Origin of the sequence: Pseudomonas sp. Z003-0.4C(8344-21), from assembly GCF_900104975.1 — a bacterium.
In the GTDB taxonomy this organism is placed as follows: domain Bacteria; phylum Pseudomonadota; class Gammaproteobacteria; order Pseudomonadales; family Pseudomonadaceae; genus Aquipseudomonas; species Aquipseudomonas granadensis.
This window is the reverse complement of sequence record NZ_LT629756.1, coordinates 1,706,423-1,820,439: the sequence shown is the minus strand read 5'-3', so window position 1 is coordinate 1,820,439 and position 114,017 is coordinate 1,706,423. Positions and strand designations below refer to the sequence as shown.

Below are 114,017 nucleotides of genomic sequence, written 5' to 3'. Positions count from 1 at the left end.
GTAATTATATTTCGGACATCCAATAGAGGGATAGACTGCTTCGAGCGAGCACGCTCAACATCCCCTGGATATTTTATACGCCCCTCCCCTACTTTACCGCCTCTACCATCACCAAAGCCGCCTCCTGCTTCAGCGTCGCCCTCAACATCAGTATATGCTTCAGTGGAAGGTCTTTTTTTCCGAGGTTCAATCTGATACTTGATAGTTTCAGGGTCATCATTATCAGAATTCCGCTGTTCTAACTCGGGCGCCGAGCCAGCAGGAAAATAATCACGCATTTCGTCAGCAAGCACCTCATTTTCGTACTCGGTAAATGTGTGCTCCTTAATTGCCGCCCGAATCTTACCCGCTAACTTCTTCATCACTCGCTTTGCTACGTCACGATCATCTTGATTCAGCAAACCATCAGCAGACAACTCTTTATGCTTTGGATCCTCAAGCCTCTTTATAAAAGAGCTCCCCCTCACATCGAGAAATGTGACTACCGCAACGAAGTCCTTATACATCGGAAAGCGTAAAAATGGCTCATTGAATGAACTGAGATTATCCGTAATAACCATACCATTTCGAATAATACATATTTTTTTTGGCAGCTTATCTCCAACGAGAACTTTAACTTGAACACGACCTAACTCAGGTATGGTAAAGACGTTGGACTTGGTTTTAGCTGAGCTATAGCAACGATAAAAATCAAAAGACACAGAAAAACCTTGATCCCTTTCATTGCTCAATCCTTTCCGCACCACTTCAGCATCAAATAACGGCCCAAGAGTATCCCTATTTATTTCGCTATTGCCGCCATCGATAGAAAACTCCATTTCATCATCGTGAACAGCTGGAAAAAAATTTTGAATGAGAGAACGAGTAAAATGACTTTGCCATTCCGCTGGATCTCGAAACCCAACTACAAATACCGATGTGCCGATACTTTCTCTTCTGAGCCATTCCGGAGCTAAAACAGGATCACTGACCGGCTCAAAATCCGCACCTCCCCAATAACCTATTTGACGCTTAGGAAGGCCCTCGTCAACATGGGAAATAAGGATTGATTTCCCTTGCGTCAGGAACCTCTTGGATCCCGTTTCATCATCCAAAAAAACTGTTGAGTAAAACACTGTCCGCAGATCGGAAATAGCGAATGCCGCATTTTTTCCAATACCATAAGAGCCTCCCGAATTTTCCTCTGGCTTTACGCTAACTCCTGCAGCTCTAAGCAAAGAATAAAATGGACTCCCCCGCTGAGCCCCCTTAGCACCAGTTGTATTCTCGTCAGAAACACGCAACACTTTTATATGCTCAAGAGCAAGTATTTTTTTTGCTTCAGAGAAAAAAGCTTTCTCTTTCTCCTTTTTCTCCGCCAGAGAAGCATCCAAACATAACGCCACAACCTTATCCAACTTGACTATAGCTGGAATATTCTTTTTAGGTATTTCAATCAGATCGAACTTTATTTTTACTGGAAGTGAAGAATATGCATCTCGACTATTCTGACCCAGTTCTCTAGCAGCACTTGCGTAAGGTTGCTGACGATAGGTCTCAATACCAGCATGCCCCAGCCCTTCATCTTCTTTACTATCATTACCTGCGAACTCAAGAACGAATGCCTCATTACTCATTGCGTCTACTCCCTGTTATCAGGCACAAAAACTCTTTGGTATAACAACGTTTTTTTTGCAACATCAGCCGCTTGAAAACTAGGCAGTTCCTGTACCCTCTGCCTGCTTTATGAGTTCTATAAACTCTGATAATGCAATCAACCACTCTGCTTGGGACTTCGAATACGTAGAATGCATAGACTTGGGAACGACCAGTCGTAATCCACTTGAGGCCATTTCACTTGTCTGGCCTTCACTAATGGCGGCCTCGAGAGTCACCAAGTGTTTTTCACTTATTCTCTTGGCTTCACTAAGAACCTGACGCCAACGATCCTTACAAGTCGTTTTAGCTCCTAACATAAAAAGTTTGTTCTCGGGATACTCTAAGTCTCGATACTCCGAAAATCCTGGAAATAAGAAATCTGGCTTCTTACTATTTTCCGTGGAAAAACCCTTCGCTCCTCCCCGTTCAAACCTAATTCCATGACTCTCAAATATATAAGACAGGTGCCTTTCAAATGCATGACCGACTCTTGACTTACGACGATTCTGAACACTCAGGGAGTAATTTACAAAATCGTCAACATCTTCTCCATCCTCCCCAAATCCTACGCGAAGCTTTTGCCGCACCAGATGACGCTCGTATATTCGAAATAGCTTTTCCTCATGGTCCATCCACTCAACAATTGCTTGGTCTGGAAAAACTATAGGATCAACAGGGGACTCTAAGGAGTTCCGAGCATATAGGGAGAAATCTGACGTCTTTGGAAAGCTTTCGCCGCCAAATGAAGTTATCAAGCGTTGCAACCAGACATCATCACCTACTTCTACTTTTGTTACCTCAACACCCAAGCTTTCTAACATCAAGCGCAATGGCAGAAGCAACTCTACTGCATCCATTTCCCCACGAATGAATGTAGTTTTTATGTTATGCAAACCAAATAAAATTTTTAGCTGGCTCTCTATAGTGCTTCCCGCCGGAGCACACACCATTAAAAGCGTATCGTCTCGCATCTTTGCAACTAGAAAAAAATCACCAGCAGTAAACAAATCCGTTACGGAGTTAGAATTATAGTAAAGTCGAAATTCAGGCTTACGCAAAGGCTTCTTACGACGACAGTCGTACCAAGTAACCGTACTTTCACAGATATCTGGCGCTAAAGCCTCATCTGTAAAATACACTTGCTTAGCCTTATATCTAAATTCTTGATTTTTATCAGGAGCCCCCAAGTATTTCTTAAAGCCGGCCTTAACTAGCCCTCCAATCTCATGCTGATTGGAGCTATCGGGATCGGCATCAACAGGCTTCAGATATTTGGCTGCGACTCCTTCAAAATAGTCGCTGATACGATCATTGAACATTCGTTTTCATCTATTTGTGAATTTTTATTACCGTTTATCAGCCACTCCACTATGAGGTCAATCACTAGCGCAAATTTTTCTTTATTCCTTGACCTGACCGCGCACTCCCAAACGACCAAAACCCTCCACCCCCCTGCCAACAGGGAAGATTCTTGAATTTTATCTCTCAGCTGATTTTTCCGGATTTTCTCGCGCCAAAAATCCGACCGTGTCTGGGGTATTTTGAAATATCGGCAGGAATGTCCATGCCAGAAACAGCCGTGCACAAAAACCACCGCGCTGTATTTCGGTAACACCAGATCTGGCTTACCGGGGAGATCATTGACGTGAATACGGTAACGAAAGCCACGCGCATGCAATGCTTTGCGGATCGAAACTTCTGGCTTGGTATTTTTTCCTTTAATCCCAGACATCATTCGGGAGCGTGTTGCTGCATCCACGATATCCACCAAGGCTCACCTCCCGCGCAATCGATAGCTCAACCGTCTTGTATACCTTTGGCCTCCACATATTCAAGGTTCGGATGAGCTATCGGATGCATTAAATGAGGGATTCAAGTCAACCTCTAGGGCATGCGCGCTTCAACGCTTGGCGCAAAAACTCACTCAGGAAGAGCGAACTCCAGTTGAGGCTGTTCCGTGTCGGCAGTTTTTTCTTTCGCGGCCAAAATCCGATCTTTCATCAAACGAGCCACAGCTTCAAAAACTGGCACCGCAACCGAGTTTCCGAACTGACGATAGGCTTGGGTATCAGAGACAGGAATCACAAATTTGCTTTCGCCTGGCTTGTCGAATCCCATGAGGCGCGAGCACTCATGGGGAGTCAGTCTGCGCGGACGATGAAGCTGATTTAGCTCGCCATTGAAGTCCAAGGTTTCCACAAACCCACGGTCGACCAGGATTTCCGAACCGTCTTTGTGATATCTCGCGGAAAGCGTACGAGCCACATCGTTTGGACGAGTCAAACCAAAGCCAAAGCCATTGCCCTTCTCACGATGCTTAGCCGCGTAGCGGTAGAGGTAGTCCCAAAGCTTCGGAGTAAGGATGTATTTTTCATCCACATCCTTATCAAGCAGATCACCGAAGCTAGGTCGCTGCTTCGGTATGTGCTTACTGATGTCGCGCAAAGTGAATCCTTGGTGAACATTGAGATCACGACGAAAGCCGACCAGTACGATTCGCTCACGATGCTGCGGCACAAAGTGCTTGGCATCAATTACCTTGGGATCTGATCCCTTTGGCGCATTTACATCTGCAACCTCGTAGCCCAGTTCATCCAACGCTTCGCAGATGATCCGGAACGTATTGCCCTTGTCATGGCTTTTCAGGTTTTTCACGTTTTCCAGCAAAAATGCGGCTGGGCGTTTTGCGGCAATTATCCGCGCCACGTCGAAAAACAGAGTGCCTTGGGTCTCGCACTCGAAACCGTGCTTACGGCCCAAGGAATTCTTCTTGGAAACACCTGCAAGCGAAAACGGCTGGCAGGGGAAACCTGCCAACAGAACATCGTGATCAGGAATTTCGCGATCGATGTTCTTGTAGGCGTCTTCGTCACTGATTTCTGGCTTGTCTGAAAGCGTGACCGAGCGGATATCGAGGTTGAAGCGATGGCGAGCAGGATCGCAATAGTGGTTCGCCTTGTACGTTTTTACGGCGTACTTGTTCCATTCGGAAGTGAACAAACACTCGCCACCGATGGCTTCAAACCCTTTTCTGATGCCGCCAATGCCGGCAAAGAGATCGATAAAGGTGAATGAAGGCTTGTGGTTCAAGCGCTTGGGCAGCAGATTCTTGAGACGAGTGAATTCAATGTGAGAGAGCTTCGGCGAAGCCTTTCCCTTGATCCAGCGATTGATGGTTTCACGGCACCAATGGCTCGGGCTTACGTCGTTGAGAATTTCGGCCAACTGCCCTTGGTCATAGATTTCCAGCAGCTTGTGCAGAAGCGCCAAGTCAGTTACGGGATGGGTATCAGGCTCGTACGAACCCGAGGTTGTTTCGCTCAAGGATTCAAAAGACGGTGTTTGAAAAAGATTCATGAGCCCGAAATTCCTCTGGGTCAAAGCTGTGACGAATGGTCACCATTCTAGCCCTCAGAACTTCAAAGTAAATGAAATTTCCTCGATTCCGTGAGATGAGTCGTGGCGATACGGATATGGAGGCTGCGGGATTCGATGGTGGTCAAATGCTGGATATAAACACAGCATAATTTACTCTGCGTCTTTGTCCAGGTTTCCTTTCGCCTCGTGACCTGTAGGAAAAGTCGCTGGTTGACGACCATCCCTGATCCCCCTACCCTCAACTCCGAGCCTAAGAAACTCTACAAACCAGAGCGGTCCTCCGCACCCGACAGTCATGCGGCTTTTTTTCGTCTGCGGTTTCCCTACGCCTGCGAAAAATCCCGTTATGTCGGGAGTGGGCGAATACAAGACCCGAAAGGGGAATATGTCCGGCCCGTCTCTGGTGGGTTTCTTAGCTCCCGACACCCTAACGAATGCCCTAAGAAAGCAGCCAGAGGTAAATGGAAATGCCTGGATATCAAACCTTCATGATGAAGGTGAATCGCTGTATCCGTAGAACGCTCTCGTCGCTTCCGACTCCGGAGGCCCGCCATGTCTGAGCCGCTTTTACCGACTCGGTTTACCCGCAACAAAACCCATCTGCACGCCCTTTTGGTTGAGAACCAGGCGTGGTTCTGCGTCCATGAACTGGGCCGGTTGATGGGTAAACATCTTGATGAGCGCCAGCTACGCAAACTCGATGCCGATCAGCGTCAGTTGATGTGCGTGGAGCTTTTCGGCGAAATCGAAGAACAGTGGATGGTGAGTGAATCGGGCGTGTACGCCTTGCTGATCTATCACTACTGTCCCGAGTACCGACAGCTTCGTGAATGGCTGACGCATCAGGTTGTGCCTGCGCTGCGTGATGCACGTCCGGCGCGCTCGGTCGAGCGTCCGACGTTGAGTGTTTTGAGCTGGCCGCAGATGTCGCTGAGTACGTTGCATTGGCAGGACGAGCCGTGGATTCGTTTGCGGGATATGCCTTGTTTGTTGGCGAGTGATCCGTTCAATCGACATGAGTCCTGGTGGCGCAAGGCTTCGCGATTGTTTCGTGGACGCTGATGGTTTCAAAGTCCGCTGTTTGAGTTTTCAAGCAGCGGTTTTTTGTGTCTCCAAATGTTTGGGACTGCTTCGCAGCCCAGCGGGCGCAAGCTCCCTCGCCACAGGGTGGTGCGTGGCCTGCAATGGCGGCGTGATTATTGAGATCTGATTGATGCCGAAAATCGCCAGCAGGCTGGCTCCCACAAATCCCGCATCATCCTGAAAACAATCAGTGCAACCCACCGCACCTCCCGCTATTAATACCCCTCCCCCCACTCAAGGATCCGAGCCCCACCATGAAATTCGATCTCGCCTACTGCCTCAGCCTCGACGACAAGTTGTCGATCTATGACGTTCGCGATCTGAATTTCGATGAGACGGTGGCTTTTGACTCTGCGAAGGAACACTTCCAGTGCCCCAACGATGCCTTGTCGTTCGGCGTTCGAGGCGTCCAACGAGTTGGGTACGTTCAATGCCAAGAACGTGAATTACGTGCGCACGCCGCACTTCAAGAATCTGCCCACGACGCAGCATGTGGCGGGTTGTCCGTATGTGAGTTTGAAGGCGTCGGCGTCTGGGGTTGAGGTGTTGGATGGCGAGGTGGATGACGGGCGTGAGGAGCACTTTCCATCGGAGTTGTTGCTGACGCGGCGTGAGTATGTGCGCAAGCCTGCTGCGCCGGCGGGGGCGGCGGATGTGGTGCGGGATGATCCGGTGCGGGCGGCGGTGGACAGTGGCAAGGAGTCAGCGGGGCGTGAGTCGGCGCCGGACAAGACCAGTGTGTTTGCGCATCCGGTGGAGTGTTTTGTTTCGAACTTCGCTGACAAGGAGTTGCTCAAGCGGATGCCGTTGAAGGTCGGTGAACATTCGGCGCCGTACAGTTCGTTCTTCAAGAAGATTGAATATCTGATGGACAACAAGGGGCTGATTTACTGGGGGCGGATCAAGAAGATCGAGGACTTCCACAGCGGCGCCAGTTTTCGTATCGATTTCGAAGACAAGGTCTGGTTCAAGAAGCCCGAGGACAGTAAGAAGAAGCCGTACCCGGTCAGCGTTTATCTGAACAAGAAGCTGATCGACAACTACCGCAAGCGCAAGGCGTTTCTGGCCGAGATCAAGCACGCGGTGGACAGCGACAAGGCGTTGTTTTGTTTCTTCTATGGGGTGACGCCGGAGTTGAAGCAGGTGCTTGGCAAGAAGAACCCCGATAAGCCTTTCGAGGTCTTCAATGCCAATATCGAGAACCTGGATCACTTCATCATTCGTGAAGCGCCGGGCCTGGAGTGACGGTTAGCCTTTGGGTAGTTGCAGTTTGGCTTCGCCACGGTGTTGGTTGACTAGCGAGTACGGCAGCACTGGCCAATCAGGGTTGTCGCAGTTGCGCTGGTATCGGGCGAAGTAAGCGCCGAGATAAATCCCCTTCGGCGTGAAGTGCCAGTTGGAGTAACCCCAAACACTTTCATCGGTGTAGTCGCAGTCGCCATCGTCTTCGGCGGGCTTTTTCATTTCCTCGGGGTACAGCGTGGTGAACTGCTTGACCAGCCACGGCGCCATGACTTTCAGTTGATCGTATTCGGTGGCTGCGCTATCGGGCTCACCAATCCACAGCACATCTTTTAGCTTCAACAATTCACCGGTGTGCGCATTCAGGTTGATCGGCGAACTGCCGAAGTCCGGGTGGGCGCCGCCGCAGCTGTAGCCGGTGGAAATGTCCAGACTGACCACGTCGGCCGAGAGAAACTCCGGCGCAGCACCTTGATCGAACTCGGCGTATTCCCCGCCATCCATCATGCAGCGGTGATAGTCGATGACTTCAGTCCAGAGTCGTCCGAGCAAGTGGTTGTTGATGCGCTGCTGCTCTTCTTTCGGATAGCCAGACTCGACGCTGAACAGCGAGATCTTCGACTCAGGCTCGGTCCACCATTGCAGGTCATAGCCCATGAAGTTTTCTTTCTTTTCCGGCTTGAGCTTGAGCCCCTGCAAGCGCAAATACTCGTAGGGATCGTCCTTGGGCAACGTGGCAATGAAGGGCAGCGTTGTGGCGGCTGGCGCAGGAAGTTGGGCTTCGGTCAGTTGCACCGGAAACTTCTTGCCCTTGGGATTTCGCCATTCGCCCTGCCAACCATTAGCGGTGGATTTCAACGTCAACATTGGAAGCGGTTTGTCTTCACTGTAACGGTTGTTGCCTTCGACGAGGCTTAGCGTGTTGTCCTGCAGCGAGCCGCTGAGCGCCAGGTCACGGTGGTACTTCTCGTAGAAATAGCGGCCGGTCACTTCGTCGTGTTGTGCAGTGTTGAGCTCAACCACGATCGGCATCTTGCCCAGCGTACCGGTGAAGACACGCGGGCCATCTTCGGCATGCGCGACGGAAATCAATGAGAACAGCACAGCAGCGCATGGCGCCAGGCGCATCAGTCCCTTGAGCATGGATCGATCCTTGAATGAATGAGGCTGCGGAGTATGCAGAGGATGCGCGCAGGAATCGAGGCTCTACTAGAGCAGCATGCCCAGCATCACGATAATCAGCAGCGCGATGTACACCCACGCATGCACCCGATCCGGAATCCGCCCGATCCACGGTGTCGCGAGCCTGATCCCCAACAACGACCCCACCGTCAGCACCGCAAAAGCCAGCAAATCCACATACCCGACAAACCACGCGCCCAGATCCGTCTCGCTGAATCCGGCCAGCGCCATGTACGTCAACGTCCCGGCCACTGCTACCGGCAGGCTCAGCGGATTGGCCATGGAGGTCGCTTGCGACATGCTCAGCCCGCAACGGCGCAGCAGCGGCACGGTCATGACGCTTCCTCCTACACCGAGAAAGGTCGCGATGGTGCCGATGCCTACGCCGCCAGTGGAGGTTTCTGTACGGCTGAGTCGGCGTGGGATGACACCTTCGGTGCGGCGAAGAAATCCTCGTCTGAGCAGGCAGTCGATAATGGTCACGCCGAGGTAGGCGATGAATGCATAGCGAATCACTTCGCCGCTGACCCACACCGCCGCTATTGCACCTACGACCGCACCCATTCCGATAAACCCACCCAACGGCCAAAGATAATGGCGGATGAGATTGCCGGCGCGGCGATGTTGGTTGGTGGCGATCAGGGCGTTGACGATCATTACGCAGGTCGAGGTGGCGACGGCGATGTGCATGGCCGATTGGCTGATCGGGTCGTCGGCGCCGTGGCTGGCGGTGAGCAGACGATACAGCAGCGGCACAATGACGAAGCCGCCGCCGAAGCCGAACAGCACGGCGGAGATGCCGGTCAGGCAACCGAAGCAGGTCAACAGTAGGTAGAACATGTCGAGGCGTCCTTGGTTGGAAAGCGCTCGACGATAGAGTTTCGCCGCTTGGCCCGCTTCAGCAGGCCAGCCATTATTGTTTGCGTTTACGCCAACCACCGGAAGAAGCACATGCGCAATGTTTCGATCAACGAATTGGATGACACACCGCGCAAGGTGGTGGCGCTCGGTACGGATTATTCCCACGGTCACCTACTGCCTTTTCATACACATCGGCGCGCGCAGTTGTTGTACGGCGCGACCGGCGTGATGCAGGTGCGCACCCATGACGGCAATTGGGTGGTGCCGCCGCAGCGGGCGGTGTGGATTCCGCCGGGGGTGGCGCATGAGGTGTTGATGCTCGGGGTCAGCACGCGCAGTGTGTATATCGAGCCCGGCGCGGTGGATCTGGGCCAGCGCTGCCAAGTGATCAGCGTGTCGCCGTTGATGCGCCATTTGTTGATGGAAGCAGTGGCAGCGCCGCTGATGTACGACCGGGAAGGACGTGACGGCGCGCTGTTCGACTTGTTGTTGCATGAGCTGACACGCAGTGAGGTGCTGCCCCTACATATCCCTATGCCAGCCGAAGGAAAGCTCCTCAGTCTGTGTCAGACCTTTCTGAACAAGCCCAACGCACACCAATCCCCGCAGTATTGGGCCGAGCAGATACACATAAGCTTACGCACCTTTAACAGATTGTTTCGGCAGCAGACCGGGCTCAGCTTTCGTCAGTGGCGGCAGCAGGCCTGCGTAGTGCTGGCGCTGGCGCGACTGGCCGAGGGCGAGGCGGTCACGCGCATTGCGCTGGACTTCGGCTATGAAAGCCCGGCGGCGTTCTCGACGATGTTCCGGCGCGTGCTTGGTCAGGCACCGTCCGTCTGGTTGGAGGCGGCGAAGTAGGGCAAATCTAAAAATGCGTTTGATCCCGGCCGAAAACAACTGTACAAAAACACAGTACATTTTCAATCAGCACTTTTGAGCCCGGAGCACACCATGGCCTCTCTTGCGATGAACCACATTCTCGAACGCATTGCCCTTTTCCAGTTCACCCCGACGCACTGCGTCCAGGCCCGAGCGATGCTGGGCTGGAGCGTGGAACAACTATCGCGCGAGGCGCAGGTGCCGGTTGAAGACATTCAACGGTTCGAGGCGCAGCAAGAGGTGGCGGACGCAGCGCGGCTGGCGCTGGCTTATCGATTTGAGGCGCTGGGGTTGGTGTTTTTTCCGGGATTCAGGCCGGGGCGTAGTGCGAGTGTTCGAGCGGCGGCATCGGAAAGCCTGGAGCGTGGGGAATATGCAATGGCTGAATAAGTCGGTTCGCCATAGGTGCGAACCGACTTCAACCCATCATGCATTCTGCGCAACCACCTCACCCTCCCCTTCAACCGCCAGCCACCACGCACTGCCGCGTTGCGGTTGAGCGATGTTGAACGCTTCGCCCATCTGCGGAGTGGTGATGGCGACGCTGCGTTCCCAGGCCAGGGCGAGGATGCGGTCGAAGGGTTCGTGCCAGGCGTGCATGGCGAGGTCGAAGGTGCCGTTGTGGATCGGGAAGAGCCAGCGGCCCTTGAGGTCGATGTGCGCTTGCAGGGTTTCTTCTGGCTGCATGTGCACGTGTGGCCATTCGACGTTGTAGGCGCCGGTTTCCATCAGGGTCAGGTCGAACGGGCCGTACTGTTCGCCGATGCGTTTGAAGCCGTCGAAGTAACCGCTGTCGCCGCTGAAGAAGATGCGGGTGTCGCCGTCGATCATCACCCAGGACGCCCACAGCGTGCTGTTGCCATCGAACAAACCGCGACCGGAGAAGTGCTGCGACGGCGTGGCGACGAAGCGAATACCGGCGATTTCCGCGCCCTGCCACCAGTCGTACTGGCGGACTTTGCTGGCTTCGATGCCCCATTTGATCAGGGTATCGCCGACGCCCAGCGGAGTGAGGAACAGGTTGGTTTTCGCCGCCAGTCTGAGCACGGCTGCGTAATCGAGGTGATCGTAATGGTTGTGGGACAGGATCACCGCTTCGATCGGCGGCAACTGGTCGATGCTGATCGGCGGCTGGTGAAAGCGTTTCGGGCCGGCCCACTGCACCGGTGATGCGCGCTCGGCGAACACCGGGTCGGTGATCCAGAATTTGTCGCGCATTTTCAGCAGCAGGGTCGAGTGGCCGAGGCGATAAACGCTGTGGTTCGGTGCGGCCAGCAGATCTTCGCGGGTCAGCGCTTGCACCGGGATCGCGGCGCTGGGCCGGGTAGTGCGCGGTTTATGGAAGATCATGTTCCACAGGATCCGCAGCATTTTGCGCAGGCCTTCGCGTTGTACCGGTGCGTGATTGCGGAACAGCCCTTGATCCTGGCGCGAGGCTTCAGGCGTGGAAGTGTTATCCGTGAGCGAGACTGGATCGGCCATGACTGAATGACTCCGGAATACCGCGCATTACACGGCTTTCCAACGGTGGGACGGTTGATGGCCAGGCTGCACGCAGAGGCCGAACTGTCGGTTTTGTAAGCGGCGAGGATTAACGCAACATTACACTGACGGGTGTAGTTTCTAGGTTGCATCAAAGCTGCCGCCAAGTAAACTGCCAAGTGTAATTTCCTCTTTTTTGCTTAAGCGACCTTATGACAGCTCCCCAGCGCCTCACCGAGCGTAAACGTGCAGCCATTATCCAGGCGGCGATTGCCGAATTCCGTGCACACGGGTTCGAGATCACCAGCATGGATAAGATCGCTGCAAGCGCTGGCGTGTCGAAGCGCACGGTGTACAACCACTTCCCCAGCAAGGAAGAGCTGTTCGCGGAAATCCTCAATCAATTGTGGGCGCGCATCAGTGCCGAGCAGTCAGTCGCCTACCGCCGCGATCTGCCGTTGCGCGAGCAGCTGTGGCCGCTGCTCCAGGCAAAAGTGCAGATGATGGCCGACGAAAACTTTCTGACGCTGGCACGTGTGGCGATCGCGGCGACCATCCACTCGCCCGAGCGCGCGCAGAACATGATCGAGCGCATGGGCGAGCGCGAAGAAGCACTGACTGTATGGATTCGTGCGGCGCAGGCCGATGGTCGTTTGAAAGCGGTCGATCCGGAATTTGCTGCGCATCAGGTCCAGGGACTGCTGAAGGCCTTTGGTTTCTGGCCACAGATATCGATGGGGCGCACCGCGCTGGATGCGGAGACTCAGCAGACCGTGGCCGAGTCAGCGCTGGAGATGTTTCTGGCGCGCTATCAGGTGTGAACTTACTGCCGAACTAGCGCGGCCGACGAACGGTTGGCCCCACCACATTCCTGAAACGTATTTCAGGAACAATCTTGCGCAGATTGTTCCGGTTCCAGTGCGCCTGAGTATCGGTGCAAACCGCTTCGCATGTTGTACAAGAATGCCCGTAAAGCTCCGGATCATGCCGACAACATGCTTATAATCCCGCTCCGCAAGGCTTGTAGCCATTCGAGACGCCATCCGGCAAATTGCTGACCGATTGGTCGACCCCCATAAAACTTATACAAAATTATAAAAAATCACCTTCTTGTACAAGTTTGTGATTTTTTGTATAAGTAGCACTCTGCCAGCTAAGGACCGCTGGCATTGAGCAGTCACCACCGAATGCCGCCCCGCGCATTCGGTCTGCCGGCGCGGTAATAGGGACTGAATCCTTGATCTTCCCAATTTCCAGAGTACTGCGAGCATGTTCTTCAATCGCCAAAAATCCATCATCGACGACCTTCAGCGCACCCTCACTGAACAATCCGGCCTGCTCGATGCGATCAATCGCTCGATGGCGGTGATCGAATTTGATCTGGAGGGCGTGGTGATGCGCGCCAACGACAACTTCCTCAAAACCATGGGCTACACCGCCGAGCAAGCCATCGGTCAGCCGCATCGGCGTTTCTGCACACCGGAATTCGGCCGCAGCGCGCAATACACTGAACTGTGGTCGCGCCTGAAGAATGGCCAGTTTCAGTCCGGCACGTTTGAGCGGATCAACAGCCAGGGTCAGCCGATCTGGCTCGAAGCCAGCTACAACCCGATCAAGGATGCGTCGGGACGCGTGGTGAAAGTGGTCAAGTACGCCATGGACGTGACCGCCAAGGTGCAACAGGAAAGCGAAGCCAACGCCAAGCTTCAAGCCATTGACCGGGCGATGGCCGTGATCGAGTTCGACCTTGAGGGCAATGTCCTCACCGCCAACCAGAATTTTCTGACGCGCATGGGTTACACACTCGCCGAACTGAAAGGTAAACATCACCGTTTGTTCTGCACCTCGGAGTTGGTCAACAGCGGTGCGTATCAGGATTTCTGGCGTCGCTTGAATCAGGGTGAGCTTTTTCACGGATTGTTTGAACGCGTCGATAAACGCGGGCAAACGGTTTGGCTCGAAGCCAACTACAACCCGGTCTACGACGCCGCCGGGCGCTTGTGCAAAGTGGTCAAGTTCGCCTCCGACGTCACCGCCCGTGTCGTCCAGCATGAGCAGGATGCACGAAGCGCCAGCGCGGCTTATCACATCTCGGTGGCGACCCGTAAAGTCGCTGAGCAAGGCACGCAGGTGATCCAGCAAGCCGCCAGCGAAATGCGCGAAATCGCCGAAGACATCGCCCAGTCATCAACGTTGATTGCGCAACTGGGCGAACGCTCCGAACAGATTACCGCCATCGTCAACACCATCCGTGCGATTGCCGACCAGACCAATTTGCTCGCGCTCAACGCCGCCATCGAAGCCGCTCGCGCCGGTGAACAGGGCCGTGGTTTTGCCGTGGTTGCCGACGAGGTGCGACTGTTGGCCGGCCGCACCAGCGGCTCGACCGCGGAGATTTCCAACATGATCGGCCTGATCCAGAGCGAAACCCGCCAGGCCATCAAGAGTATGGAAGGCACCCGCGGCCGCGCAGCGGAAGGGGTCGAGCTGGCCAATCAGGCGGGCACGGTGATCCTGCAGATTCGCGATGGCGCCAGTGAAGCGGTGGAAGCGGTGAGCATGTTTGCCAATGAGCGGGCGCCGGGGTGAGCCTGATGCAAGAAAGGTAAACCGCGTCGCTGCTTTCGCGAGCAAGCTCGCTCCCACAGCAATTGAGTTGACCAGACCTTGGGTATTCAACCACCGAGCCATTAGGGCGGGCTTGCAATAAAAGCTGGCGCTGATTACGCCACGCGCAACGCCTGCCCCAGTTCATCAAACAGCGTGACCACCGAGCGCAACGCTCGGCAATCGGGTCGGGTCAGCAGCCATAAGGCGCTGTCATAGCCGTGCAACGGCTCACCCAACGCCTGTAGGCCATCGCCCATCAGAAAGTCCGGCAACGCCGCCACGCCGAGTCCGGCCCGCACCAGTTGCGTCACCGCAAGCATGCTGTTGCAACGATAAGCCGGCGTCACTCCAGGCAACTGCTGGCGGCGCCAGACAACGCTCGGGTGATCGGGCAGAAAGTCGTCCGGAGCGATCCAGGTCAGCGCCGCGAGATCCGACGCATCGATGTTCTGCATATAACTTTCACTGGCGCAGACCCGGTAAACAACCTTCGCCAGTTGCCGGCCGATCAGGTGCTCGGGCGGTGTGCGCGTCAGGCGCAAAGCGATATCGGCATCGCGCCGGCTGAGGTTGGCGAAGTCATTGGACGTGCTCAATTCGAGAGTCAGCGCCGGGTATTTGGGCATGAACTGCGCCAACGCCGGTAGCAGCAGGCTGTGTAACACGGAATCGGTACAGGTCAGTCGAACCGTGCCGCTGATCACTTCGCCGCCCTGCTCCACGCCCACGCGCGCGGCTTCCAACGCCTGTTCGGCGCGCTCGGCCTGCTCGGCCAGGGTTCGTGCGAGGGTCGTCGGCAAGTAGCCGGCACGGCTTTTTTCGAACAGTTGCTGGCCTAGCGCAGATTCAAGCCGGCGCACCGCGCGGAACACGGTCGATACGTCAACCTTCAACAACTGTGAAGCACGGCCCAGAGAGCCGGCACGAATCAGAGCAAGAATCAGCGCCAGATCCGGGTAGTCGATCCGATAGTGCGTAGCTGCATTGATCACTTGGGCAAATGCCAATATTGAGTGCGTGGACGCCAATCTATAGTGAGCGCCATCAATCGACAAGCGCAGGGACATCCCATGGAACGCAGCGCCATCCGCATCGCCCTGATCGGCGATCACGACCCGCAAGTCACCGCCCATCAGGCGATTCCCGTCGCCCTCGGGCTGGTTGCCGAACAGCTTGAGCGCGATGTGCAATTGAAATGGTTGCCCACCGAGCAGATCCACGCCGATACGCCGCTGCACGCCTTCGACGGTTTCTGGTGCGTGCCGGCCAGTCCTTACAAAAGCGAAGCCGGCGCCTTGCGCGCAATCCGTTTCGCCCGCGAACAACAGCGCCCTTTCCTCGGCACTTGCGGCGGTTTTCAGCATGCCGTGCTGGAATATTCACGCAATGTGCTGGGCTGGGCCGATGCGGCACATGGTGAAACCTCGCCGGAGTCCGGGCGCGCATTGCTTACGCCACTGACGTGTTCGCTGGTCGAAGCAGTGGACCGCATTCATCTCGTGCCTGGCTCGTTGATCGCCAAGGCGTACGAAACGGCTGAAATTCATGAAGGTTATCGCTGCCGTTATGGGGTGAATCCGCAGTTCACAGAGCGACTCTTAAGCGATCAGCTTCAAGCAGTCGGCCACGATTCAGCCGGGGATTTGCGTGCGGTTGAGCTAACGGGTCACCGGTTCTTTGTCGCGACGTTGTTTCAGCCGGAACGTGCAGCGCTTAAAGGGCAAACGCCGCCGCTGGTACGCGCACTTATCGAAGCCTGCCTGGAGCCACGTTGATGCCTGCCTGCTTTGCGGTGATTTTTACTTCGACCCGAACCGAAGGTGACAATGGTTATGCCGCTGCGGCGCAACGCATGGTCGAGTTGGCGCGTGATCAGCCAGGGTTTCTCGGGATGGAATCGGTTCGAGGCGCGGACGGCATTGGCATCACCGTGTCGTATTGGCGGAGCGAGGCGGCAATTCTGGCGTGGCGAGATCACCCCGAGCACCGGGCGATTCAGGCGCGTGGACGCTCGCAGTGGTATTCGGAGTTCAGCACTCGGGTGTGCCGGATTGAGCGCGAGTATGCATTCGGGCATTAAGGATGGCGGCGCCCAGCAAGCCGCCATCGCCAGCAGGCTGGCACCACAAGGGATACCTGGCGCGCACAAAACCCTGTAGGAGCCAGCCTGCTGGCGATGGCGGCAACCGGTTCACCGCAAGGCTTCAGCCCCGCACCAGACTGCGCACCGCGACGATCTCCGGCACTTGCACCTTGCTCATGTAAACGCGCAGCGCTTCGGTGATGTTGATCCGGTCGTCGATGTGTTGATCCAGCAGCAACTGGATCAACTCGCGTTTAAGGGTCATGGTCTGTTCGGTCGTGGGGGCCCAGACGAATTCGCTGGCGGGGATAACGCCGTCGTCGGCGACGTCCATGCCGAAGGCATCTTCGCTGAATCTGACGATGTATTGACCGGTCTTGCGGTTCAGGCCAACGAAGCCCTTGAGGTCGTCGGCGGCCTGGCAGATGAGTTGGGAGGTGATGCGCATGGTAAACCTCGCGAATGATGATCGATGGTTTACACGCAGGCCACTGAGCGGCGCACCCTCTGCCGGGGTGTCTGCCGAGGGCTAGCGTACTGCAAACGGCGCCACAAACGTGCAGGAAAATTCGCTTTTAATACGTTTATGTCGGTCCTGCGCTGGCACCCGAGCGCTTCAGTTGTTAAAACAGTGCTCTTTGAAATTGCCTGCGAAAGGAACTCGAACATGCCCGCTACTTTTACCAAAAGCGCTTTGGTCCTGAGTCTGCTGCTCGGCCTCGGTCAGGCGCAGGCCGCCAGCCACAGCGATCCTGAAGCCATTGCCGCAGCCCACGGCATTCCGCACCCGGCAGTAATCGCTCACCGTGGCGCATCGTTCGATGCGCCGGAATCCACCGCCGCCGCTTATCGACTGGCCCGCGACTTGGGCGCCGACTATCTGGAACTGGATTTGCAGCGCAGCAAGGACGGTGTGTTGTTCGCCCTGCACGATGACAATCTGCAGCGCACCACCGACGTTGCGAGCAAATTTCCGGAGCGCAAGGACAGCCCGGCCACCGCGTTCACCATGGCCGAACTGAAAACCCTCGACGCCGGTAGCTGGTTCAACACCAAGTACCCGGATCGCGCGCGCCCGTCCTACACCGGGCTAAAGATTCTGACCCTCGATGAAATCATCGACATCGCCCGCGCCAATCCACAGCACAAGCCGGGCCTGTACATCGAAACCAAAGAGCCGCAGCTGTTCCCCGGCATCGAACATGACCTCAAGGAAAAACTGCAGGACCGCGGCTGGCTGAGCCCGGCCGGTTCGAAACTGGCGAAAAGCGCGCTCGGCGTCGGCCAGGGCAAAGGCAAGGTGATCCTGCAGACGTTCGACAAGAACAGCCTGCAATTGCTGGAAAAGGAAATGCCGCAAGTGCCGAAGATCCTGCTGTTGTGGGTCGGCGAAGGCAGCATCGAGCCGAAATCGAACGTGACCTTTGCCGCTTCCGGTGAAAAGGACAAGAACGTTTTCTACGGTAAACAGGAACCGAAGTCCGAAGCTGAATTCAAGCAGTGGGTCGACTTCGCCAATGCCCAGGGCGCTATCGGTACGGGTCCGTCGGCCAAGCTGACCCATGGCGGTGACCAGAGTTATTCGGATCTGGTGCAGCCGTGGATGAATCAGTACACCCATGATCAGGGCATGCTCGTGCACGTCTACACCGTCGATGAGCCGGTGGATTACGAGAAAGTCATGGCGGCCGGTGTCGATGGCATCTTTACCAACCGCGCCAGTGAACTGTTGAAATTTTATAAGCGCCCGGCGGCTGGCAGTGTTGATGAAGTTTTGAAGAAGAACGGTTTCTGATTCGTTATCGAGTCGCCTGCTTCGCGAGCAGGCTCGCTCACAAAGAGTAGTTTTATCGCGAGGCAGAGATTTAAGGGTGAATTAAGTTGCGCTGGTTAATCTGAACTCACTTACACAGATCAACCACTTCAACGCACAACCAAGGAATGAACCGATGAAAACTTTGACTGCCCTGTTTACCGCCGCTGCCCTGACCCTTACCGCTGGCCTGGCTCAGGCCGACGTACGCATCGACCAGATCCCGCAACTGGTGAAAGACGGCAAGATCAAGTCGCTGGAATCGATGAACGCCGAAGCGCTGAAACTGCATCCGGGTGCGACTATTACTGACACGGACCTGGATAACCACTTCAACGGTTATGAGTATGAAGTTGAACTCAAGACCGCTGACGGCAAAGAGTTCGATGTGGACTTTGATGCAACTACCGGCAAGGTGTTGAGCAACAAGCAAGATACTTGATAGAGCGCTGGTAAAGAGCCGCACGATCTAATGATCGTGCGGCTTTTTTGTGGCTGGGGTTGGCGTGAGTTGGGGTGACTGGGAAATCGATTCCCCCTCACCCCAGCCCTCTCCCCCAGGAGAGGGAGCCGATTTGCGGGCCGCTCAAACCTGAGTTCGACTCGATATCTTAGGTCGGCGTATGTCCAACACACACCGCGGTCAGTCCCCTCTCCCGTGGGAGAGGGCTAGGGTGAGGGGCAAGCCATCACGCCGAAAAAACTGACGTACCACGCCCCAAACCAATCAAGCACTCAACCGCGCCGTCACTTCATTCAACTGCCCCGACAAACCGTGCAGATTCTGGCTGGCACTCTCGGTGCGCTGCACATTATCCAGGTTGGTGCTGGCAATCGCGGTGATCTCGGTGAGGTTGCGCGAGATGTCTTCGGCCACCGAAGTCTGCTCCTCAGCCGCGGTAGCGATCTGCCGGTTCATGTCGCGAATCGCTTCCACCGCATGGGTGATGCGCTCGAGCATCGCGCCAGCCTGGGTCACTTGCTCGACGCTTTCATCGCTGCGTGCCTGGCCGTTGTCGATGGCATGCGCAGCGTCTACCGCGCCGGTCTGCACACTCTGGATGATCTGGTTGATCTCGATGATCGACTCCGCCGTGCGCTGCGCGAGGTTACGCACTTCGTCGGCGACTACGGCAAACCCACGCCCGGCCTCACCGGCGCGTGCCGCTTCGATGGCGGCGTTGAGCGCGAGCAGGTTGGTCTGTTCGGCGATGCCGCGAATCACTTCCAATACCTTGCCGATGCGCCCGCTATCGGCTTCAAGACGGCGGATCACGGTGGCGGTGTTGGCAATTTCGCCGCGCATCTGGGTGATCGAATGGATGGTGGTCTGCATGACCTTCTCGCCCTGTTGCGCCGACTGATCGGCATCGTCAGCAGCGCGTGCGGCATCAGCGGCGTGGCGCGCGACTTCCTGGGCGGTGGCGGACATTTCGTTCATCGCCGTGGCCACTTGATCGGTGCGGTTGAATTGCTCGTTGGTGCCGCCGGCCATGGTTGTGGCGATGGCGTTCAGCTCACCGCTGGCGCTGTCCAGATCGCTGGCACTGCGCTGCAAACGGGTGAAGGTGTCGGCGAGGAAATCGCGCAAGGTGTTCGCCGCAGTGGCGAGATTGCCCAGCTCGTCCTGCCGCTCGTTGGTCACACGCGCAGCGAGCTGGCCGCGACTCAATTGGCTCACATAGTCGATGAGTTTGCGGATCGGCTCGACCAGGTTGCGGTTGACCAGCCACAGGCTCAGCAGGCCGATCAACAGCCCCGACGCCAGCATCACCAGCAAGCCGATCCACACAGTGCGATCGGCGCCGGCACTGATCAGCGCCGACTGCTCGGTGCCCTGCTGGCGTAGTTCAGTTACCAGTTCGCTCATTTGATCGCTGGTCGCACGGTCGACACCTTTGACTGCCGCGTCGCCCGCCGCCGGATCACCGCCGGCAGCGACATACGCATCGCGGCCCTTCTGATAGGCCGCGCCGAGTTGGCGGTGTTCGTCACGCAGGCGTTCGATGCGGGATTTCAGGCTCGGCTCGATGCCGCTCTGGCTGGCCAGTTCACCGAGGATTTTCTGCACGTCGCGCTGACGCTCTTCGAACTGGCCCCAGTACTTGGCCAGATCCGCCGGCTGCTTGCCGCGCAGCAAGACGTTTTTCCATTCCTGCACCTGCACTTTGAATTGCAGGTTGGCTTCGTCGATCAGTTGCGAGGTGTGCAACGGCCCGGCGAGCAACTGGCTGTAACTCTGTACGCCATTGGACAGGAAATGGAAGCAGGCCAGCGCGATCAACAGCACCGCCAGCAGACTGCCACTCAACAGGGCGAGCATTTGCGCTCTCAGGGATTTTTGCAGCATCGAAGATACTCACGACAGGGGTGGAGCACGCCCGGAACGAGCGTGAAAAATGGCCGGACCTCCCTGTCGGCGAACCTCGGCTCAAAGCCGATGGCGCGCAACCTAACTCAGCTGAGATCGGCGTGCCAGAGCCCTTCTTGAGAAACTTCCGACAGCCGGTAAGGCATTGATTTGACGCCGTTTTACTGTCACATAACGGTCATGTGACATTGCGATGATGCCGCTCAGGTGAACCTGTAAAACCCGCATCAGCCGCCCTCCTCGCAGCGAGCCGCCATGAACCACAGCCTCGATATCAGCCATCGCGATCCAGACCTGTTCGGTTTGCTCTATGGCTTTCGTTTTCTGCCCGGCGAACGCGGGCGCGAAGTCGATTCAGCAACGGCTTTGCGCTGTTTGCAGGACGACAGCGACAGCGGCGAATTCCTCTGGCTGCACTTGAACCTGGCCCACGCAGCGTGCGAGCGCTGGATGAAAAGTCATCTGCAATTGCCGGAAGAATTTTTCGAAGCGCTGCATGAGGGCTCGCGTTCGACGCGCATCGAGCATGTCGACTCGGCATTGCTGGCGGTGGTCAACGATGTGGTGTTCAACCTCAGCAGCATGGTCTCCTCGGACGTATCGACGCTGTGGGTTTGTGTGCGCAGCAAACTGATCGTCAGCGCACGCCTGCAACCGTTGCACTCGGTGGACAAATTGCGCTCGTCGGTGAAGGCCGGCGAGCGCTTTCGGTCGCCGTCGGAATTGCTCGTGCATCTGCTGCGCGATCAGGGCGAGGTGCTGACGCAGATCGTGCGCAAAACCAGCCTGAGCGTCGATCAGATCGAGGACGAATTGCTCTCCTCGCGGTTGTCGACCAACCGTGCCGAACTCGGCGCCAACCGCCGCGTGCTGGTGCGCCTGCAACGCTTGCTGGCGCTGGAACCGGGTTCGCTGCTGCGCCTGCTCAACCGTCCGCCGCCGTGGTTGCAGAAGGAGGACGTGAAGGAGTTGCGCAAGTCTACCGAGGAGTTCGCGCTGATCATCAACGACCTCACCGCCCTCGGTGAACGAATCAAATTGCTTCAGGAAGAGATCGCCGCCAACCTCAACGAACAGAGCAACCGCACGCTGTTTACCCTGACCGTGGTGACGGTACTGGCGCTGCCGATCAACATCATCGCCGGTTTCTTCGGCATGAATGTCGGCGGCGTGCCGTTGTCGCAGGACCCGCACGGGTTCTGGGTACTGGTCGCGCTGGTGGCGACATTCACCGTGATCGCCGGGCGCTGGGCGTTTCGCAAGCGTGGGGATTATTGACCACATATGCCACCGTTCCCCTGTGGGAGCTGGCTTGCCAGCGATGGCGGACTGACATTCAACATGGATGTTGACTGACCTGACGCTATCGCTGGCAAGCCAGCTCCCACAGGGGACTTCGGCGTTATCAAGATCAATGGTCAGACTAATCAGGCAAACACTGATCTGCCGCAGTCTCTCTGTAACATTCTGCAACGATCATGGGCGACATTCCTTCCCTCGCTCAGGATTGTCCGCTCATGGCTACTCCCTCCCTGACCGCCAGCCCCGCCCCTGCCGCCAGCGGCCGGCCCGCGCTGGACAAGAAACCCGGCCCGTTCACCTACGTGATCTTTTTCGCCGTACTGGCCATGGGCATGCTGTTCACCGCCTACAGCCTGATGCACGACATGCACGAACTCGGCACGGTGGTCACCACCTGGACGCCGTTTCTGCTGCTCGGCGTAGCGCTGCTGATTGCGCTGGGCTTCGAGTTCGTCAACGGTTTCCACGATACGGCCAACGCGGTGGCGACGGTGATCTACACCCACTCGCTGCCGCCGAATGTGGCGGTGGTCTGGTCGGGCTTTTTCAACTTCCTCGGCGTGCTGCTTTCCAGCGGCGCGGTGGCGTTCGGCATCATCGCGCTGTTGCCGGTGGAGTTGATCCTGCAGGTCGGTTCGTCGGCTGGGTTTGCGATGATTTTCGCTTTGCTGATCGCCGCCATTCTGTGGAACCTCGGCACCTGGTGGCTGGGCTTGCCGGCGTCGTCTTCGCACACGCTGATCGGCTCGATCATCGGCGTCGGTGTGGCCAATGCGCTGATGCACGGCCGCGACGGCACCAGTGGTGTCGACTGGGCGCAGGCGACCAAGATCGGTTACGCCTTGCTGCTGTCGCCGCTGGTGGGTTTCGGTTGCGCCGCGCTGTTGCTGCTGGCGCTGCGCGCCTTCGTCAAGAATCGCTCGCTGTACAAGGCACCCGAGGGCAACACCCCGCCGCCGCTGTGGATTCGCGGTTTGCTGATCGCCACCTGTACCGGCGTGTCATTCGCCCATGGCTCCAACGACGGGCAGAAAGGCATGGGCCTGATCATGCTGATTCTGGTCGGCACCTTGCCGATGGCCTACGCCTTGAACCGCACCATGCCGGAAGAACAATCGCTGCAGTTCGCCGCGGTGGCGCAAGTCACCCAGCAGGCGCTGGTGAAAAGCTCACCGCTGCCGGCACCGGCCGATCCGCGACCGGTCCTTTCCGATTACGTGCGCAGCAAGGAAGCCACGCCGCAACTGATTCCGGCCCTCGCCGCGCTGACCGGACACATCGGTGAGCAAGTCAGAGGCTACGGTTCGCTGGCCAAAGTGCCTGCCGAAGCCATGGGCAACGTGCGTAACGACATGTACCTGGCCAGCGAAAGCATTCGCTTGATGGACAAGAACAAGGTCGGCAATTTCGACGCTGACACCAGCAGCAAATTGCAGCTGTTCAAACAGCAGATCGATAACGCGACCCGGTTCATTCCGCTGTGGGTGAAGATCGCCGTGGCCATTGCGCTGGGGCTTGGCACCATGGTCGGCTGGAAACGCATCGTGGTGACCGTCGGCGAGAAAATCGGCAAGACCCACCTGACTTATGCGCAAGGTGCCTCGGCGGAAACCGTGGCGATGCTGACCATCGGCGCGGCGGACATGTTTGGCTTGCCGGTCTCGACCACCCATGTGCTGTCGTCCGGTGTGGCCGGGACCATGGTCGCCAATGGCGGCGGGTTGCAGATGAAGACCATCCGCAATTTGCTGATGGCGTGGGTGCTGACCTTGCCGGCGGCGATCCTGCTGTCGGGCAGTCTGTATTGGTTGTTCACCCAGATCTTCTAAACCAATACAAATCCCCTGTAGGAGTGAGCCTGCTCGCGATAGCGTCCTTTCAGTCGATACAGATGTGACTGACACACCGCTATCGCGAGCAGGCTCACTCCTACATTTGATTGTGGTGACCCATCAAAGCGTCGACCGAACCACCTCCCCCAGCCAATCCATGAACACCCGCACCCGCAGCGGTAAATGCCGTTGCCGCGCGTACAGCAATGAAATCGCCATCGCCGGTGCGGTGTATTGCGGCAGCACGGTAACCAGTTCGCCGTTTTCCAGATGCGGCTGCATGCCGGTGCGCGGTACCTGAGTCAGGCCGAAACCACCGAGGCACGCCGACTCGTAGGCGTCGGTGCTGTTGACCGTGATGCTGCCGGCCATCGGCAAGCGTCGCACCTGCCCGCCCTCTTCGTAGACGAAACCTTCCGAACGCGAGCCCAGCACGCCGACGTAATGCACCAGCCGATGCTGCGCGAGGTCTTCCAGGGTTTGCGGCACGCCGTAGCGCTCGAGGTACGCGGGGCTGGCGCAGTTGATCATCGAAAAGTCGCCGAGGTGCCGCGCCACCACCGATTGATCCGGTTGCGCGCCGACGCGCAGCACGCAATCGAAACCTTCGCTGAGCAGGTCGACGCGGCGGTCGGTGCTGCTGATTTCCATCTGCAGGTTCGGATGCCGCGCCATGAACTGCGGCAGGCGCGGCATGACCAGGCGCCGGGCGAGAATGTTCGGCATGTCGACACGGATGCGCCCGCTCAGCGAGGCCTCGTCCTGGCGGAACAAGCCTTCAATCTCGTCCATGTGCGACAGCAGATCCTTGCTGCGCTCGTACAGGACCAAGCCGTCCTGAGTCGCTTGCACCTTGCGCGTGGTGCGCTGCAACAAGCGCGTGCCAAGCAGGGCTTCCAGCGCCTGCACATGCTCGGACACGGTCGAGCGCGGCAGGCCCAGGCTTTCGCCGGCGAGGGTGAAACTCGACAGTTCGCTGACCCGCACGAAGGTGCGCAGCAGTTCCAGTTTGTTCATTTTGGCGCCCCGCGATTGTTCGGCTGATCCGATCAGTGATTTCGCTTTCACTCTGTTTATCAGCTTGGGGCGGATAAATAAACTTTGATCCATCCCCACTCAACGCAATCGGAGCAAGCCCCATGAACCGTAAAATCGCATTGATCAGCGGCGCCAGCCGTGGCCTGGGCAAAAACGCCGCCCTGCACCTCGCCGCGCAAGGCATCGACATCATCGGCACCTACCACAGCCGCGCTGACGAGGCGCAGGCACTGGTCGGCGAACTGCAAGCGCTCGGCGCCAAAGCGGTCATGCTGCAACTCGACGTTGGCCGCAGCGACAGCTTTGCCGATTTCAGCGCGCGGGTTGAGCAAGCCTTGCAGCAAACCTTCGACCGTCAGCGCTTGGATTTTCTGGTCAACAATGCCGGGATCGGCGTGCATGCCCTGTTCGCCGACACCACCCCGGAACAGTTCGATCTGCTGATGAATGTGCAACTGAAGGGGCCGTTTTTCCTGACTCAACAGTTGCTGCCGCTGATCAACGATGGCGGACGCATCATCAACGTTTCGAGCGGCCTGACCCGCTTCAGCCTGCCGGGCTACGGCGCCTATGCGGCGATGAAAGGCGCGATGGAAGTGCTGACGCGCTATCAGGCCAAAGAGCTGGGCGCACGGCAGATCGGCGTGAATATTCTTGCCCCGGGCGCCATCGAGACTGATTTTGGTGGCGGTGCCGTGCGCGACAATTCGGCGTTGAATGCGATCGTCGCCAGCAACACGGCGCTGGGCCGTGCCGGACAACCGGACGATATTGGCGGCGCGCTGGCGTTGCTGTTGTCCGAGGGTGGTCGGTGGATCAACGGCCAGCGTGTCGAGGCGTCCGGCGGCATGTTTCTCTGATTTGAAACAAAAAAAATCGCAGCCTTCAATGGCTGCGATTTTTGCGTTTAACCCTGACAGACGTTGCGCGATACGAAGCGCTCGCGCAGCACGTCATAACCCCAGTGATAAACGTAGGTGTACGGCAGGAAAAACAGCAGCACGCCGATGTCGAGCAAAAACGCCTGCCACAGGCTGACCGACAGCCACCAGGCGATCAGCGGCACACCCATCACGATCAAACCGCCTTCAAACAGCAGCGCATGCGCCACCCGCACCCAAGCGTTATGGGCAACATTCAGACGCACCAACACCCGATCAAAGAACCGGTTGAACACCACGTTCCAGCCCAGCGCCAGCAGCGCAATCAGCACGGTGACCGCGCCCATGTCGAGCAGCGGCTTTTGCAACAGCCACGCCAGCAACGGCGTGCAGATCAGGATCGCCAACAGCTCGAAACCGATGGCCTGGAAGATACGTTCAGTGATGGATTTGTCGGCAGTCATGGCCTGACTCCTTGAGTGAAGATGGTTGCCATGATCAACCCTTGAACCGATACTTCCTAACCAATAACCATCGATCAAGGCGATAGTTGATGATTTCGCAGGAAGTGCTGTTGGCGTTCGTGCAGGCGGCGACGCAAGGTTCGTTTTCCGCGGCAGCGCGCAAATTGGGGCGCAGTCAGTCGACCATCAGCGCCGCGGTGGCCAGCTTGGAGATCGATCTGGATGTTGTGCTGTTCGACCGCAGCAGCCGCAAACCGACGCTAACCCCGGCCGGGCATGTGCTGCTGCAACGGGCCGAGGCGATTCTGGCGGCGAGCAATCGTCTGGAAATGACCGCACGGCAACTGTCCCAAGGCGTCGAGCCGAAGCTGACGGTGGCGATTTCCGACACCTATCAGTCGTATCGATTCGAGGCGGCGCTGGTGGAGTTCGAGCAGCGCTATCCGGATTTGCAACTGGAATGTCTGATCGCTGAATGCGAGGACTTGATCGAACTGGTCCAGCGCGGCCGCGCGCATCTGGCCTTCGCCGAAATGCAGGAACATTACCCGCCAGATCTGGTGACCTCGACCGTAGCCGAACGCACCGAGATTGCCCTGTTCGTCAATCGCGAGCATGCGCTGGCCAAGCTTGAACAGGTGGATCAGCAACGGCTTGAGGAGCATCGCGAGTTGCGCCTGGCGACCATCGTCAATCCGTATGACAGCCGTGGCAAAGGCCGGGTGTGGTCGGCGCCGAGTTATTTGATGTTGCTGGAAATGGCCGAGAAAGGTTTTGGCTGGGCACCGCTGCCGCGCTGGCTGGCGCAGCGTTATGGCAATGAGTTGCTGGTGGAGTTGAACGTGCGCGGCTGGCCGAAACCAGTGTTTGTCGATGCGCTGTGGTCGCGCCTGTATCCACCGGGGCCGGCGGGAAGCTGGTTGTTGGGAAAGATGCTGGAATAATGGTTGGCTTTGGATAGAAGCCCCTCATCGGAACGCCGCCCGCCCAGCCCTCTCCCAGAGGGAGAGGGAGCCGATCGAGGTGTGCTGCCTCATGCATCGACCTGAATAACCATAGCGATTATGGATTCCAATACAGCCATTCAAGTCGGCGAATTTCCCCAATATCCCCCAATCAGTCCCCTCTCCCTCTGGGAGAGGGTTAGGGTGAGGGCTTTTCCAGCGCCAAAAGCCGACCTTCAATAAACCGCCGCTCCGGCTCCTGCCGGGTCAACGCCAACGCGCGCTGATAGGCCTCGCGCGCCTCATCCACCCGCCCCAACTGCCGACAAAACTCCGCCCGCGCCGAATGCGCCAGGTGGTAATCCTGCAAGTCGCCACGCTGCAAAATCCCTTCAATCAGACTCAACCCGGCCAACGGCCCATCGCGCTTGGCCACCGCCACCGCGCGATTCAATTCGATCACCGGCGACGGCAGCGCCCGCAGCAACACGTCATACAGCCCGACGATCTGCACCCAATCGGTTTGCGCTGCATTGGGTGCCTCGGCGTGCACCGCGGCAATCGCCGCCTGCAAACAATACGGGCCGAACCGCCGAGGACTCAGCGCGCGCTCGACCAGTGCACAACCTTCGGCGATCAAACCGGCGTCCCACAAGGCGCGATCCTGATCATCCAGCAGCACCAGTTCGCCGCTCGGCGAGGTGCGTGCCGGTCGTCGCGATTCGTGCAGCAGCATCAGCGCCAGCAGGCCCATGACTTCCGGCTCCGGCAGTAATTCCATCAATAGGCGCCCGAGGCGAATTGCCTCGCGTGTGAGGTCTTCGCGGGTCAGCTCAAGGCCGATCGACGCCGAATAACCCTCGTTGAACACCAGATAAATCACCCGCAACACGCTGTCGAGGCGTTCGGGCAATTCCTTCAGGCTGGGCACTTGATAAGGGATTTTCGCGTCGCGGATCTTGGCTTTCGCGCGCACGATGCGCTGGGCGATCGCTGCCGGCGCAGAAAGAAAGGCGCGGGCGATTTCTTCGGTGGTCAGGTCGCAGACTTCACGCAAGGTCAGCGGCACTTGCGCATCCGCGGCCAGCGCCGGGTGACAGCAGGTAAAGATCAGCCGCAGGCGATCGTCTTCCACGTCCTCGCCACTCCAGTCGGCCTGTTCGAGTTCTTCCAGTTGCGCCAGCAACAACGGTTGCGAAGCCTTGAACCGTGCGCGCCGGCGCAACACATCAATCGCCTTGAAGCGCCCGGTCGAGACCAGCCAGGTGCGCGGGTTGTCCGGCACGCCGTCGCGCTGCCAGCGCTCGACCGCGACGAAAAACGCCTCATGCAAGGCTTCTTCGGCGAGGTCGAAATCACCGAGCAGGCGGATCAGCGTCGCCAGAATCCGCCGCGAATCCTGGCGGTAGACCCGCTCGACCCGCGCCCGAACGTCAGACATTCAACTGCCGTACCGGTCGCACCTCAACGCTGCCGACGCGCGCTGCCGGAATGTTGCCGGCGACCTGCAGCGCTTCGTTGAGGTCCTTGGCGTCGATCAGGTAGAAGCCGGCCAGTTGCTCCTTGGTTTCGGCAAACGGCCCGTCGGTGATCGACAGTTTGCCGTTGCGCATTCTGACCGTGGTGGCGGTCTGCACCGACTCCAGCGCTTCGGCGGCGACCATGCGCCCGCTGCCCTGGATCGACTCGGCGTAGGCCCAGCACTCGGCGTCTTCGGGGCTGTCGGGCGACGAATGCAGCAGACGCTCGTCGCTGTAGACCAGGCATAAATACTTCATGGCATTCTCCTGATTCGAACAGTTCAACTATGGCTGAAGATCAGGGCTGCACATCGAACAGGGTCGCGCCGCTCATCGGATCGAACGGCGCCGACCAGTGCTCATGGACGATTCTCCACGCCCCGCCGACCTGCCGATAACACGCGGTAACGCGCATCCAGCAGCTCTGGGTTTCGCCTTTTTCATTGGTCCCGCCGCAATTGGCGACCCAGTGGGCGAAGGCAATGTTGTCGGCGCTTTCAATGGCGATTTCCTGAAACTCGAAAACGTGCGGGCCGGGGCACATTTCCATGCACTCCACCCAGTGCGCGCGGTACGCCGCTTTGCCCTTGAATTGCAGGGCCTTGATCGCGTCGAACGAGACGATGTCGTCGGCGTACAGGGCCATGACTTTTTCGACGTCCTTGGTCATCACCGCTTCGCGGTAAGTGTTGATCAGGGACTGGATTTCGCTGTGTGCGTTCATGGTGTTCTCCGTGGTTTTTGTGGGAAGACACCCATAGTCGTTTGCCCTTTTCGCAGATCGACAGGTCAAACAAAAAAATGTGCACGGCGACAATATCGATAGAATCCGAGGCTCATTCTTTGTAGGAAAAAGGAAATTCCCGTGTCAGCCAGACTCGTACCGTACGACAGCTTGAATGCCCTGCAGCGTCAGCAAGTCGAGGCGATTGAAATCCACGCCGAGCAGATCAAATTCTCCGGCGATATCCACGGCGCGTTGCACACGCTGCTGTCAAAACCCGGCCCCGGTGTAAAAGGTTTCGCCCTGCTGGCGGACGAGGTGCCGGTGGCGTTCCTGCTGCTTAAACGTCCACCGGTATTGCCCGATTGGGCCAATGAGCACAGCGCCACATTGCATGCGTTACAGGTTGATCGCCGTGCGCAAGGCAAGGGTTACGGCAAGGCATGCCTGCAAGCGCTGCCCACCGTCGCGCGTGAAGCCTGGCCGGAAATCAAGGGGCTGGAGCTGTCGGTAGACGCCGACAACGAAGCGGCCATCGCGCTGTACGCCAAACACGGTTACGTCGACAGCGGCGAGGCGTACAAGGGCCGGATCGGTTACGAGCGGCGCATGGGGCTGTTTTTCTGAATCTGTGAAATTCCGAATCCGTGAACTCGGGCCAACAACCTCTACTGACACACCATGGTCCTTTGCAGGCGTGAGCCTGCTCGCGATGGCGGTGTGTCAAACAAATTAATGGCGACTGACACTCTGCTATCGCGAGCAGGCGAAGGCCTGCAAGTTAGAGCGGTGTAGCGGGTTAAAGGGTCAGGATCATCTCGTGCCACGCCATGCCGCCGTGGTCGGACTCCGACGGTTTGATATAGGCAAACCCAAACCCGGCATACAGCGGGATGTGTTGCTCCTTGCACATCAGATGAATCGTCGCTTTATCCATCCCACGCATGCGTTCGATGAACTCGGCCAGCAAGCGCTTGGCCAACCCTTGGCCCTGATAATCCGGGTGCACAACCACCGACATGATCACCACGTTCGGCCCTTTTGGGTCGTGGCCGATCAGTTCCTTGAACGCTTCGTCGGACATCTGCACATCGAACGCCGCGCCAGAATTGACGAAACCGGCCACCTCGCCATCCACCTCGGCGACGATAAAACCTTCCGGCCAGGTGGCGATGCGCGTGCCGATCTTCTCGCGGGTCGCGGCTTCGTCGCCTTCGTAGGCAACGGTTTCGATGGCGTAGCAGCGGTCCAGATCGGCGGCGGTGACGTTACGGATGACGGTGTTCATGGCAACTCGAAATCATTGGAATTGAGGCCGCCAAGCATAAAGCAGATCAACCGGGGCGGACATGATCCGCCTCGATGGGTAGCTCTCAGGGTTTGAGTGGCAACCAGATTTCCAGCGTACCGGTGCGCAGTTTCGGATTGAAATCTGCGCTGTAACGCTCGAATTCCGGGGCATCTGCTGCTTCACGGCCCGATTGCGGCAGCCAAGTGTTCCAGATGTACTGAAACGTCTCCGGCAGTTGCTCCAATGGCCCTTTGTGTTCAAAGACCGCGTAATGCTGCGGCTGAATTTCAACCCAACGGTACTTCTCCGGCAGCTCATCAAGCTTGTCGATCTGCACACCAGCGATGTACTCGAAGCCGCCCTCGCCGTCCGCATTGCAGCAGACGCCGTAGGTCACTTCATTAACCTGCGCGGGAATTTTTCCCAGGTGCGGAATGAGTTTTTCCCACAACGCCGGGATGTCTTCGGTGGAATCCTGGGTAAACCGTCCGCCGAATCCAGCGATCAGCAGAAACGCCCCGTGTTCGAAGCGAGGTTCTGCCACTTCGACGCGTGTTTGCTCATCCATGACACGACTCCTTGCTACACAAAAGTGGGTTCGGCTGGGAGTATAGAAAGCCCGAACCGTTTCGCACGATCATAGCGTGTGCAACTGCTCGGCGGCGCCCGAACCGACAAATTCGTTATAGCCGGAAAGGATCACGTAGACCGCGAAATAGCAGAAGATCGCCGCCGATGCCAAGTAGGAATAGCGCAACAGCTTGTCGCCCAGCAGCTTGCCACCGTGACTGGCGGCGAAGCACAGACCGGCCGACCACAGCAGCCCCGCGCAGAGGAACCCGCCGAGAAACAGCGCCGAGCTGAGCGCACCGCCGCCTCCGGAACGGGCGATCAATGTGCCGCCAACCGCCGCAAACCAGAGAATCGCACTCGGCGACGACATCGCGAGAAAGATCCCCCGGAAAAACTCCTTGCGATGGGAGTTCTGCCCTACTTCTGCCGTGGCCGCCAACTGCGCTTCATGGTGAATCGCCGAGTAAATCATCTTCGCCGCGAAATAGATCAACAGCGCCGAACCACCGATCCACAACACCCAGCGCACCGTTTCGTATTGCAGCAAAACGGTCATCCCGGCCAGCGCCAGCACCGCATAAATCAGGTCGCCGACGCAGGTGCCGAGGCCCAGCGCAAATCCCTGAAAATAGCCGCGTTGCATGGCCAGGGTGATCATTGCGATATTGGCCACGCCGATGTCCAGGCACAGCGAAAGGCTCAGCAAGAAGCCGCTGGTGAATTCCATTGACCGATTTCCTTCGGAAAAAAATGTTTACAAACAGGCTGGACAGTATGCCATCAGCACCCTTATCGTCCGCCACAGGTCACCGCAGTGACCAGCGTCGCTCGGACGGTTCCGGGCGCTTACGTTATCCGAGGCAACAATGGCCGAACAAGGTTCGCCGCGCCGCTTTGCGCGCATAGATCGACTCCCCCCGTACGTTTTCAACATCACCGCCGAGCTGAAGATGGCTGCCAGGCGTCGTGGTGAAGACATCATCGACTTGAGCATGGGCAACCCCGACGGCGCCACGCCGCCGCACATCGTCGAAAAACTCGTGCAAGTCGCCCAACGCGAAGACACCCACGGTTACTCGACCTCCAAAGGCATTCCGCGCCTGCGCCGGGCGATTTCCAACTGGTACAAGCAACGCTACGAAGTCGATATCGACCCGGAAAGCGAAGCCATCGTCACCATTGGCTCCAAGGAAGGCCTGGCGCATCTGATGCTGGCGACCCTGGATCAGGGCGACACCGTGCTGGTGCCGAACCCGAGCTACCCGATTCACATTTACGGCGCGGTGATTGCCGGTGCCCAGGTGCGTTCGGTGCCGCTGGTGCCGGGCGTGGATTTCTTCGACGAACTGGAGCGAGCGATTCGCGGCTCGATCCCCAAGCCGAAAATGATGATTCTCGGCTTCCCGTCGAACCCGACCGCGCAGTGCGTGGAGCTGGATTTCTTCGAACGGGTGATCGCCCTCGCCAAGCAGTACGACGTGCTGGTGATCCACGATCTGGCCTACGCCGACATCGTCTACGACGGCTGGAAAGCCCCGTCGATCATGCAGGTACCGGGGGCCAAGGACATTGCCGTGGAGTTCTTCACCCTGTCCAAGAGTTACAACATGGCCGGTTGGCGCATCGGTTTCATGGTCGGCAACCCGGAACTGGTCAACGCTCTGGCACGGATCAAGAGCTACCACGACTACGGCACGTTCACCCCGCTGCAAGTCGCGGCGATTGCTGCGCTGGAAGGTGATCAGCAGTGCGTGCGTGATATTGCCGAGCAGTATCGCCAGCGCCGCAACGTGCTGGTCAAGGGCCTGCATGAGCTGGGCTGGATGGTCGAGAATCCGAAGGCATCGATGTACGTCTGGGCGAAAATCCCCGAGGCGTATGCGCATCTGGGTTCGCTGGAATTCGCCAAGAAACTGCTCGCCGAGGCCAAGGTCTGCGTCTCGCCGGGGGTGGGGTTTGGCGAGTATGGCGATGATCACGTGCGCTTCGCGCTGATTGAAAACCAGGACCGCATCCGCCAGGCGGTGCGCGGGATTCGCGGGATGTTCCGCGCGGATGGCTTAGTCGCAAAAACTGGCGGCTAACGCAAGACCTGTAGGAGTGAGCCTGCTCGCGATAGCGGTGTGTCAGTCACCGTAAATGGCACTGACACACCGCTATCGCGAGCAGGCTCACTCCTACAAGGGAATGTGTCCGGCTTCTAAATTTCAGGCACAAAAAAACCGCATCGCTGCGGTTTTTTTGTGCCTGCAAGAAGCTGTTTAAACGAACAGCGACAACAGCAAAATAAAGCCCAGGCCGACCACCGACAGGATGGTTTCCATCGCGGTCCAGGTCTTGAAGGTTTCGGCCACGGTCATGTTGAAGTACTGCTTGACCAGCCAGAACCCGGCGTCGTTGACGTGCGACAGGATCAACGAACCAGCGCCGGTGGCGAGCACCAGCAACTCACGGTTGACGCCCGGAATCATCCCCACCACCGGCACCACAATGCCGGCACCAGTGATGGTCGCCACGGTCGCCGAACCGGTAGCGATACGGATCACCGCCGCCACCAGCCACGCCAGCAGGATCGGCGAGATTTGCGCGCTGACCGCCATGTGACCGATCACGTCGCCCACGCCGCTGGTCACCAGCATCTGCTTGAAGCCGCCGCCGGCACCGATGATCAGAATGATCGCGGCGGTTGGCGCCAGGCTCGCATCCAGCCACTTGAGCATCTGGTTGGAACCGATGCCCTGCTTGTAGCCGAAGGTGTACAGCGACAGCAGCAACGCCAGCAGCAGCGCCGAGATCGGGTGGCCGATCATGTCCATCCAGGTGCGGAAGAAGTTGCCGTCCGGCAGCGCCACATCAGCGAAGGTTTTCAGTAGCATCAGGAACACCGGCAGCAGCACGGTGACCAGGGTGATGCCGAAGCTTGGCAGATCGGTCGAGTCGTTTTCGCGGGCCAGTTGATCGACCAGTTCCTGATTCGGGTGACCGGGAATGTGCTTGGCGATGAACGTACCGAAGATCGGACCGGCGATGATCGCGGTCGGCAGCGCGACGATCAGACCGTAGAGAATGGTCTTGCCGATGTCAGCGCCGAACACGCCGATGGCCAGCAGCGGACCCGGATGTGGTGGCACCAGACCGTGTACAGCGGACAGGCCGGCGAGCAGCGGGATACCGATCTTGATGATCGACACACCGGTGCGACGCGCCACGATGAACACCAGCGGAATCAGCAGTACGAAGCCGATTTCGAAGAACAGCGGGATGCCGACCAGAAACGCGGCGAACATCATCGCCCACTGGACCTTGTCCTTGCCGAACGCGCGAATCAGGGTCTGGGCAATCTGATCCGCCCCGCCCGATTCGGCCATCATTTTGCCGAGCATGGTGCCCAGCGCCAGAATGATGCCGACGAAACCGAGCACGCCACCGAAGCCGTCCTGGAACGCCTTGATGATGGTGCCGATCGGCATGCCCGAGGTCAGGCCGAGGAACGCGGCCGCAATGGTCAGGGCGATAAAGGGGTGAATCTTGAATTTGGTGATCAGGATAATCAGACCGATTACCGTGACCACTGCATCGAGCAGCAGGAACGTCTCGTGGGACATGCCGAACATTGGGGGTGTCTCCTGGATTGTTGTTGTTATTAAAGCGGGTTGAACAGAAGTCGGGAGGACAGCGCTGTCTTTTTCGACATACTCATACCGCCTGTTTCAGACCGTGGGCCTGCCACCAGACGTGAGCCTGCAGTGCCAGCTCTTCAACGCTGTGTACCGAGGCGTTGAGCGCCAGGGTCAGCGGCTCGCCCTTGGGCGATTCGAGGGTGGCAAACTGGCTTTCGATGAGCGTGGCCGGCATGAAATGGCCCGGACGGTGCGAGACACGTTCGGCGGCGACTTCAGGGGTCAGTTCCAGGAACACGAAGCCCAGTCCTGGCAAGGCGCTGCGCAGGCGTTCGCGATAGATATGTTTAAGGGCCGAGCAGGTCAGCACCGGGCGTTTGCCCGACGCATCGACGCGACGCAGTTCATCGCACAGGCTGTCGAGCCAGCCGGCACGGTCGTCGTCGTTCAGGGGGATCCCCGCGCTCATCTTTTCGATGTTCGCGGCCGGATGAAAAGTATCGCCTTCAATGGCAGTGGCGCCGCTCAAATGGCACAGGGCCTCGCTGACGCACGTCTTGCCGCAACCGGCAACGCCCATGATGACCAGGGCGGTGATGGGATGACTCATATAACACCTCAGCGCGCAGACAGCGCTACCTTTGCTAGCTATGACTCTAGTGCACAGGCAGAAGTTGCCGACGCCTTCTTGTCGTTTTTTTGGGTTGCAGCAGGTTCGTTCCCAACGCCAAAGGGCCGAGATCAGGCAGGACCTCGCTCACGCATTTGCAGCTGCATCAGGACAGCGCTACCTTAGTGCCTTGATTTTTGTTTGGCAAGCCGCCCGATGACCTCCCCCAAGAACGATAAAAATACCCGCACCACCGGCCGTCCCACCCTTAATGAAGTTGCCCGCCTGGCCGGCGTCAGCCCGATTACCGCCTCCCGTGCCCTGCGCGGCGTCAGTACTGTGGCCACCGAACTGGTGGAAAAAGTGCAGAAAGCCGCGCTCGAACTCAACTACGTGGTCAACCCGGCCGCCCGTGCGCTGGCCTCGGCGCAGAGCCATTCGGTCGTCGTGCTGGTACCGTCACTGTCCAACCTGCTGTTCATCGACACGCTGGAAGCCATTCATCGGGTGCTGACGCCCAAGGGCTTCGAAGTGCTGATCGGCAACTTCCATTACTCGCGCGATGAAGAAGAAAACCTGCTGCGCAACTACATGGCCTATCAGCCGCGCGGCTTTCTGCTGACCGGTTTTGATCGCACGGAAAGTTCGCGGCGGATGATCGAAGTCAGCAACATTCCCTGCGTGTACATGATGGAGCTGGACAGTGCTGCCGGAGTGAATTGCGTGGGTTTTTCGCAGCTGAGCGCTGGGGAAACCGCCGCCGAACATCTTCTATCTCGCGGACGCAAACGCCTCGCCTACATCGGCGCACAACTCGATCAGCGCACCCTGCTGCGCGGTGAGGGCTTTCGCCGGGCGTTGCAGAAGGCCGGCCGGTACGACCCGGATCTGGAAGTGCTGACGCCGCGATCTTCATCGGTGGGCTTGGGCGGCGAGTTGTTTCTGCAACTGCTGGCGGCGCATCCGGATGTTGATGCGATTTTCTTTGGCAACGATGACCTGGCTCAGGGTGCGCTGCTGGAAGCCCTGCGCATCGGCATCAAGATTCCCGAACAGGTGGCGATTCTGGGTTTCAACGATTTGCCGATGTCCGAACACATGGTGCCGCGCCTGAGCAGCATCAACACCCCGCGTGAGGCGATCGGCCGGCGCGCGGCAGAGCAGATGCTGACATTGATGGCGGGGAACAAGGTGGCGCGGCCGATGGAAGACATGGGCTTTGAGCTGAAGATTCGCGAAAGTACCTGACCCGCAAAAATCCAGAGTTGAAACACAAATCCCTGCAGGAGTCAGCCTGCTCGCGATAGCGGTGTGTCAACCACATACGTGTCACTGATACACCGCTATCGCGAGCAGGCTCACTCCTGCAAAGGATCTCCACCCACTTCAGTGGCTGAGTTGGTCGACCAAGGCCAACGCGCCCTTCTGCAACGGCTGGCTCTTGAGCCACACCGCATGCACCGGCATCACCAGGCCGTTTTCGATGTTGCGGAAATTCAGCCGTTGCAAGCGCCCTGCGTCCAGTCGTGGCTGCACCACCGACAGCGGGAAATTGCCCCAGCCCAAACCCGCCTCGACCATGTCCATCGCCGCTTCCAGGCTGTCGGTGCGCCAATACGATTGCGCCACCAGCGGTCGCGTTTCGCTGATCGGCAGGTCACGGCTGGCAACGATGATCTGCCGCACCTGGACCAGATCTTCGAGAAACACATCCCGCCCCTGCAGCATCGGACTGTCCGCCGCCAGCGTGGCGATCATCCGTTCATTGCCGACAAACTGGAAACGCTCCAGCACGTTCATGCGCAACCCGGCGAACGCCAGGCACAGACCGACTCGACCACTGTGCAACATTGCCAGTACGTCATCCTGCGGCGCTGTCAGCACTTCGATGTCGAGTAACGGATAACGCTCGGCAATCACTTTTATCGCCGCGAGCAAACGGCGCCGGTCAATGTCCGCCACCACGCCCATCGACAACTTGCTCTCCAGCCCCAGCGACAACTCCACCGCATGCACCTGCAACTGTTTGAGCTGTTCGGCGATCAATCGCGCGTGCGGTACTAAAGACTGGGCCATCGCCGTGGGTTGCGGTTCGCGATGGCTGCGGTCGAACAACGAGTAACCGAGCTCGGCTTCGAGGTTGGCAATGCCCATGCTCACCGCCGACGGCACCCTGCCCAACTGCCGTGCGGCGGCGGAGAACGAGCCGCGCTCGATCACCGCGAGAAACAACTCGATGCTGTCGCTGTTGAAATTCAAATTTCGCACCTATCAATAAAACTGAAAGCTTCTGACTTTTTCTGTCAGCTCCATTGAAGCTATATTTCATCGCTTTCGCCAGCCCTGCTGGCCACTATCCAGCGAGAAAGAGGCAAATCTGCATGCAAGGCGTGAAACGCAAACTGGTCTACGTGTCGCTTTACGAAGTCATCGGCATGACCTTCTCCGCCCTCGGTCTGGCGCTGCTGTCCGGCACCTCGCCGGGGAGCACCGGGCCGCTGGCGGTGATCATCACCACCATCGCCGTGAGCTGGAATTTCATTTACGCCTCGCTGTTCGAGCGTTGGGAGAGTCGCCAGACCTCGCGCACCCGCACGGTGAAACGACGCATCGCCCATGCCGTGGGCTTTCAACTGACGTTGATCGTGTTTCTGATTCCGCTGATCGCGTGGTGGATGAACATCAGCCTGGTGCAGGCGTTTCTGCTGGATCTGGCGCTGATCATTTTCATCCCGTGCTACACGTTTGCCTTCAACTGGCTGTTCGACCGGGTGTTCGGTTTGCCCGCGTCAGCGTTGCCGGATTCGGCTACAGCGGCATAAATCGTTAATCGTAAGCGAATATTGCAAGAAAATAGCCGCTGGGCAGGGCTAAACGCCGATATTCACAATCCGCGAACTCCGATAGCAGGCTAAGCTTTTCCATCAAATAAAAAATGGATCTGCCCATGACTGCTCACGCCTTCGCCGCCGCGCCCAGCGACGGCATCGACCCGGTACGCGCCGCCGAGATTTCCGCCCGCATCGATCGCCTCCCCGCCGTGGCGACGATCTGGCGGCTGGTGGCGCTGTTGTCGATCGGGGGTTTCTTCGAACTCTACGATCTGTTCCAGACCGCCTACATCAGCCCCGGCCTGATCCGTGATGGCCTGTTTGCCACCGGCAATCAGGGCGTGTTTGGTTTTTCCGATCAGGCGGCGTTCGCCTCGGCGACGTTTCTCGGCCTGTTTCTCGGTGCCAGCCTGCTCAGTCCGTTGGCGGACCGGTTCGGTCGCCGGGCGATTTTCACTTTCGCGCTGATCTGGTACACGGTGGCGACGGTGCTGATGGGCATCCAGACCTCGGCGCTGGGCATCATCGGCATGCGTTTTCTGGTGGGTATCGGTCTGGGCATCGAGTTGGTGACCATCGACGCCTACCTCTCGGAACTGGTGCCCAAACGCATGCGCAGCTCGGCGTTTGCCTTTGCGTTTTTCGTGCAGTTCCTGTCGGTGCCGGCGGTGGCCTTGATGTCGTGGTGGCTGGTGCCGCAAGCGCCGTTCGGTATTTCCGGCTGGCGTTGGGTGGTGCTGGCCAGCGCGGTGTTTGCGCTGTTCATCTGGTGGCTGCGCAAACGCCTGCCAGAATCGCCGCGCTGGCTGGCGCAGCATGGTCGTTTCGACGAGGCCAACCGGATCCTCGACCACCTCGAAGCGCGCTGCGCAAAAGATCACGGCAAAGCGCTGGATGCGCCCGAAGCGGTGCCGGTGGATGTCGAAGGCAAGGGCCGTTTTGCTGATATCTGGCAACCACCGTATCGCCGCCGCGCGCTGATGCTGATCGTCTTTCACATTTTCCAGGCGATTGGCTTCTTCGGTTTCGGCAACTGGCTGCCGGCGCTGCTTTCAGGTCAAGGCGTGAGCGTCACCCACAGCCTGATGTACGCCTTCATCATCACCCTCGCCTACCCGCTCGGGCCGTTGTTGTTTGTGAAGTTCGCCAACCGCTTCGAGAACAAATGGCAGATCGTCGGCTCGGCCCTCGGCGCGATGACCTTCGGGACCCTGTTCGCCCTGCAGACCAGCGCCGTGGGGCTGATCTTCTGCGGGGTGATGATTACCTTCTGCAACGCCTGGCTGAGCTTCAGTTATCACTCGTACCAGAGCGAACTGTTCCCGACCAACATCCGCGCCCGCGCGGTCGGCTTCTGTTATTCGTTCAGCCGTTTGTCGACGGTGTTCAGCAGCTTGTTGATCGGCTTGTTTCTCGACAACTTCGGTACGCCCGGCGTGCTGGCGTTTATTGTTTGCAGCATGCTCATTGTGATGTTGACCATCGGGGGATTTGGACCGCGCACGCGTAATCTGGCGTTGGAAAATATTGCGCATCGCTGAAAGGCAACATTCCTGATCAGGCCGACAACAGGTGGGCAGAAGTGCTCATGACATGACTTGGATATTGAGGGCGAGATCCATGGACGCTCTATGACCGCCCGTCTGAATCGCATCCATTTCAGTGCCCACCTGTAATTTCTGACAGTAGACGAGAACCCACGCCCGACGAATGATGCGCAAGCGGCAACGACTGGTTTCCGCTTTCACTCAGATATATGGAGATATCCCATGACCAGCACCTTCGACGCCAAAATCAGCTCACCTGGCGCACCGGTTGTACCAGACTACAGCGCCACTGTAATAAAAGTCACACCCAACGCGCCTCCTGTTCCCACCACGGCTATTCAATCCAATAATGCTGCCAATATCCATTTAGGGCTTAGTTTTAAAAACAGTGGGCTAGCCAGCGGCTCGCATGACCTGACTTCGGATAATACAAGTGTCATATACAGTAATGGGGGTGAGACCGTTTTTCCCGGAATCTCGTCCGGACATATCGACATCGACAGCTCAGCGGGCACTTATAAGGGTAACTTCATCGCGGAGTGGAAAGATAAACATGGGAGGGAGTGGACGGTCGACAGTACCTTTGACATTACCGTTGTACCGACAAAATCAGCGAGCTGAGCAATAGAGCGTTGCAGCGTTTTGATATGACAACGCTCATTTCTCTGCGACCTTGCTCGCCAGAAATGAGCGTTGCCTAATGCAGTTCAGTTCAACTGCAACGTCTCATTGAACTGGCTGATCGCATCCACCACATGCCGCGAGCCCAGCTGAATTTCCAGAATCACTTCCCCTGCCTCGTTCGCCAGTTCCACCCCCAGCCCGGTGCGGCTCAGGCTCGATTGCATGCTTGAGACTGCGCTCAGCGACAGGTCGTGGTTCCTGCGCACCACGTCGACAATTTCCAGGGTGGCCTGACTGGTCCGCGCCGCGAGGCTGCGTACTTCGTCCGCGACTACCGCGAATCCACGGCCATGCTCGCCGGCGCGCGCAGCTTCGATGGCAGCATTGAGCGCCAGCAGGTTGGTCTGGTCGGCAATGCCGCGAATGGTCTGGACGATGGTGCCGATGATGCCCGACTGTTTGCTCACCGCATCGATACTCACCGCAGCTTCGTTGAGGTCACGGGAAATGTCCTGAATGATCTGCACGGTCTGCTGCACGACCTGCGAGCCTTTTTGCGCGCAGGCGTCGTTCTGTACCGACGTGCTGTGGGCCGATTCGGCGGCGCGCTGCAAGGTGGTCATCTGGCGGGTGATGTCGCTGGCAAACTTGACCACTTTGTACAAGCGGCCCTTGGCATCGAACAGCGGGTTGTACGAGGCTTCCAGATAAACCATGTGCCCGGACTTGTTCTTGCGCTCGAAGCGGTGCGAGTGATATTCGCCGCGATTGAGCGACGCCCAGAACGCCTTGTATTGCGCCGACCCGGATTCGCTGCGGTGACAGAACAGGCTGTGGTGCTGGCCGATAATCTCGTTGAGCGAATACTGCATGGTTTGCAGAAAGTTATCGTTGGCAGCGATGACATTGCCTTCGGGGGTGAACTCGATCACCGCCATCGAACGGCTGATCGCGGCCAGCATGGCCTCTTCTTCATGTTCCTCGTTGATGCGCGCGGTGATATCCGCAGCAACTTTAATCACGCTCTTCACTTCCTTGTCGGGGCCGAACACCGGCATGTAACTGGCTTCGAGCCAGATCTCCCGACCGCTCTTGTTCAAACGCAGAAACGTCCCGCTCAGGGGTTCGCCACGGGCCAGGTCGCGCCACAATCTGGCGTAATCCTCGCTGCGATAGTAGTTCTCTTCACAAAAGATCCGATGGTGTTTGCCGTGTACTTCCGCGGCGTTGTAGCCCATGGTCTTGCAGAAGTTGTCGTTGGCATCGAGAACGATGCCGTCAGGGCTGAACTCAATCATCGCCATTGAGCGGCTGATCGCGGCCAACTTGGCGTTGGTCTCGGTCAGCGCGCAACTGAAGCGCTCGATTTCCTGCAGGTCAGCCTTGTGATGTAGGTTGAACATGGTTGTATCACCTTCCGCGCGGTCTTTCGATTTGATGAAAGTTCTGGTCTTTCAAGATCCACCACTACGTTCCGTGGAACAGGCACACGCCTTCCTCCACGGGAGGAAGTTGTCAGGTGATAAATGATGATCAATCGGAGCGTCCATGCAGCGACGTTCTAATCAAGACATCCTTCTCTTGATAGCCCGCACGCGGGCCAGCCCTAACGCATTGAAGAACTTCCATGTCGGCGACGCTCCTTGTTGGTTCAGTGTCGGTGCCTTGGGTTGCGCACTCTGGCAGCATGAATCACGGGCCAACGATGCCTGTCAGTCGGGTTTTGACATGACGGTCGACATGGTTAGTTACAAGGAGCATAGCCAGCGCCGGGCGCAGCGCAAGGCCACTAGTCAGCCAGTATCTGGCATTTTTTGCACAAGAATCGGTTCAGCGCGCGGAGAAATGTCATCGGGACTGACGCTTTCGCGAGCAAGCGCGCTGCCAAATCAGAATACGTCTCGCCTGGGAGAGCGAGCCTGCTCGCGAAACGCTTGAGAAGCGCTACAGAAAACAACAGAAACGACTTACAGGCTTCCAGTCACCTTGGTCGCCACATCGGCAGGTACCCACGGCTGCCAGACCTGCGGTTGATCACGCAGGAACGCCTCGGCCACCGCGCGCGGCTGCAAGCGTTTTTCGCTCATGCCTGCCAGTGTCTGGTTAAGCAGATCAATCGGCAGGTCGACCTTTTCAAAGAAGGTCACCAGTTGCGGGTACTGTTGCTTGAACGGCGCCGAGACGCCGATCGCCAAACGTGCGGGCATCGAACGCGTGCCCTTGGGATTGGGGTTGTTCGCGTCAGCCAGGGTCTTCCAGGCTTCGGCGTCGAATGGCGGTTCTTCCAGTTTGACCAGTTTGAAGCGGCCGAGCAGCGGCGTCGGCGACCAGTAATAGAACAGCACGGGTTTGCCGCGCTTCACCGACGACGCCACTTCGGCATCCAGCGCCGCACCGGAACCGGTGCGGAAATTGACGAAGCTGTCGTTCAAGGCGTAGGCCTTGAGTTTCTGGCTGTTGACGATTTCCGAGGTCCAGCCGGTCGGGCTGTTGAGGAAGCGCCCGCGCGACGGATCTTCCGGGTCGCGGAACACATCCTTGTAACGCGGCAGATCCGCCACCGATTTCAAATCCGGTGCCAGCGCTTTGATCCCGCGCTGCGGATCGCCCTTGATCACATACTCCGGCACCCACCAGCCTTCGGTGGCACCTTTGACCGTATCGCCAAGGCCGAACACCTTGCCTTCGGCGGCAGCCTTGACCCACGCCGGACTGCGCCCGGCCCATTCTTCGCCGATCACCTGGATATCGTTTTTCGCCAGCGCAGCTTCAAGGCTGACGGTGCTGCCAGGCAGCGTGTCGGTCGGGTAGCCGTAGCCTTTCTCGACGATCAGGCGCAGCACTTCGGTGATGAAACTGCCGCTCTCCCAGGTGATATCGCCAAAGTGGATCGGTGCGGTTTTCTCCGCCGCCGCCAGTGTGCCGACACTCAGGCTCAGCGCCAGCAACAAACGGCCGAGCAGGGTTTTGATCGATCTCATGCGGACCTCAAGTCTGATAGTGATTGATTGGCACTGTGGCGATCGCACAGCGCTTGGGAACGGTTCATGTAAACACTCACCGATCGCTGGGAGACGCCCAGTTCGGCAGCGATTTGTGGGTAGGTCAGGCCATCGACGCGCGCGAGCAGGAAGGTCGTGCGCACTTTGGCCGGCAAGCGTTGCAAGCTGTGATCGAGACGAGCGAGGGCTTGCGTCAGTTGGGCCAGGTCTTCCGGCGACGCGACGCAAGCGCTGTCGCACTGCTGCTGATAGCGGCGCTCAAGTTGCGCACGCCGCCAGCGCTGATACAGCAGGCGCTGCGCGATGGTTGCAAGCAAGGCGCGCGGTTCGCGAATCGCCTTCAGCGCAGGGGCCTGGAGCAACTGCGCGAAGGTTTCCGCAGCGAGGTCTTCGCTGCTAGCGGCGTCAGGCGATTGCCGGCGCACATAGCTGCAGAGCCAGCCATAGTGAGCGCGAAACAGAATTTCGACGGTTTGGCGGTGGGCATTATCGGCGCCGGACATAGGGGCTCCTGGATGAGGGGTCGCTGAATGTCCGGTGTTCCGGTGGCGCGATCGTAGCAAGGCGCCTTATTCGTTAAAAAGACTTAAAACGAATTTTTATATTCCCTTTTGAATTAACGCAGTTGAGCGTACCCCAACGCCTCGGCCTCTCGCTGGTAGTCGAGCAGGATTTGATAATCGCTTTCGCTGGCCGGCAGAACCTCAGGCAACCCGAGTGTCTGCACCACCTCGGGCAGTTCGCGCAGTGCTTGATTCATGACTTCGCGCAATGTCTCAATGTGCTCGGGCGAGGCACTGCGCACAGTGATGAACGGCAACGTCGGACTGTCGGCACTGCGCGTCAGCACACGCAACCCGCGGACTTCTTCAGGCGCATATCGAGCGAGACAGGCAAAGGTGACGCTGTCGATCGCCGCCAGATCAGCGCGGCCCTCATGCACTTCGCGCAGACTGTCGCGATGCCCGCCACTGATACTCACCGAAGCAAAGAATCGTCCTTGTTGATGCAACGACGCCAGCCGCTGGCGAAACGAATTCATGCCGCTGTTGGAGACTTCGCTGTTGATCACCCCGCGACTGCCGCGAAACTCCGCCAGCGTCTGACGCGGCTCGTCGGCGCGGCAGACAATCAGGCTGCAGTGATTGCCAGCCGTGGCGTCGGGCAATTCGTAGCGCGGCCGACCGACAACGCGCACCTGTCCACGCAGTGAAGTCATCAGCGGATAGCCGCAGGTTTGCGTCAGCAGCAGATTCGCAGATAACCACAGTTCGGCTAAAGAGAGGTCATGCGCAGCGCGGCGCGAGTGGCCCAGATGTTCGAGGATGCGTGTGAGCCAGCGTTCATTGGCGGCGTGGATCGGCTCGGGGGCGGCGTACATACGCAGTTCGGCGTGGTGGGCCATATACATTTATCCATACAGAGAGAAAACCTGTGGGAGCACAGCTAGCTCGCACAGGGGTTATGAGTTCAGTGGAAAGGATGCCGCGGGCTGTCGATCGGCCTGAGACCATTTTGCCGCCACAACTGGCCGTAACCGTGCACGACAAACCCGCCACTGCGCGCGAGCCAACGCTCGCGCTGCGCGTAATACGCCTTGGGCAGGTCATACCACGCCAGCCCCGGCAAATCGTGATGCACCAGATGAAAATTAAGATTGAGGAACAGCCAGCGCCACGGCCAGGCGGCTTCGTTGAGTACCGTGCGCTGCTGCGGTTGCGCATGCGGGCGGTGTTCGTGGTAGGAGCGAATCATCGCGATCGACAACGCCGGCACGCTGATCAGCAGCAGGTAATGCCACACCGGGAGCACGCTGAAACGGGCAATGAAGGTGAGCATCAGCGCGGTGAGGAAGCCGTGGGTCAGCCACATCCGCCAGACTTGTCGATCGCCCGCCATCAAGCGTTGCCCCTGCTCTTTGGCCAGCGCCAGCAACGCCAGCGGCGCACCGATCAGAAAACGTCCGAGCACGGTCTTGTTCAGCCAGTGCACGCCGCGTTCGAACAAGGAACTGGCCTGCCAGTCGCCGTGAGTCAGGTAACGGCTCTCCGGGTCGAGGCCCGGTACGGTCAGGTCTTCGTCGCAGTGATGACGCAAATGGCTGTCGCGATACAGCGTGTACGGGTACCAAACGGCAAACGGCGCATAGCCGAGTAGCTTGTTCAAGCGCACCCATCGCGTCGGATGCCCGTGCAGCAATTCGTGTTGCAACGACAGCCACAACACCAGCAGCGGAATCAGCAGCAGCGTGCTGCCGGCCACGCCGAGCCATGCGCTGTTGCACAACACGGCGAACCAGGTGCCGTACACGCCGATCAGTAACAGCCAGGTCGGCCATTCGCTGCGGGCGGTAAAACGCTGGCGCAGGGTTTCGATTTGCGCGCGATGGCTGGCGTCAAAGTAATTCGGCATGGCGTTGCTCGGCTGTGATCTGTTCACTTCTGTGCAACGACAGCGTGCAATCTTGCAGATTATTTTCGGCGCATGGATGATCGGTGCCGGTGATCATTTGGCCGGTTTGCCCACGCTCTTTTATAATCGCCGCTTTGCCCAGCACAGCCCTGCCCATGCCCGATACCCATTACACCCTGCTCGACGCGTCGCTCTGGCCGTTGATGAACAAGTTCTACCGCAGCCACCAGTCCTCGATGAAAGCCGTGCGCGATGCACAGTTGTGGGTGGCCCGGCGCGGGGACATCGTCGCGGCGCTGTGCTTGCGCCCGGTGGCGGGCGGGCATTGGTTGACTGGCTTGCTGGTTGACCCGCAGTGCCGCGAACAGGGAATTGCCGCACAGCTGATCACGACGGCCACTCAAGCGGTGAGCGAGCCGGTGTGGCTGTTCTGTCATCCGGATTTGCGCGGGTTCTATGAGCGGCGTGGCTTCAGGTATGACCCGGCGCTGCCGCAGGCGATGGCGGAACGGTTGAGCCGGTATGCGCGGAGCAAGCCGATGATTGCGATGGGGCTCAATTCTTCGACCTCACATTGAAACCAATTGTGGGAGCGAGCCTGCTCGCGAAGGCGGTTTATCAGTCCCGAATGTGTGGGCCGATGCACCGTCTTCGCGAGCAGGCTCGCTCCCACAGGGATAATGCAGGAGCTGGATCAGTCGTCCGCGTTGGGATCAAGATCCGGAAACATCACTTCGGTAAAACCGAACTTGCTGAAATCGGTGATGCGCGACGGGTACAGCCGGCCGCTCAGATGGTCGCACTCATGCTGCACCACCCGCGCATGAAAGCCTGAGGCCACACGCACAATCGGCTCGCCCTTCGGATCGAAACCTTCATAGCGGATCTGCTGATAGCGATCCACCGCCCCACGTAAACCCGGTACCGACAGGCAACCTTCGAAGCCCTCTTCCGTGTATGGATTCAACGGTGTGATCAGCGGGTTGATCAGGATCGTCTGCGGCACCGCTTCGGCGTCCGGATAGCGCTCGCTGTGCTCGAAACCAAAGATCACCAGTTGCAGATCGACGCCGATCTGCGGCGCGGCCAGGCCGACGCCGCCGACGCTTTCCATGGTCTGGAACATGTCGTCGATCAGTTGCCACAGCTCGGCGCTGTTGAACATTTCCGGCGGTACCGGCGGGGCAATGCGCAGCAGGCGCTCGTCGCCCATTTTGAGGATTTCACGGATCATGGTCAGACTTCGTCAGTGTCCGGCTTGAGCGAATGATCGCGGCCCAGGCCTGAGACATGTTGTTTGGGATGTTCTTCTGGCTCGCCCGGGTCTTTCTCGCCCTTCTCCTTGCCTTCGCTGGACATGTGCTCGATCACCGCATTCATTTCCGCGCCGAGCAGCAGCACTGCGGCGGAAATGTAGAAATACAGCAACAGCACGATGATCGCCCCGATGCTGCCATACATCGCGTTGTAGTTGGCGAAGGTCTTTACGTAGAAGGCAAACCCCAACGACGCCAGGATCCACACCACCACGGCCAGCACCGAACCTGGGGTGATGAAGCGGAATTCCTGCTTGACGTCGGGCATGACGTAGTAGATCAACGCCACGGCGATCATCATCAGCACCACGATTACCGGCCAGCGCGCGATGGTCCAGATGGTCACGATGACTTCTTCCAGACCGACCTGGGCGGCGATCCAGCCCATCACCTGCGGCCCGAGTACCATCAATGCGGCGGCAATCAACAGCATGCCGGCAATGCCCACGGTGTAGACGATCGACAGCGGAAAGCGCTTCCAGATCGGCCGCCCCTCGACCACGTCGTATGCAGCGTTCATCGCGCTCATCATCAGGCGCACGCCAGCCGAGGCGGTGTACAGCGCGATGACGATACCGATTGAAAGCAGACCGCCCTTGGATTGCTGCAACTGGTCGATCACCGGGTTGACCTGCTCGAGCGCCTGCGGCGGCAAGACCAGTTCCGACTGCAGGCGCAACCAGGAAAAGAAATCAGGCAAGTGCAGGAAACCGATCAGCGCGATCAGGAACAGAATGAACGGGAACAGCGAGAACAGCATCTGGTAGGCCAGTGCCGAGGCATAGGTCGACATTTCGTCGTCGACGAATTCAGTGACCGTGCGCACCATCACCCGGTGCAGGGGCAGACCTTTCATGTTCGGGAAAATCATTCGCGTCTCCTTTCGCCGCAGTACAGGTTGAAGTCGTGGCGACTCAGGGGCCGTTTTTTACATCACGTTAGCCTGTTTGGCGATCTTCGTCGGCATCCGCAGGTTTTTTGATACAAAAACGGCCATCCTTGGATGGCCGCTCGTGTGATTCGTTCAAGGCTGGACTACGCCTTGTCGACGCCTTTCTTCACTGCGTCCTTGGTGTTGCCAACTGCCTGCTGGGCTTCGCCTTTTCTCTCCTGGACCTTGCCTTCGGCTTGCAATCTGGAGTTATCGGTAGCCTTGCCGACGCCTTGCTTGACGTTACCGACGGCTTCGTTGGCCATGCCTTTTACTTTGTCGCCTGTGCTACTCATGGTGTTTCTCCGTGACGCATAAGGGGAAGAAAAGTCAGTACGTAACGATTGACTGGCGCGTTTCCCTGCAAGTTTCAATTATTTGCCGCTCATTTCGTCGCGGCGCGCAGGTTGCGCTTTATGTTTGCCGGCGTTGCCTTGAGAATGCGCAGCTATGGGCGCCAGGCGCCAAAGACCGATACCGCAGGAATGTTATGAAACTCGATAAAACGCAAGCCATCGCCCGTCGCAACAAGGAACTGGGCGGCGCCGTGCTTGGCACCAACAACTGCCACTTCGCCGAACTGAACCGCAACCGCAATATCTGGTGGTTCGACCTGCCGGTGTCGCGTCTGGCGATCGGTCAGTACGAGTGGATTCACCTGCTGATGCACACCCCGGCGACCGACGAACTGCTGCACCTGAAAGTGCCGACGGTGTTTCTGCGCGAGAAGCTCGAAGGGCTGGTGATTCGCAACGAAGGCAAGCGCAAGGCGGCGTTGAGCCTGGAGCTGAGTGCGGACAAGGATTCGTATCTGCAGGACATGCGTCCGGCGGGGACCAATGTGAATTTTGCGCCGTTTCGTCAGTGATCTCCGTGGTGCCGCCCTTTCCCCTCACCCTAGCCCTCTCCCCCAGGAGAGGGAACTGACCGAGTTGCCTGTGCGAACTCCGTGAACCTGAGACGTCGAGTCGAACTCTGGTTCCGAAGTGCCCACGATCGGCTCCCTCTCCTGGGGAGAGGGCTGGGGTGAGGGGCAGTCTCACCGCGATATCCAAGCCGTACCAGGCACCAACAAAAAGCCCCGCATCTGCGGGGCTTTTTATTCAGGCGGCAGACTTGGCCTTGATCCTCTTCAGCTCTTCATCGCGCAATTCGCGGCGCAGGATCTTGCCGACGTTGGTGGTCGGCAGCGCATCGCGGAACTCCACCGAACGCGGCACCTTGTAGCCGGTGACGTTGGCGCGCATGTGGTCCATGACCTGTTCCTTGGTCAGGGTCACGCCCGGTTTGGCGACGATGAAAATCTTGATCGCTTCACCCGACTTGTCGTCCGGCACGCCGATGGCCGCGCATTGCAGCACGCCCGGCAAGGTCGCCAGCACGTCTTCCAGCTCGTTCGGATAGACGTTGAAACCGGAGACCAGAATCATGTCTTTCTTGCGATCGACGATGCGCATGTAGCCGTCCGGCTGGATCAGTGCGATGTCGCCGGTTTTCAGCCAGCCATCGCTGTCGAGCATTTCATCGGTGGCTTCCTGACGCTGCCAGTAACCCTTCATCACTTGCGGGCCCTTGACGCACAATTCACCGATTTCACCCAGCGGCTGCTCGACACCGGCATCGTCGATGACCTTGCACAGGGTCGATGGCACGGGAATGCCGATGGTGCCGATCTGGATGTGCTGGATCGGGTTGACCGTGGCCACCGGGCTGGTTTCGGTCATGCCATAACCTTCGCAGATGGCGCAGCCAGTCACCGCTTTCCAGCGTTCGGCCGCAGCCAGTTGCAGGGCCATGCCGCCGGACAGGGTGACCTTGAGTGCAGAGAAATCCAGCTTGCGGAACGCTTCGTTGTTGCACAGCGCGACGAACAGGGTGTTGAGGCCGACAAAGCCGCTGAACTTCCACTTCGACAGCTCCTTGACCATCGCCGGCAGGTCGCGCGGGTTGCTGATCAGGATGTTGTGGTTGCCGATCAGCATCATCGCCATGCAATGAAAGGTGAACGCATAGATGTGGTACAGCGGCAGCGGGGTGATCAGGATCTCGCAACCTTCATTGAGGTTGGAACCCATCAGCGCCTTGCATTGCAGCATGTTGGCGACCAGGTTGCGGTGGGTCAGCATCGCGCCCTTGGCCACGCCGGTGGTGCCGCCGGTGTATTGCAGCACCGCGACATCACCGCTGTGGGGATTGGCTTCGGCCACAGGCTGACCGTGGCCCTTGCTCAGCACGTCGTTGAACTTGACGGCTTTGGGCAGGTGATAGGCCGGCACCATCTTCTTCACGTACTTGATGACGCTGTTGATCAGCAGGCGCTTGAGCGGCGGCAACAGGTCGGCGACTTCGGTGACGATGACGTGCTTGACGCCGGTCTTCGGCACCACGGCTTCGGCCAGGTGCGCCATGTTCGCCAGGCACACCAGCGCCTTGGCACCGGAGTCGTTGAATTGGTGTTCCATTTCCCGCGCCGTATACAGCGGGTTGGTGTTGACCACGATCAGCCCGGCGCGAATCGCACCGAAGACAGCGACCGGGTATTGCAGTACGTTGGGCAGTTGCACGGCAATTCGATCGCCGGGCTGCAAATCGGTATGCTGTTGCAGATACGCGGCAAACGCCCCGGACAATTCGTACAATTCACCGTAGGTGATCGTCTTGCCGAGGTTGCTGAAAGCCGGTTTGTTGGCGAAGCGCTGGCAGGATTGCTTCAACACTGCCTGAATGTTCGGATACTCGTCCGGATTGATGTCGGCAGCGATTCCAGCCGGGTATTTATCCTTCCAAAAGTCTTCGATCATGGAAGCCCACTCCTCAGCAACGCGAATTCTTCACCGCATTTGATGCGATTATTATTGGTGTGTGTTTTGTATTGGTGAATCTGGCTTTTACACAGGCCGAGAAGTCACAAAGCGCGCCGAGAGTAGCAGCTTTGCCGAGGGTCGACTAGAGCCAAAAGCGGCCCCTACAGTCATATTGATGACTCAAGACTATCTAGCAGTCATTTTAGAGCAAAAATCCTAGAACCCCTTGAAAGCCCCGGTTTTCATGGGTGCCAAACAAAATCGCGAGCAGGCCCACTCCTACAGAGATTACATGCAATCCCTGTAGGAGTGAGCCTGCTCGCGATCCGCGCCGAGCGCGGCCATTCACCGGTCAGGCGATATCCCGCAACTCCCGCCGCAGAATCTTGCCGACAGGCGTCATCGGCAATGACTCACGCAAGACGATGTGTTTCGGCACCTTGTAGGCGGTGAAATTCTCTTTGCAGTAGGCCTTCAGCTCTTCGAGGCTGACACCGTTTTCCCGCGCCACCACAAACAGCTTCACCGCCTCGCCCGAGCGCTCGTCCGGCACGCCAATCACCGCGCAGTTGGCGACTTTGGGGTGGGCCATGACCACGTCTTCGATTTCGTTCGGGTACACGTTGAAGCCGGAGACGATGATCATGTCTTTCTTGCGATCGACGACGCGCACAAAACCATCCGGCTCGATCACCGCGATGTCGCCGGACTTGAACCAGCCTTCGGCATCCAGCACTTCGGCGGTGGCTTCGGGCTTGTTCCAGTAGCCCTTCATGATTTGCGGGCCCTTGATGCACAGCTCGCCGCGCTCGCCCAACGGCTGCTCGGCGCCGTCGTCACTGATCACTTTCAACAGCGTACCGGGCACCGGCAAGCCGACCGTGCCCAGGCGCGATTGGTCGCCGTACGGGTTGGTGCAGGCCACCGGCGAGGTTTCGGTGAGGCCGTAGCCTTCGGTGATGCGGCAACCGGTGACCTGCTCCCAGCGCTCGGCCGTGGCCTTGACCAGCGCGGTACCGCCGGAGTTGGTGAGTTTCAGGCTGGAGAAATCCAGCGTCTTGAAATCCGGGTGTTCCATCAGCGCCACAAACAAAGTGTTCAGGCCCAGCAATGCCGAGAAGCGCCAGTTTTTCAGTTCCTTGATGAAGCCGGCAATGTCCCGCGGGTTGGTAATCAGAACGTTGTGGTTGCCCGAGACCATCATGCACATGCAGTTCGCGGTGAACGCATAGATGTGGTACAGCGGCAGCGGCGCCACCATCACTTCCTGGCCTTCACGCAACAGCGGCTGGCCGTCCGGACCGAGTTGCGCGAGACAGGCGCGCACTTGCTGCATGTTGGCGACGAGGTTGCCATGGGTGAGCATCGCGCCCTTGGCCAGGCCAGTGGTGCCTCCGGTGTATTGCAGCACGGCGATATCGTCGAGCGTCACGTTGAGCGGTTTGATCCCCAGGCCGCGGCCCAGGCGCAGTGCGCTTTTGAAGGAGATCGCCTGTGGCAGCGAGTAGGCCGGGACCATTTTCTTCACTTTGCTGACCACGGTGTTGACCAGCCAGCCCTTGGCGGTGGGCATCAGGTCGCCCATCTTCGCTTCGATCAGGTATTGAATGTCGGTGTCGGGCAGCACTTCCTGGACTTTCTGCCCGAACACGTTGAGGTACACCAGCGCGCGGGCGCCGGAATCCTTGAACTGGTGACGCATCTCCCGCGCGGTGTACAGCGGGTTGGTGTTGACCACGATCAGCCCGGCGCGCAAGGCGCCGAACACGGCAATCGGATAATGCAGGACGTTGGGCATCTGCACTGCAATGCGATCCCCCGGAACCAGATCGGTATGCGCCTGCAGGTAACCGGCGAACGCGGCACTCTGGCGTTCAAGCTCGGCGTAGGTCAGCGTGATGCCCATGTTGCTGAACGCCGGGCGATCAGCAAATTTCTTGCAGGAACGCTCGAACACTTCGATCACCGACTTGAACTCAGTCATGTCGATGTCCAGCGGTACGCCGGCCGGGCGTTTGTCGTTCCAGAAATCAGGTTGCATTGTTGTTGTCCTCTTTACCTGAGCCGATCCGGGAGCCGCTTCTGTCATTTCTGAACAAGCGGAGCTTCACGGACACTAGCAGCTATGGCCATTCAGGCAAATATGAGCAAAGCCGTCATTGATCGTGTGAATCTTCCTGCCGTGGCGTGGGCTGATCAGACGCGCTATACAATGTGCGGACTCTGAGCAAAGGAAGCGCCATGATCCACGACACCTTCTGGCTGGACGCGAGTGACCGCAGCCGGCTCTTCGTCAATCAATGGCTGCCCGCGGGGCCGTTGAATGCGCTGATTCTCGTGGCCCATGGCATGGCGGAACACAGCGGCCGCTATGCACGCCTCGCTGAAACCTTTTGCGACAAAGGTTATGGCGTATACGCACCGGATTTGCGTGGCCATGGCAGAACCGCCAGCCAAGGCACTCTCGGCCATTACGCCGATGCTGACGGTTGGTGCAAAGTCCTCGGCGATCTGGCCAGCCTCAACCAACACATCGGCCAGCAACACCCCGGCGTGCCGATCATTCTGCTTGGGCACAGCATGGGCAGCTACCTCGCCCAGGGTTATCTGCTGCACCACAGCGCCAGCCTGCACGGGGCGATTCTCAGCGGCTCGAATTTTCAACCGGTTGCGCTGTACCGTGCCGCGCGGCAGATCGCCCGCCTGGAAAAACTGCGTCAGGGTGGCAAGGGTCGCAGCGCATTGATCGAGTGGCTGTCGTTCGGCTCGTTCAATAACAGATTCAAACCAGTGCGCACACCATTCGACTGGCTCAGCCGTGACCCGGCCGAAGTCGACCGCTACATCAGCGACCCGTTGTGCGGCTTTCGCTGCACCAATCAATTATGGATCGACCTGCTCGGCGGCTTGCAGCAGATCAGCAAAGCGTCCAATCTCGCGCAGATCGATCCGGGCCTGCCGCTGCTGGTCATCGGCGGCGAATGTGATCCGGTGAGTGAGGGCAAGCGTCTGACAGATCTGGCCAATGCCTTGCGCACGGCCGGCAGCCAGCACCTGCAACTGAAGATCTACCCGCAGGCCCGGCACGAATTGTTCAACGAAATCAACCGCGGCGAAGTGATCGCCGATGTGCTGGCCTGGATCGATCAGGCCCTGAGCCATCCGCGCCCGCAACGCAGCGAATAATTTTTGCGGATTGACTGAATCCGCCACAGGAATCGACACCGATGACCCAGGTTACCAACATCCCTTACGAAGCCCTCGAAGTCGGCCAGACCGCCAGCTACAGCAAGACCGTCGAAGAGCGCGACATTCAACTGTTCGCCGCGATGTCGGGGGATCACAACCCGGTGCACCTGGACGCCGAGTTTGCCGCGGCGAGCATGTTCAAGGAGCGTATCGCCCACGGCATGTTCAGCGGCGCGCTGATCAGCGCGGCGGTAGCGTGCGAGCTGCCTGGACCGGGGACTATTTATATCGGCCAGCAGATGAGCTTTCAGAAGCCGGTGAAGATTGGCGACACGTTGACCGTGCGCCTGGAAATCCTTGAGAAGCTGCCGAAGTTTCGCGTACGCATTGCCACTCGCGTGTTCAATCAGCGGGATGAGTTGGTGGTGGATGGCGAGGCGGAGATTCTCGCGCCACGCAAGCAACAGACGGTGACGTTGCCGACGTTGCCGCCCATCAGTATTGGCTGATGGATGGTGGGGTGTCAGGTAGATTGCTTCCCCCCTCACCCCAGCCCTCTCCCCCAGGGGGGCGAGGGGGAAAGGGAGCCGATCTTCATGGCTTTCAAATCCTGAGTTCGACTCGGTATTTCAGGTCAGCATAACTTTGAAGAGCAGCTCGGTCAGTCCCCTCTCCCTCCGGGCGGTCCGACGTTTCGGGAGGGTTAGGGTGAGGGGCCTTTCAGCCAGGCACAAAAAAACGCCAGACACGCTGGCGTTTTTTATCAGGCGCCTAACCCTTACGAGTTAGCGCGAGCCTGGTTACGCAGGGCTTTCACTTGGTCGTGGTTGCGTTGTACGCCGTGGTACTGACGCTCAACCAGATCCTTGATACCCACCAGGTTGTGCTTGTTGATCTTCTCGATCGCTTCGCGATAAGCCTTCAGCGCATGGTCTTCACCGCGCTCGGCTTCGTTCAATACAGCCTCTTCGTCCTTGCCGGTGAACATGGCTTTGACGTCGACCCAACGACGGTGCAGATCACCGCTCACGCTGGTCGAAGTTTCCGGATCGCCACCCAGCGAACGCACTTGCGCCTGCAACTCGGCAGCAGCAGTGGCGCAGTCGGCGGAGCGCTGCACGAACAGGGTTTTCAGCTCTGGGTGCTTGATGTCTTCGGCGCAAGTCTTGAACCCTTCCTGACCGTCCTTGCAGGTTTCAATCAGGTCGTTGAGTACAGAAATGGCTTCTTTGTTTACGTCAGTCATTTTCCAATTCCTTGCGGTTGGTTGAAGATGCAAGGAATATTGCAGTGTGCGTGCCAGCTTCGCTTTCAAAAATAAATCGTTTAATTTCAGTAAGTTATAAAACTTTGAACCATCTGTATGCTGGTGTTTTGCATGATCTGTCATTTGGCCTGCATGCAGAATGCCTGTATTTTGCAGGTTGCTATGAAGCCAGACGAAAACCGATGAATCCTGAAAAACTCGAATTGCTGATCACCCGCGAAATGCCCTTCGGCAAATACAAGGGGAGGATCATCGCTGACCTGCCGGGCCCTTACTTGAACTGGTTCGCCCGCGAAGGTTTTCCTCACGGCGAGCTGGGTGGTTTGCTCGCTCTGATGCACGAAATCGACCATAACGGCCTCTCCGATCTGCTCGAACCGCTGCGCGCCAAACATGGCAAACCTGCCCCGCGCCACTGATGCGCCCTCCTCTTCTCTGAGCTCGTTGATCATGCCCGATAACACCCGCCGCGCCCGTGACGAAGCCTTCTGGCGAACATTCGCCGACCGTTACGATGTTCAACCTGGCCCCGTGAACCTGGAGAACGGTTATTTCGGGCGCATGTCGCGTACGGTGATCGAGGAATACCAACGCAATATCGAGCTGATCAATACCAGCAATTCGGTGTACGTGCGCCAGCGTTTCGAGCAGCACGACAACCTCGATATCCGTGCACAACTGGCCGAACTGATCGGCGTGCATGCGCAGAGCCTGGCGTTTACCCGCAACGCCACCGACGGCCTGCAATCGCTGATCCGCAACTACAACCGTTTGCAGCCTGGCGATCAGGTGCTGATCAGCGATCTGGAATACGACACGGTCAAAGGCGCCATGCGTTGGCTCGCCAGACAGCGCGGCGCCGAGGTGATCGAGATTGCCCATGCGCACCCGGCCAGTTTCGACAGCCTGTTGGAGACGTACCGCGAGGCGTTCACTCGCCAGCCAAAACTGAAATTGATGGCGCTGACTCACGTCACCCACCGCACCGGTCTGGTCATGCCGGTAGCGGCCATCGCTGCGCTGGCGAAAGAACATGCCGTCGACATCATCCTCGACGGCGCCCACGCCCTTGGCCAGATCGATTTCGATCTCGACGCGCTCGGCATTGCGTTCGCCGGCTACAACCTGCACAAGTGGATCGGCGCCCCGCTGACGCTCGGCTTCCTCTACATCGCGCCGCAACGTCTGGCTGATATAGATCCCGACATGGGCGAGATGCATTTCCCGGCCAACGACGTACGTGCACGCACCTCCTACAGCACGCCGAACATACCGGCGCTGATGACCTTGCCGCTGGTGTTCGAGGAACACGCTGCGCTCGGTGGTGCCGCCGCCAAGGGTGCACGCCTCAATTACCTGCGCAATCTCTGGGTCAGTGCGGTGCGGCATTTGCCGGGCATCGAAGTGATGACCCCGGACGATCCGCGCCTGTATTGCGGCATCACCTCGCTGCGCTTCACCCGCCACGACGATCAACAGGCGATGGCCAAGCGACTGCTCGACGATTACAACCTGTTCACCGTGGTCCGCCACGGCGCCGCCAGCGGACCGAGCATCAGAGTGACACCGGGGCTGACCACCACTGCGGCAGACATGGAGCGGCTGGTACGCGCGCTGCACGAACTGCGCTAGAACGGCGTGATGGGCTGCTTGTCGTAGCCCGCCACGCCGATCTGCGATGACAAGGCAAAGGTGTCGACGCCGATCGTCAGGCTGCCGTAGTGGCCGTCATCCAGGCCATGGTCTGTGATCGGTCGTAGCGCCAGTTGCTCTGCATCTTCATCTGCAACTGCGCAATTACAGACACCGGGTAGATGCACGCGGCCTGCCCAGGCCTCCTGATAGAGCTGCGGTTGTTGATCGTCGCTGGCGATGGCGACACTCAGAGCGAGGCAAGGCAAGGCGCGTTGCCGATCCGGGTAGAGACTGGTGAAACGAACGATGCCCTGACTGTCAGTCGACTGAGCGCCACACAATGTGTCGGCGCCAAGTTGCTGTTCGATCCGCACCAGCGCGCCGACAATCGGCTCGCCGGTCATTGCATCGACCAATGCCAGCCGCAACATCAATGGCGGCCCTTCGAGGCCTCGGCTGATGTTGCGCACGCTTGGCGGGATTGCGTGCTGATAGAAACTGCGAGAAACGGGCAACTGCCGCCGAGGCAGAGATTCGATTGATAAGGCTACAGATTGATGGTCGTCCATGAGGCGTTCTCTCTTCCGTAAGATGAACGCAGATTAGCGCCACGCCAAAACGACCGTGCGGTAACTGTGTATCGCGTGATGTCCTGGCCCTTTTTCAAGGCAAAAAAAACGGTGCACCGACCAAGCGCACCGTAAAGCCGTAGAACACACAACGAAGTGTCAGGTAACAATTGAATCCGGCGGTATCAGTCCAGCAGCGCCAGGGCTTCGGCGGTGCACTCCTGAATACGTGCCCAGTCGCCGTTCTTGATCCATTCCGGATCGAGCATCCAGCTACCGCCCACGCACATGACGTTTTTCAGCGCCATGTAACTCTTGATGTTGGCCGGGCCGACGCCACCGGTCGGGCAGAATTTCACTTCGCCGAACGGACCGCCAAGGGCCTTGATCGCCGCCACGCCGCCGCTGACTTCCGCCGGAAACAGCTTGAAGCGGCGATAACCCAGACCGTAGCCTTCCATGATGCCGGAGGCATTGCTGATGCCCGGCAACAGCGGAATCGGGCTGTCGACGCTGGCTTCGAGCAGGTCACGGGTAATGCCCGGGGTGACGATGAATTGCGAACCGGCCGCTTCCGCCGCCGCGAGCATGTTGCGATCGAGCACGGTGCCGGCACCGGTCATCAGTTCCGGACGCTGCTCGCGCAGGATCTGGATGGCCTTGAGGCCGAACTGTGAACGCAGGGTCACTTCCAGCGCGGTCAGGCCACCGGCGGCAAGCGCGTCGGCCAGCGGCAGCACGTCCTGTTCGCGGGCGATGGTGATCACCGGCAGGATCCGCGCCTTGGCGCAGAGGCTGTCGATCAGGGCAACTTTGTCCGCCATGGAAACGGTCGGGGATGCGATTGTCATAGCGGCTGTTCCTTGGCTCATGGGCACCAGTAAATCTCTAACGTAGGTTGCAGGAATGCGCGCACCGGCATGGCCGCGACGTCATCGGATGCCAGCGCGGCATTCAGGGTGGTCAGTTTCGATTGACCGGAAATCGACAGGATCTTGTGTCTGGCCGAAGCCAGCAGCGCCCGGCTCATGGTCAGGCGTTGACGCGGCACACTCGGCGCCAGCATCGGCCAGCAACGGCGCGTGCCGTCGGCCTGCAAGGCTTCGGTCAGATTGGGGCTGTCGGGGAACAGCGACGCGGTGTGGCCGTCGTCGCCCATGCCCAACACCAGCACGTCGATCGGCGGCAGCTCGGCGAGCAAACGGTCAGCCTGCTCGGCGGCCTGCTCAACGTTGGCTGCCGCGCTGTAGAGGTTGAGGAATTGCGCCTTGGCCGCCGGCCCTTTGAGCAGGTATTGCTTGAGCAGGCCGGCATTGCTGTCGGCGTGCTCGATCGGCACCCAGCGCTCGTCGGCAAGGGTCACGACGACTTTCGACCAGTCCAGATCCGCTTTCGCCAGATGCTGAAAAAACGCCACTGGGCTACGACCACCGGAGACCACCAATACCGCGTTGCCACGCGCGCCGATGGCTTCGCGCAATTGCGCGGCCACGTTCTGGGCCAGACCTTCGGCCAACAACACCGGGCTGTTGAATTGGTGGGCATTTACGCCCGCTGGCAGTTGCACATCAGATATCGCCATACCACGACCTCCCGTCCCGCGTGATCAGTGCGATGGAGCTCATCGGCCCCCACGACCCGGCCGCGTACGGCTTGGGCGCGTCACCGGATTTTTTCCACCCGGCGATCAACTGGTCACACCACTTCCACGCGGCTTCGATTTCATCTTTACGGACAAACAGGTTCTGATTGCCGTTCATCACTTCCAGCAACAACCGCTCGTAGGCATCGGGGATCCGCGCGCTACGCCAGGTGTCGGAGAAATTCAGTTGCAGCGGCCCGCTGCGCAGTTGCATGCCTTTGTCCAGACCCTGCTCTTTGGTCATCACGCGCAAGGAAATGCCTTCGTCCGGCTGCAGGCGGATGATCAGTTTGTTGCTGATCTGCAGGCGCTGCTCCGGGGCGAAAATGTAGTGCGACGGTTCCTTGAAGTGGATGACGATCTGCGACAGCTTCTGCGGCATGCGCTTGCCGGTGCGCAAATAGAACGGCACGCCGGCCCAGCGCCAGTTGCGGATGTCGGCACGCAGAGCGACGAAGGTTTCGGTATCGCTCTGGGTATTGGAATTCGGTTCTTCGAGGTAACCCGGAACGGATTTGCCTTCGCTGTGGCCGGCGATGTACTGGCCGCGCACCACTTGCGTGGTGAGGCCTTCCGGGCTGATCGGCGCCAGCGCCTTGAGCACTTTCACTTTCTCGTCACGGATGCTGTCGGCGGACAGGTCGGCCGGCGGGTCCATGGCGATCAGGCAGAGCAGTTGCAACAGGTGATTCTGGATCATGTCGCGCAACTGGCCAGCCTTGTCGAAGTAGCCCCAACGGCCTTCGATGCCGACCTTCTCGGCCACGGTGATTTCCACGTGGGAGATGTAATTCTGGTTCCACTGGGTTTCGAACAGGCTGTTGGCGAAACGCAGGGCGATCAGGTTCTGAACGGTTTCTTTGCCCAGGTAGTGGTCGATACGGTAGGTGCGGTCTTCCGGGAAGAACTGCGCCACGGCGTCATTGACCTTGCGCGAAGATTCGAGGTCGGAGCCGATCGGCTTTTCCAGCACCACGCGGGTGTTCTCGGCCAGACCGACTTTTTCCAGGTTCTCGCAGATCGCGCCGTACACCGCTGCCGGTGTGGCGAAGTAGGCAATCATGCGTTGGCTGCTGCCGGCCATTTCCGCCAGCGCAACATAGTCTTCAGCCTTGAGGAAATCGACGTGCAGATAGGTCAGGCGCGCGAGAAAGCGCTCGGCCACGGTTTCGTTCAACTCTTTGCCGACGTAGCGGCGCAGTTCGGCGGCGATGAACGCCATGTGTTGCTGCTCGCTGCCGGCTTCACGGGCCAGCGCGATGATGCGCGTGTCCTCGTGCAACAGGTCGGCGCCATCGAGGTGATAAAGGGCAGGAAACAGCTTGCGCAGGGCGAGATCGCCAAGGGCGCCGAACAAGGCAAAGGTGCACGGCTCAACCGTAATCGAAGGCATGATGTTTGTTCTTTTATCAAGTTAAGCTACAAATACCTTTTTTCAAGGCATCACTCAAGGGAAAATGTAGTAATAACTACAACATTTTCGCAAAATACAGATTCCGAGTGGTGGACGCTCGGACGCATCAGTAGGATAGGCCACCGTTACGGGCCATATCAAAGGCCCAATTTGCATAGCCCGGCGCACCTTGCGTCGGTGAATCAGGAATTCCATATGGACCGCGTGCGAAATTTACTGGAACAGATCCAGAGTCGCCTTGAAGAGCTGAACAAGGCCGAACGTAAGGTCGCCGAGGTGATCCTGCTCAACCCGCAGCAGGCCACCCGCTTCAGCATCGCCGCCCTCGCCCAGGCAGCGTCGGTGAGCGAGCCGACGGTCAACCGCTTCTGCCGCTCGTTCGGTGTCAGCGGCTACCCCGAACTCAAGCTGCAACTGGCGCAGAGCCTGGCCAGCGGCGCGGCGTACGTCAGCCGCGCGGTCGAGGCCGACGACAATCCCGAAGCCTACACGCAGAAGATTTTCGGCAGCGCCATCGCCTCGCTGGACAGCGCGTGCCAGGCACTCGACCCAAACCTGATCAGCCGCGCCGTCGACCTGTTGATCCAGGCCCGGCAGATCCATTTCTTCGGCCTCGGCGCCTCAGCCCCGGTGGCGCTGGATGCGCAGCACAAATTCTTCCGCTTCAACCTGGCGGTGACCGCGCATGCCGATGTGCTGATGCAGCGGATGATTGCTTCGGTGGCGCACACCGGTGAGCTGTTCGTGATCATTTCCTACACCGGGCGCACCCGTGAGCTGGTGGAAGTGGCACGTATCGCTCGCGAGAATGGCGCGTCGGTATTGGGCCTGACCGCGGAGAATTCGCCGCTGGCCAAGGCCAGTACGTTGAGCCTGAATATTCCGCTGCCGGAAGACACCGACATCTATATGCCGATGACCTCGCGGATCATTCAGTTGACCGTGCTGGATGTGCTGGCGACGGGGATGACCTTGCGCCGTGGCGTGGATTTCCAGCCGCATCTGCGCAAGATCAAAGAGAGTTTGAATGCCAGCCGGTATCCGGTTGGAGATGAGTTCAACTAATCCGGATTCTCCACGCGCTGATCGACCGCCATCGCGAGCAGGCTCACTCCTACATTTGAAGATGCGTTCCCCTGTAGGAGTGAGCCTGCTCGCGATGAGGCCATCAGCAACAACAGAAAATCAAGCCGCCGTCCACGCCTGCAAACTCAAATGCGCCTTCTCCCCTGGCGCCAGATGCAGGCTGTCGGTCCCGCCCGCCGCCGCTTCCACGCAGACAAACTCGGATATCTCGTCCCAGCTCACCCCGAGCAACGGTCGCGCGCCCGGGTGCCACACCACGGTGTCGCCGCTGTCGCCGGTATCGATGCACAACTCGCGCTGCCAGGCGTGATCCTTGAGCTGCAATTCGCCGTCATGCTGGAACACCCGCTGACAGCCGCCCTCCACGCGCAACTCGCCTTCCTGCTGGCAAACCTGGCGATTCAACTGGTCATAACCCTGCGCGCCTTCGAGCCCAGACAGCGCTATCTCACCGACATCGCCAATACGCCAGTAGGCATGCAAAGCCTGGCTCAGCTGGCACGGCATGTCGTCCTGATGCTCGGTGCTCAGGCGTAATTCCATGCGTTCGCCCAGATGTGCATGCAGGTCGACCTGCCAGTCGCACAGTTGCAATTGCCAGTGCAGACGCACGCCATCCTCGGCGCTGCTGCTGTCGAGCAGTTTCCAGTCGAGCAATCGTGCCCAACCATGCGACGGCCACGCATTTTCGCTCGGATGGCGGCCATACCATGGCCAGCACACCGGCACGCCGCCGCGGATCGCGCCGACATGCGGCCACTTCGCCGCGCACCACAACCACGGTTTTTGCCCGCGCGGCTGAAAGTGCAGCAATTGCGCGCCCTGCCGGCTGAACACCGCCTGACACAACGGATGATCGATCACCAGCACATCGCGCAGCTGATAGCGTTCCCAAGCGAACACCGGTCGTTCGCGCAGGGATTTGAAGAAGCGTTGCAGCGGATGCTCATGCATTGGCCACGGTCCTGAAATCGTTGGGCTGCGCCCTGCCCCAAAAAAAAGCGGACAGCCTGGGCTGTCCGCAAATATGCGCACATAGAGAGGAGCTTATCGCAGACGCGTTAGAACGTTGACTGAATTTTCAGGCCAGCGACCAAAGCGTTGTCCACTTCATCCACACCGCCTGGATGAGTGATGTATTGCAGGTTGGGACGCACGGTCAGCCAGTTGGTGACGTGGAAGCCGTAGTTGAGCTCGTAGTTGTATTCGGTTTCACGAATCGGCGAGAACGCGGCGTTGTCGTAGTCGGAAACACCGTTGGAAGCGTTCAGCAATTCGGCATTGCGCTTCACGTCCTTGTTGACGTGGATACGCGCTGCGCCAATACCGATGTCATCTTTCGGACGGGCATCGAACGGACCTTTGTAGACAAACATCACCGACTGGTAGTTGTCGATGAAGTTGGTGTCCTTGTCGTGGAAGGTCGCGTTGGCGGCGATGTTCAGACCGCGAGTGGCGTCACCGTTGTGGCTGGTGAGTTGCTGTTGCGCGACGAACCAGTAACCGCTTTTGCTGTTGTGCGACTTGTAGGAGTCGCCCGTGGTCGCTGCGTCGAAACCGTTGACGTCCTCACGAACGTCGTCGGCATCAGCCGTGCTCTTGTAGTAACCGACGCGGTATTCGCCCGGCAGGCTGTTGACCTTCGGCGACCAGACCAGTTCGACTGGCAGAACAGTACCCTTGGTGCCGCTGCCGCTGAGTTTGAAGCCGTTGCCGTGTTCCAGCTGCGACGGGTTCTGGTTGTACGCACCGATCTGCGCGTAGAGCTCGTCGTTGATGTTGTACTTCACACGAATCGCGGCTTGGCTGACCGGCCAGTTGTACCAGATGTTGGTCGCCCAGTTACCCACTTGCGAACCGCAGAACGCGAGGTTCTGGAAGTCGCACGGGAAGGTGTTGAAGTCTTCGCCTTCACCGAAGTAACCGGCCTTGACGTCGAGTTTGTTGTCGAAGAACTGGTGCTGAATCCACAACTGGGTCAGGCGCACCATGTGCCCACGGCCGTAGACTTCCTGCGAGGAGCTGAGGGTGCCGGCACGCGGATCGCCAACGCGGTCGTTGGAGATGTTGTAGCCGTTACGGTTGGTCAGCTGGATCTTCGCCTGGGTGTTATCCCAGCCCCACAGCTTTTGCAGATCGAGTGCCACGCCCAGACCGAACTGGTCAGCGTAACGCGCAGTCTTGTCGTCGTTGTAGCCACCGTTCAGGTTGCCACCGACTTCCCCAACGTAGTCAGCCTTGATGTCGATACCCTGCTCGATCAGCCTGGTCCGCTCACCGCCCCAGTCACCGGTCATCCATTTGGAGTCGGAGCTGAACGCATCCGCCGCCATCGCGTTACCGGCCAGCACCAGTGCTGCCGCCGCAGAAACCTGGCAGATCAACCGGGCATTGACGTGTTTCTTTTTCATCCCTACATCCTCGTCTTTATTGTTATTAACTGTTTTTATCTAACGCGGTTTACATAAAGTGCGACGAATGACAGGCCATTCGCCGCGTGCTCCTTTTTTGTGGAACCGACCCATGTGGGAGCTGGCTTGCCAGCGATGCAGGCAACTCGGTCCGTCGTCGAATCAGGTTGATGCCATCGCTGGCAAGCCAGCTCCCACAGGACAGCATTCCAGCCTTGTTTTTCAGCGGCCTTTGAATTGCGCCACGTTCGCAGACCGCGCATCGGCCTGTGGTTGACCGGCAGTGCCGAGGCGCTCACCGGTTTTGGCATCGAACAACAACACTTTCGACGGATCGAACTGCAGCGTCAGGCTCTCGCCCACCTGCGGTGCCACGTCTGGCGCCAGTCGGCAGCAGACTTTGGTGTCATTCAAATTGACGAACACCAGGGTGTCCGGACCGGTCGGCTCGGTGACCTGCACTTCAGCGCGAATGCTCGGCAGGCCATTGCCCTCGCCGTTCGCCAGACAGATCTGCTCAGGGCGCAGGCCGAGGATCACTTCGCGATCTTCAAGCCCGGCGTCCTGCATGCTCATCGGCAATTCACAACGCGCCTGACCGCTGTCGAGCAGCGCCAGCAGGCGCCCATCCTTGCGCTGCAAGCGCAGCGGAATGAAGTTCATCGGCGGCGAGCCGATGAAGCTGGCGACGAACAGGTTGGCCGGATCGTTGTAGATATCCTTAGGGGTGCCGAACTGCTGAATGATTCCGTCTTTCATCACCGCGACTTTGTCGCCCAGGGTCATCGCTTCGATCTGGTCGTGCGTCACGTAAACCGTGGTGGTTTTCAGACGCTGGTGCATCAGTTTCATTTCGGTGCGCATCTCGACGCGCAGCTTGGCGTCGAGGTTGGACAGCGGTTCGTCGAACAGGTAGATCTTCGGCCGACGTGCCAGCGCACGGCCCATCGCCACGCGCTGTTGCTGCCCGCCGGAGAGCTGGCCCGGCTTGCGATTGAGCAAGTGTTCGATCTGCAGCAGCTTGGCCACACGGGCGACTTCTTCGTCGATCGCTGCCTGCGGCATCTTGCGGATCTTCAGGCCGAACTCGATGTTCTCGCGCACGCTCATGGTCGGGTACAGCGCGTAGGACTGGAACACCATGGCGATGTCACGATCCTTGGGGCTCATGCCGCTGACGTCCTGATCACCGATCATGATCGCGCCGCCGGTGATGGTTTCCAGGCCGGCGATGCAGTTCATCAAGGTCGATTTACCGCAACCCGACGGGCCGACGAGGATCAGGAATTCGCCGTCCTTGATCGACAGTTCGATGTTCTTCAGGGTGTCCGGCAGACCGGCACCGTAAGTCTTGTTGACGTTGCGAAGTTCGAGCGTTGCCATGATTACCCCTTGACCGCGCCGGCCGTCAGCCCGCGCACGAAATACTTGCCTGCGACCACATAGACCAGCAGGGTCGGCAGGCCGGCGATCATCGCCGCTGCCATGTCCACGTTATATTCCTTGGCGCCGGTGCTGGTATTGACCAGGTTGTTCAGCGCCACGGTGATCGGCTGCGAATCGCCGCTGGAGAACACCACACCGAAGAGGAAGTCGTTCCAGATCTGGGTGAACTGCCAGATCAGGCAGACCATGATGATCGGCGTCGACATCGGCAGAATGATCCTCCGGAAAATCGTGAAGAAACCGGCACCGTCCAGTCGCGCAGCCTTGACCAGCGCATCGGGAATGCTCACGTAGTAGTTGCGAAAGAACAGCGTGGTAAACGCCAGACCGTAAACCACGTGAACGAAAACCAGGCCGGTGGTGGTGCTTGCCAGGCCCATCTTGCCGAGGGTGAACGAGGCCGGCAGCAGCACGGTCTGGAACGGCAGGAAGCAGCCGAACAGCAGCAGACCGAAGAACAGTTGCGAACCACGGAAGCGCCACATCGACAGCACATAACCGTTCAACGCACCGATGGCGGTGGAGATGATCACGGCCGGAACGGTGATCTTGATCGAGTTCCAGAAATAACCATCAACCGTGGCCCAGGCCTTCACCCAGCCGATGCCGCTGACCACGGTCGGCCAGCTCAGCAGGTTGCCGGTGCTGATGTCTTCCGGGGTCTTGAAGCTGGTCAGCAGCATGACCACCAGCGGCACCAGATACAGAATCACCGCGAAAATCAGCACCGCGTAAATGGCGATGCGACTGAAGCTGATCGCAGGTTTGGCAGCGAGACTAGTCATTGCGCTTGGTCCTCAGCTCGGAATACAGGTAAGGCACGATGATCGCGAGGATCGCACCGAGCATCAGAATCGCACTGGCCGAGCCCATGCCCATCTGGCCGCGACTGAAGGTGAACGAATACATGAACATCGCTGGCAGGTCGGAGGAATAACCCGGACCGCCCGCGGTCATCGCGGCGACGAGGTCGAAGCTCTTGATCGCGATGTGCGCCAGAATCATCACCGCACTGAAGAACACCGGGCGCAGGCTTGGCAGCACCACTTTCCAGTAGATGCGCGGCATGCTCGCGCCGTCGATCTGCGCAGCACGAATGATCGATTGATCTACGCCACGCAGACCGGCGAGGAACATCGCCATGATGAAGCCCGAGGCTTGCCACACAGCGGCGATCACCAGGCAGTAGACCACGCGATCCGGGTCGATCAGCCAGTCGAGACGGAAGCCTTCCCAGCCCCAGTCACGCAACAATTTGTCCAGGCCCATGCCCGGGTTGAGCAGCCATTTCCACGCGGTACCGGTCACGATCATCGAGAGCGCCATCGGGTACAGGTAAATGGTGCGGATAAAGCCTTCGCGACGGATGCGCTGGTCGAGGAATACCGCCAGCAGCACACCGATCACCAAAGTGATGCCGATGAACATGCCGCCAAATACCGCAAGGTTCTTGCTCGCCACCCACCAGCGGTCGTTGTCGAACAACCGGGCGTATTGCGCCAGACCGGCCCATTTGTAGTTGGGCAGAAAAGTCGACGTAGTGAACGACAGAATGAACGTCCACAGGATGTAGCCATAGAAGCCCACCAGCACGATGAACATGCTCGGCGCCAGCACCAGTTTCGGTAGCCAGCGCTGCAATGCATCGAACGGCGAGGCCTTGCTGAACACAGCAACAGAACTCATGAGCAAATCCACAAAAGAAAGAGAAGAACAGCTACTAGCTGCAAGCTGCAAGCTGCAAGCTGCAAGACCAACATCGCGCAAGCTTTTAACTTGCAGCTTGAAGCTCGTAGCTTGCAGCTCGCCGCTAAGGCGCCTATTTGGCTGACTGAACCGCCGCGCCGAGTTTCTTCGCCGCATCGGCCGGGTCGGCTTTAGGGTCGTTGATGTAGTTGGTGACTACGTCAAAGAACGCGCCCTGCACCGCCAGCGTGGTCGCCATGTTGTGCGCCATGCTTGGTTGCAGGCCGCCGGACTTGGCGTCCGCGAGGAAGTCCTTGGCAGCGGTCTGGGCGCAGGAGTCGAAGCCGAGCTTGTCCATGTTGTTCAACATGTCGTTGCGTACCGGGATCGAGCCTTTGTTGATGCTGAAGACTTTCTGGAAGTTTTCACCCAGCACGACTTTGGCGATGTCTTGCTGACCGGCCGCGGTGCCCGCGTCCTTCTGCTTGAACACGGCCAGCGAGTCGATGTTGTAGGTGAATGCTTTGTCGGTGCCCGGGAACGCTACGCACTCGTAGTCCTTGCCGGCGACTTTCCTGGCGGCGGTCCATTCGGACTTGGCCCAGTCACCCATGATCTGCATGCCGGCCTTGCCGTTGATGACCTTGGCCGCTTCGAGGTTCCAGTCCTGACCTTTGCCATCAGCGTCCATGTAGGTCGCGACTTTTTTCAGCTCGGTCAGCGCCTTGACCATTTCCGGGCCGGTCAGCGCTTTGTTGTCGAGATCAACCAGGGCTTTCTTGTAACCATCGACACCCATGACCGAAAGCACCACGGCTTCGAACACGGTGCTGTCCTGCCAAGGCTGACCGCCGTGGGCGAGCGGAATGAAGCCTGCGGCTTTCAGCTTGTCGCCGGCGGCGTAGAACTCTTCGAGGGTGGTCGGGTTCTTGGTGATCCCGGCTTTCTTGAACACTTCCGGGTTGATCCACAGCCAGTTGACACGGTGAATGTTCACCGGCACGGCCACGTAATCACCGTCGTACTTGACGGTGTCGGAGACTTTCTTGTCGAGCAGGCTGTCCCACTTTTCCGACTTGGCAACGTCTTTCAAAACGTCGGTGTCGAGCAGGCCGGTCGATGCCCATTCCTGGATATCCGGGCCTTTGATCTGGGCAACGCCCGGCGGGTTGCCGGCAACGGCGCGGCTTTTCAGCACGGTCATGGCAGTCGCACCGCCACCACCGGCGACAGCGCCGTCCTTCCAGGTGAAACCGTCTTTTTCGACTTGAGCCTTGAGCACATCGACAGCGGCTTTTTCGCCACCGGAGGTCCACCAATGCACGACTTCGACCGAACCTTTGGATTCGGCAGCGGAAACACTGAGCGGCAGGATTGCGAGCGGGAACAGGGAGGCGACAGAAATGACAGTAGCGAGGCGAGAAATCGCATTCATTCGAGATGTACCTTTCTTGTTGTTATGCATTGCAAGTCTGGTGCTTGCGCTGCACGGAGTTTAAACAGAGCGTTTCCCTTCGCAGGTAACGAAGGGACGCGTAAATGTCACGACATGGTTACACAGGACTGCCTTGGGATAACTGCGCCAAAGCCGTGGCCATGCTCGGTGCCAGCGGCAATCGTGGAATCAAAACGGCCTGCCAGGCGTGATACAGATCAGGCTTGCCCGGCCAGATATCGGCACTTGGCTGGTTTTGCGGATTGAGTTCGTGATGCCAGCTGCCGTTGCAGCGGTCGATGAATTGCAGTTCGCAGAATTCCCAGAACAATCGGTACCAGGTCTCGTATTGGGCATCACCGGTGCGCTTGAGCAAGGCGCTCGCGGCGGCGCTGGCTTCGGCGTGGGTCCAGTGCAAACGATGGCGGACCACCGCTTTGTTGTCCCAATCGAGGGTGTAAACGATGCCCGGCGCACCGTCGACGTTCCAGCCGTGGCGGCAGTTGTTCTCGAACAGTTTTTGCGCATCAGTGGCGAGCCAGCCCGGCGTGAGCATGCCGGCCTGGACCCGCGCCGCTTCGAGGTGCAGCAGCAGCCGCGCCCATTCGAACCCGTGGCCCGGCGTGGTGCCGTAAGGACGGAAGCCATCAGCAGGATTGTCGTGGTTGTAATCGCGCAGCGGCTGCCAGTCGCGGTTGAAGTGCTCAATAACCATGTAATCGTTGGCCGCAGCGTGACCATGAATCACGCGTTCAACGATGCGCTGGGCGCGCACCAGCCAGCGCGGGTCTTCGGTGACATCGGCCAACGCGAGGAACGCTTCGGTCGCGTGCATGTTGCTGTTGGCGCCACGGTAGGCTTCCTCTTCGCTCCAGTCGCGGTTGAAGAATTCACGCATGGCGCCCTCTTCTTCGCTCCAGAAATACGTGTCGATGATGTCGATCGCATCATCCAGCAAAGCCTGGGCGCCGGGCCGTTGTGCAACCACGGCAGAACTGGCGGCCAACGCGACAAAGGCATGCAGGTAGGCATTCTTGCCGGTGTTGTCGTCGCGATATTCGGCGACCGCAAACCAGCCACCGTGCAGCGCATCACGCAACGGCCCGCGCAACGCGGCAATGCCGTGGTCGACCAGTTCGGCAAACCCCGGCAGGCCCTGGATATGCGCCATGGCGAAGCTGTGGGTCATGCGTGCGGTGTTCATGGTTTCGGCTTGCGCATTGGCCGGTAATTGGCCGCGCTCGTCGAGGTTGCCGAAACCTTCGGGAAGTCTTGCTGCCTTGGCGAAATCCAGCAGGCGCAGGCCTTCGGCGGCGAGCCATTGCTGGTGGGCAGGCGCGTTCAGCCAACTGCTGAAGCCTGGGTGAAAGGTGTCCATGGAGTGACCCTTTTTTGTTGTTAGGACTGCGGGCAGTCTAAACAACGGGCCGGGGTGGGCTTGTAACGAAGGGGACGTGGTTTGTCACTGATCCGTGACAAAACGCAGCGAAAGCACCCTCACCCCAGCCCTCTCCCGGAGGGAGAGGGGGCCGAATGGGGGATGCTCGAGAGATGCGCCGAGATGGGAGTTCTTCAGCGAATCCTTAATCGACACGGTGCTTCAGGTCGATGCGTGACGCGAGACAACCCGGTCAGTTCCCTCTCCCCTGGGAGAGGGCTAGGGTGAGGGGCTCTTCAGGGGCTAATCCACAGATCTAGGCAACTGCAACGTCACCCGCAACCCACCCTCACGCAGATTCTGCAACGTCACTTCCCCACCATGGCTGTGGGCAATATTGCGCGCAATGCCCAACCCCAGCCCATAACCCTGCTGCTGCCCGGCCAAGCGAAAATGCGGTTCGAACACCTGCTCCAGACGCTGCTCCGGCACGCCCGGGCCTTCGTCGTCGACATGCAGCACAAACGCGCTTTCATCATCATCGATGTGCAGATGCGCGTTCTGCCCGTACTTGAGCGCGTTATCGATCAGGTTACCGATGCAGCGTTTCAACGCCAGCGGCTTGCCCGGATACGCCGTCAGCGCGCGGCCGTGTTGGGTCACGCGGCCGTTGCCATTCGGCGCCAGATACGGCTCGACCAGGCAATCGAGCACATGGTTGAGGTCCACCGGCTCGATGTTCTCGTGGATATCGGTGTCCTTGACGCATTGCAGCGCGCCTTTGACCAGCAGTTCCAGCTCATCCAGATCACGGCCGAACTTGGCTTGCAGCTGTTCGTCTTCGAGCAGTTCGACGCGCAAGCGCAAGCGGGTGATCGGCGTGCGCAGGTCATGGGAAATCGCGCTGAACAACTGGCTGCGCTCGGTCAGGTAGCGGCTGATGCGTTCGCGCATGGTGTTGAATGCGCGGCCCACTTCGACCACTTCGCTGCCGCCGCCCTCGGCCACCGGTTCGACGTCGGCGCCCAGCGACAGATCCCGCGCCGAGCGCGCCAGACGCTTGAGCGGGCGGCTCTGCCAGTGCACCAGAAGCCCAATGAACAACAGCAGAAAACCGCTGGTGAGGACGATGAACCACACCTGCTGCGACGGCAGGCCTTGTTCTTCGAGACTGGTGTAGGGCTCGGGCAACAGCGAGGCGATGTACAGCCATTCGCCCGGGGCCATTTGAATCTGCGTGACCAGCACCGGCGGATTGACCGGCTCGAGCGTCAGCGCGTAATGCGCCCACGAGCGTGGCAGCTCATCGAGCTTCAAGCCGGCATTGAAAATGCGCAGGTCCTCGGGGCTGACGAACGTCACCGAAATATCCGTGTCATGGCCCAGGGTCTGGCGCAGCACTTCATCCACCGCTTGCATCACCGCCGCTTTACGCGGGGTGACCGGCAGCACGTCCATGCCCAGCGGCTTGTCATTCAGGGTCACGACGAAACGCGTACCGCCCATGCTGCGCAACTGATCGAGTACCAGCGGCCGGTACGCCACCGGCAGCGAGCGAAAATAGCTGACGCTGGCGGTCATCGAATGGGCCAGGCTGCGGGCGCTGGTGACCAGCCCTTCGAGCTGCGTCGCGCGCAGCTGCGAAACCCAGATCACGCTCGACAGGGTTTGCGCAAACAGCACTGCGAGCAGGGTCAACAGCAGCATGCGTCCGAGCAGCGAACGCGGCACCGGGACTTTAGCGGCGAGTCTGCGCAGCGACTCAGTGAGCATTGCCGGCAACCACGTTGGCTGCCAGTTGATAGCCGCTGCCGCGCACGGTGCGGATCAGTCGCGGCGGTTTTTCGGTGTCACGCAGACGCTGGCGCAAACGGCTGACGGCCATGTCGACAATCCGGTCGAGCGGCATCAGGTCGCGGCCACGGGTGGCATTGCCAATGGTGTCGCGGTCGAGGATTTCCTGCGGGTGATCGAGGAACAGTTTCAGCAGCGCGAAATCGGCACCGGAGAGAATCACTTCCTCGCCGTCGGTGTGAAACAGCCGATGACTGACCATGTCCAGCCGCCACTCATCAAAAGCCAGCACTTCACTGCCGCTGCGTTCGTGCGCAAATTGCGCGCGGCGCAGCAGAGCCTTGATCCGCGCTTGCAGTTCGCGCGGGCTGAACGGTTTGCCGAGGTAATCGTCGGCGCCGAGTTCCAGACCGATCACGCGGTCGGCTTCGTCGGAACTGGCGGTCAGCATGATGATCGGCACCTGCGCCTGACGCGGATGCTGGCGCACCCAACGGCACAGGCTGAAGCCGTCTTCGTCGGGCAGCATGACGTCGAGAATCACCAGATCGCTCGGCGCCTCGTTGAGCGCCTGACGGAAACTGGCCCCGTCGGCGGTGGCGCGTACCTGAAACCCGGCGCGGGTCAGGTAGGTTTCCAGCAACTCGCGTATCTCCTGATCGTCATCGACCAACAATATCGACTTGTTGACTGAGCTCACTTCGAAGGCATCCTTGTTGTTGGAATTGGGGCGGATTATGCCTGATGAACCTTGGAAATTTGTTGTCTGTTCTGGCCTCATCGCTGGCAAGCCAGCTCCCACAAGGATCTGTGTCGTTCACAAATCTGTGGGAGCTGGCTTGCCAGCGATGCAGGCGACTCGGTATCAAGCCTGGTCGAGGGCCACGCCGGCGCCGACCAGGCCAGAGTACGGCGCCGTCACCAGCCACACCGGGATGCCTTTGAAGTAATCGCTCATGCAGCCCTTGTCGGCGAAGCTGCGGGCGAAACCGCTGCTGGCGAAGAAATCGGCAAAGCGCGGAATCACCCCGCCAACGATATACACCCCTCCGCGCGCGCCAGTAGTCAGCACGTTGTTGCCGGCCACGCGACCGAGCCAGCAGCAGAACTGCTCAAGCACTTCGAGGGCAATCGGATCGCCCGCCAGACCGGCCGCGGTAATCGCCTCCGGCGTGTCGAGGGTCGGTTCATGCCCGTCGACTGCGCAGATCGCCCGGTACAGTCGCGGCAAGCCGCCGCCGCTCAATGCGGTCTCGGCGCTGACATGGCCGATCTCGTTGTAGATGTGCTGCCACAGTTGGGTTTCGCGCGGGCTGCTCAGCGGCAGGTCAACGTGACCGCCCTCGCCCGGCAATGCCGCGAAGCGACCTCCGCCGAGGTCCAGCAAGGTACCCACGCCCAGCCCGGTGCCCGGGCCGATCACCACCGCCGGGCGCAACGGCTCCGGCGTGCCCTCGCAGATCACCCGGAACTCGCCCGGCTGCAAGCGGGTCATGCCCAGCGCCATCGCCGAAAAATCGTTGGTCAGCAACAATTGCTCGACCTGCAAGGTCTTGCAGAACGCGCTGCGGCTCAGGCGCCAGTGATTGTTGGTGAACTTGAATTCATCGCCGCTGACCGGACCGGCGACCGACAGGCACACCGAGCCGATCGCCCCCGGCGCCAGACCGAGCCCGCTCAGATACAGGCTGATCGCCTCTTCCGGGCTGGCGAAGTCGGCCGTGGCCAGCACCTGAACCGATTGCAGTTGCTGGTTTTGCCACAACGCAAAACGTGCGTTGGTGCCTCCGATGTCACCGACCAAAGCCAGTTTCAATTAAGCGTCTCCAGGGCAGAAGTGAAGGCGCTGGCGCCCTGCTCCGCCGAGCTGAAGGCCATGCGCATGAAGCCGAACAGTTCGCGACCGCTGCCGATGTTGTTGCCCAACAGGCCTTTGGCAGGTTCGCGTGCGGCAAATTCGTCGGCGTCGACCTTCAGTTCCAAGGTGCCTTTGACGCCATCGACGCGGATGATATCGCCCTCTTGCACGCGCGCCAAAGCACCACCGACATAAGCTTCGGGGCTGACGTGAATTGCCGCAGGGATTTTCCCCGACGCGCCGGACATGCGCCCGTCGGTCACCAGTGCCACTTTGAAGCCGCGATCCTGCAGCACGCCGAGGAACGGCGTCATCTTGTGCAGCTCGGGCATACCGTTGGAACGCGGGCCCTGGAAGCGCATCACTGCAACGAAATCCTTCTCCAGCAGACCGGCCTTGAACGCGTCGGCCAGATCCTGCTGATCCTGGAACACCATCGCCGGCGCTTCGACGATCTGGTTTTCCAGCGCCACCGCCGAGACCTTCATCACGCCGCGACCAAGGTTGCCCTCCATCACGCGCAAGCCGCCCTCGGCGGAGAACGCTCGAGAGACTGGACGCAAAATGTTTTCGTCGAGGCTGTCAGTCGGGCCTTCGCGCCAGACCAGCTCGCCGTTATCAAGGAATGGTTCTTTGGTGTATTTGCTCAAACCGTGGCCAAGCACGGTGTTGACGTCTTCGTGCAGCAGGCCGGCGCCGAGCAGTTCGCGGATCAGGAACGACATGCCGCCCGCGGCCTGGAAGTGGTTGATGTCGGCTTTGCCGTTCGGGTAGACGTGGCTCAGGGTCGGGACGACTTCGGAGAGGTCGGCCATGTCCTGCCAGATCAGTTGAATGCCCGCGGCCATGGCGATCGCCGGCATGTGCAGAGTGTGGTTGGTCGAGCCGCCGGTGGCGTGCAGGGCAACGATCGAGTTGACCAGCGCCTTCTCATCGACGATTTCACCGATCGGCATGAAGTTGCCGTTCTGCTTGGTCAGGCGCGTGACCTGATGCGCGGCTTCGCGGGTCAGTGCGTCACGCAGCGGCGTGTTCGGGTTGACGAAAGAGGCGCCCGGCAAGTGCAGGCCCATGACTTCCATCAGCAACTGGTTGGTGTTGGCGGTGCCGTAGAACGTGCAGGTGCCCGGGCTGTGGTAGGACTTCATCTCCGATTCCAGCAGCTCTTCGCGGGTCGCCTTGCCTTCGGCGTACTTCTGCCGCACATCGGCTTTTTCCTTGTTGGAAATCCCCGAGACCATCGGCCCGCCCGGCACAAAAATGGTCGGCAGATGACCGAAGCGCAGCGAGCCCATCATCAGCCCCGGCACGATCTTGTCGCAGATGCCGAGCATCAGCGCACCGTCGAACATGTTGTGCGACAGCGCCACGGCGGTCGACATGGCAATCACTTCGCGGCTCGGCAGGCTCAGTTCCATGCCCGGCTCGCCCTGGGTCACGCCGTCGCACATCGCCGGGGTGCCGCCAGCGAACTGGCCGACCGAGCCGATTTCGCGCAAGGCATTTTTGATTTGCTGGGGGAAAACTTCGTACGGCTGGTGTGCCGAAAGCATGTCGTTATACGAAGAAACAATGGCGATGTTCGCCGAGTTCATCATCCGCAGGCTGTGCTTGTCTTCGCTGCCGCAACCGGCCACGCCATGGGCGAAGTTGGCGCATTGCAGCTTGCCGCGCATCGGCCCGTCCGTGGCGGCGCCGCGAATCAATGCAAGGTAAGCCTGACGCGTGGCGCGGCTGCGGGCGATAAGCCGTTCGGTGACCTCAAGAACGCGGGGATGCATGTGTAGAACTCCAGGCTAACGGATGTGGCGACCTGATTGTCTATGCTGATCAAAGGCCGGTGTCGGTGGAATGACAGACGGCTTTTTTGACCATTCGGACCAGTTGATTCAGGTCACTCGTTGTAGATAAAACAAAATATTGCCACTAAAAAGGCTTGTTTTCTATTTTTATGCGAATAATCTTGTAATTCCAACAACAAAACGACGGCGGCGCTGTTCCATGACTCTTCGAATCGCAATCAATGGTTTTGGCCGCATCGGCCGTAATGTCCTGCGCGCACTGTATACCCAAGGCTATCGACAGGATCTGCAGATCGTCGCCATCAACGATCTGGGCGACAGTTCGATCAATGCCCATCTGCTCAAATACGACACCGTTCACGGCACCTTCGACGCCGAAGTGGCGCACGATAACGAGAGCCTGACGGTCAACGGCGACCGCATTGCGGTCAGCGCCATTCGCAACCCGGCCGAACTGCCATGGGCGGCGGAAAAGATCGACGTGGTGTTCGAATGCACCGGTCTGTTTACCGACCGCGCCAAAGCTGCCGCGCATATTAGCGCCGGCGCACGCAAAGTGATTATCTCGGCCCCGGCCAAAGGCGCCGACGCCACCGTGGTTTACGGCGTCAACCACGACATTCTGCGCCAGTCGCACCAGATCATCTCCAACGCGTCGTGCACCACCAACTGCCTCGCCCCGGTCGCGCAGGTGCTGCACCGTGAGCTGGGCATCGAAAGCGGTCTGATGACTACCATTCACGCCTACACCAACGACCAGAACCTCACTGACGTCTATCACACCGACCCGTACCGCGCGCGTTCGGCCACGCAGAACATGATCCCGAGCAAGACCGGCGCCGCTGAAGCGGTAGGCCTGGTGCTGCCGGAACTGGCCGGCAAACTGACCGGCATGGCCGTGCGTGTGCCGGTGATCAACGTGTCGCTGGTAGACCTGACCGTGCAGTTGAAGAAAGAAGCCAGCGCCGACGAAGTCAACGCCCTGCTCAAAGCGGCGAGCCAGCATTCAAAAATTCTGGGTTACAACACGTTGCCGCTGGTTTCCAGCGACTTCAACCACAACCCGCTGTCGTCGATCTTCGACGCCAACCACACCAAATCCAGCGGCAGACTGCTGAAGGTGCTGGCCTGGTATGACAACGAATGGGGCTTCTCCAACCGCATGCTGGATAACTGCCTGGCGTTGTGTAACGCCGAGTAAGCGGCCGCTCTTCTGTAGGAGTGAGCCTGCTCGCGATAGCTATCCGTCAGCCAACTAAAATGGTGAATGTGATACCGCAATCGCGAGCAGGCTCACTCCTGCAAGGGTTTTGCGAGGTATTCAAAATCATTGCTTGACCATTGAGCCAGATGATAAGCATTATCATTCGCTTGAAATGGATCAGGTCCTCCCGTGAGTCAATCGCGCTTCAATCATGTCTTCCTTGCCCAGCGCACGTCCCTGCTGCGCACGCTGGAGCGCATGGTCAACAATCACAGCACCGCTGAAGACCTGCTGCAGGAAACCTACCTGCGCGTTACCCGCGCCTTGAGCGAGCGGGCCATCGATCACCTCGAACCGTTTGTGTTTCAGACCGCGCGCAATCTGGCGCTGGATCATCTGCGTGCGCGCAAGATCCACGCGCGCACCATGGTCGATGATGTCCCGGCTGAAATTGTGCACAGCATCGCCGCCCCCGCCAGCAGCGCCGAAGACGCCGCCCATGCCGAACAGATGCTGGAGCGCCTGAACGTGAGCCTCGGTCAACTCAGCCCGCGCCAGCAGCAGATTTTCATCCTCAGCCGTTTGCACGGGAGCAGCTATCAGGAGATCGCTGACGAACTGAACGTCTCCCTCAGCACCGTACAAAAAGAACTGAAGCTGATCATGTCGATCTGCATCGGCGTTGCTGAACGCCTCGACGGCAGCGGCAAGCTATAAGCTTCAAGCGGCAAGTAAAAACGAACAGCAACAACGCATCCAGCTTTGGCTTTGGCTTTGGCTTTGGCTTTGGCTTGCAGCTTGTCGCTTGAAGCTAGAAACTGCTTCGTCAGAAGCCCTGCTTCACCAGAAGCCTGAGGAAACACCGTGACGGACACCCACCGCTCGCCTTCGCCGGATTCGGCGCAGGACGCTGCCAACGCAATGGACCAGGCACTGGACTGGCTCATCGTGCTCGGCAGCCCGGACGAGGAACAGACCCGGCAGTTCCACGCCTGGCTGGCGGCCGATCCGTTGAACGCCGAAGCGTTCGCCAAGGCCCAGGCGATCTGGGACGGTCCGCAAGTGGCGTTGTGCGCGCAGGCCCTGGCGGCAAAACCGGCGAAAGTCACCTTGCTTCAGCGCTTGCGCCCGCACTGGAAACCACTGGCCACGGCGGCAGTGCTGGTCCTCGGGCTGTTCAGTTTCAGCAACCTGCCGATGCGCCTGCAAGCCGATCATCTGACCGTGGTCGGCGAGCGCCAGCGCCTGCAACTGGAGGACGGCTCGAAAGTCCTGCTCAACACCAATTCGGCGTTTTCCAGCACGATCAACGATCAGCAGCGCGTGGCCCGGCTGTTTCAGGGCGAGGCGTTTTTCGAGGTCGCCAGTGGCCGCGGTCAGGCGCTGGAAATCGATGCCGGCCCGGTCCGCGCCAGCGTGCGCGACACCGCGTTTGCCGTGCGTTATCTCGACGGGGTTGCGCAGGTCAATGTGCAGCGCGGCGATGTCGATCTTCGCGCTACCCACAACGATGCGCGGGTGCGCCTGAGCGCCGGCGAAAGCATCCGCATCGGCCCCAACGGTTTCGATCACCCGGCCAAGCTCGACGCCAATACCGATCTGGCCTGGGTGCAGGGTCGCCTGGTGTTCGAGAACTGCCCGCTGAATCAGGTGTTGGCCGAACTGCGCCGCTACTATCCGGGCTGGATCATCAATACCAACGAGCAGTTGGCCGACGTCGCCGTGACCGGTAATTACCGCCTCGATCAGCCGCTCGACGTGGTCCGCTCGCTTGCGCACATCACTTCGGCGCGGCTGCAAGAATTCCCCGCCGTGGTCATCCTGAACTGAATGAGAATTATTTTTACTCGATAGCCCGCGTCAGTACGTCTCGTTATAGCCAATGCAATTGATTCGCATCAAGCGATGCCAATCAGCACCTATAAAGATTCGTGCGACACGGAGCGCTATCGATGTCCTCACGCCTTACCCGCCAGACCGCTTCCCCTTCCCGCGTACTGTCGCTGCTGACCGCGGCCATCCTCATGGCCGGCAGCGCGCCGCTGCTGGCTGCCCCTGAGCAACCGGCGCGCAACATGGGCGATTACGCGTTTGCCATCGGCCAGCAGCCTCTGGTTTCGGCGTTGAACGCTTTTACTGCCGTAACCGGTTGGCAGGTCGGCCTGCCGGCAGAACTGGGCCAGGGCGTTGCATCGCCGGGTGTGCGCGGTTCGCTGCCGCCGGAGAAAGCCCTCGAGCGGCTGTTGGTGGGGACCAACCTGAGCTTCCGCAAACTGAGTAACAACAACGTCGTACTGGAAAAGCGCAACAGCAGCGGCACACTGAACCTGGATCAGGTAACCATCAGCGCCACCCGCCAGGAACAGCCGGTCAACAGCGTGCCGGCTACCGTCACCGTGCAGACCCGCGAAGACCTCGATCGGAATAACGTCAACACCATCAAGGAACTGGTGCGCTACGAGCCGGGCGTTTCCGTCGGCGGCGCCGGCCAGCGCGGCGGCATCAGCGGCTACAACATCCGTGGTATCGACGGCGACCGCATCCTCACGCAGGTCGATGGCGTGGAAATCCCCAACGGTTTCTTCAACGGTCCTTACGCCAAGAGCCAGCGCAATTATGTTGACCCGGAAATCGTCAAACGCGTCGAGATCCTGCGCGGCCCGGCCTCGGTGCTGTATGGCAGCAACGCCATCGGCGGCGCGGTCAGCTATTACACGCTGGATGCCGACGACATCATCAAGCCCGGCAAAGACCTCGGCGCCCGCCTGAAAACCGGTTACAGCTCGGCTGACGACAGCTGGCTGAAATCCGCCACCGTTGCCGGGCGCTCCGGTGAATTCGACGGCTTGCTGCACTACAGCCAGCGCGACGGTCACGAAACCGAATCCTACGGCGGCAACAACGGCACCGGCCTTGCGCGCACCGCCGCCAATCCGGAAGACGTGCGCGCGACCAACGTTTTAGCCAAGCTCGGCTGGAACTACAACGACGATTCGCGTCTGGGCCTGACCTACGAAAAATACAAGGACGACCGCGATACCGATCAGAAAAGCGCCTACGGCGGCCCGTACTTCAATGGTGCGCCGACCATCCCCGCCAGCGTACTGCCCGGCGGCATGTACCAGTGGCGCACCGGCAACGACACCATCAGCCGTGAGCGCTTTGGCCTCGAGCACACGTTCGCCCTCGACAGCCTGCTGGTCGACAACGTGAAGTGGAGCCTCAATTACCAGATCGCCAAGACCGACCAGAGCACCGCAGAGTATTACTACCCGATCACCCGCAAAGTGCTGCGCACCCGCGACACGATCTACGAAGAAAAACAGTGGGTCTTCGATGCGCAACTGGACAAGGCCTTCACCCTCGGTGCCACCGATCATGTGCTGACCTACGGCACCACGATCAAGCAGCAGAAAGTCACCGGCTCGCGCAGCGGCGACGGCACCTGTCTGGCCGTCGGCCGTGGTTGCACGGCAATTGGCGCGACCAGTGCGGCGGACGTGCTGGCCAAGGCCAGCGATTTCCCCGATCCGACCATCAACACCTACAGCCTGTTCGCGCAGGACCAGATCAGCTGGAACGACTGGACCTTCCTGCCGGGGCTGCGCTACGACTACACCCAGCTCAAGCCGCACATCACCCAGGAATTTCTCAATACCGTGGCCGCCGACGGCCAAGGCACCGTCAGCGACAAGAACAAGACCTGGCACAAAGTCTCGCCGAAATTCGGCCTGACCTATGCCCTGACGGAGAATTACACCTGGTACGGCCAGTACGCCGAAGGTTTCCGCACCCCGACGGCAAAATCGCTGTACGGACGCTTCGAGAACAGCACCACCGGTTACACCGTCGCGCCGAACTCCGATCTTGAACCGGAGAAAAGCAAAAGCTTCGAGACCGGTCTGCGCGGCCATTTCGAGCACGGCTCGTTCGACGTGGCGGTGTTCTACAACAAGTACCGCGATTTCATCAACGAAGACGCGGTCAAGCCGGGCGACGATCAACTGACCTTCCAGAGCAACAACATCAAGCGCGCCACGATCAAGGGTGCGGAAGTCAAAGGCCGCTTGAATCTCGATGCGTTCGGCGCGCCGCAAGGCCTGTACACCCAGGGCTCGATCGCCTACGCCTACGGTCGCAACAACGACAGCGGCGAGCCGATCAACAGCGTCAACCCACTGACCGGCGTGTTCGGCCTCGGTTACGACCAGGACCATTACGGCGGCTTGCTGAGCTGGACCGTGGTGAAGAAAAAGGACCGCGTCGACGACAGCAATTTCAAGTCGCCGGACGGCGTCAGCAGCCAGTTCAAGACGCCGGGCTTCGGCATTCTCGATCTGGCCGGGTATTACAAGGTCAGCGACGACGTCACCGTCAGCGGCGGCATCTACAACCTCACCGACAAGCAGTACTGGCTGTGGGATGACGTGCGCGGTTACGACAGTGTCGGCGAAGCCTCGGTCACTCAACCGGCCAACCTTGATCGCCTGACCCAGCCGGGCCGCAACTTCGCGATCAACCTGATCTGGGATATCTGATCCGGCCGACCTCACTGCGTGTGCGATACGCCGCGCAGTGAGGTTTTTTTACTCTCCGGCATCCGCCCGTACGTCTTGTTATCAAGCGCCTCATTTATCAAGGACACCCCATGACTGCCTCGGACAAAGCCCTGCGTTCGCAACGCCTGAACCAGATCACCCATGAGCCGCACAGCAAGCTCGACGCGTTGGTGAAAGCCCACGCACCGTTCGAGACTCGCGCCAGCTTCGCCCGTTTTGTCGTTGCGCAGTACCTGTTCCAGTCGGAACTGGTCGCGCTGTACAACGATGCCGAACTCACCGCCATCATCCCTGACCTGCCGGCCCGTTGCCGTGCCGAAGCTGCCAGGGCAGACCTGGCTGACCTCGACACCGAAGTGCCGGCGCCGGTGGCCGGTGCCGTGAACAAACCGAGCAAGGCGCGCGCACTGGGCTGGCTCTTCGTCTCCGAAGGCTCCAAGCTCGGCGCGGCGTTTTTGATCAAACGTGCGGTGGCGCTGGAGCTGAACGAAAGCTTTGGCGCGCGTCATCTCGGCGAGCCAGAAGGCGGCCGTGCCGAAGGCTGGAAGAGCTTCGTGCGCACCCTCGATGCACTGCAATTTACGGCTGAAGAAGAAGCCGAAGCCGAGCAAGGCGCGCTCGATGCGTTCAATCGCTTTACCGTGCTGCTGGAGCAGGCTTACGCCACAGAGGCCGAACCTGCCTGACTGATACAACACAAGACCCTGTGGGAGCTGGCTTGCCAGCGATGGCGATAGATCAGTCAATACGATGTCGACTGTTCCACCGTTATCGCTGGCAAGCCAGCTCCCACAGGGATCTCTGCAAGCCTGTAGAATCCCCGTTTCGCCTCACTGCAATCCCGAGCCCATGCCCGCACCCGCCCCCTCAAAACTCGCCCGCCTGCTGTTCGGCCTGCTCGCCTATGTCAGTCTCGGCATCGGGCTGGTCGCGATTGTCGTGCCCGGTCTGCCGACCACCGAGTTCATCCTGCTCGCCGCGTGGGCGGCGACGCGCAGTTCGCCGCGTCTGAGTGCCTGGCTGGAAAACCATCGCCTGTTCGGGCCGATCCTGAGCAACTGGCGCAACGGCAAGATCATCGCGCGCAAGGCCAAGGTCAGTGCCACCGTCAGCATGCTGCTGTGCGCAACGCTGATGCTGGTGCTGCTCGAGCATGGCTGGCCGGTCTATCTGGCGATCGCCGGCATGGCGCTGGGCAACCTGTGGATCTGGTCGCGCCCGGAAAACCTCCCCGCTGCACACTGAAACATCCCTGTAATTATTCTTGTTTTCGGCACAATCCCCTGCGCAAACGTTTAGCGCTGACCGTTCGTCGGCAGCGGCCTCATGCCGTCTCGTTGCGCGCCGATGAGCAGACATGGCGCTGAATGGATTTGGCGAACCGGGTAGTTCATTTGCCCGACAGTCACTTTCCTTATCCATTTACGAGATCGCCCGATGTTCGACTCTCTCTCCATTCGCCTGAAAATCGTCCTGCTCTCCGGCCTGTGCCTGCTCGGTGTGGTCGCGCTGATCGTCGGCATGAACATGTACCAGACCAATCAGAACGACGAACTGGTCAGCACCTCCAGCAACCAGTTGCTCACCGCCAGTGTGCAGAATCTGCTGCAGGCCAAAGCCGCCGAACAAGCGGTGCGTGTGCAGAAAACCTTCGGCGAAAGCCTGCTGGTGATCACCGCGCTGGCCGACCAGATCAAGGACTTGCGCGTCATGGCCGCCAAGCGCTCGCTCGACGCCGGTGCCCTGCGGGAAGAGTTGAACCAGAGCCTGAAAACCGCGTTCGAGCGCAACGACAAGGTGCTGGGCATCTGGCTGGCCTTCGAACCCAACGGCCTCGACGGCAAGGACAGCGAATTCGTCGATGACGCCGCGCGCCAGTCCAACGAAGCCGGGCGCTTCGCCACTTACTGGAGCCGCGCCGGCGGTGCGGCGCTGAACACGATCATGGTCGAAGAAGACCTGACCAAAACCACCCTCAGCGTCAGCGGCACGCCCTACAACAGCTGGTACACCTGCCCTCGCGACAACAAGCGCACCTGCCTGCTCGACCCGTATGCCGACACCGTCGGGACCAAGGAAATGCTCATGACGACCATTTCCGTACCCTTGATGGTCGACGGCAAAGCCCTCGGCGTGGTCGGTATCGACATTGCCCTCGATGCCCTGCAAGCCGCCGCCGTCGAGTCGCAGCGCAACCTGTTCAACAACGCCGGGCACATGCTCATCGTTTCCGGCAGCGGCGTGCTCGCGGCGGACAGCGCCGATGCGAGCAAGGTCGGCAAGAAGATCGGCGACACGCCGGGCGTCGACAGCAAGGACGTGCTGCCACTGCTCACCGCCGGTACGCCGAAAATCCTCGAACAGGGCGATTTGATCCGCGCGGTGTATCCGGTTGACCCGATCGGCAATTCGCGCGCCTGGGGCGTGGTCATCGACTTGCCGAAACACGTGCTGCTGGCCGACTCGGTGAAGTTGCAAGCGGTGCTCGACGACGCCCAGGAAACCGGTGTGATCACTGCGCTGCTGGTCGCTGTGGTGGCGGGTGTGGTCGGCCTGTTGCTGATCTGGCTCACCGCTTCGGGCGTTACTCGCCCGATCAACAGCGTCGCCGACATGCTGAAGAACATCGCCAGCGGCGAAGGCGATCTGACCCAGCGGCTGAACTACAGCAAAAAAGATGAGCTGGGCGAACTGGTGAACTGGTTCAACCGCTTCCTCGACAAGCTGCAACCGACCATCGCCCAGATCAAGCAAAGCATCACCGAAGCCCGTGGCACCGCCGACCAGTCTTCGGAAATTGCCCGGCAAACCAGCGAAGGCATGCAGGTGCAGTTCCGCGAAATCGACCAGGTCGCCACCGCGTCGAACGAAATGAGCGCCACTGCCCACGACGTCGCCAACAGCGCCTCGAACGCCGCCAATGCGGCGAAAGGCGCCGATCAATCGGCCAAGGACGGTATGGCGATCATCGAGCGCAGTACCCGCGACATCAATCAACTGGCCGACGAAGTCAGCAAAGCGGTGACTGAAGTCGAAGCGCTGGCCGTCAACAGCGAGCAGATCGGCTCGGTGCTGGAAGTGATCCGCAGCATCGCCGAGCAAACCAACCTGCTCGCCCTCAACGCCGCCATCGAAGCCGCCCGTGCCGGTGAGAGCGGCCGTGGTTTCGCCGTGGTCGCCGACGAAGTGCGCAACCTCGCCAAGCGCACTCAGGATTCGGTGGAGGAAATCCGCCTGGTGATCGAGCGCATCCAGACCGGCACCCGTGGCGTGGTCGCGACCATGCATTCGAGCCAGACCCAAGCGCACAACAACGCCGGGCAGATTCGTCACGCCGTCGATGCGCTGGGCAAGATCAGCGACGCGGTGACGGTGATCAGCGACATGAACCTGCAGATCGCCAGCGCCGCCGAACAGCAAAGCGCCGTGGCCGAAGAGGTCAACCGCAACGTCTCGGCGATCCGCACCGTCACCGAAACCCTCACCGGGCAAGCCACTGAATCGGCCGCGATCAGCAGCCAGCTCAACAGCCTGGCGAGCCAGCAGATGAAATTGATGGATCAGTTCCGCGTCTGACACCAGAACTGACAACATCACATAACCCTGTGGGAGCTGGCTTGCCAGCGATGGCGGCAGATCAGTTGACCATTCTGTGGCTGACACACCGCTATCGCTGGCAAGCCAGCTCCCACAGGGGTGAGTGTTGATCCTGCGGTTTCATCTAAACCGCGATTCTTTTGCACTATCATCGCCCTCTCGCTCCGGAGGGTTTTCGATGACTGACTTGCTCACCTCCCTGCAAGCCGCACTCGGCTTGCCCACCGCGTCAATCGCGTTCAACGGGCTTGGCGCCCTGCCCTCGGCGTTCGCCGTCACCGATCTGGCCTGCGCCAGCCTCGCTGCGGCCGGTCAAGCGGTCAGCGAATTGATCCGTCAACAAAGCGGTGAATTACCGACCGTCGCCGTCGATCGACGTCTGGCGTCGTTTTGGTTCAGTTCTTCGATCCGCCCGATCGGCTGGCAAGTCCCGCCGCTGTGGGACCCGGTCGCCGGTGACTACGCCACCGAGGACGGCTGGATTCGCCTGCACACCAACGCCCCACATCACCGCGCCGCCGCTGAACGGGTGCTTGGTGCCTGCGCCGACCGTGCGGCGATGGCGGCCAAAGTCGCAAAATGGACCGGCACGGCGCTGGAGCAAGCGGTGGTCGAAGCCAACGGGTGCGCCGCCGAAATGCGCAGCTGGGCGCAGTGGCAGCAGCACCCACAAGGGCTGGCGGTGAATGCCGAGCCGCTGGTGCATTTCACTGAACAAGCGCATGAGAAAGCCCTGCCATGGCAAGGCTCGGCCGCGCGCCCGCTGGCCGGGATCAAGGTGCTGGACCTGACCCGCGTGCTGGCCGGCCCCACGGCCAGCCGCTTTCTCGCCGGACTCGGCGCGAATGTGCTGCGCATCGATTCGCCAACGTGGAACGAGCCCGGCGTCGTCCCGGAAATGACTCTTGGCAAGCGCTGCGCGCGCCTGGATCTGCATGATCCGGCAGATCGCGCGGTGTTCAAAAGTCTGTTGAAAGACGCCGACCTCCTGCTGCACGGCTATCGTGCCGATGCCCTGGAACATCTCGGCTTCGGCTTTGAACGTCGGCAGCAACTGGCGCCGGGGTTGATCGACGTCAGCCTGAATGCCTATGGCTGGAGCGGCCCGTGGCGCAACCGGCGCGGCTTCGACAGCCTGGTGCAAATGAGCGGCGGCATCGCCGAAGCCGGGATGCGCTGGCAGCAGGCGGATAAACCGACGCCGTTGCCGGTGCAGGCGCTGGATCATGCGACCGGGTATTTGATGGCGGCGAGTGCGCTCCGGTTGCTGACTGAACGCCTGGCCAACGGACGCGGGGGTTCGGCGCGGTTGTCGCTGGCGCGTACGGCGAAGCTGTTGATTGAGCATGGGCCGGGGACGGATGAGCCGTTGCGGGTTGAGGATGAGCGGGATCAGGATCCGGCGATTGAACAGACGGCGTGGGGGGCGGCACGGCGGTTGCGCGTGCCGGTAGAGATTGGCGGGACGCCGGTCTGGTGGGATTTGCCGGCCACAGATCTGGGTTCACACCGCCCACAATGGTGAATCCAAAGCCGCTATCGCCAGCAGGGCTGGCTCCCACAGGGGATCTGCGTCGTTCACAAATCTCCTGTGGGAGCTAGCCCTGCTAGCGATGAGGCCCGTGCTGCCAACATAAAATACGGATCGCCAAGCTCACAAACTCAACACCCCGCTATACAACCCATACGCCGCCAACCCCGCGCCAATCACCACACAGGCAAAAATCCCCTTCTCCACCGTGGTAAACAACGGCTCCCCCGCCTCACGCTTGGCCTTGGCAAACAGAATCACCCCCGGCGCATACAACAGCGCCGACAGCAGCAGGTATTTGACCCCGCCGGCGTACAGCAACCAAACCGCATACACCAGGGCGATGCCGCCGATCAGCAGGTCCTTGCGGCGTTCGGCCGAGGCCTGTTCGTAGGTTTCGCCACGCCCGCTGAGCAGCACCGCGTAGGCCGCCGACCACAGGTACGGCACCAGAATCATCGACGAGGCCAGGTAGATCAGACTGGTGTAAGTGCCCGCCGAAAACAGTGTGATCAACAGGAAAATCTGAATCATCGCGTTGGTCAGCCACAGCGCGTTGACCGGCACATGGTTCTTGTTTTCCTTGGTCAGGAACGCCGGCATGGTCTTGTCTTTGGCGGTGGCAAACAGGATCTCGGCGCAGAGCAAGGCCCACGACAGCAACGCACCGAGCAGCGAAATCGCCAGGCCGATGCTGATCAGCAGCGCGCCCCACGGCCCGACGATGTGTTCGAGTACGGCGGCCAGCGACGGGTTCTGCAGATTGGCCAGTTCCGGTTGGGTCATGATGCCCAACGACAGCACATTGACCAGCACCAGCAGCGCCAGCACGCCGATAAAACCGATCACCGTGGCGCGACCGACGTCGCTGCGTTTCTCCGCCCGCGCCGAGTACACGCTGGCGCCTTCGATGCCGATGAACACGAACACGGTGACCAGCATCATGTTGCGCACCTGATCCATCACCCCGCCGAAATTCGGGTTGCTGGTGCCCCAAATATCGCGGGTGAAAATATCCGCCTTGAACGCCACCGCCGCGATGACAATGAACATGATCAGCGGCACGACCTTGGCGACGGTGGTCAACTGGTTGATCAGCGCCGCCTCCTTGATCCCGCGCATCACCAGAAAATGCACCGCCCACAGCAGCACCGAGGCGCAGCCGATGGCGATCGGCGTATTGCCCTGACCGAACACCGGAAAGAAATAGCCGAGGGTGCTGAACAGCAGCACGAAATAACCGACGTTGCCCAGCCAGGCACTGATCCAGTAACCCCATGCTGAGGAAAAACCCATGTAATCGCCGAACCCGGCCTTGGCGTAGGCGTACACGCCGGAGTCCAGTTCCGGTTTGCGATTGGCCAAGGTCTGGAAGACGAAAGCCAGCGTCAGCATGCCGACGGCGGTGATGCCCCAACCGATCAGAATCGCTCCGGCATCGGCGCGCGCGGCCATGTTCTGCGGCAGCGAGAAAATTCCCCCGCCGATCATCGACCCCACCACCAGCGCAATCAGCGCGCCCAGTCGCAGCTTCTGTGTAGGTTGCGACATGCAAGTCTCCTTGAAAAACAGTGGCGAAGTTTATTTGTAACAAGGAACGGCTAAAAATCTGGAAGGTAGATGATGCTTATCAGATAAAGGTTCAGCTAACCCCCTTATATATAGCCGACGACGATAACGCATAGCACGTTAAGACATTTCTGTGCGCTGATCCTGATTAATCAATTCTGTACTGAAAACAGCAGCGGAAAATTTGCCAAACGCCAGAAAAGAACTAGCGTGATAATTCGAAAGTAATAATAGCCATTCCCAAACACATAGCCACAAAGCCTCTAGAACGGGCCTCGCAGACGAAAGCCTTATGCCACCAGTGGTTGCCTAAGTCATTCATTAACAATGGAATGTGACCATGAACTGATCTACGTCAGCTGTTTGAACAGACAACAGATTTACGCTGTGATCTCTTCTCTCCTGCAATGGAGTCATGCAAATGTCTGAAGCGCCTGGAAAACTAAGACTCGGTGCACTGATTGCACTGGTAGTCGGTTCAATGATCGGTGGCGGGATATTTTCGTTGCCACAAAACATGGCCGCCAGTGCTGACGTCGGTGCGGTGCTGATCGGCTGGGCCATCACCGCAGTCGGCATGCTCACCCTCGCTTTTGTCTTTCAGACTCTCGCCAATCGCAAGCCGGACCTGGACGGCGGTGTCTACGCCTACGCCAAGGCCGGATTCGGCGATTACATGGGCTTTTCGTCCGCCTGGGGTTATTGGATCAGCGCCTGGCTGGGCAACGTCGGTTACTTCGTGCTGCTGTTCAGCACCCTCGGTTATTTCTTTCCGATATTCGGTGAAGGTAACACCCCGGCGGCGGTGATCGGCGCCTCGGTATTGCTGTGGGGCGTGCATTTTCTGGTGCTGCGCGGGATCAAGGAAGCCGCGTTCATCAACCTGGTGACCACGGTGGCCAAGGTCGTGCCGCTGCTGCTGTTCGTGCTGATCGCGGTCTTCGCCTTCAAACTGGACATCTTCACCGCCGACATCTGGGGCGTGAAAAACCCTGACCTCGGCAGTGTGATGAACCAGGTGCGCAACATGATGCTGGTCACCGTGTGGGTGTTCATCGGCATCGAGGGCGCGAGCATCTTCTCGGCGCGGGCGGAAAAACGTTCCGACGTCGGTAAAGCCACGGTGATCGGTTTCATCACCGTGCTGCTGTTCCTGGTGCTGGTCAACGTGCTGTCGCTGGGCATCATGACCCAGCCGGAACTGGCGAAACTGCAGAACCCGTCAATGGCTGCGGTACTTGAACACGTGGTCGGGCATTGGGGGGCGGTGCTGATCAGCGTCGGCCTGATCATCTCGCTGTTGGGGGCGCTGCTGTCGTGGGTGCTGCTGTGCGCGGAGATCATGTTCGCCGCCGCCAAAGACCACACCATGCCGGAGTTTCTGCGCAAGGAAAACGCCAATCACGTACCGGTCAACGCCCTGTGGCTGACCAACGCGATGGTGCAGATCTTCCTGATCATCACCCTGTTTTCGGCGAGCACTTACCTGTCGCTGATCTACCTCGCCACGTCGATGATTCTGGTGCCGTATCTGTGGTCGGCGGCTTACGCCCTGCTGCTGGCGGTGCGCGGCGAGAGTTACGAAGGCTTCGCCGCCGAGCGGCGCAAGGATCTGATTATCGGCGGCATCGCCCTGATTTATGCGGTGTGGCTGCTGTATGCCGGCGGGGTCAAGTATCTGCTGCTCTCGGCCCTGCTCTACGCACCCGGCGCGATCCTGTTCGCCAAGGCCAAGCTGGAACTCAAGCAAGCGATTTTCACCAACGTCGAGAAGCTGATTTTCGCCGCAGTGGTCATAGGCGCCGTCGTGGCGGCCTACGGTCTCTACGATGGCTTCCTGACGCTGTAACCCCTGATTGAATTGTCATCTGGAGGAACATTGAAATGACCACGGAAAAAGTGAAGTACGGCGTCCATTCCGAAGCCGGGAAACTGCGTAAAGTCATGGTCTGCTCCCCAGGTCTGGCCCATCAGCGGCTGACCCCGAACAACTGCGATGAACTGCTGTTCGACGACGTGCTGTGGGTGGCGCAGGCCAAGCGTGATCACTTCGACTTCGTCACCAAGATGCGTGAGCGCGGCATCGATGTGCTGGAAATGCACAACCTGCTCACCGACATCGTCGCCATCCCCGAGGCACTGGACTGGATTCTTGAGCGCAAGGTCACCGCCGACTCGGTAGGCCTGGGCTTGATCAACGAAGTCAAATCCTGGCTGAAAAGCCTCGAGCCACGGCACATTGCCGAGTTTCTGATCGGCGGGGTTTCCGCCGACGATTTGCCGGACAGCTTCGGTGGCAAGACCATCCAGATGTTCCGCGACTTCCTCGGCCACTCCAGCTTCATTCTGCCGCCGCTGCCGAACACTCAGTTCACCCGCGACACCACCTGCTGGATCTACGGCGGCGTGACGCTCAACCCGATGTACTGGCCAGCGCGCCGTCAGGAAACACTGCTGACTACCGCCATCTACAAATTCCATCCGCAGTTCACCAACGCCGACTTCGAGATCTGGTACGGCGACCCGGACAAGGATCACGGCAGCTCCACCCTTGAGGGCGGCGACGTCATGCCGATCGGCAATGGCGTGGTGTTGATCGGCATGGGCGAACGTTCGTCGCGTCAGGCCATCGGCCAACTGGCGCTGAACCTGTTCAAGAACAAAGCCGTGGAAAAAGTCATCGTCGCCGGCCTGCCGAAATCCCGCGCAGCGATGCACCTGGACACCGTGTTCAGCTTCTGCGACCGCGACCTGGTGACGATCTTCCCCGAAGTGGTCAACCAGATCGTCGCCTTCACCCTGCGCCCTGACGACAGCAAACAGGGCGGCATCGACATTCGCCGCGAAGAAGGCAGTTTCCTCGACACCGTCGCCGCGGCGCTCAACCTGCCCAAGCTGCGCGTGGTGGAAACCGGCGGCAACAGCTTCGCCGCCGAACGCGAGCAATGGGACGACGGCAACAACGTGGTGGCGGTGGAACCGGGCGTGGTCATCGGCTACGACCGCAACACCTACACCAACACCCTGCTGCGCAAGGCCGGCGTGGAAGTCATCACCATCAGCGCCGGCGAACTGGGCCGCGGCCGCGGCGGCGGCCACTGCATGACCTGCCCGATCATCCGCGACCCGATCGATTACTAACCTCTGAGCCCTGGCCGGCACTTACCGAGTGCAGCCAGGGGGATAACCGACACCGAAGGAGATCCATCATGGCTTTTAACATCCACAACCGTAACCTGCTCAGCCTGGAACACCACACCCCACGTGAGCTGCGTTACCTGCTCGACCTGTCCCGCGATCTGAAACGCGCGAAATACACCGGCACCGAGCAACAACACCTGAAGGGCAACAACATCGCCCTGATCTTCGAAAAAACCTCGACCCGCACCCGTTGCGCGTTCGAAGTCGCCGCCTACGACCAAGGCGCCAACGTTACCTACATCGACCCGAATTCCTCGCAGATCGGCCACAAGGAAAGCATGAAGGACACCGCCCGCGTGCTCGGGCGCATGTACGACGCAATCGAATACCGTGGCTTCAAACAGGAGATCGTCGAGGAGCTGGCCAAGTTCGCCGGGGTGCCGGTGTTCAACGGCCTGACCGATGAATATCACCCGACCCAGATGATCGCCGACGTGCTGACCATGCGTGAACACGCCGACAAGCCAATCCACGAAATCAGCTACGCCTACCTCGGCGATGCGCGCAACAACATGGGCAACTCGCTGCTGCTGATCGGCGCCAAACTGGGCATGGACGTGCGCATCTGCGCGCCGAAGGCCCTGTGGCCGCTGGACGATCTGGTTGAGCGTTGCCATAAATATGCGGAAGAAAGTGGCGCGCGCATCACCCTGACCGAAGATCCGAAAGCCGCCGTCAAAGGCGTCGACTTCATCCACACCGACGTTTGGGTGTCGATGGGCGAACCGGTGGAAGCCTGGGCCGAGCGCATCCAGCAATTGCTGCCGTATCAGGTCAACGCCGAACTGATGAAAGCCAGCGGCAACCCGCGCACCAAGTTCATGCACTGCCTGCCGGCGTTTCACAACAGCGATACCAAGGTCGGCAAGCAGATTGCCGAGCAGTATCCGCACCTGAAAAACGGCATCGAAGTGACCGACGACGTGTTCGAGTCGCCCGCCTGCATCGCCTTCGAGCAAGCGGAAAACCGCATGCACACGATCAAGGCGATTCTGGTCTCGACCCTGGCTGATCTCTAAGTCCCACAACGCGTCATGTAGGAGTGAGCCTGCTCGCGATAGCGGTCCGACATTCAACATTGATGTCGACTGAGACTCCGTCATCGCGAGCAGGCTCACTCCTACAGTTAACCGAGTCGTTTGCCTTTCCTGTTTTCTAGAAGGACATGCACCATGCGTATCGTCGTAGCTCTGGGCGGCAACGCCCTGCTCCGCCGTGGCGAGCCGATGACCGCTGACAACCAGCGCGCCAACATCCGCATCGCCACCGAGCAAATCGCCAAGATTCATCCCGGCAACCAACTGGTCATCGCCCACGGCAATGGCCCGCAAGTCGGCCTGCTGTCGCTGCAAGCGGCGGCCTACACCTCGGTCAGCCCGTACCCGCTGGACGTCCTCGGCGCCGAAACCGAAGGCATGATCGGCTACATCATCGAACAGGAACTGGGCAACCTGCTCGACTTCGAAGTGCCGTTCGCCACCCTGCTTACTCAGGTCGAAGTCGACGCCAACGACCCGGCTTTCAAGAACCCGACCAAACCGATCGGCCCGGTCTACGACAAGGCCGAAGCGGAAAAACTCGCCGCCGAGAAAGGCTGGGCGATTGCCCCGGACGGCGACAAATACCGTCGTGTGGTGGCCAGCCCACGGCCGAAACGCATCTTCGAAATCCGCCCGATCAAGTGGCTGCTCGACAAAGGCAGCATCGTGATCTGCGCCGGCGGCGGCGGGATTCCGACAATGTACGACGAGCAGCGCAACCTCAAGGGCATCGAGGCGGTGATCGACAAGGACCTGTGTTCGGCGCTGCTCGCTGAACAGCTGGAGGCCGATCTGCTGGTGATCGCTACCGACGTCAATGCGGCGTTCATCGACTATGGCAAACCGACGCAGAAAGCCATCGCCGAAGCGCACCCGGACGAACTCGAACGGCTGGGTTTCGCCGCCGGCTCCATGGGACCGAAGGTGCAGGCAGCCTGCGAATTCGCGCGCCATACTGGCAAGGTTGCAGTGATCGGTTCGCTGGCAGATATCGAAGCGATCGTGCAAGGCACCGCCGGTACCCGTGTGACCACGGCCAAGCCCGGCATCAGCTACCGAGAACAATAACTCCGGGGGCAGGCCCTGGGCCTGCCCTTCTCCCATGCCTTGAAAGGAGTAACTCAATGGCCCAATTCGAACCTGGTCATTTGCACATCGAGCGACACGCGCTGTCCGACGATGACGTCAATTACAACGTGCATCTGGACTACGAAGTGTTCACCGATCCGCAGAAAGGCCAAGGCATTCAGTTCACCCTGCATGGCAGCATGCAAGGCAAGGACTTGAAAGAGGTGTTTTTCCTGCCCAGGGAAGAGGCCTACAACTTCGCCCGCGACGTGACGCGGATTGCCGAGAAGTACGGGATTCCCAAGACCCACAGCCAGATCGGCTCGGTGCACAAGCATTACGATCTGATGTTCGAGGACATTCGGCAGAAGCTGAATATGCACTCCGGGGATCCGGTGAATCCTGAGCATTTCGAATAAAGATCAAAAGCCCCTCACCCTAGCCCTCTCCCGGAGGGAGAGGGGACTGAACGGTGGATGCTTCGGAATTACGCCGTCCTGATACTGCGTCACTGAATCCATAATCGACTCGATCTTTCAGGTCGAAGTACCACACCCAAGACACCTCGGTCGGCCCCCTCTCCCTCCGGGAGAGGGCTGGGGTGAGGGTGCTTTTAATTTAAGGCATACTTGCGCGCTCCGCTCCGCAGATCACTGAACCGCCCCATGCGTATCCACGTCAGCTTCATCGACCGCGTCGGCATTACCCAGGAAGTCCTGGCTATCCTCGGTGGGCGCAATCTCAATCTGGATGCGGTGGAGATGATCCCGCCGAACGTCTACATCGACGCGCCGACCCTGAGCGCGCAAGTGCTTGAAGAGCTCAAGGATGCGCTGTTTCGGGTCCGTGGCGTCGAGGCGGTGACGGTGGTCGACATCCTTCCCGGCCAGCGTCGGCACCTGCAACTCGATGCCCTGCTGGCGGCGATGACCGACCCGGTGCTGGCCCTCGACAGCGCCGGCAAGGTGCTGCTAGCCAACCCGGCGTTGATCGCGCTGTACGGTCGCGAACCGGCCGGGGAAAGTGTCGCGGAACTGTTCAACGACCCGGCGCTGCTCGACACCCTGCTCGAACATGGCTTTCGCCTGCCGCTGCGCGAGATCACCGTCAACGGCCAGACCCTGCTGCTCGACGCCACGCCGATCACCGACGCTGGCGCGCTGTTGACCTTGTATCAACCGAACCGCATCGGCGAACAGCTCTCGGCACTGCACCACGATCACGCCGAAGGCTTCGATGCGCTGCTCGGCGAATCCCCGGCAATCCGCACCCTCAAGGCCCGCGCGCAGCGGGTTGCCGCGCTGGATGCGCCGCTGCTGATCCAGGGCGAAACCGGCACCGGTAAAGAACTGGTCGCCCGCGCCTGCCATGCGATCAGCGCGCGCCACAGTGCGCCGTTTCTCGCCCTCAACTGCGCAGCGTTGCCAGAGAACCTCGCCGAAAGCGAACTGTTCGGCTACGCCCCCGGCGCTTTCACAGGAGCAGCGCGCGGTGGCAAACCGGGGCTGATGGAGCTGGCCAACCAGGGCACGGTGTTTCTCGATGAGATCGGCGAAATGTCACCGTACCTGCAAGCCAAACTGCTGCGTTTTCTCAACGACGGCAGTTTCCGCCGGGTGGGCGGTGATCGCGAAGTAAAGGTCGATGTGCGCATCCTCAGCGCCACCCATCGCGATCTGGAAAAAATGGTCAGCGAAGGCCTGTTCCGCGAGGACCTGTTCTATCGCCTCAACGTGCTCAACGTCGAAGTGCCGCCGCTGCGCGAACGCGGCCAGGACATTCTGCTGCTCGCACGCTATTTCATGCAGCAAGCCTGCGCGCAGATTCAACGCCCGGTCTGCCGCCTCGCGCCGGGGACTTACCCGGCGCTGCTCGGCAACCGCTGGCCGGGCAATGTGCGGCAGCTGCAGAACGTGATCTTCCGCGCGGCGGCGATCTGTGAAAGCAGCCTGGTGGATATCGGCGACCTCGACATCGCCGGCACCTCGGTCGCGCGGCAGACCGACACCGACGTCGACAGCCTTGAACAGGCAGTCGAAGGGTTCGAGCGCGAACTGCTGGAAAAGCTCTATGTGAGCTACCCGTCAACCCGACAACTGGCGAGCCGTTTGCAGACCTCGCACACCGCGATCGCCCACCGGCTGCGCAAGTACGGCATAACCAACAAGCCCTGAACACAACGCAAAAACCTGTGGGAGCTGGCTTGCCAGCGATGACGGCGGCACAGGCACCATTGATGGTGACTGGTCCACCGCTATCGCTGGCAAGCCAGCTCCCACAAGGAAAGGGGCGGATTCGAAATCCGCTCAAAAACGACCTCCATCTGTACTGAAACCGCTACAGCGGAACGATATCGATACACCCTCCTCTGATCAGCGCTGTGCAAGGCTTTGATCCCGTTAAGCTTTTTTCCTCGCCTTCGCCTGTAGCGATTTCGCTACACCTATCACTTGAGCCCCGCGCCCAATAATCGCTAACTCATTGATTAGAAACACAAAAATCTTATTGGCCGCATTCTTGCTACTCATCTCCTCATCAATAAGGGCATCACCGCCCACGCTTTCCACCGCGTCCACCAGACGAGTCTGGCCCCTGAGGAGTTTCCATGAGCGAGTTGCGTTTTACTGAAGATCACGAATGGCTGCGCACCGAAGCTGACGGCAGCGTTACTGTCGGCATTACCGCTTTCGCGCAGAACGCCCTGGGCGACGTGGTGTTCGTGCAACTGCCTGAGCTGCAGACCTACGAAAAAGGCGCCGAAGCCGCCACCGTCGAATCGGTAAAAGCTGCCAGCGGCGTGTACATGCCGCTCGATGGCGACGTACTGGAAGTCAACCCGGCGCTGGAAGATGCCCCGGAACTGGTCAACGAAGACCCGCTGGGCCAAGGCTGGTTCTTCCGCTTCCAGCCAAGCGACGCCGCGGCCGTTGCCAAACTGCTCGATCAGGACGCTTACGACCGTCTGATCAAAGCCCAAGCCGAAGCCTGAGGAATAACGTCATGACCCAAGTAAACCTCAGCACCGCCAACGAATTCATCGCCCGTCACATCGGCCCGCGCGCCGGCGACGAGCAAGCCATGCTCAACAGCCTCGGCTTCGATTCTCTCGAAGCCCTGAGCGCCAGCGTCATCCCGGAAAGCATCAAGGGCACCAGCGTGCTCGGCATGGACGACGGTCTCAGCGAAGCCGATGCCCTGGCGATGATCAAATCCATCGCCGGCAAGAATCAGCTGTTCAAGACCTACATCGGCCAGGGCTACTACAACTGCCACACACCCTCGCCGATCCTGCGCAACCTGCTGGAAAACCCGGCGTGGTACACCGCGTACACGCCGTACCAGCCAGAAATTTCCCAGGGCCGTCTCGAAGCGCTGCTGAACTTCCAGACCCTGATCAGCGACCTCACCGGCCTGCCGATCGCCAACGCCTCTTTGCTCGACGAAGCCACCGCCGCTGCCGAAGCCATGACCTTCTGCAAACGCCTGAGCAAGAACAAGGGCAGCCACCAGTTCTTCGCCTCGATCCACAGCCACCCGCAAACCCTCGACGTGCTGCGCACCCGTGCCGAGCCGCTGGGCATCGACGTCGTGGTCGGCGATGAGCGCGAACTGACCGACGTGACGCCGTTTTTCGGCGCACTGCTGCAATACCCGGCCAGCAACGGCGATGTGTTCGACTACCGCGAACTGACTGAACGCTTCCACGCCGCCCATGCGCTGGTTGCGGTCGCTGCCGATCTGCTGGCCCTGACCCTGCTGACCGCCCCGGGCGAGTTCGGTGCTGACGTGGCAATCGGTTCGGCGCAACGCTTCGGCGTACCGCTGGGCTTCGGTGGCCCGCACGCCGCTTACTTCTCCACCAAAGATGCGTTCAAGCGCGACATGCCGGGCCGTCTGGTCGGTGTTTCGGTTGACCGCTTCGGCAAGCCGGCGCTGCGTCTGGCCATGCAGACCCGCGAGCAACATATCCGTCGCGAGAAAGCCACTTCGAACATCTGCACCGCGCAGGTGCTGCTGGCCAACATCGCCAGCATGTACGCCGTGTATCACGGCCCGAAAGGCCTGACGCAGATCGCCAACCGCGTGCATCACCTGACCGCGATTCTGGCCAAGGGCCTGACTGCTCTGGGCGCTAACGTCGAACAAACCAGTTTCTTCGACACCCTGACTGTGGCCACCGGCGCGCAAACCGCCGCGCTGCACGACAAGGCGCACGCGGCGCAGATCAACCTGCGCGTCATCGACGCCGAGCGCCTGGGCCTTTCTGTCGACGAAACCACCACCCAGCCCGATATCGAAACCCTGTGGGGCCTGTTCGCTGACGGCAAGACCCTGCCGGACTTCGCTGCGCTGGCCGCGTCGGTGCAGAGCACCATTCCGGCCTCGCTGGTTCGCCAGTCGCCGATTCTCAGCCACCCGGTGTTCAACCGTTATCACTCGGAAACCGAGCTGATGCGCTACCTGCGCAAACTGGCGGACAAGGACCTGGCACTGGATCGCACGATGATCCCGCTGGGCTCGTGCACCATGAAACTCAACGCCGCCAGCGAGATGATCCCGGTGACCTGGGCCGAATTCGGTGCGCTGCACCCGTTCGCCCCGGCCGCACAAAGCGCTGGTTACCAGCAACTGACCGATGAACTGGAAGCGATGCTCTGCGCCGCTACCGGCTACGACTCGATCTCGCTGCAGCCGAACGCCGGTTCGCAAGGCGAGTACGCCGGCCTGCTGGCGATCCGCGCCTACCACCAGAGCCGTGGCGATGAACGCCGCGACATCTGCCTGATCCCGTCGTCGGCCCACGGCACCAACCCGGCCACCGCCAACATGGCCGGCATGCGCGTCGTCGTCACCGCGTGCGATGCGCGTGGCAACGTCGACATCGAAGACCTGCGCGCCAAAGCCATCGAGCACCGCGAACACCTCGCCGCACTGATGATCACCTACCCGTCGACCCACGGCGTGTTCGAGGAAGGCATCCGCGAAATCTGCGCGATCATTCATGACAACGGCGGCCAGGTGTACATCGACGGCGCCAACATGAACGCGATGGTCGGCCTCTGCGCACCGGGCAAGTTCGGCGGCGACGTGTCGCACTTGAACCTGCACAAGACCTTCTGCATTCCTCACGGCGGTGGCGGCCCGGGCGTCGGCCCGATCGGCGTCAAGTCGCACCTGACTCCGTTCCTGCCGGGCCACGGCCAGATGGAACGCAAGGAAGGCGCAGTTTGCGCGGCACCGTTCGGCAGCGCGAGCATTCTGCCGATCACCTGGATGTACATCCGCATGATGGGCGGCGCCGGTCTGAAGCGCGCTTCGCAACTGGCGATCCTCAACGCCAACTACATTTCCCGTCGCCTCGAAGAGCATTATCCCGTGCTGTACACCGGCAGCAACGGGCTGGTGGCGCACGAGTGCATTCTCGATCTGCGCCCATTGAAAGACAGCAGCGGCATCAGCGTCGATGACGTCGCCAAGCGCCTGATCGACTTCGGTTTCCACGCCCCGACCATGTCCTTCCCGGTCGCCGGCACACTGATGATCGAGCCGACCGAAAGCGAATCCAAAGAAGAACTGGACCGCTTCTGCGACGCCATGATCCGCATCCGCGAAGAAATCCGCGCAGTGGAAAACGGCACCCTGGACAAAGACGACAACCCACTGAAAAACGCCCCGCACACCGCGGCGGAACTGGTGGGCGAGTGGACTCATCCGTACAGCCGCGAGCAAGCGGTGTACCCGGTGGCGTCGCTGGTTGAAGGCAAGTACTGGCCACCGGTCGGTCGCGTCGACAACGTCTTCGGCGACCGCAACCTGGTGTGCGCCTGCCCGTCGATCGAAAGCTACGCTTAAGGGAATGAGGGGCGGGTTTGCCTGCCCCTTTCGCGAGAACACCACGGATCCCTGTGGGAGCTGGCTTGCCAGCGATGAGGGTGGATCAGTTTCAATCTCTGTTGCCTGACACACCGCCATCGCTGGCAAGCCAGCTCCCACAGGAACGGATCAAGCCTGATATTTAGCCAATTCCCATAACAAGAAACCGGAGAAACACTCATGTCGTTAAGCGTGTTCGACCTGTTCAAGATTGGCATCGGCCCTTCCAGTTCCCATACCGTCGGGCCGATGCGCGCGGCGGCGCGTTTCGCCGAAGGTCTGCGGCGTGAAAACCTGCTGGCGGCCACCGCCAGCGTTCGCGTCGAGCTGTACGGCTCGCTCGGCGCCACCGGCAAAGGACACGGCAGCGACAAGGCCGTGCTGCTTGGCCTCGAAGGCGAGCACCCGGACACCGTCGACACCGAAACCGTCACCGCGCGTCTGCAAGAGATTCGTGGCAGCGGCCAGCTGAACCTGCTCGGCGAACAGAGCATTGCGTTCAACGAGAAAGAACATCTGGCGATGATTCGCAAACCGCTGGCCTATCACCCCAACGGCATGATTTTCCGCGCCTTCGATGCGGCGGGGCTGCAGATTCGCAGCCGTGAGTACTACTCGGTGGGCGGTGGTTTTGTCGTCGATGAGGATGCCGCCGGTGCTGACCGCATCGTCGAGGACGCCACACCGCTGACGTTCCCGTTCAAGAGCGCCAAGGACTTGCTCGGACATTGCAGCACCTACGGCCTGTCGATCAGCCAGGTGATGCTGTCCAACGAAAGCGCCTGGCGCCCGGAAGCGGAGACTCGCACCGGTCTGCTGAAGATCTGGCAGGTGATGCAGGACTGCGTCGCGGCGGGTTGCCGTAACGAAGGTATTTTGCCCGGTGGTCTGAAAGTGAAACGCCGGGCGGCGGCGCTGCACCGACAGCTTTGCAAAAACCCGGAATCGGCGCTGCGCGATCCGCTGTCAGTGCTCGACTGGGTCAACCTGTATGCGCTGGCGGTCAACGAAGAAAACGCCAACGGAGGGCGCGTGGTCACGGCGCCAACCAACGGCGCGGCGGGGATCATTCCGGCCGTGCTGCATTACTACATGCGTTTTATCTCCGGCGCGAATGACGACGGCGTCGTGCGGTTTCTGCTGACCGCTGCGGCGATCGGCATTCTTTACAAGGAAAACGCTTCGATCTCCGGCGCCGAAGTCGGTTGTCAGGGTGAAGTCGGCGTCGCCTGTTCGATGGCGGCCGGCGCGTTGTGCGAAGTGCTCGGTGGCAGCGTGCAGCAAGTCGAGAACGCCGCGGAAATCGGCATGGAACACAACCTCGGCCTGACCTGCGACCCGATTGGCGGGCTGGTGCAAGTACCGTGCATCGAGCGCAACGCGATGGGCTCGGTGAAAGCGATCAACGCGGTGCGCATGGCCATGCGCGGCGACGGCCAGCATTTCGTTTCCCTCGACAAAGTCATCCGCACCATGCGCCAGACCGGCGCCGACATGAAAAGCAAATACAAGGAAACCGCCCGCGGCGGCCTGGCGGTCAACATTATCGAATGCTGAACGTAACTAGCCCCCTCTCCCTCCGGGAGAGGGCTGGGGTGAGGGGCTCTTGATCTTGCCCTTCACCTGAACCGAATTTCAAAGGAGCCACGCATGTCCACCGAACAACAACTCTCGAAAACCCCGCTCCACGCGCTGCACCTCGAACTCGGCGCCCGCATGGTGCCCTTCGCCGGCTACGACATGCCCGTGCAATACCCGCTCGGCGTGATGAAAGAACACCAGCACACCCGCGAACAGGCCGGCCTGTTCGACGTCTCGCACATGGGCCAGATCCGTCTGAGCGGCGCAAACGCCGCAAAAGCCCTGGAAACCCTGGTGCCGGTGGACATCATCGACCTGCCAGTCGGCATGCAGCGCTACGCGATGTTCACCAATGACAGCGGCGGCATCCTCGATGACCTGATGGTTGCGAACCTTGGCAACGACGAACTGTTCCTGGTGGTCAACGCCGCTTGCAAGGATCAGGACCTGGCGCATCTGCAACAACACATCGGCGATCAGTGCACCATTACGGCGCTCTTCGAAGAGCGCGCGCTGCTGGCGCTACAAGGACCGGCAGCCGTTACCGTGCTGGCACGACTGGCTCCGGACGTGGCGAAGATGACCTTCATGCAATTCGCCCGCGTCAATCTGCTGGGTGTCGACTGTTTTGTCAGCCGTTCGGGCTACACAGGTGAAGACGGTTTCGAAATCTCGGTACCGGCCGCTGACGCGGAAAAAATCGCACGCGCCCTGCTCGCTGAATCGGAGGTCCAGGCCATCGGCCTCGGTGCACGCGACTCGCTGCGTCTGGAAGCCGGCCTGTGCCTGTACGGCCACGACATGAACACCGAGACCACGCCGATCGAGGCCAGTTTGCTCTGGGCGATTTCCAAGGCACGCCGCGCGGATGGCACGCGTGCCGGCGGTTTCCCCGGCGCGGAACAGATTTTCGCGCAACAGCAAAACGGCATCGCCCGCAAGCGCGTCGGCCTGCTGCCACAGGAACGTACGCCAGTGCGTGAAGGCGCAGAGATCGTCAACGAAGCCGGCGAAATCATCGGCAGCGTGTGTAGCGGTGGTTTCGGCCCAACCTTGGGTGGGCCGTTGGCGATGGGTTATCTCGACAGTGTATATGCCGCGCTTGAAACGCCGGTGTGGGCCATCGTGCGTGGGAAAAAGGTGCAAATGCTTGTAAGCAAAATGCCATTTGTTCCACAACGCTACTACCGCGGCTGATTGACTGTTTCTATAAGTAACGCGATTGCGTTATGCGTGCACTAATGTGTAACGCAATCGCCACAAAAAAGTGCATTACCCAGCGTTTGATTCGAATATGAACTTTACTTATAACCTTTGAAAACAAGCGAACAAGCCAACCTTGTAAGGCTGCACTAACAACCTGCCAAAATGCCAGCAAGTGCCGTAAAACCGGGCGCTTTGCGGGGCTTGTTTTTTCTCCCGTAGTTGGCGTAGAGTTCGTTCACTGTGTTTGCATGGGTCAGCTTTGAATCGTGACCTGGGCAGTAGCCTACAAGTTAGCTACATCCCGCTCGACGTCTTCTTACTCTCCTGCAACCAGCCCCAGTACTCTTTCATGAGAAAGAGACTGTCATCAATTTAATGCGTCAAAGGAAATAAGAAATGTCCACACGTCAGAGCGGTACCGTCAAGTGGTTCAACGACGAGAAAGGTTTTGGTTTTATCACTCCTGAAAGCGGTCCGGATCTGTTCGTGCATTTCCGCGCCATTCAGGGCAACGGCTTCAAAAGCTTGAAGGAAGGCCAGAAAGTGACCTTCGTTGCTGTGCAGGGCCAGAAAGGCATGCAGGCTGACGAAGTACAAGCCGAAGCCTGATTTCTGCTACGAAAAAGCCCCTGATATTGATATCAGGGGCTTTTTTGTGCGCGCGAATCCGTAAAATGCCGTTTCCCTTCGCGTCCAGAGGCTGCCATGTCGAAAAACCTGCTCACCCCACAGGGCGACTTTCCTGCCGTCGGTCTTGGTCGGCGTCTGGCTGCAATGTTCTATGACTTTCTGCTGTGCACCGCCCTGCTGATCGTCACCGGCTTCGTCTACAAGCTGATTCAGGCCGCAATTATTGGCGAGGAACGCCTGCGAGTGATGACCGATGCCGGGCAACTCGATGGCGATCCCCTTTACTCGACGGTGCTGCTGCTGGTGCTGTTCGGCTTTTTCGCCAAGTTCTGGACCCATGGCGGACAGACGCTGGGCATGCAGGTGTGGGGCATCCGCGTGCAGAACGTCAATGGCACGGCGATCAGCCTGTGGCAGGCGCTGTTGCGCTTCATGGTGTCGATCGCGTCATGGCTGTGCGTGGGGCTGGGATTCTTCTGGTCGCTGTATGACAAGCAGAAGCGCACCTGGCATGACATTTATTCGGATACTCGCGTGGTGCGGATCCCGAAGAAGACCAAATAACTTCGAGACACCCAAAACCAATGCAGGAGTGAGCCTGCTCGCGATAGCGGTGTGTCAGTCAATGTTTGAATCGACTGATACACCGCTATCGCGAGCAGGCTCACTCCTACAGGTTTGTTTGTCGCCTGAAAGATCTAGGCGTTACCGGCCAATTTCATCCGCGCGGCCTGGGTGAAGTCCAGCATGCGCTTGAGCGGCCGGATCGCCTGCGGAATCAACGCCGGATCGACAAAGATCTCGTTCGTGCCTTCCTTCAAGCTCTTCAGCGTGCGCTCAAGGGTGTTCATGGCCATCCACGGGCAATGCGCGCAACTGCGGCACGCGGCGCCGTTACCGGCGGTGGGCGCCTCGATGAAGACCTTGTCCGGGCACAGCTGCTGCATCTTGTAGAAGATGCCACGGTCGGTCGCCACGATCAGCGTCTTGTTCGGCAGGCTTTGCGCTGCAGCAATCAACTGACTGGTCGAGCCGACGGCATCGGCCAGCTCGATCACCGAAGTCGGCGACTCCGGGTGCACCAGAATCGCCGCGTCCGGGTACAGCGCTTTCATGTCTTCGAGCTGCTTGGACTTGAACTCTTCGTGAACGATGCAGGCACCGTCCCAGAGCAACATGTCGGCGCCGGTCTTGCGCTGAATGTAGGTGCCGAGGTGCTTGTCCGGCCCCCAGATAATCGTCTCGCCGTTGTCCATCAGGCTTTCGACGATTTCCAGCGCGCAACTTGAGGTCACCACCCAGTCGGCACGTGCCTTTACCGCTGCCGAGGTGTTGGCGTAGACCACCACGGTGCGCTCCGGATGCTGATCGCAGAACGCCGAGAACTCGTCGACCGGGCAACCGAGGTCCAGCGAGCAGGTCGCCTCCAGGGTTGGCATCAGCACGCGTTTTTCCGGGTTGAGAATCTTCGCCGTCTCGCCCATGAACTTCACGCCGGCGACCACCACGGTCCTGGCTGGGTGGGCGTTGCCGAAACGGGCCATTTCCAGAGAGTCGGAAACACAGCCGCCGGTTTCTTCGGCCAGGGCCTGAATCACCGGATCGCAATAGAAGTGAGCCACGAGCACCGCGTCCTGAGCCTTGAGCTCGGCGGCAATGGCGGAACGGTAATAAGCCTCTTCCTCTGCCGTCAGCGGTTTGGGCTGTTTGGCGTCGAGGTGGGCTTGAACCAGGAGGCGTTCGGAAATCTGCGTCATGTTCGCAAGACCTGCAGGCGCATTCGCGCGAAAGTCGAGTATACACCCGGCTCCGGACCGCTTGAGGGTACCGCCGGGAGAGTGAGTAGTATCAGGCACGGACAGCGTTGAAGCTGCGCAAGGCTACAGAATATCCCGTTGATACAAAAGATCATTCTGACCTGTGTCAGCCGAGGGGTCAGCGAAACAGGCGATGGCCGAATTGCAGGCAAAAAAAAACCCGGAAATCCTCACTTTCGTGGGCCTTCCGGATTTTCTAAACCGCCAAATATGGTGGGTCGTGTGGGATTCGAACCTACGACCAATTGGTTAAAAGCCAACTGCTCTACCAACTGAGCTAACGACCCGCTGTGTGGTGGCGCGTATAATACTGATTTTTAAGGACTATTCAACACCTTTTTGAAAAAAATCAAAAATAAGGGGTTGGATCGTCCACACCCGCTGCCACGAAGCCTTCTGCGCGCAGTCGGCAGCTGTCGCATTTGCCGCACGCACGGCCGTTATCATCGGCCTGATAGCAGGAAACGGTCAGGCCATAATCGACGCCGAGCTTCACACCGGCCTGGACGATCTGCGCCTTGCTCAGGTTCTGCAAAGGCGCCTGGATGCGGAAACCGTTGCCTTCCACGCCGGCCTTGGTTGCCAGGTTGGCCATGCGCTCGAACGACTCGATGAACTCCGGGCGGCAATCCGGGTAACCGGAATAATCCACTGCATTGACGCCGATGAAGATGTCACGCGCGCCGAGCACTTCTGCCCAGCCCAGTGCCAGCGACAGGAACACGGTGTTGCGTGCCGGCACGTAAGTGACCGGAATGCCCTCGCCCAGCTCTTCAGGGATGTCGATGCTGCTGTCGGTCAATGCTGAGCCGCCCATGCCATTCAGATTGAGGCCGATGACCTTGTGCTCAACAACGCCCAAGTCGCGAGCCACGCGCGCAGCGGCGTGCAATTCGGCGTGAGAGCGCTGGCCGTAATCGAAGCTCATGGTGTAGCAGGCATAACCTTCGGCGCGGGCCATGGCCACTACGGTGGCTGAGTCGAGGCCGCCGGACAGCAGGATGACCGCACGTTTTTCGGTAGTGTTCAGTTGTTCAGTCATCTCAGCGCCCCGGCTCGTCATTCCAAAGATATTTGTGCAGCTGCAATTGCAGGCGCACCGGCAAGTTGTCCGCCACCACCCAGTCCGCCAGCTCACGCGCGTTCAAGTCATGGTGACTGGGGGAAAACAGAACTTCCCCGGCGCGGCGGTCGAGACCGTATTGAATCAGTTTCGATACCGCCCAGTCGTAGTCCTCGCGCGAGCAGATGACAAACTTCACCTGATCGTTGGGCGTGAGCAGTTCGATATTTTCGTAGCGGTTGCGATGGGCTTCTTTTGAGCCCGGTGTTTTCAGATCCACGACGCGACTGACGCGCGGATCGACCGCCGAAACGTCGAGGGCGCCGCTGGTTTCCAGCGAGACCTCGTAGCCGGCGTCACACAACTGCTTGAGCAAAGGAATGGCGTTCGGCTGGGCCAGCGGTTCACCGCCGGTGACGCAGACATAACGCGGGCGAAACCCGGCGACCTGCTCGAGGATGTCGTCGAGGGTGCGCACGGTGCCGCCGCTGAAGGCGTAGGCGCTGTCACAGTACTGGCAACGCAAGGGGCAACCAGTCAGGCGCACGAAAACCGTAGGCAGCCCGGCAGTCCGCGTTTCCCCCTGCAACGAGTAGAAAACTTCGGTGATTCTCAATGTGTCTTGCATAGTCGCCACGGGCGTAACAGCTAAACAGGCTGTCCGCCTCCGTCAGGCACTTCAGGCAATCCCGCCAACGCGTGGACCACAAGAAGCGTGTTTCAGAAAAAGGGCGTGAATTCTAACGAAAAAACCCGCGACAAGCGCGGGTTTCTTCCAAACGGGTCAAGCCTGCTTACATGCGTTGCAGATCGCGCTGGGCCAGCTGCGCGGCGGAAGTCCCCGGATACTGGGAAACCACCTGCTGCAAGATGCCTTTGACCTTGTCGGTGTGACCGAGACGGCGTTCTACGTCAGCCAGCTTGTACAGCGAATCCGGCACTTTGTTGTGCTTGGGATACAGCTGCGAAACCTTGGCAAACGCTTGACCTGCACCTTGCAGATCGCCTTTGGCCAGGTTCACTTCGCCCAGCCAGTACTGGGCGTTGCCCGCGTACTGACTGTTCGGGTATTTACGCAGGAAAGCGGCAAACGCCTGGCTGGCCTTGTCGAAATCCTTGGCTTTGATCAGGTCGAAAGCGGCATCGTAATACAGCTTTTCCTTGGCCGGATCAGCCGGTTCGCTACCTGCGGCAGGCGCCTGGGCAGCCGTGGCAGCCCCCGCACCGGCGGCAGCACCGGCAGCAGCACTTGCATCGCCACCGGCAGAAGAATTCTCGGGAGTCGCGGCTGGTGCAACGCCGGATCCTATGCGCCGATCAAGATCCTGGTATCGCTCCAGGGATTCCTGCTTCATGCGCGCAACCTGATTTTGCAGTTCTTCGATCACGCCTTGCTGGCGCGAGATCTGATCCTGCATCTGTTGCAATTGGTTGAACAGCATGCCTTGTGCCGAGGCAGGGGCCGAAGCCGCTCCCCCGGCATAGGCGCCGTTCGTACCGTAACCCGCAGGCGGATAACTGCTCCCGCTATTGTTATAACCGGAGTTGTCATCGACCACAGGAACCGCAGCCCACGCCGCAAGCGGCGCGAGGCTGAGAGCCAGAACAGTTACAGCACGACGGCACGTTCGCATATCGAATTACTTACGCAGTTCGACGCGACGGTTCTGGGCCCAGGACTGCTCGTCGTTGCCGGTAGCAACTGGACGCTCTTCGCCGTAGGAAACCAGTTCCAGCTGAGCTGGGGAAACACCTTGCAGTACCAGGTAGCGCTGAACGGCTTTCGCACGACGCTCGCCCAGTGCCATGTTGTACTCACGAGTACCACGTTCGTCGGTGTTGCCTTCCAGAACAACGCGAGCGCCGTTTGCTTTCAGGTCTTTGGCGTGAACGTCCAGAGCGCGCATGGCTTCTGGCTTCAGGTCCGAGCTGTCGTATTCGAAGTAGAAGGTGGTGATTGCGCGCAGAGCAGCTTCTTCGCTCAGGGAACCGTCAACGGCACCGGTGTTTGCGCCGTAACCAGCGTTTGGATCAACAGCGCCTTCACCGGCGTTGTCGCCGCCTTTGGACGAGCAACCTACAGCTACAGCCATGGCCAGAGCCAGCGCAGCAAATTTACCAAACTTCAGCATTTCCATCGTGAAACTCCTAATGAACCCCAGTGTGTTAAGTAAAACGTGTAGCGCCCGCTCACTTCAGGTAAGGGGACCAGGACGGTTCTCTGACTTCGCCTTGAGCGGTAGGAAGCGGGAGCCTCACGCGCCCATTAATGGACACGAGCATCAAGACTCCCCGGCCCTGTTGGCGGGTGGCGTAGATTACCATGGTGCCGTTGGGCGCAACAGTAGGTGACTCGTCCAGAGTGCTATCAGTGAGGATCTTTACACTACCCCGCTGCAGATCCTGAGCTGCCACCTTGAAATTGGTGAAGCCATCCTGACGATGGATCATCACCAAAGTCTTTTCATCAGCCGACAGTTTCGGGTTGGCGTTGTAGTTACCTACGAACGTCACACGCTCGGCACCACCGCCACTGGCGCTGGTTTTATAGATCTGCGGCTTGCCGCCACGGTCCGAGGTGAAGTAGATGGTCGAGCCATCCTTGCCCCAGTACGGTTCGGTGTTGATGCCAGGTCCCGAGGTCACGCGGGTGATCTGACGCGAACCGAGGTTCATGACGTAGATGTCCGGGTTACCGTCTTTCGACAGTACGAACGCCAGACGCGTGCCATCCGGCGACCAGGCTGGCGCACCGTTCAGGCCTTCGAAGTTGGTGATCTGCTCGCGGCGACCGGTGTCGATGTTCTGCATGAAGATGCGCGGGCGCTTCTGTTCGAACGACACATACGCGATGCGCTTGCCATCCGGTGCGAAACGCGGCGACAGGATCGGCTCGCGCGATTGCAGCAGGGTCACTGCACGGGCGCCGTCGTAGTCGGAACGCTGCAGGGTGTAGCGGGTGTTTTTCTCGGAGAAGCGCTCGGCGGTCACGTACAGCAGACGCGTCGAGAAGGCACCGTCGATACCGGTCAGTTTCTGAAACGACTGGTCGGAGATGAAGTGCGCCATGTCACGCAGTTGATCGGTCGTACCGGAAACACTGCCGTCAGCCACTTTTTGTTCGGTGGCAACGTTGAACAATGCCCACTGCACCTGCAGGCGACCGCCCGCTGGAGCGATGCTGCCGACCATCATGTACTGAGCACCCACCGCCTTCCAGTCACGGAAGATGATTTCGCTCGGCTGGCTTGGCTGGCTGATCATGTTGGCTTTTGGAATCGGCGAGTAATAGCCCGAGTTGCGCAAATCGTTGCCAATGATTTCAGCCATGTCATCCGGCAGCACCGCACCGCCCTGCATGCCGAACGGTACGACGGCGATCGGCGTTGCCCGATCGCTGCCGCTGGTGACCAGAATGTTCTTTTCCTCTGCCATCGCGATCCCTGCCATGCAGCAGATCACGACCAGCATTCCTCGAAGAAGGTTTCTCACAAGGCTAGATCCTCAGGTGTGAATGTCATCTTGAATGAACGATACGGAGCGAAATCGCTCGGCTTCATTCCCTGCATTTCTGTCAAACGTCCAATATTCTTCACTGCCGCGACTGCCGAAGCATCGAACGGACCATCACCACTGGACTTGGCCACGCTGACCGAAGTCACCGTGCCGTCCGGCAACATGCCGATCTGCAGTACCACCGTCATGCCTTTGCGTGCCGAAGGTGGACGTGCCCAACCTTCTGCCGCTCGCGCACGAATCAGGTCATCGAAACTGCCCGCGACTTCGTCACCCTGCTCATCGGCCAAGGCCTGCTGGCGCTGCGGCGTGTCGGAAAGCAGATCTGCCAGGGCCTGAGCCTTTTTGTCTTCGGCAGATTTGCGTGCCGCTTCCTGCGCTTTCTTCTTCGCAGCATCGGCAGCAGCTTTCTTCTTCGCGTCTTCGGCGACTTTCTTCTTCGCCTCTTCAGCTTCAGCTTTCTTCTTGGCGTCTTCGGCGGCTTTCTTTTTCGCGTCTTCGACGATTTTCTTCTTGGCTTCTTCCGCAGCGGCTTTCTTGGCCTCTTCTTCAGCGGCCTTCTTGGCTTCGTCTTCGGCTTTCTTCTTGGCTATATCAGCCAATTGTTTCTCTTCGGCCTTTTTCGCTTCGGCTTTCTTCGCGTCGTCGGCTTTCTTGGCTTCATCAGCCTTTTTCGCTTCGTCCGCTTTCTTCGCCTCGTCGGCCTTCTTGGCTTCCTCGGCCTTTTGAGCCGCTTCCTCTTTCTTTTGTTCCGCCGCCTTCACTGCTTCCTGCTCGATCTTTTTCTGTTCCATCTGCTCGACTTCGGTCTGGCGCGCGGCGGATTTCTTCGCCTCACCCGCAATCTTCTGATTGGTCTGGGTGGTTGCCTGACTTTTCGATTTCAGCTGGTACAGGGTCGCCTGGACGATCGGCTTGGCCGGCGGCAGTTCAGGCGTAAAGGCAAAACTGACGAACAGCATGCCGAACACCAGCACGTGCAGGACAATCGCCAGAACGCTGGGCCAGAAGTAGCTTTCCGAGGCGGACGGCTCTCGCTGTTGCTGCATCAGGGGGCCTCGGTAATCAGACCAACGTTACCGACCCCGGCCTTCTGCAACCCGCCCATTGCACCCATGACGGCGCCGTAGTCGACAGTCTTGTCGCCACGAATGAACACCTGGGTGCGTTTGCCGCCCTCGGTGCCGGCGCGAATGATCTTGGTCACAGCGTCAGTCATCTGCGGCAGGGTCATGGCGCGATCCTGCTGTTTCTCGGTGTCTACTTCGCTGCCAAGGTTCCAGTAGTAGGTCTTGTCAGCCTTGATCGAAATGGTCAGGACCTGGGTGTTGTTGTCCTGCGGCAAGGCTTCGCTGGAAACCTTGGGCAGATCAACTTTCACGCCCTGATTGAGCATCGGCGCGGTCACCATGAAGATGACCAGCAGCACCAACATCACGTCGATGTAGGGCACTACGTTCATCTCGGCGACCGGCTTGCGCTTTTTGCGAGCTCGAGCGATTAAAGCCATCGGGAAATACCTGCTTATTCTTCGCTGGTGTGCACTTTGCGGTGCAGGATCGCCTGGAATTCATCGGCGAAGGTGTAGTAGCGGCCCAGCAAGGTTTCGCTGCGCGCAGCGAAACGGTTGTAAGCGATCACGGCCGGGATCGCGGCGAACAGGCCGATCGCGGTGGCGATCAGTGCTTCGGCGATACCCGGTGCCACGGTGGCGAGGGTCGCTTGCTGAGCGCTGGCCAGACCGCGGAAAGAGTTCATGATGCCCCACACGGTACCGAACAGACCGATGTACGGGCTGACCGAACCGACGGTGGCGAGAAACGGCAGGCTCTGCTCAAGCTTCTCTTCTTCACGCGAGATGGCGACGCGCATGGCACGGGCCACACCTTCCATCACCGCTTCAGGATCGACACCTGGCTGCTGACGCAGACGGGAGAATTCCTTGAAGCCGGCACGGAAGATCTGCTCGACGCCCGAATCCGGATCCGGGTTGCTACCGGCCTGACGGTACAGCTTGGACAGATCGATACCCGACCAGAAGCGCTCTTCAAAGCTCTCCAGGGCGCGTCGACCGGCACGCAGCAGATTGCTGCGCTGAAAGATCATGATCCATGAGGTCACCGATGCGGCCACCAGGGTCAACATTACCAACTGCACCACGATGCTGGCATTGCTGACCAGGCTCCACATGGAGGAATGGTCGACGACGTTAGCTTCCACGCTTTATCTCCTGCTTTGAGTGTGTACCCGGACCGACCGCGTCGGCGAAGGCCGCCCGCAAGTCTTCGGGAAGGGCCCGGGGTTTCAAACTGTCGGTGCGCACACAGGCCACCAGAAACTGCCCTTCGCAGAGCAGCACATTATCCGTCGCCCGCCTGACCTGCTGCTTGAAGCGCAGGCTGGCACGGTTCAATTCGGTTACATCAGCGCTTACCAGCAATTCGTCGTCCAGTCGCGCCGGCGCGTGGTAACGCGCTTCGCTGGAATGCACGACAAACAACAGGTCCTCCCCGGCAAGCGCAGATTGGGCAAAGCCCAGCTCTCGGAGCCGCTCGGTTCGAGCCCGTTCCATAAACTTGAGGTAATTAACGTAATACACGATGCCGCCCGCATCGGTGTCCTCGTAATAAACGCGACAACGATGTGCGAACGGCCCAAGCCCGTTTTGCGCGCGCATACTCTAGTGCTTACTCCTCAGGTTGCCAATCCGGCGAGACAACTGTTTTTCGTGGTTTCAGAGCTTTAACGCAAAAGTACCGTGCTCTGACAGTACAAACCCTGAATAAATCGCCAACAAATGTGTATCAATCGTCCGCAGCATCGAGAAACTCGTCTGCCACGGGCATCTCGCCCATGCGTGACGGGATGTTCAAACCGAAATGCAGATACGCATGTCGGGTCACTACCCTGCCCCGCGGCGTACGCATGATGTAGCCCTGCTGAATCAGGTACGGCTCGAGCACGTCCTCGATGGTATGGCGCTCTTCACTGATCGCCGCCGCCAGGCTGTCGATACCGACCGGGCCACCGTCGAACTTCTCGATCATCGTCAGCAGCAGACGCCGGTCCTGATGATCGAAACCGTGCTCGTCGACATCCAGCAGGTTCAACGCCAGGTCCGCCACCGACTTGGTGATGTGCCCCTTGGCGCGGACTTCAGCGAAGTCGCGCACCCGACGCAGCAAACGGTTGGCAATTCGCGGCGTGCCTCGAGCGCGACGAGCGATCTCGAACGAACCCTCCGGGTCCAGCGGCAGGCCTAGAATGCTCGCCGAACGGCTGACAATCGTCGCCAGATCCGCCGTGCTGTAGAACTCCAGGCGCTGGACGATACCGAAGCGGTCACGCAGTGGATTGGTCAGCATGCCGGCGCGGGTGGTGGCGCCGACCAGGGTGAACGGCGGCAGGTCGAGCTTGATCGAACGCGCCGCCGGCCCTTCGCCGATCATGATGTCGAGCTGGAAATCTTCCATGGCCGGGTACAGCACTTCTTCGACAATCGGCGACAGGCGATGGATTTCGTCGATGAACAACACGTCGTGCGGTTCGAGATTGGTCAGCAGCGCCGCCAGATCCCCAGGACGCTCCAGCACCGGGCCGGAGGTGCTCTTGATCGACACGCCCATTTCTTCGGCGATGATATTGGCCAGCGTGGTTTTACCCAGCCCCGGCGGGCCGAAAATCAGCGTGTGGTCCAGCGACTCGCTGCGGCCACGCGCAGCCTGGATGAACAGCTCCATCTGCTCGCGCACGGTCGGCTGGCCAATGTAGTCGGCCAGGCTGACCGGGCGAATGGCGCGGTCCTGGACTTCTTCGCGCTCGCGCGGGCTGTGCGCAGCGGCGATCAGACGATCAGCTTCAATCACTTAAATCATTCCCTTCAGGGCGCGGCGGATCATGTCTTCACTGCTCAGGTTCTTGTCCTTGATGGCGGAAATCGCTTTGCTCGCTTCCTGCGGCTTGTAGCCCAGGGAAATCAGCGCGCTGACCGCATCGTTTTCGGCGGTATTGACCGGCGCCGGGCCGTCCGGCTGATTCGGCACCAGCGCAAACATGGCCGGCGAGGTTTCCCAGGCCTTGAAGCGATCCTTCAATTCGACCAACAGGCGTTCGGCGGTCTTCTTGCCGACACCTGGCACCTTGGTCAGCGCCGAGGTGTCCTGCGACTGCACGCAACGGATCAGCTCGTCGACCTCCAGGCTCGACATCAATGCCAGGGCCAATTTCGGCCCGACACCATTGAGCCTTATCAACTCGCGAAAAAAGTCTCGCTCACGCTTGCCGGCAAAACCATAGAGCAACTGCGCATCTTCGCGTACGACCAGATGGGTATGCAGGGTCAGCGGTTCACCGACAGACGGCAGGCGATAGAGGGTGGTCATGGGCACTTCCAGCTCATACCCGAGGCCGTTTACATCCAGAATCAGGTGCGGCGGCTGTTTCTCAACCAGGGTGCCGCGCAAGCGTCCAATCACGTTTCAGATCCTTGAGCGTTGGCCAGCCGTGGGCTGGCGACTGTCGAAAGGCGAAATTCGCGCCGACGACACAGGCGCATGAATCCGCTTTCAGGAAAATTGCTGCTGATGCTATCAGAGACGCAGGCGCCCGCCACGACTGCGTGCGGTCCCCAGGCCGTGCGGTAGCAGACTGGAACGCGTGTGCGCATGGCAAATGGCGATTGCGAGGGCATCGGAAGCGTCGATCTGCGGTTTGCTGGTCAGTTTCAGCATGTGCATGACCATCATTTGCACTTGTTCTTTATTGGCGGCGCCGGTACCCACCACGGCCTGCTTGACCTGAGTGGCCGTGTACTCGGCAATTTCCAGGCACTCTTCGGCGCCCGCAACGATAGCCGCCCCACGAGCCTGCCCGAGCTTGAGCGCCGAGTCGGCATTTTTCGCCATGAAGACCTTTTCGATGCCCATGGTGACAGGGCCGTAAGTCTGGATGATTTCGCGCACGCCGCGATAAACAATCTGCAAACGCTCGTGCAGCTCGCCCGCACCGGTACGGATGCAGCCAGACGCCACATAAATGCAGCCACCCCGTCCGGTATCGCGA

106 protein-coding genes, 1 tRNA gene and 4 pseudogenes (2 of these 111 running past the window's edge) are annotated in these 114,017 nt (G+C 59.4%); 48 read left to right on the top strand and 63 right to left on the bottom strand.

The window, feature by feature from the left end; genetic code table 11:
• The 4 genes from BLU24_RS27535 to dcm all read right to left on the bottom strand — a co-directional run.
• Window positions 1-1,616: the 5' portion of a hypothetical protein gene (locus tag BLU24_RS27535; protein WP_157720823.1), read on the bottom strand. 274 nt of this gene lie to the left of the window's left edge; only the first 1,616 of its 1,890 coding nucleotides appear in the window; it begins with the start codon at window positions 1,614-1,616; its stop codon lies beyond the left edge, outside the window.
• Window positions 1,617-1,694: 78 nt separating this feature from the next.
• A complete protein-coding gene (locus tag BLU24_RS08410) occupies window positions 1,695-2,957 on the bottom strand; it encodes a type II restriction endonuclease (RefSeq protein ID WP_093099192.1) in 1,263 nt (420 codons plus the stop codon).
• Entirely contained in the window at window positions 2,903-3,406 is a 504-nt protein-coding gene (locus BLU24_RS08405; protein ID WP_331717145.1) for a very short patch repair endonuclease, read from the bottom strand. The genes BLU24_RS08410 and BLU24_RS08405 overlap by 55 nt, the downstream gene beginning before the upstream one ends.
• 152 nt (window positions 3,407-3,558) lie before the next feature.
• Window positions 3,559-4,995 carry a DNA (cytosine-5-)-methyltransferase gene (gene dcm / locus BLU24_RS08400; RefSeq protein WP_093099185.1) on the bottom strand — a complete coding sequence of 479 codons (1,437 nt, stop codon included), beginning with the start codon at window positions 4,993-4,995 and terminating at the stop codon, window positions 3,559-3,561.
• Between the two features lie 573 nt (window positions 4,996-5,568).
• Between dcm and BLU24_RS08395 the strand changes: the two genes are divergently transcribed.
• A complete protein-coding gene (locus BLU24_RS08395; protein ID WP_093099182.1) occupies window positions 5,569-6,078 on the top strand; it encodes a BRO-N domain-containing protein in 510 nt (169 codons plus the stop codon).
• A 275-nt stretch (window positions 6,079-6,353) separates the two neighbouring features.
• Window positions 6,354-7,344, top strand: a pseudogene (locus BLU24_RS08390) (hypothetical protein).
• 3 nt (window positions 7,345-7,347) lie between these two features.
• Here BLU24_RS08390 and BLU24_RS08385 read toward each other — a convergent pair.
• Window positions 7,348-8,484 (bottom strand): hypothetical protein, encoded by a 1,137-nt coding sequence (locus tag BLU24_RS08385; RefSeq protein ID WP_093099178.1) that lies wholly within the window; start codon window positions 8,482-8,484, stop codon window positions 7,348-7,350.
• Window positions 8,485-8,550: 66 nt separating this feature from the next.
• Window positions 8,551-9,363 (bottom strand): sulfite exporter TauE/SafE family protein, encoded by an 813-nt coding sequence (locus BLU24_RS08380; RefSeq protein ID WP_093099175.1) that lies wholly within the window; start codon window positions 9,361-9,363, stop codon window positions 8,551-8,553.
• A 111-nt stretch (window positions 9,364-9,474) separates the two neighbouring features.
• Between BLU24_RS08380 and BLU24_RS08375 the strand changes: the two genes are divergently transcribed.
• On the top strand, window positions 9,475-10,242 hold the full coding sequence (locus tag BLU24_RS08375; RefSeq protein ID WP_093099172.1) for an AraC family transcriptional regulator: 768 nt from the start codon (window positions 9,475-9,477) through the stop codon (window positions 10,240-10,242).
• A 93-nt stretch (window positions 10,243-10,335) separates the two neighbouring features.
• On the top strand, window positions 10,336-10,653 hold the full coding sequence (locus BLU24_RS08370) for a hypothetical protein (RefSeq protein ID WP_093099168.1): 318 nt from the start codon (window positions 10,336-10,338) through the stop codon (window positions 10,651-10,653).
• A gap of 36 nt (window positions 10,654-10,689) precedes the next feature.
• Here BLU24_RS08370 and BLU24_RS08365 read toward each other — a convergent pair whose 3' ends face one another.
• Window positions 10,690-11,745, bottom strand: coding sequence for an MBL fold metallo-hydrolase (locus tag BLU24_RS08365; RefSeq protein ID WP_093099165.1), 1,056 nt, complete (start codon window positions 11,743-11,745; stop codon window positions 10,690-10,692).
• 212 nt (window positions 11,746-11,957) lie between these two features.
• Here BLU24_RS08365 and BLU24_RS08360 point away from each other — a divergent pair, with 212 nt between their 5' ends.
• Together BLU24_RS08360 and BLU24_RS08355 are read left to right on the top strand one after the other, a co-directional pair.
• Entirely contained in the window at window positions 11,958-12,566 is a 609-nt protein-coding gene (locus BLU24_RS08360) for a TetR/AcrR family transcriptional regulator (RefSeq protein ID WP_093099162.1), read from the top strand.
• Between the two features lie 448 nt (window positions 12,567-13,014).
• On the top strand, window positions 13,015-14,334 hold the full coding sequence (locus tag BLU24_RS08355; RefSeq protein ID WP_093099159.1) for a methyl-accepting chemotaxis protein: 1,320 nt from the start codon (window positions 13,015-13,017) through the stop codon (window positions 14,332-14,334).
• 134 nt (window positions 14,335-14,468) lie between these two features.
• On the opposite strand, the gene BLU24_RS08350 is transcribed toward BLU24_RS08355, so the two are convergent.
• Complete coding sequence (locus tag BLU24_RS08350) at window positions 14,469-15,410, bottom strand: LysR family transcriptional regulator (protein WP_093106534.1); 942 nt, start codon at window positions 15,408-15,410, stop codon at window positions 14,469-14,471.
• A 15-nt stretch (window positions 15,411-15,425) separates the two neighbouring features.
• Between BLU24_RS08350 and BLU24_RS08345 the strand changes: the two genes are divergently transcribed.
• Window positions 15,426-16,130 (top strand): CTP synthase C-terminal region-related (seleno)protein, encoded by a 705-nt coding sequence (locus BLU24_RS08345; RefSeq protein WP_093099155.1) that lies wholly within the window; start codon window positions 15,426-15,428, stop codon window positions 16,128-16,130.
• The gene (locus BLU24_RS08340) at window positions 16,130-16,435 is read left to right on the top strand and encodes an antibiotic biosynthesis monooxygenase family protein (RefSeq protein WP_093099151.1); all 306 of its coding nucleotides are present in this window, start codon (window positions 16,130-16,132) and stop codon (window positions 16,433-16,435) included. The genes BLU24_RS08345 and BLU24_RS08340 overlap by 1 nt, the downstream gene beginning before the upstream one ends.
• Before the next feature lie 124 nt (window positions 16,436-16,559).
• Here the strand turns inward: BLU24_RS08340 and BLU24_RS08335 are convergent, their stop codons facing one another.
• Complete coding sequence (locus tag BLU24_RS08335) at window positions 16,560-16,886, bottom strand: DUF2025 family protein (RefSeq protein WP_093099148.1); 327 nt, start codon at window positions 16,884-16,886, stop codon at window positions 16,560-16,562.
• A gap of 219 nt (window positions 16,887-17,105) precedes the next feature.
• Between BLU24_RS08335 and BLU24_RS08330 the strand changes: the two genes are divergently transcribed.
• Window positions 17,106-18,233, top strand: coding sequence for a glycerophosphodiester phosphodiesterase (locus BLU24_RS08330; protein WP_093099145.1), 1,128 nt, complete (start codon window positions 17,106-17,108; stop codon window positions 18,231-18,233).
• Window positions 18,234-18,387: 154 nt separating this feature from the next.
• Complete coding sequence (locus BLU24_RS08325) at window positions 18,388-18,693, top strand: PepSY domain-containing protein (protein ID WP_030142484.1); 306 nt, start codon at window positions 18,388-18,390, stop codon at window positions 18,691-18,693.
• A 285-nt stretch (window positions 18,694-18,978) separates the two neighbouring features.
• On the opposite strand, the gene BLU24_RS08320 is transcribed toward BLU24_RS08325, so the two are convergent.
• Window positions 18,979-20,601, bottom strand: a complete 1,623-nt coding sequence (locus tag BLU24_RS08320; protein WP_090285467.1) for a methyl-accepting chemotaxis protein — start codon at window positions 20,599-20,601, stop codon at window positions 18,979-18,981.
• 276 nt (window positions 20,602-20,877) lie between these two features.
• Between BLU24_RS08320 and BLU24_RS08315 the strand changes: the two genes are divergently transcribed.
• The gene (locus BLU24_RS08315) at window positions 20,878-21,900 is read left to right on the top strand and encodes a transporter (protein ID WP_090285469.1); all 1,023 of its coding nucleotides are present in this window, start codon (window positions 20,878-20,880) and stop codon (window positions 21,898-21,900) included.
• A 239-nt stretch (window positions 21,901-22,139) separates the two neighbouring features.
• Complete coding sequence (locus BLU24_RS08310; RefSeq protein ID WP_090285471.1) at window positions 22,140-23,753, top strand: inorganic phosphate transporter; 1,614 nt, start codon at window positions 22,140-22,142, stop codon at window positions 23,751-23,753.
• A 123-nt stretch (window positions 23,754-23,876) separates the two neighbouring features.
• Here the strand turns inward: BLU24_RS08310 and BLU24_RS08305 are convergent, their stop codons facing one another.
• Window positions 23,877-24,773 (bottom strand): LysR family transcriptional regulator, encoded by an 897-nt coding sequence (locus BLU24_RS08305; protein WP_093106529.1) that lies wholly within the window; start codon window positions 24,771-24,773, stop codon window positions 23,877-23,879.
• A gap of 122 nt (window positions 24,774-24,895) precedes the next feature.
• Here BLU24_RS08305 and BLU24_RS08300 point away from each other — a divergent pair, with 122 nt between their 5' ends.
• A complete protein-coding gene (locus BLU24_RS08300; protein WP_093099142.1) occupies window positions 24,896-25,654 on the top strand; it encodes an SDR family NAD(P)-dependent oxidoreductase in 759 nt (252 codons plus the stop codon).
• A 47-nt stretch (window positions 25,655-25,701) separates the two neighbouring features.
• On the opposite strand, the gene BLU24_RS08295 is transcribed toward BLU24_RS08300, so the two are convergent.
• Window positions 25,702-26,139, bottom strand: a complete 438-nt coding sequence (locus BLU24_RS08295; RefSeq protein ID WP_090285475.1) for a multidrug/biocide efflux PACE transporter — start codon at window positions 26,137-26,139, stop codon at window positions 25,702-25,704.
• Between the two features lie 89 nt (window positions 26,140-26,228).
• On the opposite strand from BLU24_RS08295, the gene BLU24_RS08290 reads away from it, so the two are divergent.
• On the top strand, window positions 26,229-27,083 hold the full coding sequence (locus BLU24_RS08290) for a LysR family transcriptional regulator (protein WP_090285478.1): 855 nt from the start codon (window positions 26,229-26,231) through the stop codon (window positions 27,081-27,083).
• Between the two features lie 199 nt (window positions 27,084-27,282).
• Here the strand turns inward: BLU24_RS08290 and BLU24_RS08285 are convergent, their stop codons facing one another.
• From BLU24_RS08285 to BLU24_RS08275, 3 genes are read right to left on the bottom strand one after another with little or no spacing between them, the layout of a single operon-like run.
• On the bottom strand, window positions 27,283-28,524 hold the full coding sequence (locus BLU24_RS08285; protein WP_093099139.1) for an RNA polymerase sigma factor: 1,242 nt from the start codon (window positions 28,522-28,524) through the stop codon (window positions 27,283-27,285).
• The gene (locus BLU24_RS08280; protein WP_077574226.1) at window positions 28,517-28,861 is read right to left on the bottom strand and encodes a YciI family protein; all 345 of its coding nucleotides are present in this window, start codon (window positions 28,859-28,861) and stop codon (window positions 28,517-28,519) included. Before BLU24_RS08280 ends, BLU24_RS08285 begins: the two co-directional genes overlap by 8 nt.
• 40 nt (window positions 28,862-28,901) lie before the next feature.
• The gene (locus BLU24_RS08275) at window positions 28,902-29,327 is read right to left on the bottom strand and encodes a YybH family protein (protein ID WP_093099135.1); all 426 of its coding nucleotides are present in this window, start codon (window positions 29,325-29,327) and stop codon (window positions 28,902-28,904) included.
• A 141-nt stretch (window positions 29,328-29,468) separates the two neighbouring features.
• Here BLU24_RS08275 and BLU24_RS08270 point away from each other — a divergent pair, with 141 nt between their 5' ends.
• Window positions 29,469-29,954: a GNAT family N-acetyltransferase gene (locus BLU24_RS08270; RefSeq protein WP_093099132.1), complete on the top strand. Its 486-nt coding sequence runs from the start codon at window positions 29,469-29,471 to the stop codon at window positions 29,952-29,954.
• A 172-nt stretch (window positions 29,955-30,126) separates the two neighbouring features.
• On the opposite strand, the gene BLU24_RS08265 is transcribed toward BLU24_RS08270, so the two are convergent.
• The 3 genes from BLU24_RS08265 to BLU24_RS08255 form a co-directional block, all read right to left on the bottom strand.
• Window positions 30,127-30,615 carry a GNAT family N-acetyltransferase gene (locus BLU24_RS08265; RefSeq protein WP_093099128.1) on the bottom strand — a complete coding sequence of 163 codons (489 nt, stop codon included), beginning with the start codon at window positions 30,613-30,615 and terminating at the stop codon, window positions 30,127-30,129.
• An 85-nt stretch (window positions 30,616-30,700) separates the two neighbouring features.
• Window positions 30,701-31,186: a GyrI-like domain-containing protein gene (locus BLU24_RS08260; RefSeq protein WP_093099125.1), complete on the bottom strand. Its 486-nt coding sequence runs from the start codon at window positions 31,184-31,186 to the stop codon at window positions 30,701-30,703.
• Between the two features lie 69 nt (window positions 31,187-31,255).
• The gene (locus BLU24_RS08255; protein ID WP_093099122.1) at window positions 31,256-31,918 is read right to left on the bottom strand and encodes a LysE family translocator; all 663 of its coding nucleotides are present in this window, start codon (window positions 31,916-31,918) and stop codon (window positions 31,256-31,258) included.
• A gap of 139 nt (window positions 31,919-32,057) precedes the next feature.
• On the opposite strand from BLU24_RS08255, the gene alaC reads away from it, so the two are divergent.
• The gene (gene alaC / locus BLU24_RS08250) at window positions 32,058-33,275 is read left to right on the top strand and encodes an alanine transaminase (RefSeq protein WP_093099119.1); all 1,218 of its coding nucleotides are present in this window, start codon (window positions 32,058-32,060) and stop codon (window positions 33,273-33,275) included.
• Window positions 33,276-33,452: 177 nt separating this feature from the next.
• Here alaC and BLU24_RS08245 read toward each other — a convergent pair whose 3' ends face one another.
• Window positions 33,453-34,805, bottom strand: a complete 1,353-nt coding sequence (locus BLU24_RS08245) for a GntP family permease (RefSeq protein ID WP_093099116.1) — start codon at window positions 34,803-34,805, stop codon at window positions 33,453-33,455.
• Window positions 34,806-34,887: 82 nt separating this feature from the next.
• A complete protein-coding gene (locus BLU24_RS08240; RefSeq protein WP_093099113.1) occupies window positions 34,888-35,421 on the bottom strand; it encodes a gluconokinase in 534 nt (177 codons plus the stop codon).
• Window positions 35,422-35,637: 216 nt separating this feature from the next.
• Between BLU24_RS08240 and BLU24_RS08235 the strand changes: the two genes are divergently transcribed.
• Window positions 35,638-36,669, top strand: coding sequence for a LacI family DNA-binding transcriptional regulator (locus tag BLU24_RS08235; protein ID WP_093099110.1), 1,032 nt, complete (start codon window positions 35,638-35,640; stop codon window positions 36,667-36,669).
• A 138-nt stretch (window positions 36,670-36,807) separates the two neighbouring features.
• On the opposite strand, the gene BLU24_RS08230 is transcribed toward BLU24_RS08235, so the two are convergent.
• Complete coding sequence (locus BLU24_RS08230) at window positions 36,808-37,680, bottom strand: LysR family transcriptional regulator (RefSeq protein WP_093099107.1); 873 nt, start codon at window positions 37,678-37,680, stop codon at window positions 36,808-36,810.
• A 122-nt stretch (window positions 37,681-37,802) separates the two neighbouring features.
• Between BLU24_RS08230 and BLU24_RS08225 the strand changes: the two genes are divergently transcribed.
• The 3 genes from BLU24_RS08225 to BLU24_RS08215 all read left to right on the top strand — a co-directional run bounded on the left by BLU24_RS08225 (window position 37,803) and on the right by BLU24_RS08215 (window position 40,420).
• Window positions 37,803-38,243: a PACE efflux transporter gene (locus BLU24_RS08225; RefSeq protein ID WP_093099104.1), complete on the top strand. Its 441-nt coding sequence runs from the start codon at window positions 37,803-37,805 to the stop codon at window positions 38,241-38,243.
• A gap of 125 nt (window positions 38,244-38,368) precedes the next feature.
• Window positions 38,369-39,793, top strand: coding sequence for an MFS transporter (locus BLU24_RS08220; RefSeq protein ID WP_093099101.1), 1,425 nt, complete (start codon window positions 38,369-38,371; stop codon window positions 39,791-39,793).
• A 228-nt stretch (window positions 39,794-40,021) separates the two neighbouring features.
• Window positions 40,022-40,420: a hypothetical protein gene (locus BLU24_RS08215; RefSeq protein WP_093099098.1), complete on the top strand. Its 399-nt coding sequence runs from the start codon at window positions 40,022-40,024 to the stop codon at window positions 40,418-40,420.
• 86 nt (window positions 40,421-40,506) lie between these two features.
• Here the strand turns inward: BLU24_RS08215 and BLU24_RS28185 are convergent.
• The 6 genes and pseudogenes from BLU24_RS28185 to BLU24_RS08185 all read right to left on the bottom strand — a co-directional run.
• Window positions 40,507-40,938: pseudogene (locus BLU24_RS28185) on the bottom strand (methyl-accepting chemotaxis protein); the annotation flags it as partial.
• Between the two features lie 159 nt (window positions 40,939-41,097).
• Window positions 41,098-41,721: pseudogene (locus tag BLU24_RS28180) on the bottom strand (PAS domain-containing protein); the annotation flags it as partial.
• Window positions 41,722-42,390: 669 nt separating this feature from the next.
• Window positions 42,391-43,404, bottom strand: coding sequence for an ABC transporter substrate-binding protein (locus BLU24_RS08200; RefSeq protein ID WP_093099093.1), 1,014 nt, complete (start codon window positions 43,402-43,404; stop codon window positions 42,391-42,393).
• Window positions 43,401-43,928, bottom strand: coding sequence for a sigma-70 family RNA polymerase sigma factor (locus BLU24_RS08195; protein WP_093099090.1), 528 nt, complete (start codon window positions 43,926-43,928; stop codon window positions 43,401-43,403). Before BLU24_RS08195 ends, BLU24_RS08200 begins: the two co-directional genes overlap by 4 nt.
• A 113-nt stretch (window positions 43,929-44,041) precedes the next feature.
• Entirely contained in the window at window positions 44,042-44,830 is a 789-nt protein-coding gene (locus BLU24_RS08190) for a phosphate/phosphite/phosphonate ABC transporter substrate-binding protein (RefSeq protein WP_093099087.1), read from the bottom strand.
• 65 nt (window positions 44,831-44,895) lie between these two features.
• Window positions 44,896-45,837: a fatty acid desaturase gene (locus BLU24_RS08185; protein ID WP_093099084.1), complete on the bottom strand. Its 942-nt coding sequence runs from the start codon at window positions 45,835-45,837 to the stop codon at window positions 44,896-44,898.
• Between the two features lie 155 nt (window positions 45,838-45,992).
• Here BLU24_RS08185 and BLU24_RS08180 point away from each other — a divergent pair, with 155 nt between their 5' ends.
• Window positions 45,993-46,415, top strand: coding sequence for a GNAT family N-acetyltransferase (locus BLU24_RS08180; RefSeq protein ID WP_093099081.1), 423 nt, complete (start codon window positions 45,993-45,995; stop codon window positions 46,413-46,415).
• A gap of 116 nt (window positions 46,416-46,531) precedes the next feature.
• Here the strand turns inward: BLU24_RS08180 and def are convergent, their stop codons facing one another.
• From def to BLU24_RS08165, 3 genes are all read right to left on the bottom strand, one after another.
• On the bottom strand, window positions 46,532-47,071 hold the full coding sequence (gene def, locus BLU24_RS08175; protein ID WP_093099078.1) for a peptide deformylase: 540 nt from the start codon (window positions 47,069-47,071) through the stop codon (window positions 46,532-46,534).
• 2 nt (window positions 47,072-47,073) lie between these two features.
• The gene (locus tag BLU24_RS08170; protein WP_090285518.1) at window positions 47,074-48,024 is read right to left on the bottom strand and encodes a YihY/virulence factor BrkB family protein; all 951 of its coding nucleotides are present in this window, start codon (window positions 48,022-48,024) and stop codon (window positions 47,074-47,076) included.
• Window positions 48,025-48,188: 164 nt separating this feature from the next.
• Window positions 48,189-48,380 (bottom strand): CsbD family protein, encoded by a 192-nt coding sequence (locus BLU24_RS08165; RefSeq protein WP_090285520.1) that lies wholly within the window; start codon window positions 48,378-48,380, stop codon window positions 48,189-48,191.
• 194 nt (window positions 48,381-48,574) lie between these two features.
• Here BLU24_RS08165 and BLU24_RS08160 point away from each other — a divergent pair, with 194 nt between their 5' ends.
• Window positions 48,575-48,952, top strand: coding sequence for a hypothetical protein (locus tag BLU24_RS08160; RefSeq protein WP_007917843.1), 378 nt, complete (start codon window positions 48,575-48,577; stop codon window positions 48,950-48,952).
• A 235-nt stretch (window positions 48,953-49,187) separates the two neighbouring features.
• Here BLU24_RS08160 and fadD1 read toward each other — a convergent pair whose 3' ends face one another.
• Window positions 49,188-50,885, bottom strand: coding sequence for a long-chain-fatty-acid--CoA ligase FadD1 (fadD1, locus tag BLU24_RS08155; RefSeq protein ID WP_093099075.1), 1,698 nt, complete (start codon window positions 50,883-50,885; stop codon window positions 49,188-49,190).
• A gap of 355 nt (window positions 50,886-51,240) precedes the next feature.
• Window positions 51,241-52,929: a long-chain-fatty-acid--CoA ligase FadD2 gene (gene fadD2 / locus BLU24_RS08150; RefSeq protein ID WP_093099072.1), complete on the bottom strand. Its 1,689-nt coding sequence runs from the start codon at window positions 52,927-52,929 to the stop codon at window positions 51,241-51,243.
• 200 nt (window positions 52,930-53,129) lie between these two features.
• Here fadD2 and BLU24_RS08145 point away from each other — a divergent pair, with 200 nt between their 5' ends.
• A complete protein-coding gene (locus BLU24_RS08145; protein WP_093099069.1) occupies window positions 53,130-54,074 on the top strand; it encodes an alpha/beta hydrolase in 945 nt (314 codons plus the stop codon).
• A 41-nt stretch (window positions 54,075-54,115) separates the two neighbouring features.
• Window positions 54,116-54,586, top strand: coding sequence for a MaoC family dehydratase (locus BLU24_RS08140; protein ID WP_093099066.1), 471 nt, complete (start codon window positions 54,116-54,118; stop codon window positions 54,584-54,586).
• 269 nt (window positions 54,587-54,855) lie between these two features.
• On the opposite strand, the gene BLU24_RS08135 is transcribed toward BLU24_RS08140, so the two are convergent.
• Window positions 54,856-55,323 carry a ferritin-like domain-containing protein gene (locus BLU24_RS08135; protein WP_090285529.1) on the bottom strand — a complete coding sequence of 156 codons (468 nt, stop codon included), beginning with the start codon at window positions 55,321-55,323 and terminating at the stop codon, window positions 54,856-54,858.
• Between the two features lie 203 nt (window positions 55,324-55,526).
• Here BLU24_RS08135 and BLU24_RS08130 point away from each other — a divergent pair, with 203 nt between their 5' ends.
• On the top strand, window positions 55,527-55,763 hold the full coding sequence (locus BLU24_RS08130) for a DUF3820 family protein (RefSeq protein ID WP_025112833.1): 237 nt from the start codon (window positions 55,527-55,529) through the stop codon (window positions 55,761-55,763).
• 31 nt (window positions 55,764-55,794) lie between these two features.
• On the top strand, window positions 55,795-56,976 hold the full coding sequence (locus tag BLU24_RS08125; protein ID WP_093099063.1) for an aminotransferase class V-fold PLP-dependent enzyme: 1,182 nt from the start codon (window positions 55,795-55,797) through the stop codon (window positions 56,974-56,976).
• Here BLU24_RS08125 and BLU24_RS08120 read toward each other — a convergent pair.
• From BLU24_RS08120 to zwf, 4 genes are all read right to left on the bottom strand, one after another.
• The gene (locus BLU24_RS08120) at window positions 56,973-57,548 is read right to left on the bottom strand and encodes a hypothetical protein (RefSeq protein ID WP_093099060.1); all 576 of its coding nucleotides are present in this window, start codon (window positions 57,546-57,548) and stop codon (window positions 56,973-56,975) included. The two genes, BLU24_RS08125 and BLU24_RS08120, sit on opposite strands and share 4 nt — an antisense overlap.
• 185 nt (window positions 57,549-57,733) lie before the next feature.
• Window positions 57,734-58,399, bottom strand: a complete 666-nt coding sequence (locus BLU24_RS08115; protein WP_090285536.1) for a bifunctional 4-hydroxy-2-oxoglutarate aldolase/2-dehydro-3-deoxy-phosphogluconate aldolase — start codon at window positions 58,397-58,399, stop codon at window positions 57,734-57,736.
• 17 nt (window positions 58,400-58,416) lie between these two features.
• Window positions 58,417-59,130, bottom strand: a complete 714-nt coding sequence (pgl, locus tag BLU24_RS08110; protein ID WP_093099057.1) for a 6-phosphogluconolactonase — start codon at window positions 59,128-59,130, stop codon at window positions 58,417-58,419.
• On the bottom strand, window positions 59,117-60,583 hold the full coding sequence (zwf, locus tag BLU24_RS08105) for a glucose-6-phosphate dehydrogenase (RefSeq protein ID WP_093099054.1): 1,467 nt from the start codon (window positions 60,581-60,583) through the stop codon (window positions 59,117-59,119). The genes pgl and zwf overlap by 14 nt, the downstream gene beginning before the upstream one ends.
• Before the next feature lie 225 nt (window positions 60,584-60,808).
• Between zwf and BLU24_RS08100 the strand changes: the two genes are divergently transcribed.
• Window positions 60,809-61,669, top strand: coding sequence for a MurR/RpiR family transcriptional regulator (locus BLU24_RS08100; RefSeq protein WP_169842436.1), 861 nt, complete (start codon window positions 60,809-60,811; stop codon window positions 61,667-61,669).
• Between the two features lie 120 nt (window positions 61,670-61,789).
• On the opposite strand, the gene BLU24_RS08095 is transcribed toward BLU24_RS08100, so the two are convergent.
• The 11 genes from BLU24_RS08095 to edd all read right to left on the bottom strand — a co-directional run bounded on the left by BLU24_RS08095 (window position 61,790) and on the right by edd (window position 75,479).
• Window positions 61,790-62,644 carry a D-hexose-6-phosphate mutarotase gene (locus BLU24_RS08095; RefSeq protein WP_093099051.1) on the bottom strand — a complete coding sequence of 285 codons (855 nt, stop codon included), beginning with the start codon at window positions 62,642-62,644 and terminating at the stop codon, window positions 61,790-61,792.
• 107 nt (window positions 62,645-62,751) lie between these two features.
• Complete coding sequence (locus BLU24_RS08090) at window positions 62,752-64,101, bottom strand: carbohydrate porin (protein WP_093099048.1); 1,350 nt, start codon at window positions 64,099-64,101, stop codon at window positions 62,752-62,754.
• Window positions 64,102-64,323: 222 nt separating this feature from the next.
• Complete coding sequence (locus tag BLU24_RS08085) at window positions 64,324-65,484, bottom strand: ABC transporter ATP-binding protein (RefSeq protein WP_090285548.1); 1,161 nt, start codon at window positions 65,482-65,484, stop codon at window positions 64,324-64,326.
• A 2-nt stretch (window positions 65,485-65,486) separates the two neighbouring features.
• Window positions 65,487-66,332, bottom strand: coding sequence for a carbohydrate ABC transporter permease (locus BLU24_RS08080; protein WP_090285550.1), 846 nt, complete (start codon window positions 66,330-66,332; stop codon window positions 65,487-65,489).
• A complete protein-coding gene (locus BLU24_RS08075; RefSeq protein WP_042607263.1) occupies window positions 66,325-67,233 on the bottom strand; it encodes a carbohydrate ABC transporter permease in 909 nt (302 codons plus the stop codon). The genes BLU24_RS08080 and BLU24_RS08075 overlap by 8 nt, the downstream gene beginning before the upstream one ends.
• Window positions 67,234-67,366: 133 nt before the next feature.
• Entirely contained in the window at window positions 67,367-68,668 is a 1,302-nt protein-coding gene (locus tag BLU24_RS08070) for an ABC transporter substrate-binding protein (RefSeq protein ID WP_093099046.1), read from the bottom strand.
• Between the two features lie 118 nt (window positions 68,669-68,786).
• Window positions 68,787-70,046: a D-mannose isomerase gene (locus BLU24_RS08065; protein WP_093099044.1), complete on the bottom strand. Its 1,260-nt coding sequence runs from the start codon at window positions 70,044-70,046 to the stop codon at window positions 68,787-68,789.
• Between the two features lie 303 nt (window positions 70,047-70,349).
• Entirely contained in the window at window positions 70,350-71,819 is a 1,470-nt protein-coding gene (locus tag BLU24_RS08060) for an ATP-binding protein (protein WP_093099042.1), read from the bottom strand.
• Window positions 71,809-72,540 carry a response regulator gene (locus BLU24_RS08055; protein ID WP_090285558.1) on the bottom strand — a complete coding sequence of 244 codons (732 nt, stop codon included), beginning with the start codon at window positions 72,538-72,540 and terminating at the stop codon, window positions 71,809-71,811. Before BLU24_RS08055 ends, BLU24_RS08060 begins: the two co-directional genes overlap by 11 nt.
• Window positions 72,541-72,705: 165 nt before the next feature.
• Window positions 72,706-73,656, bottom strand: a complete 951-nt coding sequence (locus BLU24_RS08050) for a glucokinase (protein WP_093099040.1) — start codon at window positions 73,654-73,656, stop codon at window positions 72,706-72,708.
• Complete coding sequence (edd, locus tag BLU24_RS08045; protein ID WP_093099038.1) at window positions 73,653-75,479, bottom strand: phosphogluconate dehydratase; 1,827 nt, start codon at window positions 75,477-75,479, stop codon at window positions 73,653-73,655. Before edd ends, BLU24_RS08050 begins: the two co-directional genes overlap by 4 nt.
• 220 nt (window positions 75,480-75,699) lie before the next feature.
• On the opposite strand from edd, the gene gap reads away from it, so the two are divergent.
• The 9 genes and pseudogenes from gap (at window position 75,700) to BLU24_RS08005 (ending at window position 86,385) form a co-directional block, all read left to right on the top strand.
• On the top strand, window positions 75,700-76,701 hold the full coding sequence (gap, locus tag BLU24_RS08040; RefSeq protein WP_090285564.1) for a type I glyceraldehyde-3-phosphate dehydrogenase: 1,002 nt from the start codon (window positions 75,700-75,702) through the stop codon (window positions 76,699-76,701).
• A 192-nt stretch (window positions 76,702-76,893) separates the two neighbouring features.
• Entirely contained in the window at window positions 76,894-77,421 is a 528-nt protein-coding gene (locus tag BLU24_RS08035) for an RNA polymerase sigma factor (RefSeq protein ID WP_093099036.1), read from the top strand.
• A gap of 147 nt (window positions 77,422-77,568) precedes the next feature.
• Window positions 77,569-78,534: a FecR family protein gene (locus BLU24_RS08030; protein WP_093099034.1), complete on the top strand. Its 966-nt coding sequence runs from the start codon at window positions 77,569-77,571 to the stop codon at window positions 78,532-78,534.
• Window positions 78,535-78,656: 122 nt separating this feature from the next.
• Window positions 78,657-81,242 (top strand): TonB-dependent receptor, encoded by a 2,586-nt coding sequence (locus tag BLU24_RS08025; RefSeq protein WP_093099031.1) that lies wholly within the window; start codon window positions 78,657-78,659, stop codon window positions 81,240-81,242.
• A gap of 110 nt (window positions 81,243-81,352) precedes the next feature.
• A complete protein-coding gene (locus BLU24_RS08020) occupies window positions 81,353-81,949 on the top strand; it encodes a biliverdin-producing heme oxygenase (protein WP_093099028.1) in 597 nt (198 codons plus the stop codon).
• A 163-nt stretch (window positions 81,950-82,112) separates the two neighbouring features.
• Window positions 82,113-82,508, top strand: coding sequence for a YbaN family protein (locus BLU24_RS08015; protein WP_093099025.1), 396 nt, complete (start codon window positions 82,113-82,115; stop codon window positions 82,506-82,508).
• Window positions 82,509-82,700: 192 nt separating this feature from the next.
• Window positions 82,701-83,933: pseudogene (locus BLU24_RS28175) on the top strand (cache domain-containing protein); the annotation flags it as partial.
• A 150-nt stretch (window positions 83,934-84,083) separates the two neighbouring features.
• On the top strand, window positions 84,084-84,839 hold the full coding sequence (locus BLU24_RS28170; protein WP_430523244.1) for a methyl-accepting chemotaxis protein: 756 nt from the start codon (window positions 84,084-84,086) through the stop codon (window positions 84,837-84,839).
• Window positions 84,840-85,038: 199 nt separating this feature from the next.
• Window positions 85,039-86,385, top strand: a complete 1,347-nt coding sequence (locus BLU24_RS08005; RefSeq protein WP_093099017.1) for a CoA transferase — start codon at window positions 85,039-85,041, stop codon at window positions 86,383-86,385.
• Between the two features lie 129 nt (window positions 86,386-86,514).
• Here the strand turns inward: BLU24_RS08005 and arcD (BLU24_RS08000) are convergent, their stop codons facing one another.
• Complete coding sequence (arcD, locus tag BLU24_RS08000) at window positions 86,515-87,942, bottom strand: arginine-ornithine antiporter (RefSeq protein ID WP_093099014.1); 1,428 nt, start codon at window positions 87,940-87,942, stop codon at window positions 86,515-86,517.
• Between the two features lie 439 nt (window positions 87,943-88,381).
• Here arcD (BLU24_RS08000) and arcD (BLU24_RS07995) point away from each other — a divergent pair, with 439 nt between their 5' ends.
• The 12 genes from arcD (BLU24_RS07995) (at window position 88,382) to BLU24_RS07940 (ending at window position 103,124) form a co-directional block, all read left to right on the top strand.
• Window positions 88,382-89,809: an arginine-ornithine antiporter gene (gene arcD / locus BLU24_RS07995; protein WP_093099011.1), complete on the top strand. Its 1,428-nt coding sequence runs from the start codon at window positions 88,382-88,384 to the stop codon at window positions 89,807-89,809.
• Window positions 89,810-89,844: 35 nt separating this feature from the next.
• Entirely contained in the window at window positions 89,845-91,101 is a 1,257-nt protein-coding gene (gene arcA, locus BLU24_RS07990) for an arginine deiminase (RefSeq protein WP_093099008.1), read from the top strand.
• Window positions 91,102-91,169: 68 nt separating this feature from the next.
• Window positions 91,170-92,180 carry an ornithine carbamoyltransferase gene (locus BLU24_RS07985; protein WP_053123054.1) on the top strand — a complete coding sequence of 337 codons (1,011 nt, stop codon included), beginning with the start codon at window positions 91,170-91,172 and terminating at the stop codon, window positions 92,178-92,180.
• Between the two features lie 153 nt (window positions 92,181-92,333).
• The gene (gene arcC, locus BLU24_RS07980; protein WP_093099005.1) at window positions 92,334-93,269 is read left to right on the top strand and encodes a carbamate kinase; all 936 of its coding nucleotides are present in this window, start codon (window positions 92,334-92,336) and stop codon (window positions 93,267-93,269) included.
• Window positions 93,270-93,325: 56 nt separating this feature from the next.
• Window positions 93,326-93,688, top strand: coding sequence for a DUF5064 family protein (locus BLU24_RS07975; RefSeq protein WP_093099002.1), 363 nt, complete (start codon window positions 93,326-93,328; stop codon window positions 93,686-93,688).
• 246 nt (window positions 93,689-93,934) lie between these two features.
• Entirely contained in the window at window positions 93,935-95,443 is a 1,509-nt protein-coding gene (locus BLU24_RS07970; protein WP_093098999.1) for a sigma-54-dependent transcriptional regulator, read from the top strand.
• Between the two features lie 431 nt (window positions 95,444-95,874).
• Entirely contained in the window at window positions 95,875-96,258 is a 384-nt protein-coding gene (gcvH, locus tag BLU24_RS07965) for a glycine cleavage system protein GcvH (RefSeq protein ID WP_093098996.1), read from the top strand.
• Between the two features lie 11 nt (window positions 96,259-96,269).
• On the top strand, window positions 96,270-99,122 hold the full coding sequence (gcvP, locus tag BLU24_RS07960) for an aminomethyl-transferring glycine dehydrogenase (RefSeq protein ID WP_093098992.1): 2,853 nt from the start codon (window positions 96,270-96,272) through the stop codon (window positions 99,120-99,122).
• A gap of 201 nt (window positions 99,123-99,323) precedes the next feature.
• Entirely contained in the window at window positions 99,324-100,700 is a 1,377-nt protein-coding gene (locus BLU24_RS07955; protein ID WP_093098989.1) for an L-serine ammonia-lyase, read from the top strand.
• Between the two features lie 93 nt (window positions 100,701-100,793).
• Window positions 100,794-101,921: a glycine cleavage system aminomethyltransferase GcvT gene (gene gcvT, locus BLU24_RS07950; protein ID WP_093098986.1), complete on the top strand. Its 1,128-nt coding sequence runs from the start codon at window positions 100,794-100,796 to the stop codon at window positions 101,919-101,921.
• A gap of 405 nt (window positions 101,922-102,326) precedes the next feature.
• The gene (locus BLU24_RS07945; protein ID WP_003227496.1) at window positions 102,327-102,539 is read left to right on the top strand and encodes a cold-shock protein; all 213 of its coding nucleotides are present in this window, start codon (window positions 102,327-102,329) and stop codon (window positions 102,537-102,539) included.
• 96 nt (window positions 102,540-102,635) lie between these two features.
• Window positions 102,636-103,124, top strand: a complete 489-nt coding sequence (locus BLU24_RS07940; RefSeq protein ID WP_093098983.1) for an RDD family protein — start codon at window positions 102,636-102,638, stop codon at window positions 103,122-103,124.
• 134 nt (window positions 103,125-103,258) lie between these two features.
• Here BLU24_RS07940 and nadA read toward each other — a convergent pair whose 3' ends face one another.
• The 14 genes from nadA to ruvC form a co-directional block, all read right to left on the bottom strand.
• The gene (gene nadA / locus BLU24_RS07935; RefSeq protein ID WP_093098981.1) at window positions 103,259-104,317 is read right to left on the bottom strand and encodes a quinolinate synthase NadA; all 1,059 of its coding nucleotides are present in this window, start codon (window positions 104,315-104,317) and stop codon (window positions 103,259-103,261) included.
• A 271-nt stretch (window positions 104,318-104,588) separates the two neighbouring features.
• Window positions 104,589-104,664 (bottom strand) — tRNA-Lys (locus BLU24_RS07930).
• 62 nt (window positions 104,665-104,726) lie between these two features.
• A complete protein-coding gene (gene queC / locus BLU24_RS07925) occupies window positions 104,727-105,419 on the bottom strand; it encodes a 7-cyano-7-deazaguanine synthase QueC (protein ID WP_093098978.1) in 693 nt (230 codons plus the stop codon).
• A gap of 1 nt (window position 105,420) precedes the next feature.
• The gene (gene queE, locus BLU24_RS07920; RefSeq protein ID WP_093098975.1) at window positions 105,421-106,068 is read right to left on the bottom strand and encodes a 7-carboxy-7-deazaguanine synthase QueE; all 648 of its coding nucleotides are present in this window, start codon (window positions 106,066-106,068) and stop codon (window positions 105,421-105,423) included.
• Window positions 106,069-106,234: 166 nt separating this feature from the next.
• Window positions 106,235-107,074, bottom strand: coding sequence for a tol-pal system protein YbgF (gene ybgF, locus BLU24_RS07915; protein ID WP_090285605.1), 840 nt, complete (start codon window positions 107,072-107,074; stop codon window positions 106,235-106,237).
• 6 nt (window positions 107,075-107,080) lie between these two features.
• The gene (gene pal, locus BLU24_RS07910) at window positions 107,081-107,578 is read right to left on the bottom strand and encodes a peptidoglycan-associated lipoprotein Pal (RefSeq protein ID WP_003178634.1); all 498 of its coding nucleotides are present in this window, start codon (window positions 107,576-107,578) and stop codon (window positions 107,081-107,083) included.
• A 52-nt stretch (window positions 107,579-107,630) separates the two neighbouring features.
• Window positions 107,631-108,911, bottom strand: coding sequence for a Tol-Pal system beta propeller repeat protein TolB (gene tolB / locus BLU24_RS07905; protein ID WP_172833323.1), 1,281 nt, complete (start codon window positions 108,909-108,911; stop codon window positions 107,631-107,633).
• A 17-nt stretch (window positions 108,912-108,928) separates the two neighbouring features.
• Complete coding sequence (tolA, locus tag BLU24_RS07900) at window positions 108,929-110,005, bottom strand: cell envelope integrity protein TolA (RefSeq protein ID WP_016773505.1); 1,077 nt, start codon at window positions 110,003-110,005, stop codon at window positions 108,929-108,931.
• The gene (gene tolR / locus BLU24_RS07895; RefSeq protein ID WP_160767866.1) at window positions 110,005-110,457 is read right to left on the bottom strand and encodes a protein TolR; all 453 of its coding nucleotides are present in this window, start codon (window positions 110,455-110,457) and stop codon (window positions 110,005-110,007) included. The genes tolA and tolR overlap by 1 nt, the downstream gene beginning before the upstream one ends.
• Before the next feature lie 23 nt (window positions 110,458-110,480).
• Window positions 110,481-111,176 (bottom strand): protein TolQ, encoded by a 696-nt coding sequence (gene tolQ / locus BLU24_RS07890; protein WP_008080223.1) that lies wholly within the window; start codon window positions 111,174-111,176, stop codon window positions 110,481-110,483.
• Window positions 111,166-111,633: a tol-pal system-associated acyl-CoA thioesterase gene (ybgC, locus tag BLU24_RS07885; RefSeq protein WP_090285611.1), complete on the bottom strand. Its 468-nt coding sequence runs from the start codon at window positions 111,631-111,633 to the stop codon at window positions 111,166-111,168. The genes tolQ and ybgC overlap by 11 nt, the downstream gene beginning before the upstream one ends.
• Window positions 111,634-111,760: 127 nt before the next feature.
• Window positions 111,761-112,822: a Holliday junction branch migration DNA helicase RuvB gene (gene ruvB / locus BLU24_RS07880; RefSeq protein WP_090285613.1), complete on the bottom strand. Its 1,062-nt coding sequence runs from the start codon at window positions 112,820-112,822 to the stop codon at window positions 111,761-111,763.
• The gene (gene ruvA, locus BLU24_RS07875; protein ID WP_090285615.1) at window positions 112,823-113,431 is read right to left on the bottom strand and encodes a Holliday junction branch migration protein RuvA; all 609 of its coding nucleotides are present in this window, start codon (window positions 113,429-113,431) and stop codon (window positions 112,823-112,825) included. It lies immediately after the preceding gene.
• Window positions 113,432-113,545: 114 nt separating this feature from the next.
• Window positions 113,546-114,017 carry the 3' portion of a crossover junction endodeoxyribonuclease RuvC gene (gene ruvC, locus BLU24_RS07870; RefSeq protein ID WP_007962095.1) on the bottom strand. The gene runs 56 nt beyond the window's last position, so 472 of the gene's 528 nt are visible here — the last part of the coding sequence; its start codon lies beyond the right edge, outside the window; it ends in the stop codon at window positions 113,546-113,548.

What these genes read in the sequence shown, in the direction of transcription:
- BLU24_RS07945 (WP_003227496.1), top strand. Translation starts at nt 102,327, where the DNA reads ATGTCCACACGTCAGAGCGGTACCGTCAAGTGGTTCAACGACGAGAAA.
- BLU24_RS08070 (WP_093099046.1), bottom strand. Translation starts at nt 68,668, where the DNA reads ATGAATGCGATTTCTCGCCTCGCTACTGTCATTTCTGTCGCCTCCCTG.
- gcvH (WP_093098996.1), top strand. Translation starts at nt 95,875, where the DNA reads ATGAGCGAGTTGCGTTTTACTGAAGATCACGAATGGCTGCGCACCGAA.
- gcvP (WP_093098992.1), top strand. Translation starts at nt 96,270, where the DNA reads ATGACCCAAGTAAACCTCAGCACCGCCAACGAATTCATCGCCCGTCAC.
- BLU24_RS08360 (WP_093099162.1), top strand. Translation starts at nt 11,958, where the DNA reads ATGACAGCTCCCCAGCGCCTCACCGAGCGTAAACGTGCAGCCATTATC.
- BLU24_RS08160 (WP_007917843.1), top strand. Translation starts at nt 48,575, where the DNA reads ATGAAACTCGATAAAACGCAAGCCATCGCCCGTCGCAACAAGGAACTG.
- ybgC (WP_090285611.1), bottom strand. Translation starts at nt 111,633, where the DNA reads ATGCGCGCGCAAAACGGGCTTGGGCCGTTCGCACATCGTTGTCGCGTT.
- nadA (WP_093098981.1), bottom strand. Translation starts at nt 104,317, where the DNA reads ATGACGCAGATTTCCGAACGCCTCCTGGTTCAAGCCCACCTCGACGCC.
- fadD2 (WP_093099072.1), bottom strand. Translation starts at nt 52,929, where the DNA reads ATGCAACCTGATTTCTGGAACGACAAACGCCCGGCCGGCGTACCGCTG.
- tolB (WP_172833323.1), bottom strand. Translation starts at nt 108,911, where the DNA reads ATGCTGGTCGTGATCTGCTGCATGGCAGGGATCGCGATGGCAGAGGAA.
- BLU24_RS07975 (WP_093099002.1), top strand. Translation starts at nt 93,326, where the DNA reads ATGGCCCAATTCGAACCTGGTCATTTGCACATCGAGCGACACGCGCTG.
- BLU24_RS08085 (WP_090285548.1), bottom strand. Translation starts at nt 65,484, where the DNA reads ATGGCAACGCTCGAACTTCGCAACGTCAACAAGACTTACGGTGCCGGT.
- BLU24_RS08135 (WP_090285529.1), bottom strand. Translation starts at nt 55,323, where the DNA reads ATGACTGACGTAAACAAAGAAGCCATTTCTGTACTCAACGACCTGATT.
- BLU24_RS08395 (WP_093099182.1), top strand. Translation starts at nt 5,569, where the DNA reads ATGTCTGAGCCGCTTTTACCGACTCGGTTTACCCGCAACAAAACCCAT.
- BLU24_RS08310 (WP_090285471.1), top strand. Translation starts at nt 22,140, where the DNA reads ATGGCTACTCCCTCCCTGACCGCCAGCCCCGCCCCTGCCGCCAGCGGC.
- BLU24_RS08025 (WP_093099031.1), top strand. Translation starts at nt 78,657, where the DNA reads ATGTCCTCACGCCTTACCCGCCAGACCGCTTCCCCTTCCCGCGTACTG.
- BLU24_RS08090 (WP_093099048.1), bottom strand. Translation starts at nt 64,101, where the DNA reads ATGAAAAAGAAACACGTCAATGCCCGGTTGATCTGCCAGGTTTCTGCG.
- queE (WP_093098975.1), bottom strand. Translation starts at nt 106,068, where the DNA reads ATGCAAGACACATTGAGAATCACCGAAGTTTTCTACTCGTTGCAGGGG.
- BLU24_RS08190 (WP_093099087.1), bottom strand. Translation starts at nt 44,830, where the DNA reads ATGGCCCACCACGCCGAACTGCGTATGTACGCCGCCCCCGAGCCGATC.
- BLU24_RS08215 (WP_093099098.1), top strand. Translation starts at nt 40,022, where the DNA reads ATGACCAGCACCTTCGACGCCAAAATCAGCTCACCTGGCGCACCGGTT.
- BLU24_RS08260 (WP_093099125.1), bottom strand. Translation starts at nt 31,186, where the DNA reads ATGGATGAGCAAACACGCGTCGAAGTGGCAGAACCTCGCTTCGAACAC.
- BLU24_RS07970 (WP_093098999.1), top strand. Translation starts at nt 93,935, where the DNA reads ATGCGTATCCACGTCAGCTTCATCGACCGCGTCGGCATTACCCAGGAA.
- BLU24_RS08410 (WP_093099192.1), bottom strand. Translation starts at nt 2,957, where the DNA reads ATGTTCAATGATCGTATCAGCGACTATTTTGAAGGAGTCGCAGCCAAA.
- BLU24_RS08095 (WP_093099051.1), bottom strand. Translation starts at nt 62,644, where the DNA reads ATGCATGAGCATCCGCTGCAACGCTTCTTCAAATCCCTGCGCGAACGA.
- BLU24_RS08285 (WP_093099139.1), bottom strand. Translation starts at nt 28,524, where the DNA reads ATGTCTGACGTTCGGGCGCGGGTCGAGCGGGTCTACCGCCAGGATTCG.
- BLU24_RS08080 (WP_090285550.1), bottom strand. Translation starts at nt 66,332, where the DNA reads ATGACTAGTCTCGCTGCCAAACCTGCGATCAGCTTCAGTCGCATCGCC.
- fadD1 (WP_093099075.1), bottom strand. Translation starts at nt 50,885, where the DNA reads ATGATCGAAGACTTTTGGAAGGATAAATACCCGGCTGGAATCGCTGCC.
- BLU24_RS08370 (WP_093099168.1), top strand. Translation starts at nt 10,336, where the DNA reads ATGGCCTCTCTTGCGATGAACCACATTCTCGAACGCATTGCCCTTTTC.
- BLU24_RS08375 (WP_093099172.1), top strand. Translation starts at nt 9,475, where the DNA reads ATGCGCAATGTTTCGATCAACGAATTGGATGACACACCGCGCAAGGTG.
- BLU24_RS08335 (WP_093099148.1), bottom strand. Translation starts at nt 16,886, where the DNA reads ATGCGCATCACCTCCCAACTCATCTGCCAGGCCGCCGACGACCTCAAG.
- pgl (WP_093099057.1), bottom strand. Translation starts at nt 59,130, where the DNA reads ATGGCGATATCTGATGTGCAACTGCCAGCGGGCGTAAATGCCCACCAA.
- BLU24_RS08130 (WP_025112833.1), top strand. Translation starts at nt 55,527, where the DNA reads ATGAATCCTGAAAAACTCGAATTGCTGATCACCCGCGAAATGCCCTTC.
- BLU24_RS08325 (WP_030142484.1), top strand. Translation starts at nt 18,388, where the DNA reads ATGAAAACTTTGACTGCCCTGTTTACCGCCGCTGCCCTGACCCTTACC.
- BLU24_RS08220 (WP_093099101.1), top strand. Translation starts at nt 38,369, where the DNA reads ATGACTGCTCACGCCTTCGCCGCCGCGCCCAGCGACGGCATCGACCCG.
- BLU24_RS08120 (WP_093099060.1), bottom strand. Translation starts at nt 57,548, where the DNA reads ATGGACGACCATCAATCTGTAGCCTTATCAATCGAATCTCTGCCTCGG.
- BLU24_RS07985 (WP_053123054.1), top strand. Translation starts at nt 91,170, where the DNA reads ATGGCTTTTAACATCCACAACCGTAACCTGCTCAGCCTGGAACACCAC.
- BLU24_RS08380 (WP_093099175.1), bottom strand. Translation starts at nt 9,363, where the DNA reads ATGTTCTACCTACTGTTGACCTGCTTCGGTTGCCTGACCGGCATCTCC.
- BLU24_RS07955 (WP_093098989.1), top strand. Translation starts at nt 99,324, where the DNA reads ATGTCGTTAAGCGTGTTCGACCTGTTCAAGATTGGCATCGGCCCTTCC.
- queC (WP_093098978.1), bottom strand. Translation starts at nt 105,419, where the DNA reads ATGACTGAACAACTGAACACTACCGAAAAACGTGCGGTCATCCTGCTG.
- tolA (WP_016773505.1), bottom strand. Translation starts at nt 110,005, where the DNA reads ATGCAGCAACAGCGAGAGCCGTCCGCCTCGGAAAGCTACTTCTGGCCC.
- BLU24_RS08225 (WP_093099104.1), top strand. Translation starts at nt 37,803, where the DNA reads ATGCAAGGCGTGAAACGCAAACTGGTCTACGTGTCGCTTTACGAAGTC.
- BLU24_RS07940 (WP_093098983.1), top strand. Translation starts at nt 102,636, where the DNA reads ATGTCGAAAAACCTGCTCACCCCACAGGGCGACTTTCCTGCCGTCGGT.
- BLU24_RS08340 (WP_093099151.1), top strand. Translation starts at nt 16,130, where the DNA reads ATGCCTGCCTGCTTTGCGGTGATTTTTACTTCGACCCGAACCGAAGGT.
- BLU24_RS08290 (WP_090285478.1), top strand. Translation starts at nt 26,229, where the DNA reads ATGATTTCGCAGGAAGTGCTGTTGGCGTTCGTGCAGGCGGCGACGCAA.
- BLU24_RS08245 (WP_093099116.1), bottom strand. Translation starts at nt 34,805, where the DNA reads ATGTTCGGCATGTCCCACGAGACGTTCCTGCTGCTCGATGCAGTGGTC.
- BLU24_RS08180 (WP_093099081.1), top strand. Translation starts at nt 45,993, where the DNA reads ATGCCCGATACCCATTACACCCTGCTCGACGCGTCGCTCTGGCCGTTG.
- arcD (WP_093099014.1), bottom strand. Translation starts at nt 87,942, where the DNA reads ATGTCGCAACCTACACAGAAGCTGCGACTGGGCGCGCTGATTGCGCTG.
- BLU24_RS08320 (WP_090285467.1), bottom strand. Translation starts at nt 20,601, where the DNA reads ATGCTGCAAAAATCCCTGAGAGCGCAAATGCTCGCCCTGTTGAGTGGC.
- BLU24_RS08280 (WP_077574226.1), bottom strand. Translation starts at nt 28,861, where the DNA reads ATGAAGTATTTATGCCTGGTCTACAGCGACGAGCGTCTGCTGCATTCG.
- edd (WP_093099038.1), bottom strand. Translation starts at nt 75,479, where the DNA reads ATGCATCCCCGCGTTCTTGAGGTCACCGAACGGCTTATCGCCCGCAGC.
- BLU24_RS08185 (WP_093099084.1), bottom strand. Translation starts at nt 45,837, where the DNA reads ATGCCGAATTACTTTGACGCCAGCCATCGCGCGCAAATCGAAACCCTG.
- BLU24_RS08170 (WP_090285518.1), bottom strand. Translation starts at nt 48,024, where the DNA reads ATGATTTTCCCGAACATGAAAGGTCTGCCCCTGCACCGGGTGATGGTG.
- def (WP_093099078.1), bottom strand. Translation starts at nt 47,071, where the DNA reads ATGATCCGTGAAATCCTCAAAATGGGCGACGAGCGCCTGCTGCGCATT.
- BLU24_RS28170 (WP_430523244.1), top strand. Translation starts at nt 84,084, where the DNA reads ATGCAGGTGCAGTTCCGCGAAATCGACCAGGTCGCCACCGCGTCGAAC.
- BLU24_RS08235 (WP_093099110.1), top strand. Translation starts at nt 35,638, where the DNA reads ATGACCTCCCCCAAGAACGATAAAAATACCCGCACCACCGGCCGTCCC.
- BLU24_RS08020 (WP_093099028.1), top strand. Translation starts at nt 81,353, where the DNA reads ATGACTGCCTCGGACAAAGCCCTGCGTTCGCAACGCCTGAACCAGATC.
- BLU24_RS08315 (WP_090285469.1), top strand. Translation starts at nt 20,878, where the DNA reads ATGAACCACAGCCTCGATATCAGCCATCGCGATCCAGACCTGTTCGGT.
- BLU24_RS08140 (WP_093099066.1), top strand. Translation starts at nt 54,116, where the DNA reads ATGACCCAGGTTACCAACATCCCTTACGAAGCCCTCGAAGTCGGCCAG.
- arcA (WP_093099008.1), top strand. Translation starts at nt 89,845, where the DNA reads ATGACCACGGAAAAAGTGAAGTACGGCGTCCATTCCGAAGCCGGGAAA.
- BLU24_RS08295 (WP_090285475.1), bottom strand. Translation starts at nt 26,139, where the DNA reads ATGACTGCCGACAAATCCATCACTGAACGTATCTTCCAGGCCATCGGT.
- BLU24_RS08240 (WP_093099113.1), bottom strand. Translation starts at nt 35,421, where the DNA reads ATGAGTCATCCCATCACCGCCCTGGTCATCATGGGCGTTGCCGGTTGC.
- alaC (WP_093099119.1), top strand. Translation starts at nt 32,058, where the DNA reads ATGGCCGAACAAGGTTCGCCGCGCCGCTTTGCGCGCATAGATCGACTC.
- BLU24_RS08115 (WP_090285536.1), bottom strand. Translation starts at nt 58,399, where the DNA reads ATGACAATCGCATCCCCGACCGTTTCCATGGCGGACAAAGTTGCCCTG.
- BLU24_RS08265 (WP_093099128.1), bottom strand. Translation starts at nt 30,615, where the DNA reads ATGAACACCGTCATCCGTAACGTCACCGCCGCCGATCTGGACCGCTGC.
- pal (WP_003178634.1), bottom strand. Translation starts at nt 107,578, where the DNA reads ATGGAAATGCTGAAGTTTGGTAAATTTGCTGCGCTGGCTCTGGCCATG.
- BLU24_RS08075 (WP_042607263.1), bottom strand. Translation starts at nt 67,233, where the DNA reads ATGAGTTCTGTTGCTGTGTTCAGCAAGGCCTCGCCGTTCGATGCATTG.
- BLU24_RS08060 (WP_093099042.1), bottom strand. Translation starts at nt 71,819, where the DNA reads ATGCTCACTGAGTCGCTGCGCAGACTCGCCGCTAAAGTCCCGGTGCCG.
- BLU24_RS08275 (WP_093099135.1), bottom strand. Translation starts at nt 29,327, where the DNA reads ATGAACGCACACAGCGAAATCCAGTCCCTGATCAACACTTACCGCGAA.
- BLU24_RS08065 (WP_093099044.1), bottom strand. Translation starts at nt 70,046, where the DNA reads ATGGACACCTTTCACCCAGGCTTCAGCAGTTGGCTGAACGCGCCTGCC.
- zwf (WP_093099054.1), bottom strand. Translation starts at nt 60,583, where the DNA reads ATGCCTTCGATTACGGTTGAGCCGTGCACCTTTGCCTTGTTCGGCGCC.
- BLU24_RS08015 (WP_093099025.1), top strand. Translation starts at nt 82,113, where the DNA reads ATGCCCGCACCCGCCCCCTCAAAACTCGCCCGCCTGCTGTTCGGCCTG.
- BLU24_RS08145 (WP_093099069.1), top strand. Translation starts at nt 53,130, where the DNA reads ATGATCCACGACACCTTCTGGCTGGACGCGAGTGACCGCAGCCGGCTC.
- BLU24_RS08125 (WP_093099063.1), top strand. Translation starts at nt 55,795, where the DNA reads ATGCCCGATAACACCCGCCGCGCCCGTGACGAAGCCTTCTGGCGAACA.
- BLU24_RS08255 (WP_093099122.1), bottom strand. Translation starts at nt 31,918, where the DNA reads ATGGAATTCACCAGCGGCTTCTTGCTGAGCCTTTCGCTGTGCCTGGAC.
- gap (WP_090285564.1), top strand. Translation starts at nt 75,700, where the DNA reads ATGACTCTTCGAATCGCAATCAATGGTTTTGGCCGCATCGGCCGTAAT.
- BLU24_RS08165 (WP_090285520.1), bottom strand. Translation starts at nt 48,380, where the DNA reads ATGAGTAGCACAGGCGACAAAGTAAAAGGCATGGCCAACGAAGCCGTC.
- gcvT (WP_093098986.1), top strand. Translation starts at nt 100,794, where the DNA reads ATGTCCACCGAACAACAACTCTCGAAAACCCCGCTCCACGCGCTGCAC.
- BLU24_RS08195 (WP_093099090.1), bottom strand. Translation starts at nt 43,928, where the DNA reads ATGTCCGGCGCCGATAATGCCCACCGCCAAACCGTCGAAATTCTGTTT.
- BLU24_RS08365 (WP_093099165.1), bottom strand. Translation starts at nt 11,745, where the DNA reads ATGGCCGATCCAGTCTCGCTCACGGATAACACTTCCACGCCTGAAGCC.
- BLU24_RS08300 (WP_093099142.1), top strand. Translation starts at nt 24,896, where the DNA reads ATGAACCGTAAAATCGCATTGATCAGCGGCGCCAGCCGTGGCCTGGGC.
- BLU24_RS08355 (WP_093099159.1), top strand. Translation starts at nt 13,015, where the DNA reads ATGTTCTTCAATCGCCAAAAATCCATCATCGACGACCTTCAGCGCACC.
- ybgF (WP_090285605.1), bottom strand. Translation starts at nt 107,074, where the DNA reads ATGCGAACGTGCCGTCGTGCTGTAACTGTTCTGGCTCTCAGCCTCGCG.
- BLU24_RS08385 (WP_093099178.1), bottom strand. Translation starts at nt 8,484, where the DNA reads ATGCTCAAGGGACTGATGCGCCTGGCGCCATGCGCTGCTGTGCTGTTC.
- arcC (WP_093099005.1), top strand. Translation starts at nt 92,334, where the DNA reads ATGCGTATCGTCGTAGCTCTGGGCGGCAACGCCCTGCTCCGCCGTGGC.
- BLU24_RS08345 (WP_093099155.1), top strand. Translation starts at nt 15,426, where the DNA reads ATGGAACGCAGCGCCATCCGCATCGCCCTGATCGGCGATCACGACCCG.
- BLU24_RS08005 (WP_093099017.1), top strand. Translation starts at nt 85,039, where the DNA reads ATGACTGACTTGCTCACCTCCCTGCAAGCCGCACTCGGCTTGCCCACC.
- BLU24_RS08200 (WP_093099093.1), bottom strand. Translation starts at nt 43,404, where the DNA reads ATGAGATCGATCAAAACCCTGCTCGGCCGTTTGTTGCTGGCGCTGAGC.
- dcm (WP_093099185.1), bottom strand. Translation starts at nt 4,995, where the DNA reads ATGAATCTTTTTCAAACACCGTCTTTTGAATCCTTGAGCGAAACAACC.
- BLU24_RS08305 (WP_093106529.1), bottom strand. Translation starts at nt 24,773, where the DNA reads ATGAACAAACTGGAACTGCTGCGCACCTTCGTGCGGGTCAGCGAACTG.
- arcD (WP_093099011.1), top strand. Translation starts at nt 88,382, where the DNA reads ATGTCTGAAGCGCCTGGAAAACTAAGACTCGGTGCACTGATTGCACTG.
- BLU24_RS08330 (WP_093099145.1), top strand. Translation starts at nt 17,106, where the DNA reads ATGCCCGCTACTTTTACCAAAAGCGCTTTGGTCCTGAGTCTGCTGCTC.